Source organism: Deinococcus sp. HSC-46F16, from assembly GCF_024171495.1.
Classification (GTDB): Bacteria; Deinococcota; Deinococci; order Deinococcales; family Deinococcaceae; genus Deinococcus.
In genome coordinates this window covers 5001-117149 of the sequence record NZ_JALJZW010000004.1, presented here as the reverse complement: position 1 = coordinate 117149, position 112149 = coordinate 5001, and the positions used below count along the sequence as shown (strand labels likewise).

104 protein-coding genes and 3 tRNA genes (2 of these 107 running past the window's edge) are annotated in these 112149 nt (G+C 69.4%); 46 read left to right on the top strand and 61 right to left on the bottom strand.

All coding sequences use genetic code 11. The annotated features are described in order from the left end of the window. Together L1280_RS09855 and L1280_RS09850 are read left to right on the top strand one after the other, a co-directional pair. On the top strand, positions 1-28 hold the 3' end of the coding sequence (locus L1280_RS09855) for a polysaccharide deacetylase family protein (protein WP_253582022.1). 1280 nt of this gene lie to the left of the window's left edge; 28 of the gene's 1308 nt are visible here — the last part of the coding sequence; its start codon lies beyond the left edge, outside the window; its stop codon occupies positions 26-28. Positions 29-148: 120 nt separating this feature from the next. Further along, the gene (locus L1280_RS09850; protein WP_253582021.1) at positions 149-964 is read left to right on the top strand and encodes a DUF937 domain-containing protein; all 816 of its coding nucleotides are present in this window, start codon (positions 149-151) and stop codon (positions 962-964) included. A 91-nt stretch (positions 965-1055) separates the two neighbouring features. Here L1280_RS09850 and cysK read toward each other — a convergent pair whose 3' ends face one another. Next, a complete protein-coding gene (cysK, locus tag L1280_RS09845) occupies positions 1056-2015 on the bottom strand; it encodes a cysteine synthase A (RefSeq protein ID WP_253582019.1) in 960 nt (319 codons plus the stop codon). 96 nt (positions 2016-2111) lie between these two features. Between cysK and L1280_RS09840 the strand changes: the two genes are divergently transcribed. From L1280_RS09840 to L1280_RS09825, 4 genes are read left to right on the top strand one after another with little or no spacing between them, the layout of a single operon-like run. Continuing rightward, on the top strand, positions 2112-3077 hold the full coding sequence (locus L1280_RS09840) for a S41 family peptidase (protein ID WP_253582017.1): 966 nt from the start codon (positions 2112-2114) through the stop codon (positions 3075-3077). A 28-nt stretch (positions 3078-3105) separates the two neighbouring features. Beyond that, on the top strand, positions 3106-3942 hold the full coding sequence (locus L1280_RS09835; RefSeq protein ID WP_253582015.1) for a metallophosphoesterase: 837 nt from the start codon (positions 3106-3108) through the stop codon (positions 3940-3942). Between the two features lie 54 nt (positions 3943-3996). Beyond that, positions 3997-4482: a roadblock/LC7 domain-containing protein gene (locus L1280_RS09830; protein ID WP_104991270.1), complete on the top strand. Its 486-nt coding sequence runs from the start codon at positions 3997-3999 to the stop codon at positions 4480-4482. A 23-nt stretch (positions 4483-4505) separates the two neighbouring features. Further along, positions 4506-5096, top strand: coding sequence for an ATP/GTP-binding protein (locus L1280_RS09825; RefSeq protein WP_104991269.1), 591 nt, complete (start codon positions 4506-4508; stop codon positions 5094-5096). Positions 5097-5161: 65 nt separating this feature from the next. On the opposite strand, the gene L1280_RS09820 is transcribed toward L1280_RS09825, so the two are convergent. Further along, complete coding sequence (locus L1280_RS09820; protein ID WP_253582013.1) at positions 5162-5815, bottom strand: hypothetical protein; 654 nt, start codon at positions 5813-5815, stop codon at positions 5162-5164. Between the two features lie 233 nt (positions 5816-6048). Between L1280_RS09820 and L1280_RS09815 the strand changes: the two genes are divergently transcribed. Next, complete coding sequence (locus L1280_RS09815) at positions 6049-6525, top strand: GreA/GreB family elongation factor (RefSeq protein ID WP_253582012.1); 477 nt, start codon at positions 6049-6051, stop codon at positions 6523-6525. A gap of 58 nt (positions 6526-6583) precedes the next feature. On the opposite strand, the gene L1280_RS09810 is transcribed toward L1280_RS09815, so the two are convergent. The 8 genes from L1280_RS09810 to L1280_RS09775 all read right to left on the bottom strand — a co-directional run bounded on the left by L1280_RS09810 (position 6584) and on the right by L1280_RS09775 (position 15130). After that, complete coding sequence (locus tag L1280_RS09810; protein WP_253582010.1) at positions 6584-7354, bottom strand: ABC transporter permease; 771 nt, start codon at positions 7352-7354, stop codon at positions 6584-6586. Continuing rightward, positions 7351-8295: an ATP-binding cassette domain-containing protein gene (locus L1280_RS09805; protein ID WP_253582009.1), complete on the bottom strand. Its 945-nt coding sequence runs from the start codon at positions 8293-8295 to the stop codon at positions 7351-7353. The genes L1280_RS09810 and L1280_RS09805 overlap by 4 nt, the downstream gene beginning before the upstream one ends. Before the next feature lie 87 nt (positions 8296-8382). Beyond that, entirely contained in the window at positions 8383-9807 is a 1425-nt protein-coding gene (locus tag L1280_RS09800; protein WP_253582007.1) for a superoxide dismutase family protein, read from the bottom strand. Next, entirely contained in the window at positions 9807-11084 is a 1278-nt protein-coding gene (locus tag L1280_RS09795) for a sorbosone dehydrogenase family protein (RefSeq protein ID WP_253582006.1), read from the bottom strand. Before L1280_RS09795 ends, L1280_RS09800 begins: the two co-directional genes overlap by 1 nt. 108 nt (positions 11085-11192) lie before the next feature. Then, positions 11193-12029: a 1,4-dihydroxy-6-naphthoate synthase gene (locus tag L1280_RS09790; protein WP_253582004.1), complete on the bottom strand. Its 837-nt coding sequence runs from the start codon at positions 12027-12029 to the stop codon at positions 11193-11195. A gap of 46 nt (positions 12030-12075) precedes the next feature. Continuing rightward, entirely contained in the window at positions 12076-12987 is a 912-nt protein-coding gene (locus tag L1280_RS09785) for a bifunctional riboflavin kinase/FAD synthetase (RefSeq protein ID WP_253582003.1), read from the bottom strand. Beyond that, positions 12984-13508 (bottom strand): NUDIX domain-containing protein, encoded by a 525-nt coding sequence (locus tag L1280_RS09780; RefSeq protein ID WP_253582002.1) that lies wholly within the window; start codon positions 13506-13508, stop codon positions 12984-12986. The genes L1280_RS09785 and L1280_RS09780 overlap by 4 nt, the downstream gene beginning before the upstream one ends. Further along, on the bottom strand, positions 13505-15130 hold the full coding sequence (locus tag L1280_RS09775) for a histidine kinase N-terminal 7TM domain-containing protein (RefSeq protein ID WP_253582000.1): 1626 nt from the start codon (positions 15128-15130) through the stop codon (positions 13505-13507). Before L1280_RS09775 ends, L1280_RS09780 begins: the two co-directional genes overlap by 4 nt. 231 nt (positions 15131-15361) lie before the next feature. On the opposite strand from L1280_RS09775, the gene dgt reads away from it, so the two are divergent. Next, positions 15362-16519 carry a dGTP triphosphohydrolase gene (dgt, locus tag L1280_RS09770; RefSeq protein ID WP_253581998.1) on the top strand — a complete coding sequence of 386 codons (1158 nt, stop codon included), beginning with the start codon at positions 15362-15364 and terminating at the stop codon, positions 16517-16519. Positions 16520-16555: 36 nt separating this feature from the next. On the opposite strand, the gene L1280_RS09765 is transcribed toward dgt, so the two are convergent. Further along, a complete protein-coding gene (locus L1280_RS09765; protein WP_253581996.1) occupies positions 16556-16921 on the bottom strand; it encodes a hypothetical protein in 366 nt (121 codons plus the stop codon). Between the two features lie 240 nt (positions 16922-17161). Here L1280_RS09765 and L1280_RS09760 point away from each other — a divergent pair, with 240 nt between their 5' ends. The 5 genes from L1280_RS09760 (at position 17162) to L1280_RS15755 (ending at position 23923) form a co-directional block, all read left to right on the top strand. Beyond that, positions 17162-17716, top strand: a complete 555-nt coding sequence (locus tag L1280_RS09760) for a hypothetical protein (RefSeq protein ID WP_253581995.1) — start codon at positions 17162-17164, stop codon at positions 17714-17716. Positions 17717-17870: 154 nt separating this feature from the next. Then, on the top strand, positions 17871-18281 hold the full coding sequence (locus L1280_RS09755; protein WP_253581994.1) for a hypothetical protein: 411 nt from the start codon (positions 17871-17873) through the stop codon (positions 18279-18281). Continuing rightward, a complete protein-coding gene (locus L1280_RS09750; RefSeq protein ID WP_253581992.1) occupies positions 18278-19012 on the top strand; it encodes a fimbria/pilus periplasmic chaperone in 735 nt (244 codons plus the stop codon). Before L1280_RS09755 ends, L1280_RS09750 begins: the two co-directional genes overlap by 4 nt. Further along, positions 18990-21233 carry a hypothetical protein gene (locus L1280_RS09745; RefSeq protein ID WP_253581990.1) on the top strand — a complete coding sequence of 748 codons (2244 nt, stop codon included), beginning with the start codon at positions 18990-18992 and terminating at the stop codon, positions 21231-21233. The genes L1280_RS09750 and L1280_RS09745 overlap by 23 nt, the downstream gene beginning before the upstream one ends. A gap of 101 nt (positions 21234-21334) precedes the next feature. Next, the gene (locus tag L1280_RS15755; protein ID WP_371922904.1) at positions 21335-23923 is read left to right on the top strand and encodes a hypothetical protein; all 2589 of its coding nucleotides are present in this window, start codon (positions 21335-21337) and stop codon (positions 23921-23923) included. Between the two features lie 348 nt (positions 23924-24271). Here the strand turns inward: L1280_RS15755 and pxpA are convergent, their stop codons facing one another. The 3 genes from pxpA to L1280_RS09725 are packed head-to-tail and all read right to left on the bottom strand — an operon-like array spanning position 24272 to position 26619. Continuing rightward, positions 24272-25030 carry a 5-oxoprolinase subunit PxpA gene (gene pxpA, locus L1280_RS09735; RefSeq protein WP_253581988.1) on the bottom strand — a complete coding sequence of 253 codons (759 nt, stop codon included), beginning with the start codon at positions 25028-25030 and terminating at the stop codon, positions 24272-24274. Beyond that, complete coding sequence (locus L1280_RS09730; RefSeq protein WP_253581987.1) at positions 25027-25971, bottom strand: biotin-dependent carboxyltransferase family protein; 945 nt, start codon at positions 25969-25971, stop codon at positions 25027-25029. Before L1280_RS09730 ends, pxpA begins: the two co-directional genes overlap by 4 nt. A 6-nt stretch (positions 25972-25977) precedes the next feature. Then, entirely contained in the window at positions 25978-26619 is a 642-nt protein-coding gene (locus tag L1280_RS09725; protein WP_253581984.1) for an allophanate hydrolase subunit 1, read from the bottom strand. Positions 26620-26657: 38 nt separating this feature from the next. On the opposite strand from L1280_RS09725, the gene L1280_RS09720 reads away from it, so the two are divergent. The 4 genes from L1280_RS09720 (at position 26658) to L1280_RS09705 (ending at position 28327) form a co-directional block, all read left to right on the top strand. Further along, positions 26658-27932: a nitrilase-related carbon-nitrogen hydrolase gene (locus tag L1280_RS09720; RefSeq protein ID WP_253581983.1), complete on the top strand. Its 1275-nt coding sequence runs from the start codon at positions 26658-26660 to the stop codon at positions 27930-27932. A gap of 81 nt (positions 27933-28013) precedes the next feature. Further along, positions 28014-28101: transfer RNA gene (locus L1280_RS09715), tRNA-Ser, on the top strand. Between the two features lie 39 nt (positions 28102-28140). Beyond that, positions 28141-28233: transfer RNA gene (locus L1280_RS09710), tRNA-Ser, on the top strand. 17 nt (positions 28234-28250) lie between these two features. Then, positions 28251-28327, top strand: a tRNA-Arg gene (locus L1280_RS09705). Between the two features lie 255 nt (positions 28328-28582). Here the strand turns inward: L1280_RS09705 and L1280_RS09700 are convergent. The 8 genes from L1280_RS09700 to L1280_RS09665 form a co-directional block, all read right to left on the bottom strand. Continuing rightward, positions 28583-30139 (bottom strand): hypothetical protein, encoded by a 1557-nt coding sequence (locus L1280_RS09700; protein ID WP_253581981.1) that lies wholly within the window; start codon positions 30137-30139, stop codon positions 28583-28585. Then, complete coding sequence (locus L1280_RS09695; protein ID WP_253581979.1) at positions 30121-30984, bottom strand: hypothetical protein; 864 nt, start codon at positions 30982-30984, stop codon at positions 30121-30123. Before L1280_RS09695 ends, L1280_RS09700 begins: the two co-directional genes overlap by 19 nt. Beyond that, positions 30981-32117, bottom strand: coding sequence for a site-specific integrase (locus L1280_RS09690; protein ID WP_253581978.1), 1137 nt, complete (start codon positions 32115-32117; stop codon positions 30981-30983). Before L1280_RS09690 ends, L1280_RS09695 begins: the two co-directional genes overlap by 4 nt. Positions 32118-32376: 259 nt before the next feature. Continuing rightward, complete coding sequence (locus tag L1280_RS09685; protein WP_253581976.1) at positions 32377-32526, bottom strand: hypothetical protein; 150 nt, start codon at positions 32524-32526, stop codon at positions 32377-32379. A gap of 173 nt (positions 32527-32699) precedes the next feature. Continuing rightward, positions 32700-33899, bottom strand: coding sequence for a transposase (locus L1280_RS15835; protein ID WP_253581974.1), 1200 nt, complete (start codon positions 33897-33899; stop codon positions 32700-32702). Next, positions 33896-34420 (bottom strand): hypothetical protein, encoded by a 525-nt coding sequence (locus L1280_RS09675; RefSeq protein ID WP_253581972.1) that lies wholly within the window; start codon positions 34418-34420, stop codon positions 33896-33898. Before L1280_RS09675 ends, L1280_RS15835 begins: the two co-directional genes overlap by 4 nt. A gap of 80 nt (positions 34421-34500) precedes the next feature. Then, positions 34501-35088 (bottom strand): hypothetical protein, encoded by a 588-nt coding sequence (locus tag L1280_RS09670; protein ID WP_253581970.1) that lies wholly within the window; start codon positions 35086-35088, stop codon positions 34501-34503. Next, entirely contained in the window at positions 35085-35648 is a 564-nt protein-coding gene (locus L1280_RS09665; protein ID WP_253581968.1) for a hypothetical protein, read from the bottom strand. Before L1280_RS09665 ends, L1280_RS09670 begins: the two co-directional genes overlap by 4 nt. Positions 35649-35899: 251 nt before the next feature. Between L1280_RS09665 and L1280_RS09660 the strand changes: the two genes are divergently transcribed. From L1280_RS09660 to L1280_RS09635, 6 genes are read left to right on the top strand one after another with little or no spacing between them, the layout of a single operon-like run. Beyond that, positions 35900-38770 carry an SNF2-related protein gene (locus L1280_RS09660; RefSeq protein ID WP_253581966.1) on the top strand — a complete coding sequence of 957 codons (2871 nt, stop codon included), beginning with the start codon at positions 35900-35902 and terminating at the stop codon, positions 38768-38770. 41 nt (positions 38771-38811) lie between these two features. Next, positions 38812-40527 (top strand): AIPR family protein, encoded by a 1716-nt coding sequence (locus L1280_RS09655; RefSeq protein ID WP_253581964.1) that lies wholly within the window; start codon positions 38812-38814, stop codon positions 40525-40527. Between the two features lie 58 nt (positions 40528-40585). Further along, entirely contained in the window at positions 40586-41032 is a 447-nt protein-coding gene (locus L1280_RS09650; protein ID WP_253581963.1) for a hypothetical protein, read from the top strand. After that, a complete protein-coding gene (locus L1280_RS09645; RefSeq protein WP_253581962.1) occupies positions 41029-41448 on the top strand; it encodes a PIN domain-containing protein in 420 nt (139 codons plus the stop codon). The genes L1280_RS09650 and L1280_RS09645 overlap by 4 nt, the downstream gene beginning before the upstream one ends. Continuing rightward, a complete protein-coding gene (locus L1280_RS09640) occupies positions 41445-43160 on the top strand; it encodes a site-specific DNA-methyltransferase (RefSeq protein WP_253581960.1) in 1716 nt (571 codons plus the stop codon). The genes L1280_RS09645 and L1280_RS09640 overlap by 4 nt, the downstream gene beginning before the upstream one ends. After that, positions 43157-45991: a DEAD/DEAH box helicase family protein gene (locus tag L1280_RS09635; RefSeq protein ID WP_253581959.1), complete on the top strand. Its 2835-nt coding sequence runs from the start codon at positions 43157-43159 to the stop codon at positions 45989-45991. The genes L1280_RS09640 and L1280_RS09635 overlap by 4 nt, the downstream gene beginning before the upstream one ends. Positions 45992-46041: 50 nt before the next feature. On the opposite strand, the gene L1280_RS09630 is transcribed toward L1280_RS09635, so the two are convergent. Continuing rightward, positions 46042-46704 carry a hypothetical protein gene (locus L1280_RS09630; protein ID WP_253581957.1) on the bottom strand — a complete coding sequence of 221 codons (663 nt, stop codon included), beginning with the start codon at positions 46702-46704 and terminating at the stop codon, positions 46042-46044. 36 nt (positions 46705-46740) lie between these two features. Continuing rightward, the gene (locus L1280_RS09625) at positions 46741-48579 is read right to left on the bottom strand and encodes a DUF262 domain-containing protein (RefSeq protein WP_253581955.1); all 1839 of its coding nucleotides are present in this window, start codon (positions 48577-48579) and stop codon (positions 46741-46743) included. Between the two features lie 188 nt (positions 48580-48767). Here L1280_RS09625 and L1280_RS09620 point away from each other — a divergent pair, with 188 nt between their 5' ends. Next, the gene (locus L1280_RS09620; RefSeq protein WP_253581953.1) at positions 48768-53969 is read left to right on the top strand and encodes a RecQ family ATP-dependent DNA helicase; all 5202 of its coding nucleotides are present in this window, start codon (positions 48768-48770) and stop codon (positions 53967-53969) included. Beyond that, positions 53954-55939 (top strand): hypothetical protein, encoded by a 1986-nt coding sequence (locus L1280_RS09615; RefSeq protein ID WP_253581951.1) that lies wholly within the window; start codon positions 53954-53956, stop codon positions 55937-55939. Before L1280_RS09620 ends, L1280_RS09615 begins: the two co-directional genes overlap by 16 nt. On the opposite strand, the gene L1280_RS09610 is transcribed toward L1280_RS09615, so the two are convergent. The 6 genes from L1280_RS09610 to dnaG form a co-directional block, all read right to left on the bottom strand. Further along, a complete protein-coding gene (locus L1280_RS09610) occupies positions 55940-58474 on the bottom strand; it encodes an ATP-dependent helicase (protein ID WP_253581949.1) in 2535 nt (844 codons plus the stop codon). 61 nt (positions 58475-58535) lie between these two features. Next, positions 58536-59429, bottom strand: coding sequence for a hypothetical protein (locus tag L1280_RS09605; protein ID WP_253581948.1), 894 nt, complete (start codon positions 59427-59429; stop codon positions 58536-58538). A gap of 67 nt (positions 59430-59496) precedes the next feature. After that, the gene (locus tag L1280_RS09600; protein WP_253581947.1) at positions 59497-60810 is read right to left on the bottom strand and encodes a hypothetical protein; all 1314 of its coding nucleotides are present in this window, start codon (positions 60808-60810) and stop codon (positions 59497-59499) included. Beyond that, positions 60807-61469: an ATP-binding cassette domain-containing protein gene (locus L1280_RS09595; protein ID WP_253581945.1), complete on the bottom strand. Its 663-nt coding sequence runs from the start codon at positions 61467-61469 to the stop codon at positions 60807-60809. Before L1280_RS09595 ends, L1280_RS09600 begins: the two co-directional genes overlap by 4 nt. A 43-nt stretch (positions 61470-61512) precedes the next feature. After that, positions 61513-62568, bottom strand: coding sequence for a DUF1963 domain-containing protein (locus L1280_RS09590; protein WP_253581943.1), 1056 nt, complete (start codon positions 62566-62568; stop codon positions 61513-61515). A 666-nt stretch (positions 62569-63234) separates the two neighbouring features. Further along, on the bottom strand, positions 63235-64998 hold the full coding sequence (dnaG, locus tag L1280_RS09585; RefSeq protein ID WP_253581941.1) for a DNA primase: 1764 nt from the start codon (positions 64996-64998) through the stop codon (positions 63235-63237). A 244-nt stretch (positions 64999-65242) separates the two neighbouring features. Here dnaG and L1280_RS09580 point away from each other — a divergent pair, with 244 nt between their 5' ends. Further along, positions 65243-65674, top strand: coding sequence for a hypothetical protein (locus tag L1280_RS09580; protein WP_253581939.1), 432 nt, complete (start codon positions 65243-65245; stop codon positions 65672-65674). A 72-nt stretch (positions 65675-65746) separates the two neighbouring features. Here the strand turns inward: L1280_RS09580 and L1280_RS15750 are convergent, their stop codons facing one another. Both L1280_RS15750 and L1280_RS09565 read right to left on the bottom strand, forming a co-directional pair. Continuing rightward, a complete protein-coding gene (locus L1280_RS15750) occupies positions 65747-66853 on the bottom strand; it encodes an autotransporter outer membrane beta-barrel domain-containing protein (RefSeq protein ID WP_305881876.1) in 1107 nt (368 codons plus the stop codon). 217 nt (positions 66854-67070) lie between these two features. Then, on the bottom strand, positions 67071-67283 hold the full coding sequence (locus tag L1280_RS09565; protein ID WP_253581937.1) for a hypothetical protein: 213 nt from the start codon (positions 67281-67283) through the stop codon (positions 67071-67073). 383 nt (positions 67284-67666) lie between these two features. On the opposite strand from L1280_RS09565, the gene L1280_RS09560 reads away from it, so the two are divergent. Beyond that, positions 67667-68152: a hypothetical protein gene (locus L1280_RS09560; protein WP_253581935.1), complete on the top strand. Its 486-nt coding sequence runs from the start codon at positions 67667-67669 to the stop codon at positions 68150-68152. Between the two features lie 143 nt (positions 68153-68295). Here the strand turns inward: L1280_RS09560 and L1280_RS09555 are convergent, their stop codons facing one another. Further along, entirely contained in the window at positions 68296-68661 is a 366-nt protein-coding gene (locus L1280_RS09555; RefSeq protein WP_253581933.1) for a DUF5615 family PIN-like protein, read from the bottom strand. Next, complete coding sequence (locus tag L1280_RS09550; protein WP_253581932.1) at positions 68658-68882, bottom strand: DUF433 domain-containing protein; 225 nt, start codon at positions 68880-68882, stop codon at positions 68658-68660. Before L1280_RS09550 ends, L1280_RS09555 begins: the two co-directional genes overlap by 4 nt. A 258-nt stretch (positions 68883-69140) precedes the next feature. On the opposite strand from L1280_RS09550, the gene L1280_RS09545 reads away from it, so the two are divergent. Next, positions 69141-69635 carry a hypothetical protein gene (locus L1280_RS09545; protein ID WP_253581930.1) on the top strand — a complete coding sequence of 165 codons (495 nt, stop codon included), beginning with the start codon at positions 69141-69143 and terminating at the stop codon, positions 69633-69635. After that, complete coding sequence (locus L1280_RS09540) at positions 69625-70128, top strand: hypothetical protein (protein WP_253581928.1); 504 nt, start codon at positions 69625-69627, stop codon at positions 70126-70128. The genes L1280_RS09545 and L1280_RS09540 overlap by 11 nt, the downstream gene beginning before the upstream one ends. Before the next feature lie 48 nt (positions 70129-70176). On the opposite strand, the gene gcvP is transcribed toward L1280_RS09540, so the two are convergent. From gcvP to gcvT, 3 genes are all read right to left on the bottom strand, one after another. Then, positions 70177-73026 carry an aminomethyl-transferring glycine dehydrogenase gene (gcvP, locus tag L1280_RS09535; RefSeq protein WP_253581926.1) on the bottom strand — a complete coding sequence of 950 codons (2850 nt, stop codon included), beginning with the start codon at positions 73024-73026 and terminating at the stop codon, positions 70177-70179. An 80-nt stretch (positions 73027-73106) separates the two neighbouring features. Further along, the gene (gene gcvH, locus L1280_RS09530; RefSeq protein WP_253581924.1) at positions 73107-73469 is read right to left on the bottom strand and encodes a glycine cleavage system protein GcvH; all 363 of its coding nucleotides are present in this window, start codon (positions 73467-73469) and stop codon (positions 73107-73109) included. 67 nt (positions 73470-73536) lie between these two features. Then, complete coding sequence (gcvT, locus tag L1280_RS09525; protein WP_253581922.1) at positions 73537-74607, bottom strand: glycine cleavage system aminomethyltransferase GcvT; 1071 nt, start codon at positions 74605-74607, stop codon at positions 73537-73539. A 70-nt stretch (positions 74608-74677) separates the two neighbouring features. Between gcvT and L1280_RS09520 the strand changes: the two genes are divergently transcribed. Next, positions 74678-75232 (top strand): 2'-5' RNA ligase family protein, encoded by a 555-nt coding sequence (locus tag L1280_RS09520; protein ID WP_253581920.1) that lies wholly within the window; start codon positions 74678-74680, stop codon positions 75230-75232. Here L1280_RS09520 and L1280_RS09515 read toward each other — a convergent pair. Both L1280_RS09515 and L1280_RS09510 read right to left on the bottom strand, forming a co-directional pair. After that, the gene (locus L1280_RS09515; RefSeq protein WP_253581919.1) at positions 75223-75774 is read right to left on the bottom strand and encodes a 5-formyltetrahydrofolate cyclo-ligase; all 552 of its coding nucleotides are present in this window, start codon (positions 75772-75774) and stop codon (positions 75223-75225) included. The genes L1280_RS09520 and L1280_RS09515 overlap by 10 nt on opposite strands. 75 nt (positions 75775-75849) lie before the next feature. After that, a complete protein-coding gene (locus L1280_RS09510) occupies positions 75850-76719 on the bottom strand; it encodes a DUF4394 domain-containing protein (protein WP_253581918.1) in 870 nt (289 codons plus the stop codon). A 159-nt stretch (positions 76720-76878) separates the two neighbouring features. Here L1280_RS09510 and L1280_RS09505 point away from each other — a divergent pair, with 159 nt between their 5' ends. Then, positions 76879-77511, top strand: a complete 633-nt coding sequence (locus L1280_RS09505; protein ID WP_253581917.1) for an SDR family NAD(P)-dependent oxidoreductase — start codon at positions 76879-76881, stop codon at positions 77509-77511. Here L1280_RS09505 and hisIE read toward each other — a convergent pair. Together hisIE and hisF are read right to left on the bottom strand one after the other, a co-directional pair. Continuing rightward, positions 77508-78164, bottom strand: coding sequence for a bifunctional phosphoribosyl-AMP cyclohydrolase/phosphoribosyl-ATP diphosphatase HisIE (gene hisIE, locus L1280_RS09500; protein WP_253581915.1), 657 nt, complete (start codon positions 78162-78164; stop codon positions 77508-77510). The genes L1280_RS09505 and hisIE overlap by 4 nt on opposite strands. Beyond that, positions 78161-78940 (bottom strand): imidazole glycerol phosphate synthase subunit HisF, encoded by a 780-nt coding sequence (gene hisF / locus L1280_RS09495; protein WP_253581913.1) that lies wholly within the window; start codon positions 78938-78940, stop codon positions 78161-78163. The genes hisIE and hisF overlap by 4 nt, the downstream gene beginning before the upstream one ends. A 177-nt stretch (positions 78941-79117) precedes the next feature. Between hisF and L1280_RS09490 the strand changes: the two genes are divergently transcribed. From L1280_RS09490 to L1280_RS09480, 3 genes are all read left to right on the top strand, one after another. Beyond that, the gene (locus L1280_RS09490; protein WP_104991242.1) at positions 79118-79525 is read left to right on the top strand and encodes a response regulator; all 408 of its coding nucleotides are present in this window, start codon (positions 79118-79120) and stop codon (positions 79523-79525) included. Positions 79526-79590: 65 nt separating this feature from the next. Next, a complete protein-coding gene (locus L1280_RS09485; RefSeq protein ID WP_253581912.1) occupies positions 79591-80421 on the top strand; it encodes a DUF72 domain-containing protein in 831 nt (276 codons plus the stop codon). 24 nt (positions 80422-80445) lie between these two features. Next, positions 80446-81474 (top strand): phosphotransferase enzyme family protein, encoded by a 1029-nt coding sequence (locus L1280_RS09480; RefSeq protein WP_253581910.1) that lies wholly within the window; start codon positions 80446-80448, stop codon positions 81472-81474. Positions 81475-81481: 7 nt separating this feature from the next. Here the strand turns inward: L1280_RS09480 and ttcA are convergent, their stop codons facing one another. Continuing rightward, positions 81482-82378: a tRNA 2-thiocytidine(32) synthetase TtcA gene (gene ttcA, locus L1280_RS09475; protein WP_253581908.1), complete on the bottom strand. Its 897-nt coding sequence runs from the start codon at positions 82376-82378 to the stop codon at positions 81482-81484. Continuing rightward, the gene (locus tag L1280_RS09470) at positions 82375-83205 is read right to left on the bottom strand and encodes a DUF817 family protein (RefSeq protein ID WP_253581906.1); all 831 of its coding nucleotides are present in this window, start codon (positions 83203-83205) and stop codon (positions 82375-82377) included. The genes ttcA and L1280_RS09470 overlap by 4 nt, the downstream gene beginning before the upstream one ends. Positions 83206-83371: 166 nt before the next feature. On the opposite strand from L1280_RS09470, the gene L1280_RS09465 reads away from it, so the two are divergent. After that, positions 83372-85819, top strand: coding sequence for a transglycosylase domain-containing protein (locus tag L1280_RS09465; protein ID WP_253581904.1), 2448 nt, complete (start codon positions 83372-83374; stop codon positions 85817-85819). 79 nt (positions 85820-85898) lie between these two features. Here the strand turns inward: L1280_RS09465 and L1280_RS09460 are convergent, their stop codons facing one another. Then, entirely contained in the window at positions 85899-86237 is a 339-nt protein-coding gene (locus L1280_RS09460) for a YraN family protein (RefSeq protein WP_253582319.1), read from the bottom strand. Beyond that, positions 86234-86647, bottom strand: a complete 414-nt coding sequence (locus L1280_RS09455; protein WP_253581902.1) for a putative dsRNA-binding protein — start codon at positions 86645-86647, stop codon at positions 86234-86236. The genes L1280_RS09460 and L1280_RS09455 overlap by 4 nt, the downstream gene beginning before the upstream one ends. A 156-nt stretch (positions 86648-86803) precedes the next feature. Here L1280_RS09455 and L1280_RS09450 point away from each other — a divergent pair, with 156 nt between their 5' ends. Next, positions 86804-88069 (top strand): uracil-xanthine permease family protein, encoded by a 1266-nt coding sequence (locus L1280_RS09450; RefSeq protein ID WP_253581900.1) that lies wholly within the window; start codon positions 86804-86806, stop codon positions 88067-88069. 2 nt (positions 88070-88071) lie between these two features. Here the strand turns inward: L1280_RS09450 and L1280_RS09445 are convergent, their stop codons facing one another. Next, entirely contained in the window at positions 88072-88605 is a 534-nt protein-coding gene (locus L1280_RS09445) for a GNAT family N-acetyltransferase (RefSeq protein WP_253581898.1), read from the bottom strand. Positions 88606-88704: 99 nt separating this feature from the next. Here L1280_RS09445 and L1280_RS09440 point away from each other — a divergent pair, with 99 nt between their 5' ends. Together L1280_RS09440 and L1280_RS09435 are read left to right on the top strand one after the other, a co-directional pair. Next, positions 88705-89565 carry an AraC family transcriptional regulator gene (locus L1280_RS09440; RefSeq protein WP_253581897.1) on the top strand — a complete coding sequence of 287 codons (861 nt, stop codon included), beginning with the start codon at positions 88705-88707 and terminating at the stop codon, positions 89563-89565. Positions 89566-89642: 77 nt separating this feature from the next. Beyond that, entirely contained in the window at positions 89643-90110 is a 468-nt protein-coding gene (locus L1280_RS09435; RefSeq protein WP_253581895.1) for a hypothetical protein, read from the top strand. Between the two features lie 3 nt (positions 90111-90113). Here L1280_RS09435 and uvrB read toward each other — a convergent pair whose 3' ends face one another. The 5 genes from uvrB to L1280_RS09410 all read right to left on the bottom strand — a co-directional run bounded on the left by uvrB (position 90114) and on the right by L1280_RS09410 (position 94911). Continuing rightward, entirely contained in the window at positions 90114-92129 is a 2016-nt protein-coding gene (gene uvrB / locus L1280_RS09430; RefSeq protein WP_253581893.1) for an excinuclease ABC subunit UvrB, read from the bottom strand. 117 nt (positions 92130-92246) lie between these two features. Then, positions 92247-92738 (bottom strand): AAA family ATPase, encoded by a 492-nt coding sequence (locus tag L1280_RS09425; protein WP_253581891.1) that lies wholly within the window; start codon positions 92736-92738, stop codon positions 92247-92249. Further along, positions 92735-93481 carry a class I SAM-dependent methyltransferase gene (locus L1280_RS09420; RefSeq protein ID WP_253581889.1) on the bottom strand — a complete coding sequence of 249 codons (747 nt, stop codon included), beginning with the start codon at positions 93479-93481 and terminating at the stop codon, positions 92735-92737. Before L1280_RS09420 ends, L1280_RS09425 begins: the two co-directional genes overlap by 4 nt. Next, positions 93478-93948, bottom strand: coding sequence for an NUDIX domain-containing protein (locus L1280_RS09415; RefSeq protein ID WP_253581887.1), 471 nt, complete (start codon positions 93946-93948; stop codon positions 93478-93480). The genes L1280_RS09420 and L1280_RS09415 overlap by 4 nt, the downstream gene beginning before the upstream one ends. 63 nt (positions 93949-94011) lie before the next feature. Then, positions 94012-94911, bottom strand: coding sequence for a LysR family transcriptional regulator (locus tag L1280_RS09410; protein ID WP_253581885.1), 900 nt, complete (start codon positions 94909-94911; stop codon positions 94012-94014). Between the two features lie 94 nt (positions 94912-95005). Here L1280_RS09410 and aceE point away from each other — a divergent pair, with 94 nt between their 5' ends. Both aceE and L1280_RS09400 read left to right on the top strand, forming a co-directional pair. Further along, positions 95006-97735 (top strand): pyruvate dehydrogenase (acetyl-transferring), homodimeric type, encoded by a 2730-nt coding sequence (aceE, locus tag L1280_RS09405; protein ID WP_253581884.1) that lies wholly within the window; start codon positions 95006-95008, stop codon positions 97733-97735. 91 nt (positions 97736-97826) lie between these two features. Continuing rightward, positions 97827-99704: a 2-oxo acid dehydrogenase subunit E2 gene (locus L1280_RS09400; protein WP_253581882.1), complete on the top strand. Its 1878-nt coding sequence runs from the start codon at positions 97827-97829 to the stop codon at positions 99702-99704. A 58-nt stretch (positions 99705-99762) separates the two neighbouring features. Here the strand turns inward: L1280_RS09400 and L1280_RS09395 are convergent, their stop codons facing one another. Continuing rightward, positions 99763-100308, bottom strand: coding sequence for a hypothetical protein (locus L1280_RS09395; protein WP_253581880.1), 546 nt, complete (start codon positions 100306-100308; stop codon positions 99763-99765). A 70-nt stretch (positions 100309-100378) separates the two neighbouring features. Further along, the gene (locus tag L1280_RS09390; RefSeq protein ID WP_253581878.1) at positions 100379-101047 is read right to left on the bottom strand and encodes an ankyrin repeat domain-containing protein; all 669 of its coding nucleotides are present in this window, start codon (positions 101045-101047) and stop codon (positions 100379-100381) included. A gap of 109 nt (positions 101048-101156) precedes the next feature. Here L1280_RS09390 and L1280_RS09385 point away from each other — a divergent pair, with 109 nt between their 5' ends. Next, positions 101157-101960 (top strand): hypothetical protein, encoded by an 804-nt coding sequence (locus L1280_RS09385; RefSeq protein WP_253581876.1) that lies wholly within the window; start codon positions 101157-101159, stop codon positions 101958-101960. Positions 101961-102027: 67 nt separating this feature from the next. On the opposite strand, the gene L1280_RS09380 is transcribed toward L1280_RS09385, so the two are convergent. Then, positions 102028-103212 (bottom strand): acetyl-CoA C-acetyltransferase, encoded by a 1185-nt coding sequence (locus L1280_RS09380; protein WP_253581874.1) that lies wholly within the window; start codon positions 103210-103212, stop codon positions 102028-102030. Positions 103213-103307: 95 nt separating this feature from the next. On the opposite strand from L1280_RS09380, the gene L1280_RS09375 reads away from it, so the two are divergent. Together L1280_RS09375 and L1280_RS09370 are read left to right on the top strand one after the other, a co-directional pair. Further along, positions 103308-103748, top strand: a complete 441-nt coding sequence (locus L1280_RS09375) for a thioesterase family protein (protein WP_253581872.1) — start codon at positions 103308-103310, stop codon at positions 103746-103748. Between the two features lie 107 nt (positions 103749-103855). Continuing rightward, positions 103856-104449 (top strand): TQO small subunit DoxD, encoded by a 594-nt coding sequence (locus L1280_RS09370; RefSeq protein WP_253581870.1) that lies wholly within the window; start codon positions 103856-103858, stop codon positions 104447-104449. Positions 104450-104495: 46 nt separating this feature from the next. On the opposite strand, the gene L1280_RS09365 is transcribed toward L1280_RS09370, so the two are convergent. From L1280_RS09365 to dcd, 4 genes are all read right to left on the bottom strand, one after another. After that, positions 104496-104882 (bottom strand): hypothetical protein, encoded by a 387-nt coding sequence (locus L1280_RS09365; RefSeq protein WP_253581868.1) that lies wholly within the window; start codon positions 104880-104882, stop codon positions 104496-104498. A gap of 67 nt (positions 104883-104949) precedes the next feature. Then, a complete protein-coding gene (locus L1280_RS09360; protein WP_253581866.1) occupies positions 104950-105171 on the bottom strand; it encodes a hypothetical protein in 222 nt (73 codons plus the stop codon). A gap of 45 nt (positions 105172-105216) precedes the next feature. Beyond that, entirely contained in the window at positions 105217-105738 is a 522-nt protein-coding gene (locus L1280_RS09355) for a GNAT family N-acetyltransferase (RefSeq protein ID WP_253581864.1), read from the bottom strand. Next, positions 105735-106298, bottom strand: coding sequence for a dCTP deaminase (gene dcd / locus L1280_RS09350; RefSeq protein ID WP_253581862.1), 564 nt, complete (start codon positions 106296-106298; stop codon positions 105735-105737). The genes L1280_RS09355 and dcd overlap by 4 nt, the downstream gene beginning before the upstream one ends. Positions 106299-106341: 43 nt before the next feature. Between dcd and L1280_RS09345 the strand changes: the two genes are divergently transcribed. Both L1280_RS09345 and L1280_RS09340 read left to right on the top strand, forming a co-directional pair. After that, positions 106342-107091, top strand: a complete 750-nt coding sequence (locus L1280_RS09345; protein WP_253581861.1) for a metallophosphoesterase family protein — start codon at positions 106342-106344, stop codon at positions 107089-107091. Between the two features lie 9 nt (positions 107092-107100). After that, positions 107101-108168, top strand: coding sequence for a hypothetical protein (locus L1280_RS09340; RefSeq protein ID WP_253581860.1), 1068 nt, complete (start codon positions 107101-107103; stop codon positions 108166-108168). Between the two features lie 54 nt (positions 108169-108222). Here the strand turns inward: L1280_RS09340 and wrbA are convergent, their stop codons facing one another. From wrbA to L1280_RS09325, 3 genes are all read right to left on the bottom strand, one after another. Next, the gene (wrbA, locus tag L1280_RS09335; RefSeq protein WP_253581859.1) at positions 108223-108825 is read right to left on the bottom strand and encodes an NAD(P)H:quinone oxidoreductase; all 603 of its coding nucleotides are present in this window, start codon (positions 108823-108825) and stop codon (positions 108223-108225) included. Between the two features lie 208 nt (positions 108826-109033). Next, on the bottom strand, positions 109034-110056 hold the full coding sequence (gene glpX, locus L1280_RS09330) for a class II fructose-bisphosphatase (RefSeq protein WP_104991212.1): 1023 nt from the start codon (positions 110054-110056) through the stop codon (positions 109034-109036). 69 nt (positions 110057-110125) lie between these two features. Further along, on the bottom strand, positions 110126-110542 hold the full coding sequence (locus tag L1280_RS09325) for a hypothetical protein (RefSeq protein WP_253581858.1): 417 nt from the start codon (positions 110540-110542) through the stop codon (positions 110126-110128). Between the two features lie 216 nt (positions 110543-110758). Here L1280_RS09325 and pgm point away from each other — a divergent pair, with 216 nt between their 5' ends. After that, positions 110759-112149, top strand: the 5' portion of a protein-coding gene (gene pgm, locus L1280_RS09320; protein WP_253581857.1) for a phosphoglucomutase (alpha-D-glucose-1,6-bisphosphate-dependent). It continues 253 nt past the right edge of the window; 1391 of the gene's 1644 nt are visible here — the first part of the coding sequence; it begins with the start codon at positions 110759-110761; its stop codon lies beyond the right edge, outside the window.

Here is a 112149-nt window from a genome sequence, read left to right as displayed (position 1 = left end):
CGGGGTGCGCGTGCAGACCGTCTGGTAATGGCCGCGCACAGGGCCGGGAAGGAGCAAGGAACCCTCAACCCTTCCTTTCCCGCCGCGCTAGGGCCAGCACCTAGCCTGCGGGCGCACTTCCCCACTCACCCACAGGAGGCAGACCACCATGATGGACATCTTCAATATGCTCGGCGGCATGGGCCAGGCCCAGAACACCCTCGGCCAGCGGCTCGGCACCTCGCCCCAGCAGACCGAGGCGGCGATGGAGGCGGCCATTCCGCTGCTGCTCGGCGCGATGACCCGCAACGCCCAGGACCCCCAGGGCGCCCAGTCGCTCGCCGGGGCGCTCGACCAGCACGACGGCCGTGCCCTCGACCTCTTCGGGCAGGGGCAGGCCCCCGACCCCTACGAGGGCCAGCGGATTCTGGGCAAGGTCTTCGGCGGGCAGCAGCAGGCCGCCGCGCAGGCGGTCAGCCGCCGCGCCGGGATCGACCCGCAGCTTGCCATGCAACTGCTCTCGATGGCCGCGCCCCTCGTGCTGGCCTACCTCAGCCGCCGCCGTCAGGGCGGGGTGGGGCAGGGACAGACGGGCGGCTTTCCCGGCGGGCAGGCCGGGGGCATGGGCGGCATTGACATCGGCAGCATCCTGGGCGGCCTGCTCGGCGGCGGCATGGCCGGGGCGGGGAGCGGCATGGGCGGCGGCCTCGGCGGGATGCTGGGGGGCAGCCAGGACCAGGGCTCCGGGTACGGGCAGGGTCAGGCCGGGCGGATGGGCGGCGGGCAGGTCATCCCCGGCTACACGCACACCCCGGCGCAACCGCCGATGGGCAACCCGCTGGGGCACCCCGGCCACTCCGGCACGGGACAGATGGGCGGCGACCTCGGCGGAATGGTGGGAACGCTGAACAACGTCCTCGACCGCGACGGGGACGGCAACGCCCTGAATGACCTGATCGGGATGTTCGGGGGGCGGAGGCGGTAGGCGAGCGGCCAGCGGCCAGCAACAGAAAAGCCCCGGCTCAGGCTGGGGCTTTTTCAGTTCCGGCTGGCGGCTGGAAGCTGGCCGCCAGGGGCTACTCCTCCACCCGCTCGCGCGAGTACGCCTTATACCCCTTGGGCGTCCCCGGCCGGTCCGGGTGAAAGAGGCTGGTCGTGAGGTACCGCGCCCCGGTGTCGCAGGCGATGGTCGCCACCCGCTTCCCTGGCCCCAGGCGACGGGCCACTTCCAGCGCGGCCCACGCCATCGCGCCGCTGCTCATGCCCACGAACACACCCTCCTCGCGGGCCAGGCGGCGGGCCAGGGGATAGGCGTCCTCCTCCCAGACCGGAATCACCTCGTCGATCACCGAGCGGTCGAGGTTGGGCGGGATGAAGCCCGGCCCCATCCCCTGAAAGCCGTGCTCGCCGCGCTCGCCGCCCGAGAGGACGTTGCTGCGGGCGGGCTCCACCGCGATGACCTGAATGTCCGGGTCCTGCCGCTTGAGGAACCGCCCCACCCCGCTGATGGTGCCGCCCGTGCCCGAGCCGTACACGAAGGCGTCGATGCGGCCCTCCATCTGCTCCCACAGCTCGGGGCCGGTGGTGCGCTCGTGGGTCTGCGGGTTGGCGGGGTTGGAGAACTGGCCCAGCATCACCGCGCCCGTCTCGGCGGAGATGCGCTCGGCTTCCTCGATGGCGGCGAGCATCCGGCGCTCGGGGTCGGTCAGCACAAGCTGGGCGCCGTAGGCTTCCAGGGTGCGCTTGCGCTCCTCGCTCATCTGGGCGGGCATGCACAGGATCAACCGGTACCCCCGCGCCGCCGCGACCTGTGCCAGCCCGATGCCGGTGTTGCCGCTCGTGGGCTCGACCAGGGTGCCGCCCGGCTTCAGGACGCCGCGTTCCTCGGCGTCGGTCACCAGCCCCAGCGCGGTGCGGTCCTTGATGGAGCCGCCGGGATTCAGGCCCTCCAGCTTCACGAACACGTCCGCCATGCCCGGCTCGGTCACCCGGCCGAGTTGCACGAGCGGCGTCTTTCCGACCAGCGCGTCAATCATGGGGGGGAGCATAGAGCGGTCAGGGGCCAGCCTTCAGCAGTCACCAGCCCTTTCGGGGCGGAACGTTCGGGGCCGCCGCGCCGTACCCTGGGGACGATGCGTCCCCACCTGCGCCGTGCCCTCGCCCTGCCGGGCCTGCTGACCCTGGGGCTGGCCGGAGCGGGGGGCACGGGCGGCCCGCCTCCCGTGGACGCCTTTGCCCTCTACGACGCCGCCGCCGGGCTGCTGCGGACCCACTACGCCGGGCCACGGATGGGCGAGGTGGACCGCCTGCTCACCCAGGAGAGGGCCGACCTCGTCCGGCGCTGCGGGGGGCAGGCCCGCTGCCCCGAGGGACAGGGCCGCGCCGCCGTGAACGGGGTGCTTGCGGCCCTGGGCGACGGACACACGCAGCTTCTGTGGAACGTCGCCCTGCACCCCGACCCGTCCCCGTCGCCCCTCGACCCCCGGCTGCGGCCCACCCTGCGCTGGGAGGGGAAGGTCGCGGTGGTCGGCCTACCCGAATGGTTCGAGGTCGGGATGGGGGCCGCCTTCCGCGAGGCCGTGGGGCAGGCGGCGGCGCGGGGGGCGACCGGGCTGGTGGTGGACCTGCGCGACAATCCCGGCGGCGTGCTGGACGAGTGCCTCGCGGCGGCGCAGGTGCTGGCCGGGGACCGGGTGGGGCTGATCGGCGTGGGCCGCAGCGGGGCGGCGATCTACAACTGGCGCACCACCCCGCAGGCGCAGGCCGCCCGCGCGTGGCCGCGCTGGAATGGTCCCCTCGCGCTCCTCGTCTCGCCCGACACGGCGTCGTGCGGCGAACTCCTCGCCTACTGGGGCCAGCAGGCGGGCGGCACGGTGGTCGGCCTGCCCACGCGGGGCCTGCTGAACACCCTCGCGCGGGATTTCGCGTTGCCCGGCCCCTCGGTGCTGCGCCTGACCGCCGCGCGGGCCACGCCGGACGGCCAGGTCCCCTTGCCGGGACGGGTGCAGCCGGACCTCCGCGCCGGGCCGGAAGTGGCGGACATCCTCGCGGGCCGGGACCCGGTGCTGGAGGCCGCGCTGGAAGCCCTGCGGCGCTGAGCGCCCAGCGCTGGCCCTTCGCCCTAGAATGCTCCCTGTGCGCCTCGCCGTCATCGCGGACATTCACGGAAATGCCGACGCGCTGCGGGCGGTGCTGGCCGACGCGCGGGCGCAGGGGGCCGAGCATGTCCTTGTCAACGGCGACGTGGTGAACCGGGGGCCGGACTCGGTGGAGGCCCTCTCGCTGCTGCTCTCGCGGGAGGACGTGACCTTTACCCTGGGCAACCACGACGACCTCGTGCGGCTGTGGCACGGGCGCTCGGAGACGTTGCCGGGCGACTGGTTCACCGACCCCTTCTGGGGCGCGACCGACTGGACGGCGACCGAGCTGGACCGCGCCGGACTGCTGGACGTGCCGGGGGACTGGCCCATGACCCGCACCCTGGAGGTACCCGGCCTCCCGCCCGTCCTCGTTGCCCACGGCACCCCCGCCGACTACCGAGAGAGCCTCAGCGAGCGCACCGACCCCCGGCGGGTGGCCGAGCTGGCGGGTGGGGCGGGCGTGCTGGTCGGGTCGCACATCCACCGCCCGGCGCGGGCCGAGCGGGGCGGGGTCCTCGTCCTGAACACCGGGGCCGCCGGAACCCCGATGGACGGCGACCCCCGTGCCCAGTACCTTCTGCTGACCGCCGCGCCGGGGGGCTGGGTGCCCGAGCTGCGGCGGGTGCCCTACGACCGCTCCGGGGTGCTGCGCCGCTTCGAGACGAGCGGGCTGCTGCATACCGGCGTCAGCGCCGAGATCTTCCGCGACGAGGTCCTCACCGCCCGCAGCCTCTACACGCCCTACTGGATCTGGACGGAGGAGGGGGGCCTGCCCCGCGACGCCGCGACGTGGGCGGCGTTCCGGCAGGGCGTGGAGAGCTGAGCGGCCCCCGTTGTCAGAAGTTCGTGTGAACCACCCCCGTACACTCGCCGGGACATGATTGAACCTTCTCTCGCCCTGTACGGCGACGCGTTCGAGCGGGTCGACCAGCATCTGGAAGAGTTGCTGGGCGCCACAGGCGTCCGCTACTGCCTGCTGGTGGACCGCAAGGGCTTCGTGCTCTCGCACAAGGAGGCGCTGTGGGCGCCCCGGCCCCCCGCGCTCGACAGCGTCGCCACCCTGGTCGCCTCCAACGCCGCCGCCACCGCCGCCCTGGCGAACATGCTGGGCGAGCGCACCTTCAGCGAGCAGATTCACCAGGGCGAGCAGGGCACCCTGTACGTCGAGTCGGTGGGCGACTCCGCGCTGCTCACGCTGATTTTCGACGTGTCGGTGCCGCTGGGCCGCGTCAAGGTCCACACCAAGAAGACCATCGCGCAGGTCGCGGCGATCCTCACCGAGTTGGAGGCCGCGCCGCCCGTGCAGTTCAGTGACGACTTCTCGAACGGGGCCAACGCCCTGCTCGACGACCTGTTCGGCTAAGGGAAGGGAGGGAGAGACACAGCATGAGCACCATCAACTTCGCGGCCCGCGAGATCAACTGCAAGATCGTCTACTACGGCCCCGGCATGTCCGGCAAGACGACCAACCTCAAGCACGTCTTTTCCAAGGTGCCCGGCCACCTGCGCGGCGAGATGGTCTCGCTCGCCACCGAGGACGAGCGCACCCTCTTCTTCGACTTCCTGCCGCTGGACCTGGGCACCGTGCAGGGCTTCAAGACGCGCTTTCACCTGTACACCGTGCCAGGACAGGTCTTCTACAATGCCAGCCGCAAGCTGATCTTGCGCGGGGTGGACGGCATCGTCTTCGTGGCCGACTCGTCCCCCAACCGCCTGCGGGCCAACGCCGAGAGCATGCGCAACCTGCGCGAGAACCTCGCCGAGCACGGCATCGACGTGCGTGACGTGCCCATCGTCCTCCAGATCAACAAACGCGACATCGAGGGAGCACTGCCCACCGAGATGATCCGCGCGGTGGTGGACCCCAAAAAGGAACTGATTCTCTTCGAGGCGACCGCGCACAACGGCGGCGGCGTGTTCGAAACCCTCAAGAGCGTGAGCAAGCTGGTGCTGGACCGGCTGTCGCAGAACAAGTAAGCGCAACGGGTGAGGGGTGGGGGCACACGTGGCGCCTCCCACCCCTCGCTGTTGTCCCCAACGGCTTACGCGTCGGCGTCTTCCTCGGTGCCCGGCAGCGGCCGGGTGCGGGGCGGGCCGCCGTCGATGCCGCCGGACCCGGCGACGCGGGCGCCCTTGACCTCGCCGCCCGCGTCCTGGCTGGGGTCCGCGAGGCGGGTGGTGCCCTCGGTGTTGTCGGTGCTGATCACGCTGAAATCCGAAAAGCTGCCGGGCACCCCGTCGTCGAAGGCGGGCTCGTCGTTCACGTTGTTGGGCACGAAGTCGGTGCCGTAGGCCGCCGCGTTGTCCATCATCTCGGTGCGGATGTCCGGGTCGATGCCGTCGTCGTACACCACGCCCGCTCCGGCCAGCGCGTCGCTGCCGCCCTCGCCCACGCGCCCGCCCGACACCTCGCCCGAGACGGGGAAGTCGGCCTCGACCTCGGCCACGTCGCGGATCTGGTCGGCGTTGGCCTGGGCGTCCTGGTTGGCAGGGTCGTCGTCCTCGGGCAGCGAGTAGTCCATCGTGCCCGCGCCCGTGATGCTCGCGCCGCCCACGGGCCGCAACTCGGCGTCGGTCGGCTCGCGGTCGTCCTGCTCGAATTCCTCGGCGGTGACGGTGCGGTCTTCCTGCACGGGGTCGGTCGGCTCGTCGGCGATGGACGGGTCGCGGTTGATGGGGGCATTGGGATCGGTCATGGGCTTCCTCCTGTGGGCCTGCTTCCCTGATGGGGGCGGGCCGCGCTGCCCCGATTACAGGCCACGCCCGGCCCCGCGCGGTGAGGAATTCGGAAACGCGCGTTGGCGCATGTGTCCCGGCGGTGTCTTAAGCCGCCTGTCACCGCTTGGGCCGCCGCGCTCCCTACAGTGACCCTCTGACCGGAGGCCGCCGCGCCCCCGCGAGACCCCCGCGCAAGACCACAGGAGGAGTTATGGCAGAAGAAGTGCAGATGACGGCGGAAGGCTACCAGCGCCTTCAGGACACGCTCGACAAGGAACGGCAGCGGCGCGACGACGCCATCGCCCAGATCGCCGCCACCCGCGACGACGCGATGGACCTTGAAGACCGCAACCTCGAAACCGCCCAGATCGACCTTCCCAGCATGGAGGCCCGGATTCTGGAACTCGAGGACGTGCTGGCCCGCGCCGTGATCGTGGAGGGCACGCCGGAGCAGGATGGCCAGATCACCCTGGGATCCCTGGTCGTCCTGCGCGACGACGAGCGTGACCGGGAGATGGAGGTTCGCCTCGTGAGCGCGGTCGAGGTCGATGCCCTCGCGGAAGGGGCCACCCAGGTCAGCGAGGACAGCCCGGTCGGGCAGGCCCTGATGGGCCGCCGGGTGGGGGAGAGCTTCGAGGTCACGCAGGGCGAGCGGCAGCTCCGGTACACCGTCAAGAGCGTGGGATAAAGCCGAATGGAGCGGGGGAGCCGGTCGGCACTGGCTCCCCCGCTCCGTTCGTTGTGCCTTACACGTCCCGCCGCTCGAAGGCCAGCGCCGCCAGCACCCCGAAGCCCACGGTGTAGATCAGCAGCAGGATCAGCCCCGAGGCCACGTCCGTCTGACGGGCGTACAGGTCGAAGTGGGTGGTCGGGAGCAGCCGCTGCACCCACTCGGGAAAGACGGCGAACAGGCGCAGGATGTTCAGGCTCGCCAGCGTCGCGAGCGCGGCGGCGGCGGTGTTGAGGTACAGCACCCCGAACAGCACCGCGAGGCTGGCGACGGGCAGCAGCATGATCGCGGCCAGGAGCGAGGCGCGGAGCACCTGCCCCAGCGCTTGCCCCGGCGTGAGTACACCGACGCCCTGAAAAAACCCCGGCCCCAGCCCGGTCCCCCCGGTAAACGGCCCCAGCCCCAAGAACAGGCCCGCGAGCAGCGACCCCGCCACCGTCGCCAGCACCAGCAGCAGCGGGTACAGCAGCGCGACGAGCAGCTTGCCCGTCAGCACGCGCGTGCGGTTGACCGGCCGCAGCAGCAGCGGCGCGAGCGTGCCCCCGCTGACCTCCGACCCGATGAGTTCCGCGCACGTCACGGCGATGAAGAGGGGCAGCAGAAACTGCACCAGCACGCCCAGGCTGACCGCCGGAAGCTGCCACCCACTCACCAGCTCCACCCCGAAGAGGGCCTCCACGCGGGGCGCCCAGGGCCACAGCAGCGGCAGCAGGAAGCACACCAGCAGCCCCAACTGGGCGCTGCGCCGCCGCAGTAATTTCCGGAGTTCCAGCGCGAAGAGGGTCATACCGCCACCTCCACCCGTTCGCGGTAGTACTCGTAGAGGTCGAAGTGGTCGGGGGCAGCCTCCAGCACCCGGAATCCGCCCTGGCTGAGGTGCGCGAGCGCGTCGGGCACCCGCGCCTCGTCCCCGAGGTGCGCCAGCGCGTAGGGCGTGCGGGTACCCACCCCGCTCACGAAGGGGAGGCGCCGCAGCCACTCGGCGGCCCCAGCCGGGTCACCCACCCGGAAGCGGTAGGCCGCCTGCCTTGAGCGCAGGTCCACCGTGTCCACCATCCGCCCACCCGTCAGGATGCCGACCCGATGCGCGTAGGTGGCAATCTCGCGCAGGTGGTGGGTGCTAAGCAGCACCGCGCAGCCGTCCCCCGCCAGATCGGTCACGATGCGGTGGATCAGGCCGATGCCCAGCGCGTCCAGCCCGCTCGTCGGCTCGTCCAGAATCAGGACACGGGGCCGCGCCAGAATCGCGCTCGCCACCCCCAGCCGTTGCCGCTGCCCCAGCGAGTACTCTCCGACCCGGCGGTCCGCCATGCGGGTAAGTTCCAGCAGCGCGAGCACCTCGCGGATGCGGCCCGTGCCCACCCGCTCGGCTCCCGGGGCCATCGCCGCGAGGCCCGCGTGCATCCGCAGGTTCTGGGTCCCGGTGAACTCGGGGTGGAAGCGGGCGGGGGCCTCCACCACCGCTCCCAACGCGGCGCGGGCGCGGGGGCCGTCGTGGTGCACGTCGCGCCCGCACAGCCGCACCGTCCCCGAGGTCGGAAAAGCCAGCCCGGTCACCGTGCGAATCAGGGTGCTTTTGCCCGCGCCGTTGGGGCCAGTCAGCGCGTAGACCTCGCCGGGAGTCACCGCGAGGTCGATGTCGTGCAGGACGCTGTGGCGTCCGTACCGCTTGTGGAGGCCGCGCACCTCCAGGGCAGGGGCGGGCGCTTCGGGGGGAGGCTGGGTCACGCCCGCCAGGGTAGGAGGGGAAGTGCGTCGGGAGTCTTACAAAGGAAAGGGGGAAACCCGCTGGCCTCCCCACAATCCCCACCGCGTTCAGAACTTGCCGAAGCGCGTCAACCGGAAGGGCGTCTCCGGCGGAATCCCCGCCATGTTGCGGTCCAGTTGCGCCTGCGTCACCACGAGGTCATTCCCGACCATCGCCAGCGTCGCCGGGAAGCGCAGGCCGCGCAGGGGTTCCTCTGCGACGAGTTGGCCCGTCCCGTAGTCGGCCGAGAGGCTGACCTTGCTCACAACCTGATCCTTGTTGCGGGTGATGTAGAGGGTGCGGCCGTCGAGCAGCAGGCCGTCGCCGTTGGTCAGGCCCGTCATCACCCGGCGCACGGCCTTCGTCCGCAGGTCGATGCGCCACAGCTCACCCGTGTTCGTCTGCACCGCCAGCAACGCCCGCCCGTCGGGGGTGGGCACGAGGCCGTTAAGGTTCACGCCGGGGCCGTACTTGATGGGCGTCCCGGCGAGATTCAGCCACGCCGTCAGGTTCAGGTTGCGGTCCACCCGGAAAATCACCGGGCGGTTGGAGTCGGTGACGTACACGTTGCCGTCAGGGGCGGGCGTGAGGTCGTTGATATAGGGGTTGGGCGACTTGGGCGTCTCCAGCACCTTCAGGGTCATGCCGTCGGGCGTCAGGATGCTCACCGTGCCCTGCGCTCCGCCCGCGATCCACAGGCGGCCCTGCGTGTCCACCTTCAGCCCCAGCGCGGCCTGACGCCCCAGCGCCCCGCCTTCCTGGAACTTGCTGACCACACCGGTCGCGGCGTTGATCGCGTAGATGGTGCCGTTCACGGCGCTGCCGGTGTAGATCACGCCCCGGCGGGCATCGTAAGCCACGCCTTCCGGGAAGTCCTGAGCGCCGGGGAGGGTGTAGTCGGTCGCCGTGAAGGTGTCGCGCGTGATCACGCCGCAGCGCTCGCGGGCGCCCGACATGCCCGCCGGGTCGGACTTGTAGTCGTCGGGGCGGGCGTGGATGACCAGGGTGCGGTTCAGCGCCCCGTTCATCCCGGTCAGGCTGAACTTTCCGGTCGTGAAGCTCGCGCGGCCCACCCCGTCGGCGCCCACATTCAGCATGGGGGCGTCGCCGCCGTGCCCGTACTTGTTGGGGGCCTGCGGGTCGTCGTGGTTCTTGCTCATGCCGGGGTCAAAGTGCCCGCCTGCCCCGCCGAAGGGCACGATGGTGTTCGTGGCCTCGTCCACGCCGGGGGTGCAGCGCCCGTACTCGTGGACGTGCATGCCGTGCTGGCCGGGCGTCAGGCCGCGCACCTCCACCGTGACCTGCACGCCCATCCCCTGCTGGACAAAGCGGGCGGTCCCCAGCGCTTGCCCGGCGGGATCACGCATGACCGCCGTCGCGCTCAAGGGCGTGCTGGCCGGGGCCATCGTCATGGGGGCACCGGCCCCGCCCGCCACCGCCGCACCCAGCGCGAGGGCACCCAGAGCGAAATACCGCTTGGTCTGAAGCTTCATCACTGGCCTCCCGTGTACAGCACGCGGTAGATCACGCCGCTTTGGTCATCGGTAAAGAGCAGGCTGCCGTCGGTGTAGGTCGCCACACCCGCCACGCGCCCGAACTGCTTCCACTCGCCGCCTTCCTGATACACGAAGCCCGTCACGAAGGGCTGAATGGCGGTGGGCCGGTTCTGCGCGTCGAAGTTGATGCGGCCGATCTCATAGCCACTGGGCGCCGAGCGGTTCCACGAGCCCCGGAAGGCGACGAAGGCGTCATTGCGGTACTCGGCGGGGAACTGGGTCGCCGTGTAGAAGTTCAGGGCGATGGGCGAGGCGTGCGCCGTGTACGTCAGCAGGCTGCCCTGGGTCAGGTCGCAGTACTCGGCCTTGGTGATCTTGCCGGGAATCTGGCTGGAGTTGGTGTAGGGGTCGGGGCGGCGGTCGGCGTAGCAGAAGGGCCAGCCGTAGTTGCGCCCGCGCTGGATCACGTTCAGCTCCTCGGGTGGGAGGTCGTCGCCGTGCCAGTCCATGCTCATGTCCAGGCCGTACATCGTCCCCGTGACCGGGTGCCACCCGAAGCCGACGGTGTGGCGCAGCCCCCGCGCGTACACCTCGCGCCACTGCCCGTCGGGGCGAATGCGCAGGATGGTCGCCTCCTCGGGGTTCTGGGTTGGGGAATCGTTGTTGGTGGAGCCGAAGGAGGCGTAGAGGTAGCCGTCCGGCCCCCACTTCAGGCTGCGGGCGGGGTGCTGCCCGGCGTCGGGGAAGCCGTCCGCGAAGACGCGCGGCACGCTGAGGCCCCCGTCACGGCTCATGTCCATCACCCAGATGGTCTTCTCGCCCACCGCGTAGAGCTTGCCGCCCTTCACGTCCAGCCCGTGCACCAGCTTGAGGTTCTGCGCGACCATGCGGCGCTCGCCCGCGTCGAAGAGGCCGTCCTTGTTGACGTCCTTGAGGTACCAGATGTCGTTCTGCTGGCGCCGGGTGAGGTAAATCCCGCCGTCGGGCATCACGTGCATCATCCGCGCGTTGCCGAGGTTCGTCGCCATCACCTTGATCTGGAAGCCCGCCGGAACCTTCAGCCGGGCGAGCTTGTCGGGTGTGAAGCCCAGGGCGCGGGGCTCGTTGCGGGTGGCCGTCACGGTAACGGGCGGCTCGGGGGCGGGCAGCGGGCGCGGGGTGGGGATGGTCGTCTGGGCGGGGCCGGGGCCGGTGGGCGAGGCCGAGCCCTGGGCCAGGGCCGCCCCCAGGGTACCGAGCGCGACCGTCAGGGCAGCGAGCATGGGCTTGTGCATGGGTGTCCTCCGCTCACCAAGGTCACATGCGGGCAGACGTGGGAATCCTCTCTCAGCACACCTTCTGAGAGGGGGCGTAGCGTCGCCTAAACGCCGGGCGGGCGGCCCTCATTCCTGCACGAAAAGGGGAAGGTTCGAGGGCCGCGCCGCCCCCACCGCCACCGCCCGGCGGTACAACTCGCGCACGGCCCACTCGCCTTCCTCGCCCACGTCGCGCGAAAAGTCGTTCACATACAGGTCGATGTGCGCCTGCATCACCTCGTCGCTCATCTCCAGCGCGTGCTGCCGAATGTAGGCCTTGGGCTCGGCGGGGTGCGCGTAGGCGTACTCCAGACTCTCCCGCACCGCCGCATTCAGGCCGCGCTGCACCCCTGGCGGCAGGTCGCGCCGCACCAGAATCGCCCCCAGCGGGAGGGGCAGCCCCGTCTCGCCCTCCCACCACGCGCCGAGGTCCATCAACTTGACCAGCCCATGGTCCTGATAGGTGAAGCGCGACTCGTGGATGATCAGGCCCGCGTCGTACTCACCCCGCGCCACGGCGGGCATGACCTCGTCGTAGCGCATCGGCGTGAGCTGCACCTCCGGGTAGGCCAGCCGCAGCAGCAGGTCGGCGGTCGTGAGGTTGCCCGGCGAGGCGACCCGCCTGCCGTTGAGGTCCCCCAGTTCCTCCCGCGCCACCACCAGCGGCCCCACGCCCCGCCCCAGCGCCCCGCCCGAGCGCAGGGCGACGTAGCGGTCCATCACCTCGAAGTAGGCGCGGTAGCTGATCTTGGTGACGGGGAGGCGGCCCTCCCGCGCCCACTCGTTGAGGGTTTGCACGTCTTCGAGCCGCTCCTGCACCGGCAGCGGGGCGGGCACCCGCCCCGCGTGCAGGGCGTAGAAGATGAAGGTGTCGTTGGGGCAAAAGGAGTAGCCGAGGTCGAGGGCGGCGGGAAGGCTGGTCATGGGTCCAGGCTAAAGCTGGGCCAGACGGCAGATGCCCTCTCCTGGGCTACTCCACGTCCCGCAGCGCCTCCCGCGCCGCCTGCGCGTCCCGCCCAATCTGCGCCTTCAGCTCGTCCAGGCCGCTGAACTTCTGTTCCCCACGCAGGCGGGCGAAGAACTTGACGCCCACCTCCTCGCCGTAGAGGTCCCCCTCGAAATCGAGAAAATGCACCTCGAAGCGGCGCTCGGTCCCGTTCACGGTGGGCCGGAAGCCGACGTTGGCCACCCCGTGGTGGCGCTGCTGATTGCCTGGCCCGCGCTCGGTGATGGCGACGACCGCGTAGACGCCCAGGGGGAGAGCCTTGCCCTCCGGCACCTGAATGTTGGCGGTGGGCCAGCCGAGCTGGCGGCCGAGTTTGTCGCCGGGGACCACCACCCCCTGCGCGTCGTAGTGGCGGCCCAGCAGGCGGCGGGCACCCTCCACGTCGCCCCCGCGCAGATACTCGCGGATGCGGGTGCTCTTGATGTCCTCGCCGCCGAGCTGGTGCATGGGCACCGTCACCACGTCGCGGGTCACGCCGCGCAGGTCGTCCACGCCCCCCGCCCGCCCACGCCCGAAGTGGAAGTCCTCGCCCACCACGACCGCGCGGGGCCGCAGCGCCCGCAGGTCTTCCAGAAAGGCCTCCTTGGGCCGGGCGGCGAACTCGCGGGTAAAGGGCACGGCGATGGTCTCGTCGATGCCGTAGCGGGCCAGCAGTGCCAGCTTCTCGGGCAGGGTGGACAGGAACTCGACCCCCTGGGTCAACACGCGGGTGGGGGGATCGAAGGTGTAGACCACCGTGGGGACCCGGTGCACCCGCCCCCGCTCCTTGAGCTGCGCGAGCAGCGCCTGGTGCCCCAGATGCACCCCGTCAAAGGAGCCGACCGCCACCACCGTCTCGGTGTCGGGGCGCCCGGTGGGGGACACGTAGGTTTTCATGGGCGCCGCTCCGCGAGGCGCTGAAGGCCGTAGAGGGCCGCCGCCACCGTGCTCGCGCTGCCGTGCAGGGTGCCGTCCCGCAGGCCATCCAGCACCTCCTGCGGCGGCATCCACACGACCTCGATCTCCTCGTCCTCGTCGTGGGGGAGGCGGCTCTCGCGCAGGTTCTCAGCGGCGAACACGTACAGCAACTCGTCGCAGAAGCCGGGGCTGGAATAGAAGCGGGTCAGCAGGGTCATCTCGCCATCCAGTCCCACCTCTTCCTGAAGCTCGCGGCGGGCGGCCTGCTCGGGGGTCTCGCCCTCGTCGATCAGGCCCGCCGGGGCTTCCAGCGTCACCCCGCCGATGGCCCGCCGGGGCTGGCGCACCAGCAGCATCTCCCCGGCGTCGCTCAGCGCCAGCACCGCCACCGCGTCGGCGTGCCGGACGACCTCCCACTTGCCCTGCAGCCGTTCCAGCCGCACGACGCGCCCGTCGTAGATGACCTGCGTGTCCGCGCTCCCCGCCGCACCCTCGTTCATGGGGGGCACTCTAGAGCAGGCGCCTCCGGGGATGTGCCCTCCGGGGCGGGAGCGGGGGCCACCCGGCACTGGTTGCGGCCGCCCTCCTTGGCGGCGTACAGCGCTCCGTCGGCGGCGAGCAGCACCCGGTCGGGGTCGGTGCCGTGCTCAGGCGCCGCGGCGATTCCCAGGGACAAGGTGACGGGCACCCGCTCGCCGTCCACCGCGACTCCCCGTGACGCGATCGCCTGCCGCCAGTCTTCCGCCCACGCGAGGGCGGCGTCGGTCCCCCTGCCCGGCAGCAGCACCACGAATTCCTCGCCCCCGTAGCGGCAGACCGTTTCGCCGATCTGCGCGGCCCCCGCGAGGTGGCCCGCCACCGCCCGCAGCACCGCGTCGCCACCCGCGTGCCCGAGCGAATCGTTGACGCCCTTGAAATGGTCGATGTCCAGCAGCACCACGCTGAACGGCTGCCCCCGCAAGGCTTCGAGCGCCCCGCTGAGGTAACGGCGGTTGTGCAGCCCGGTGAGGGGGTCCCGCACGCTCTGCTCGCGCAGCTCGGCTTGCAGGCGTTCGATCTCGGCGAGGCGCACCTGAAGCTGCTCGTGCGCCTGACGCAGCGCGGCCTCGGCCCGCCGCTGCCGGGTCACGTCGCGCCACACGATGACCTGCCCCTGCGAGTGGCCCCGCCAGTCGCGCAGGTGCGAGACGCGCACCTCCAGGGCGCGGCCGTCCACGGTCAGCTCGGTGTCGCCCTCGTCCAGCCCGCCGCGTGAAGCGAGCGCCACACTCCAGTGCTCGAAGACCTCGGCGGCCGGGCGCCCGATGGGCGAGCGCCGCGTGGGATCCGCCAGCCGCCGAGCGGCGGCATTGAGGTCCACCACCCGCTCCTGCGCGTCGAGCACTACCACGCCCTCGCCCATCTGTTCGACGAGCAGGTGCCGCGCCACCGGCACGAGATCAAACAGCCGGAATCCCAGCAGCCCCCACAGGAAGACCAGCGCCGTCGCCATAAACAGCATGGGGGTGAGGTCGAAGTCCGGGGAGGGCCGCTCTCCCAGCACGCTCACGAAATTGACCCCCCACGGCACGCACAGCCCCGCGAGCAGCACCCCGGCCTGCCACCGGTAGACGCCCGACGCCCGCAGCCAGAATTGCCCCAGGGCCAGCGCACTCAACCCCACGAGCGCGTAGCTGTGCAGCACCACCACCCGGAACCACGGCCCCCCGGCCAGCCGGGTGTGGAGGTCTTGCGCCGCGCCGCTGCCAAACAGCAGCCCGCCGGGGTCGCCGAGCAGCAGCAGCCCCCAGGTGAGCCCCGGCACCGCGAGCAGCGAGGCCCAGGCCAGCCGCGTCATCGGGCGGCCCGGCTGGGTGAACTCGCGCGTGAGCCGCCACACGAGGGCGGGTACCGCCACCACCCCGAAAAAGGTGGCGTCCAGCCAGAAGACCGGGCCGGGCGGCGCGGCCAACCAGTGCAGGGCGTAGGTCAGGGTCCACACCGCCAGCGCGAGCAGCAGCAGGGTCAGGGGGATGGCCCCCGGCGCCCGGCGCCGCCGCCACGCGAACCGCGCCGTGAGCAGCGCGGCGAGCGCCGAGCCCAGCAGCCACGTCGCGAAGGAGGACGCCAGGGCGTCGGTCACGGCCCGGCCCGCCGCACGGCCGCCCGCGCCCGGCATGAGGCCCCGCGTCCGGGCGGGCGCGGCAGCCGTCTGGAAAAAAGGAAGATGGTCATGGGGATGGTCCCGGTGGGGCGGGCCAGGCAAGGCTCCCGGCTCGCTCCCCAGTATGCCGGACGGTAACCGTGCCCGGCCCCACCGTCCGGGCAGGCGCGGGGCCGCACCCTGCCCCGTCCGCTCTGCCACAATCCCCCCATGTTCACCCGCGCCGACCTGGAGGCCCGCGAGGCGGCGGGCCTCGCGCCGTACGCCACCCTCAGCCGCGCCGCGCGGGGCCGCGCCTTTCCCGAGCCCGAGAGCGGAACGCGGACCGCTTTTCAAAAAGACCGCGACCGCATCCTGCACACGACGGCCTTCCGGCGGCTGGAGTACAAGACGCAGGTGTTCGTCAACGTGTCGCTCAGCGGCGGGCAGGGGGACCACTACCGCACCCGGCTGACCCACACGCTGGAGGTCTCACAGGTCGCCCGCTCGGTGGCCCTCACCCTGGGACTCAACGAGACGCTGGCAGAAGCCATCGCCCTCGCGCACGACCTCGGGCACCCTCCCTTCGGACACGCGGGCGAGCGGGCGCTGAACGCGCTGATGGAGGAGCACGGAGCCGCTCCCAACAACACGTTTGACCACAACTCTCAGGCCTGCCGCATCGTGACCGTGCTGGAAGACCGCTACCCGGACTTCCGGGGCCTGAACCTCACCCGCGACACCCTCGACGGCCTGAACAAGCACCGCCGGGCAGGACTGGGGCCACCCAGCCTGGAAGCGCAGCTCGTGGACGCTGCCGACGCGCTCGCCTACACCGCCCACGACCTCGACGACGGCCTGCGCAGCGGCCTGCTGACCCCGGAGGACCTGACCGAACTGCCCCTCTGGGCCGAGCTGCTCTCGCGGGTGCCCCCCGCTTCCCCCTCCCTCACCGAGCGCGACCGCCGCACCCTGCACCGCGAGTTGCTGGGCTGGCTGATCGACGACCTGACGCGGGCGACCCACGCGGCCATCGTGGAGAGCGGCGTGCGGACCCCGGAGGCGGTGCGGGCCTTGCCGGAGCGATTGGTCACCTACAGCCCCGAGATGCGTGTGCGCCTGCGCGAGACGGGCGACTTCCTGCGCTCGCGGCTCTACCGCCACTGGCGGGTGGAGATGCAGGTCGAGCAGGGCACCCGGCTGCTGACGGGCCTGTTCACCGCGCTGCTCTCGCGGCCCTCCATGCTGCCTCCCAGCGTGCGTGCCCGCGCCGAGGAAGGCGGACTCCCCCGCGCTGTGTGCGACTACGTCTCCGGCATGACCGACCGCTACGCCGCCGAGCTGCACGCGGCGCTGCGGCCCCCGGTGCCGGGCGCGGGGTGGCGCTAGGGCTTCCCGGCCCAGTCAGCTCCCGGCCCAGTCAGCTCAGTCGAACCAGAAGACGCGGACGCCGCTCTCCGCCTCGGCCCGCACGGGGAGCGCGGGCTGCACCACGTAGTCGATCAGCTCGGCTCCACCCGCCTCGCGGCGCACCGCTTCGAGCCGCAGCGGCCCCAGCGCCCGCACGGCGGCGGGCATGCCCGGCAACAGCCGGGGTTCCTGCGGAGCCGCCGCCCCCGCCGTGCAGCGCAGGGTCAGGCGCCCCGGCCCGAGGTGCGCGACCTCGCAGACCTCCTGAACCTGGGTCCGCACCTCGACCCGCAGCGCCGCGCTGCCCGCCTGGGCTCCCGACGTCGCCAGCAGCCCCGTCGTCAGCAGTCCTGCCACCATTCCCCACACACCACGCGTCATGGGCCGACTGTAGGGTGCCAGCCCTCACAGGGCTATGACGGGCTTCACGTCCGGCCGCCGACCCGCCGGGCACCTCAGGCCATTAGCCTGCATTAGTTCCCATTAGCCCGGAAAGTTGACTTTAATTTTTGAGATTTCGCACAATTTTGGCACGGCAGAACCGGGAGAGAGGGTCTTCAGCAAGGGCTGGGCGGGTCCAGCGCTCTGGAGGAGCGGCCTTGTCTGCCAAAGGAGTGGCGCATGAAGAAACTGGGCATGATGCTGGTGGTGGGCGGCACGCTTTTGGGTCAGGTGCAGGCGCAGAGCGCGTCGGGCGGCACCCGGTTCGTGGACATCGGGCAAGACATCATTGTCAGTGTGTACAACGTCTGCACCTTTGCGGGCAGCAACAACGCCATTGACAGCGAGTTCGACCGCAACAACACCGCCGACCCCATCACCTTCGACTACCGCGCCAATCAGGCCAGCTCGGGCAGCGGCCAGGTGTTCAACATCCGCTGTACGGCGGGCACCCCTGTCCGGGTCACGCGCGGCGGCGAAGGCGGCGACGGCAGCGAACTCGGCACCGGCGAAAACGAGTCCGAGACCACCCTCCAGAAGGTCGGCAACGCCAGTGCCACGCCGCTGCGGGTGATTCTCAACGAGCGGCTCAACATGACCATGAGCGACGGGACCAACACCAGCCCCGACCGCTACGTGCTGCGCCTGAACGTCCGGGCGCCCGCCGGACAGTTCGGGGTGGAAAAGGGCGACTACGCCAAGACCCTGGTCTACCGCTTCGAGTACGACGAGTAATCTCCCCAGACCCAGGTCCCGCCCCTGCCCCCCCGCGGGTAGAGGCGGGTCTTTGCGCCCCTCCCCGGCCGTATGAACGTGAAAGCCGCCCCCCTCTCTGTCCCCGGTGTCTTCCACGCGGCCTTCGTCTCCCACCCCCGCCCAAGGAGTGCCCATGCCCCTATCCCTGCTTTTGTCTCCCGTGCTGGCGCTGTCGGCCCTGGCCGCGCCGGGCGGCACCCCGGAAGGCTGCGCCCTGAGTGCCTCGCTCTCCCTGCCCCCTTACGGTGCCGCGCAGGGCGTGCAGGGCGAGTTGCAGGTGCAGGTGCGCTGCTCGGACGCGGCGCAGCGCTTTCGGCTGAGTTGGCCGGGCGCGGCGGTCAACGGCCCGGCGCTGGAGGTCACGCTGGGCAACGGGCTGCGCCTGACCCTGCCCGGCGCGGCGGCGGAGCTGGCCGGGGCGCGGAGCTTCGTGGGCACCCAGCTCCTGCGCCTCCCGGTGCGGGCAGACGCCGGGCAGTGGGGCGTGCGGCACGGCCCCGCCAGCCTGCCGCCCCTCGTGCTGACCGGCGGAGGGGCGCGGTGAGGCGCCGGGGAGTCCTGGGCACCGCGCTGGCCCTGGGTCTGGGGGCCGCGCTCGCGCAGCCGCTGAACTTCTCCATCGCGCCGACCTCCTTTCAGATCGAGTCGAGCAAGACGCTCTCGGGGCAGACGCGCTTTACCAACGTCAGCACCCAGCCCGCCGTCTTCACGGTCAGCGCCGTGGGCTGGGTGCGGGTGGGCGGCGAAGACCGGCTGACGCCCACCCGCGACGTGCTGGTTTCGCCCAGCCGCTTTGTGCTGCAGCCGGGCAGCAGCCAGGTGATTCGGGTGGCGGTGCAGCGCCGCCCCGGCGCGGACGAGCTGACCTACCGGGTGATCGTGCGGCAGGTGCTCCCCGAAAAGGGCGAGTTGCCTCCCGGCCAGGAGGTCAGCGCCCGGCTCGACAGCCTGCTGGAACTCAGCCTCCCGGTGTACGTGGTGCCGCCGGGGGCCGCGCCGCGCATCGGCTACCGCGTGGTGCGCAGCCCCGACGGCAAGGACCTGACGCTGGTGCTCTCCAACACCGGCAACCGCAGCTTCGTGCTGCGCGGCCTGGAGGTGACGGCCGGAAGTGACCCGGCCCGCAAGGCGGCCGGGGTGCCGCCCAGCTTCCTGATCTTCCGGGGCAACGAGTACCGGGTGCCGCTGGGCGGCTTCGGGGCCGAGAAGCGGGTCAACTTTTCCTTCCAGACGCCGGAAGGCCGGACCGTCCGTGAAACCGCCGAACTGCCCTGAGGGCGCGGCCGGGCGCGGCGGGTGCCCGCCCCGCGTCCGCCCCGGCGGCTGGCTGCTTGCCGGAGCCTTGCTGCTGGGCGCGGCCGGGGCTCAGGCGACCCAGGCGACGCCTCCTGCGGCGGCGCAGCCCTGCGCGGCCGAGCCCGAGGTCGCGTCGGTCCGCATCGCAGGGCTGAACCGGGGCGACTTTCCCGTGTGGCTGGTGGGAACCGAGGTGTGGGTGCCCGCCTCGGCGCTGCGGCCGGGCGAAACCAACTACGCCGAGGCCCGCGCCGAGTGCGGCGGGCAGGAGCTCGTGCGGCTCTCGCGCACGCTGGACGTGCAGTACGACCCGGCCGAACTCACCCTGACCGTGCAGGCGGCCCCCTCACTGCTGACGGGGGGCGAACTGGACTTTGCGGGCACCTTCGGCGAGCCGCTGCCAGGGCTGCCCGCCTTTTCGGTGGTCGGGCGCTTCGACCTGGGGCGCCCGGCGGGCGAGGACCTGTCGGGGCTGGTCGGGCTGGGCGCCAGCGTGCAGACGGGCCGCGTCCGCGCCGGGGCGGAGGTGACTGCCAGCGGCACCCTGACGGGCGAGGCGCAGGCGATCCGCCTGGGGGGCACTCTCTCGGCCGAGGCCGTGCTGGACGACATCTGGACGGTGGGCGGAGTGGTGCAGCTCGGGCCGGGGGGCCTGGGCAGCGGCTTCAGCGGGCTGGAAGTGCAGGCCCGCTCGCCGGAGGGCACGCTGGTGCCCGAACTCACGCTCGACCTGCCGCTGGAGTCGGTCGTGACCCTGCTGTACGACGAGCGCCAGATCGCCCGCTTCCGAGCGCCCGCCGGACGCTTCGTGCTGCGCAACCTCCCGTTTCCGGCGGCCGAGGGCGAACTGCTGGTGTTTTTGCAAGACGAGCGCGGCACCCGCATCGTGACCGTGCCCCTGAGCCGGACCCTGGTGCAGTTGCGCGAGGGGGCGTTCGCGGCGCAGGCGCAGGCGGGCGTGGAAAATGGGGCGCCCGTCGTGCGGGCGAGCGGCGCCTACGGGCTGACCGGGGCCTTGACCGTGCAGGGCCAGACCGAGCTGCGCCGGGACCGCCAGAGCGCTTCGGCCTCGCTGAGTGGCCCGCTGGGGCCGGGCCGGGGCCGGGTGGGGGTGGCGGCGAGCCGCAGCGACGCGGACGGCGTGGCAACCAGCGTGCAGCTTGGCTACGCCGCGCCGCTGGGACCCGTGAGCACCGTCGTGGACGTGGACCTGCCCATTTTGCCGCTTCAGGCCCCCGCCGTGTCGCTGGGGCTGAGCTACGCCGACTTGCGGGCGCAGGCCGCGCTGACCGGGAGGTACGACTTTGCTGTCCGTGAGGGCAGCGTGCGCTTGACCGGCAGCTACCGCCTGACTCCCGAATGGACCGTGCAGGGACAAGGCAGCTACCGCACCTCGGGCGGCTACGGGCTGGGCCTGGGGCTGACCTACCGCCTGCCCAGCGGGCTGGTGCTGGGGGCCGGGGCGGTGGCGGGGCAGGCGGCGCCCGGCGATTCCGGGGCGGGGGAGGGCCTCAGCGTGCGCGGCACGGCCTCTGCCCGGTACGGCGACCACGAGGTCGTGGTGTCTGGCCCTGGCCCCTGGGGCGTGCGCTACCGCAACACCGGGGTGTGGCCGCTGACCGTGGGGGCCGACCTGAGCGGCAATTTCACCGCGCAGGGCGAACTCGGCGTCACCTGGACGGGGGGGCGGCTGCTGCGCGGCGTCTCCACCGAGGGCGTGGCGCTGCTGGTCCGCACCGGGGTGCCGGGGCTGGCAGTGCGGGTTTCGGGCGGCGCCCTGCAACGGGCCGACGCGCGGGGCGACCTGTTCTTCACCGGGCTTCCGGCGGGCGGCAACGTGGTGCTGTCGGTGGACGCCGCCTCCCTGAGTTTCGAGGTGAACGTCGCGGACAGCGAGCGTCCCCTCAAGCTGGGACTGGCGGGCGTGTCGCTGTACGACTGGAGCGGCAATTTCCAGCTTCGGCGCTGGGTCCGTTTCCAGTGGGCCGACGGCGCCCCCGCCGCCTACGCGGTCGTGACCGTCGGCGGCCAGACCTACTCGGCCGACCTCGACGGCAACGTGCTGATTGACCGCCGCTTCGCGCCCGGCCTCCCGGTCACCCTGCGCAGCGAGGACGGTGCGCGGCGCTGCACCCTGGCCCTCGCCGAGGGGGAAGCGCAGCGCTGTCCGGCCGAGTCTGGTGGGGGCCAGGCCCCCTGAAGTCTGGCCCCGGCCCGCCCTTCGTCTGACGACACCTTCATGAAGCTCCCAGTCCGTGCCTTGTGGCCATGAGGAGCGCGTGAGATGCCTATGCTGGGGAGGTGGACGCTTCCCCAGCTCCCGCCCTGTTCCTGCTCGGTCGCCCGGAGGTCCGGGGGACGGCGGGAGAGGTGCGGCTGTCCGGCAAGGGGCTGCTGCTGCTGGCCTACCTCGCGCTGGAGGGGCCGCAGGACCGGGCCACGCTGGCGGCGCTGCTGTGGCCGGAGTTGGCGCGGGCCTCGGCCCTGAACAACCTGCGGGTGAGCCTCAGCGGGGTGCGGGGGCGGTTGCCGGGCGTCCTGGAAGCGGACCGGGCGCGGGTGGGCCTCGCGCCCCTGTGGACCGACGTGGCGGCCTTCGAGGCGGCGCTGGCGGCGGGGGACCTCGCCGGGGCCGGGCGGCTGTGGCGCGGGCCGCTGCTTGACGGGGTGCAGGCGGGTCCCGGACCGCTGGGCACCTGGCTGGCCGGGACCCGCGCCGCCCTGAGGGTCCCGCAGGCGGCAGGCACCGGGAGCGCCGCCCCGCTCCCCACGTCCCGGCCCCTAGCGGGCCGCGAACTCGACCGGCACGCGCTGACCCGGCGGCTGGCCGAGTCGCCGCTGGTGGCCCTGCACGGCCTGGGCGGGGTGGGCAAGACGGCGCTGGCCCGCGACCTGGCCGCCGGATGGGACCGCGTCCCCGGCGCGGGGGGGGCGACCTACGCCGACCTGCACGGTGCCGGGAGCCTGGAAGAGGTGTTGGCGCGGGTCGCGCAGGCGCTGGGGGTGCCCGGCTGGCAGACCCTGGCCGAGCTGGGCGCCCACCTGCGGCGGCGGCCGGGGCTGCTGGTGCTCGATCACCTCGACGGGGTGCCGGGAGCGGCCGGGGTGGTGGCCGAGCTGCACGCGGCGGCGCCGGGGCGCCCGCTGCTGGCGGTGCGCCGCTCGCCGCTGGAGGTGCCCGGCGAGGGACGCTACCTGCTGCGGCCCCTGGCGACGCCGCCCCCGGCCACCGGGCACCTGGCTTGGGAGGAGGTCGTGGCCTACCCGGCCGCTGCCCTTTTCGTGGAGCGGGCGCGGGCGGTGCGGCCGGGGCTGATGCCCGACGCGGGGGCGGTCGCGGAACTCTGCGCGGCGCTCGACGGCCTGCCCCTGGCGCTGGAGGCGGCGGCGGCGCACTGCGCGGTGCTGACCCCGGCGGCGCTGCTGCGGCACTTGGAGCGCCCGCTGGAGGTGCTGCGCTCGGCGGAGTCCGGCCCGGCCGACCTCGCTGAGCGGCTGGCAGGCACCCTGGCCGCCGCCTGCCCCGCCGATCAGGCGCGGCTGCGGGCCTGCGCCGCGCTGTCGGGCGAGGCCACCTTGGAGGAACTCGGCCTGCTGCTGGGCGAGGCCCCCGGCACGCTGCTCCCGGCGCTGGAGCGGCTGTGCGCGGCGGGCCTGCTGCGCTGCGCCGACGCGGGAGGCCACAGCCGCTTTGCCCTGCCCCGGCTGGTGCGGGCCTTTTTGCGGGCCGGGCCGGGGGGGGAGGGAGCGGGGGACACCCTCACGCGGGCCGAGGTGGGGGCGCTGCTGAAGTTGCTGCTCGCCCGGCTGCCTGCCTGCGCGGCGCAGACGCAGCGGGGCCATGCGCTGGAGGCGCGGGCCACCCTGCTGCGGCTGGAGCCCGACCTGCGGGCAGCGCTCGCGGGAGCGCGGGAGGTCCCCGCCCTGCACGACTCGGCCCTGCGGCTGTGCCGCGCCCTGACCGGCTGGTGGTTGATGCGCGGCCACCACGCCGAGGCCCAGGCCTGGCTGGAAGCGTTCGGAGCCCCCACCCACGCCCCCCTCGCCTGGGCCGCCGTGCGGTGGGACCAGGGCGACCCCCAGGCCCCCCGGCGGTTGGAAGAGGTGTGGGCCGACCCCACGCAGCCCGCCCGGGACCGTGCCTGGGCGGCGGCGCTGCTGGCGGGAACCGGAAAGCTCCCCGCCGGGCAGCGCCGGGAGTGGTGGGGCCGGGCGCGGGCGGTCGGGGCGGAGGGGCCGGGGGGCGGCTGGGAGGACGCCCTGGGCACCCGGCTGCATGCCCTGGCCGCCGAAGACCCCGCCGAGCAGTTGTGCGGATTGCGGCGTGCCCACGACCTGTTCAGCGAGGTGGGAGACCCCTGGGGCACCACCGTCTGTGCCCTGGAAATCTGGGGGCTGCGCGGCGAGCACCGCGCCTCCGGGTCGCTGCACGAACGGGTCGGGGAAGCCCACGACCTGGGGCACCCCTGGGCGCTGGGCCTGAGCCTGCACATGCTGGGGGCATGGCTGCTGGAGTGCGGGCGCCCGGCCGAGGCCCTGCCGCTGCTGGCCGCCCAGCTCTCGGCCTGGCAGGAGTGCGGCTGGCGCTGGGGCGAGGCCCTGGCCCTGGGGCAGGCGGGCGAGGTCGCCGGAGCACTGGGGCAACGGGTGCTGGCCTGCCGCTTGCTGGGGCTGGCGCGGGCGCTGCGGCAGTCGGGCGGGTCGCCTCACGGCTCACCCCCCCTGCTCGCCCTGGACGCCCGATTGGCCGAGGTGCCCGCTGACCTGCGCCGCGCCGCCGAGCGGCAAGCCTGGCGTGAGGCGGCCCAGATCCCACCCGAAGCCTGCGCCCCCCAGGCCCACCTCTGGCTGCACGACCTGCGGCTGGCCGAGATGCCGGGGGGCGCCTGACCGCATCCTTCCGCCCGTCATCAATGGCGCGGCCAGTTTCCTCGCTCTCTGGAATTCACCGCTCTGGGATGGCGTTGCCGTCCACCCCCCTCTGCAAGCAGCTCCGCGAGTCCCCACCTCCCCCGCAAGGGGGGAGGGGTTTGTTGCGTTCTACACGCGGTTCTCTGATGGCATCACGTCAAAAGGACGCCAAACTGTTCGCACCACTGGTCGTGCGGATTCCGGAGGAACCGTTATGGGATCATTGTGAATCCCAACCGGACTCGGAGGGTTGCGCGAGCAGAGGGAGAGCGAACAAGGATGACGGAGAGGAGTGGAGGGGCTGTAACGGATTATCCGGAATCCATATCAGTGGGCGTTCGGCGCCGCCACCCGCACCCCCGCCCCCTCCAGCGCCCGGCGCAGGTCGCGGGCCAGTTCCGCCGCCTCCGCCCCGTCCCCGTGCAGGCAAAGGGTCCGGGCGGGCACGCGCACCCTCTCTCCAGTCACCGCCGTCACCGTGCCCTGTCGCGCCAGCCGCACGCCCTGGGCGACGGCCTCGGCGTGCGGGAGGAGCGCTCCCGCCTGACCGCGCGGCCACAGCGAGCCGTCCGGGGCGTAGCCCCGGTCCGCGAAGGCCTCGCCCACCGGGGTCAGGCCCTGGGCCGCCGCCTCACGCAGCATCACGGACGCCTCGCCCGCCAGCCCGAAATACAGCCCGATGCCCGAATCCGCCGCTGCCCGCGCAATCGCGCCCGCCAGCGCCGCGTCCTTGGCGGCCATGTTGTAGAGCATCCCGTGGGGCTTGACGTGCGCCAGCCGCACCCCCTCTCGCGCCGCCACCACCTTCAGCGCCTCGATCTGCTCGCGCACGAAGGCGGTCACCTCCCCCGGCGAGAAGTGCAGCTCCCGCCGCCCGAAGCCCTCGCGGTCGGGAAAGCCGGGGTGCGCCCCCGCCGCCACCCCGTGCCGCGCCGCGAGGCGCAGGCTGCCGCGCATCGTCTCCGCGTCCCCCGCGTGGCCCCCACAGGCGATGTTGGCGCTGGTGACAAAGGGCATGACCGCCGCCTCGTGCGGGCTGCCCTCGCCCAAGTCGGCGTTGAGGTCGGTGGTGATGGTCTGACTCATGGCTCCTTGTACCACCACCGCAGCGCCCCCTCCACCCCGCGCAGGGTCCGTTCCCGCGCCCGCAGCGCCCCGTGGGCCGCCTCCAGCGTGACGGGCCGGAAGCGCACCCGGTCACCGGGCCGCAGTTGCCCCAGCGCCGGGCGGTCCACCGCCGCCACGACAAGCGGGGTGGGGTAGCCGCCGTGCGTGCCCGCGTCGCTCAGCAGCAGGATGGGCCGTCCGTCCGGCGGGAGCTGCACCGCGCCCGGCACGTTGGGCAGGCTGACCCGCGTGGGGTCGTGGGGCGCGGGCACCTCCCCGGCCAGCCGCACGCCCATGCGGTCGGCCTGCGGGCTCACGGCGAAGGAGCGGCGGGTCAGCGCCGTGAGCAGCGCCGGGGTCGCCTCGGGGGTGGGGAGGACCCGCAGCGTGAGGTCCGGCCCGGTCGGCGTCCCCAGGGTGGGGGAGAGGAAGGCCCTCGGGGGAGGCACCTCCGGCCGGGGCAGCCACCCCAGCCGGTCCCCCCGCCGCAGCGCCCGCCCCGAGAGTCCCCCGAAGCCCGCCTTGAGGTCGGTCGCGCGGCTGCCGAACACCTCGGGCACGTCCAGCCCGCCCCTCACCGCGAGCACGGCCCGTAGCCCCCGCGTCGCCGCCCCCACGTCCAACGTCGCCCCGGCGGGCACGGCGACCGCCCGGCCCAGGGGAAAGGGCTGGCCGCTCAGCGTGGCCGTGAAGGGAGCACCGCACAGCGTCACGAGGGCATCCGCGTGAAAGCGCAGCGATGGTCCCGCCAGGGTCACCTCCAGCCCCGCCGCCCCCGCCGGGTTGCCCACCAGCGCGTTCGCCAGCCTCAGTGCTATGGGGTCCGACGCCCCGCCCGCCGGCACGCCCAGCGCCAGGACCTGCCGACCCGCGTCCTGCACGGTGGTCTGGAGGCCAGGACGCAGCACTTCAATTGTCACGGGACCTCAACCATCGGCCGTCACGAACCGCACCCGGTCCCCCGGCCCCCACAGCACCGGCTCGGGCCGCCCCAGGTCGAACAGCGGCACGCCCGTGTGCCCCACGATTCGCCAGCCCCCCGGCGTCTGGCGCGGGTAGACGCCCGCCCACGGTCCCCCCAGCGCCACGCTGCCCGCCGGAACACGCTCCCTGGGCGTGGAGAGCCGGGGCATCTGAAGCTGCGGCGGCAACCCGGTCAGAAAGGCGAACCCCGGCGTGAACCCCAGAAAGGCCACCGTGAGGGTCACCCCCTCCAGCACCCGGATGAACTCCGGCCCGCTCAGTCCCACCTGCTCGGCACACCAGCCCAGGTCCGGCCCGTTGAAGGTGACGGGGAGGAGGTGCAGGCGTCCCGGCGCCGCCTCTCCCGACCGCAACCCGGCCAGCCGCTCCCGCAGGGCCGCCGTGAGCGCCTCCGGCCCAGCCTGGAGCGGGTCGTAGAGGAGGGTCAGCACGTCCAGCGCGGGCACTGTCTCCCGCACGCCGGGAAGGGGCCGCGCCGCGAGGTCCGCCCGCAGCATGGGCGCGAGGGCCGAGCGCACGACCAGGGCGGCGTCCCCCAGCGGGGTGATCTCGGTGGGCGGGCCGAACGGGGGCGGGCCAGACATGCCGCATGATTCCACGCGGGGCCGTTACGCTGGTCGGTATGACCTCCGGCGACGCCCGACCCCGCCACTTCCGCGCCCTCGCCGTGCAGCCGCACTGGAGTGCGGGGGATTTCGTCAGCGCGGACGCCTTCCGGGGCTGGCTGCGAGGGCAACTGGAACTGGCCCGGCCCCACCTCGCCGCAGACCGCCCCAACCTTGTCGTCCTGACCGAACTCAACGGGCTGCCACTGGTGCTGCGCGGGGTGCCGCTGGCCGTGCGGGCAGGAACCTTCGAGCGGGCGGCGCTCCTGCTCTTCCTGCGTCACTTCCCCCGCGCCCTCCCTGTCCTGCTGCGCGAGCGCGTCTCGCCCATCCGGGCGCTGCAAATCGCCCTGAGCGGCGAGAATGCCCAGTTGTACCTTGAAACTTGCCGTGACCTCGCCCGCGAGTACAGGGTCTACCTCTGCTGCGGCTCTACCCCCATGCCGCGCTTCCGGCTGGAGGAGGGGCGCGTGCGCCGCGAGCCGGGCGTGCTGCACAACGAAACCGTCCTGCTGGACCCCCAGGGCGACCTCATCGGCGTGGCCGACAAGGTCCACCTTACCCCCGCCGAGGAAGCCGGGGGCGTGGACCTCACGCCGGGGCCGCTGGAGGAACTGCGGGTCTTTCCCACGCCCGTGGGGGACCTGGGGGTGGCGATCAGCCTCGACGCCTTCCGCGAGGACGTGACCTCGCGGCTGGAGGCGCAGGGCTGCACGGTCCTGCTGCAACCCGACGCCAACGGTGCCCCCTGGACCGACCTGGAGGGGCTGCCGCCTGACCCCAGCGACGTGCGCGACCAACCCGTCGCCTGGCTGGAGTCGAGCTGGCAGGCCACCACCGGGGGCCGCTCCATTCGCTACGCGGTCAACCCGATGGTGGTCGGCAACCTGCTGGACCTCACCTTCGACGGCCAGAGCGCGATCACCGGCCGCGCCGAGGACGCCCCCGAGTTCCGGTCCTATGCCCTCACCGAGCCGCGCCCCGGCTTCATTGCCCTGCTGCCCTGGGTCGAGGAGGGCGAGCCGGAGCGCCTGCGGGCCGCCGGGCGCGAGCGGGCGGCGGGCAGCGGGCACCCCTGGGAAAACAGCTACCGCACGGGCGTCCTGCACGCCGACCTGACCCTGCCCCCCGCCTGGCTCACCGCTCCGCCCCGCACCTGGCATGAGGAGGCCCTGGCCGCCCTGCTGCGCGGCCAGGTGGCGTGGCCCCGGCCGGGACCCGGCTGGCGGGCCGTCGCGGTGGGGGCAGCGCTGCTGGGGCTGCTCTGGGGCGTGCAGCGGCGCAGGCGTTGACAAGTTCCGGGAGGGTGCCTATACTTCCTTTCGCGCTTGAGAAGGTTCCTCCGGGAACAGATCGGGAGCGCCCCGCCGCAAGGGGGGTTGGCCGAGTGGTTGAAGGCAACGGTCTTGAAAACCGTAGTGGGGCAACCCACCGGGGGTTCGAATCCCTCACCCCTCGCCATCAAGCAGGGCCAAGCATGACAATCTGGTGCTCTCTATTGGAGAGGTGGGTGAGCGGCTTAAACCAAGCGTTTGCTAAACGCTCGTACGCCTTAAAAGTGTACCGCGGGTTCGAATCCCGCCCTCTCCGCCAAGCACCACCACAGGCATGTGCCCGTAGCTCAGCTGGATAGAGCGTCTGACTACGGATCAGAAGGCCAGGAGTTCGAATCTCTTCGGGCACGCCACAAAAACCCCCACTAAGTGGGGGTTTTTCCGTTGGCCTTGAGCCGGTGGGCGACGGGTCAGAGCGGGCTTTTGGGGCCTTGACGACACATTTGACGACAACCCCCCCCTGTGTTTAACCCTCTTTTCCCGGACTAAGGGGACTAAGGGGAGTAGCCAGGGGGCTGAAAGCTAATGCTGTCGCCTACATGTGCAAAGCGCACCCCGCCATACACGTGGGTGCGCCCGATGTAGTCCCCTTACTCCCCTTAACCCCCCTAAAAGGGGGCCTCTTCGTCCTCCTCTTCCACTGGCAGCTGCTTTGTAGGGGCGACCTGCGCACCGTGGCAGGCGAGTTGGTAGAGCCGGACGTGACGCTTGTGGTCCATGCCCAGAGCCTGCCACTGGTAGGAACCAACCTGCGTTCCCTCCCGGCGGCGCAGGATCATGCCCAGACTCAGGGCCAGGGTGTCACGGCTCATCGGCCTGGACGTGCGGCGCAACAGGGTGGCCAGGAGCTCGCTCCCGTCCAGCAGCTTCTCACAGAGTTCCGAGGCGGTCACCTCGCCATCTGCGAACTCGGCCCACCACGCCTCGACGAACTCCTGCAACTCCTGGCGGTCCGTGTCGCGTTTCGCCCGAAACGTGCGCTGGTTGCTGCCCAAGGTGTCCCCAGGCAGGCCCATCACGTTGAGGATTCCCGAGACAATGCTGGCCCAGACGTCAAACGAGGGGAGCCTCGCTTTACCGCGCGGGCGGCCTTGTTGTTCCCAGGCGCGCATAATCGTCCCCCAGGCTTGCTGGAATGCCAGGTATTCCGCTGGCGTCGGGTCGGGGGTGTAGATCTCGTCAGAGGTGGTCTCCGGCCGGGGGGCCAGCATGATCGGCAGCGAGCGTCGCCCAGTCTCGACCCCCATGCTGAGATTGATGCCCGTGGCTATCACCACCATGTCGGCCCGGTACTGTCCCAGCGTGTTGCTGCCCAGCATACGGTCGCTCCACGTCGAGGCTGTGAGGTAGGCCTGCAACGTTGCGCTGTCCAGCATGTTGTTGTCGGAAGGGATGTTGTCAATGCAGTACACCGGCTGCTGAGACGCGAGCGCACTCGTGATGGTTTTGCGGATCTCGCCCTCGTCGTCAAGCGGCGTTTTCACATCAACCCGTGGCCTGGCCAGGCGGCAGGCCAGGATCGCCAGGACGCTCTTCCCCGCCCCCTCTTGCTGGGCGTTGATGGCGTAGAGGGGGGTGGGGCCGTTGATGTAGGGGCGCGCAATCAGGGTGACGGGCAGACTCAGAACGTTCAGCCGATCGACGTCTGTGACGAAGGGGAAGTCGGCGAACGGCTTCACCAGCAGGTTCATGGCGCGCTCAACATCGTGCGCCGTTGGATGCTCGGGGACGACCAACGTCGGCGGGAGGTCCACATAGGTGGCCGTCTCGGGGTGGTACCCCGGAGTGACGACGGTGACGCCGTTGCGGTCTACCGTGACCCCCTCGACGACCTGCTCGAGGAAGGGCATGGCCGCATCTTCCATGGCCTCCTCGGGAGCGTTGAGGGTGAGGAGGGCCGTTTCGCTGGCCAGGCCTTTGGCCGTCTTTCCCCGAGCATCCAGACGCTGTACCACGACCTGTGACTCGACAAAGAAGGTGAGGGCTTCACGGGTGAGGGGGATCAGTTCCAGCCCCCGCGCCCTGTTCCGGCGCACGTTGTACAGCCGGCCATTGTGCCAATAGATGTTGTAGGGTCCGCGGCTCAGGAGGCCCAGCAGCTGCATGACGTTCTGGCTGGAGTCGTTGCCCAGCAGGAGCGTGGGTTTTACCGACGTCTCGTCCATGTCGCCCCCCCGCGTGCGATCACGCTGTTGATGGTCCGGTGCCCGTAGGTTTCGCCGGCCGTCGCCCGATCCCATTTGGGCCGCATCAGGGCGCTGCGGCGCATCAGCTCGTCCAGGAGATCGGGGTGCGGCCCGAACCAGAACCGCAGCATGTTCAGCAGCGCGTAGTCGGCATCGCTGGCGCTCGCGTAGCCCGTGATGTCGCCCTCGTCAAAGAGGCGTTGAAATTTGCTGCCGTTCTTCGCCCGCCGGGCACGCTCCAAGGTGAGTTCGAGGTCACTTGGCGCGGGAGCCAGGGGTGTGACCCGAGGGACGACCGGCAACGGCCTCGCGGGGCCGATCATGCCGTAAATGGTGTCAATCGCCTCCTGGGCGGCTTGCAGCGTGGTGTACGGGCCGTACACGTTGCCGGTGAGGGCCGCGTACTGGCCGGGGCCGTACAGCTCGAGGCCGTTGCCCCGCGAGCGGGCGCCCGGCTTCTGCCCGAGAGCGAACGTTTTGACTCCTTTACCACTTTGGCTGACCTCGGTGTAGCTCCCCAGGCTCTCCAGCAGCCCCTCGGTGCGTTCATCCACGCGCCCCTTGAGGACGCAGTCGTCGACGTCCAACATCACCGCGCCCTCCGGCAGCACGACCCCGAGGCCGTCCGCCTCGCCCGCCGCGACGCGGGCCACCACGTCGCCGTAGGCCTCGTGGTGCCGGGGGTCGCGGTGGTTGCACGGCCGACCCTCACGGTCGACCGGCACCTTGCCCATCCGCCCATTGCCGCGCGCCACGAGGCGGTAGGGTACGGCGCACCACGCCTGCATCTCGCCGGGTACCTTCCACAGGTGATCAGGGGTCATTCTTCCTCCAACAAAAACCCGGTCATTTCACCCGCTTGGCGCAGCTCGTCGTCATACAGGTGGGCGTAGTAATCAATTGTTGTGCGCACGTCCGCGTGGCCCATCAGCCGCGAGAGGGTGAGGATCCCGACGCCCTGGCGGCGCATGATGGCGGCGTACGTGTGGCGCAGACCGTGCACATGGATGCGCGGCAGCTCGAGGGCACTTGCCGTACGATTGAGGATCAGAGCCAGCCGCTCGCGGGTGTAGGGGCGGCCCGTGCGCGTGGCCGCGACTAGATCACCCGGACGACCGCGGCCCATTGCGGACTGCGCCGCGTGGTGGGCGAGCAGCCGGTCGCGCAGCTGGTTGGGGATGTGCAGCGTTCGGCGGCTGCGGCGGCTTTTGGGGTCAGTCACTGTCCCTCGGCCACGGATGTCCGTGATCTGCCGCTGCACCCGCAGAGTCTGACTGCGAAGGTCTATGTCCTGCCATTCCAGGCCGCGCACCTCGCCGACGCGCAAGCCCTGGACCAACATCATCTCAATGGCGATGCCTTCGGGGAGCGTGCGGACGTGGGCCAGCGCCCGCTGGGCTTGCGCGGGTTCCCAGTACGTAATTGACCGCCTCTCCGCGCGTGGGGGCGTGAGCAGGGAGGCCCGCACCCCAGGGAACAGCCGCTGGTGCAGCTGAGCGTGTGTAACGATGGCCACCACGAGTTTGACCGCCCGCCGCTGGGCGGAGGCGCTGGCGCCGCTCTGGGCGATGCTACGCCGCCAGACCGCCAGCCGCTCGTCGGTGATGGCCGAGACGGGGAGGGGCAGCAGCCCGCCGATCAGCCCCTCGGGCCGCGCGGTGTGGCGGTAGGTGGCCAGCGTTTTGGGGGCTAAGTCATGCCGTGCGATATAGCGTTGGGCCACGTCGCCGAGGGTCAGACGCAGCGCCGCCTGCGCGGCTGCGACGCTTGCGTACTGCCGCACGTGGTCCGCGTATACCTGGGCCTGTTCCATTACCTCGGCTTTGCTGTTGCCATACTTAGAAACTCGCTCGGTTTGGCCGTCGTATTGCTTGATAGTGATCTTAATTTCGTACTTGTTACGGTCCCGTCTTTTGCTGGGCGTGTGGATGATTACAGTGTTGCGCTTATCATTCATGCTCTGCCTCTAGGAATGAAAAAAGGCACCTCGGTCTTTTATAAGACCGAGGTCACGTAGGTCGCCGCGTCAAATGACGGACGAGATCAAAAGGGTGCCCTACCTACCAGCGGAAGTCACTGGGGCAACGGGCACCACGGGCGCATAGCATGCGCCGGGAGATCAACAGCCGGGGCTGCATCTCGGGGACTGCTTAGAGTCCTGCAGTGAAGGGGATTTTCACACCGCCGTTAGCGTAGCAGATGGCCAGCTGCCCGTGTCAACGCCGAGCGCGAACGGGCATCAGCAGAGCCACCCCTGGACGTGGCCCCTGCCCTGCCCGCACCCCGGAGCGCCGCGTCACGAGCAGCACCTCACCGATGCTGGCCCGCATCACAGTAGCGCGCACATCACGCATCAAGGTGGTCATGGGGACTTCGGCGTCGTGGGATGTCTTGGGGTCCGCCGGGCGCAGCCACGCCACTTGCACACCATGGCGGACGATGAGCTGGGGCGTCCCCAACTCGGCAGCTTGGACATGCTGGCGTGTGGCCCGGGTCAGTTGGGTCAACGTGACCACAGTCATGGGGACAGGGGTATCGGTCATGAGTGCAACCCCCGCAGCATACGCATCCCCTCCCGGCGGTGATAGCGCGCCGCGTTGGTGTCCGCGTCCGCCACCCCATGCTCAGGGCAGCGGAACACGCGCCCATCGCGGTGGCCCTCGGCGGCGCACCAGCCGCAGCGGTGACTGCTGCGCCAGGGTGGTACGGCAACGACACGCGACCCCGTGACGCGGGAGAGGGCCGTGAGCCAGTAGCGCCACTCGGTCACCCCGCTGAGGGCCATTCCCTCGAGTTCGGCGCTGCCCGCCAGTCCACGCCAGTTGGTCGCCTCGACAGCCACACCCCGGTACCGCAGCACCATCCGGAGGGCCTCGTCCAGCTGCGCGGCTCGCCGCGCGAACTGCACCTGCCTCACCATGGCGTCGCTGAGCGGGCTGCTGATTCCACCTGGGGGCTGCCAGCACCCTGTGGGCAGCGGTGGGGCCGGAACATGGCCCTCATCGTCGGCGCTGACCCAGGTGATCAGCTGGTGCACCCCTACGTCGATGCCGACAGTGTCGTCCACACTGGCACGGGGGAGCCAGGCGGGCGGAACACGGAGAGCCCAGGTCACTGCCCAGCCGTCCGTGCCGTCCGGCTGGCGGTAGCGCCGCAGGGTGGCGTGCCGGGTGCGCTCCACCTGCGGGTGCGAGGCAGGCGCCGCCGGGATGGGGCGAACCAGCAGTGCAGCGTGCCGTCGGGCCAGCATGTGCAGCTCGCTGAGGGCGGTCGTGGTGCCCGCGGCGTCACGTTCGGCCCACGCAGCGTAGTGCTGGTGGCACGCCTGAGCCACCTGAGCCCCGTCACGCAGTAGCACCGCCGAGAGCCGCAGAGGCAACCGCCAGATGTCCGCGAGAAGGGGCGCCTGCACCCCCTCGATGCAGACTTGGTAGGGGTCCATGGCAACGACCGCCTCGTCGAGGGGGACGCTCGCGCTGTCTCGCCTCGTCCCCGCGTGCATCGCCCGGCTGACAGCCCCACGCACCAGAGACGGAGGCACACTGTCCCGCAGGTCGAGCGTGCGGCTGACCTGTGCCGCAAGGCGGCTGACTGCGGCAGGGTCGCGGCTATGGCGGCCTGCCCCGCGGAGCAGGGTGTCGATGGCGGTTCCGGTGGCCAGGCAGTGCTGGAGCCACGCGGCCTGTTCCGGGTTGGGGTGGATGGGCGTACTCAGGCTGATCAGGACGCGGTCGCTCACAGTAACCCCTCTGGCCAGGGCGTCGACTCCGGAGCCAAGGGGGGGTCAGGCACAAAGAAGCGCAGCCTCCACGGCCACCCGTAATCAGTGCCGCACACGTACACGGGCCGGTGGATGGGGACCGGCGTGTCGGGGTCGGTGTCCCCGTCCACGTCAAGGAGGTAGACGGGATTGATGCCCATGATCTGGAGCAAGTCATGGGCAGTTGCGATGGGCCAGTTCGGGGTGACGGCTGCGTACAGCACGGTGGGCCAGTAGGGGCGCATCGGCGGCGGGCGGCGGGCATGGGCGTGCCACTGGGCTGCCCGCGTGATGGCCGTGGCCGTGTCGGTGGGTCCGGTCGGCTGGAGCCGAAACACTGATGGGAGGGGTGAGGGCTGCGGCCGAATCGTGAAACCGCCACGTGCCAGGGCGCGGGCAGTGGCGAGGGCGTTCCGCCACTGGCGGCCGAGGGCGAGGGCTTCGCTGAAACCGTCGCCGGTGACGGTAACGTGGATGCGTTGGATGGTGACCTCCTGCACGGGGTGGATGTGGGGGGACCCCCTCCCGTGTCCAAGGTCATGGGGGCCGGGGTCAACCCCCGGCCCCCACTCACGCGCGGTTATGCCCGGCGCCTGCCGGGGCGGAGGCGCTGCATCCACTGCCATACCCTGTGCCACAGCGCCCGGAGGTGGTTGGTCGGACTGTTGTTAATCATCGCCTCAATCAAGGTCTGCTGGGTGTCCAGCGTCTCTTGCTGCGTGTGGTAAGCCGCCGCCAGGCCCTGAAGCTGCCCTTGAAGTTCACGCACCTGCTCTCTGAGGGCGGCGAGGCTGCCGTCCAGCTCCGTTTCCTCGATCGTGGTCAACCGCCCATGCAGCGCGTGCAGAGCCTCGTGCATCTCGGCAGGAGTGAGCAACTCTTCGCCCATGGGGAGCTCGACCCCACGGTGTAAGAGAGCGGCCCGCAGCGCGGTCTCGAAGGTGCCGCCCGCTAATTTGGCCTCCATAAGGACATCAGCGACGTTGCTGGTGTACTGGCGGGCATTGCCCCGGCGGGGAATTGCCGTGCCACACACGTTTTCGAGCTTCTGCACGAGCTGATTCCGCCGCTCGGGGCTGAGGCCCAGGTGCTGATCCAGGGTGCTCACGGTGATGGAGACGCCGCCCGTCAAAAACTCTTCGACCCCCATAGTCCCCGCGGCGGTCACCCCGTGACCCCCGTCCAGTTGATGACCATGACGCGGGTGTGCAGCAGGTTGGGGTAGATCTCGTCCAGCAGCGTCTCGATGACGCGGGCGTGGGCCGCCGACGGCGTCACCCAGAGCATGGGGTTGGGGCCGTAGGCGATGATTTTGTCGCGCAGGCGGCTACGGCTGTAGCTGCCCGAACTGTACTCGATGATCCACCGCCGCTCGCTGCCCTGCGGCAGCATCTGGTGCCAGATGCCGTCCGGGACCGTGCCGGGGATGAGTTGCCCCTCGCAGGTGCGCCGTACCGTGAACTCAGCCTGCGGCCTCCAGATGATGGGGTCGGGGGCGACGCCGCTCTTCCGCCGGGCCAGGCCCATGCCGCAGTACTGCACCTGGGTGTGTGCGCTCAATCTGGCCGTATGCTGATCACGTACCAGCACGGGGACGCGGACGGTGGAGCGGCTGCGGGCGGTGACCCGGGCCTGGAGGGGCACGATCAACATCCCGCACTGGACGAGGATGGAGAGGGTGCTAGCGCTGTCGTCGGGGATCAACCCGGCCCCGACGAGCGCCGCCACGGGAATGACGCGGTCAACCCGAATTTCCCGTTGTAGAGCTGCAAAATCGATATCCACATGCCTAGCCTGCCAGCTGCGTCGCGTCTCCGCAGGCCGGATGCATTGATTTCTGAAAGTTAAGATTTGGTTAAGGTGGAGGTGCGATGAGGTGAGCAGGGGTGCTTGTGGGCCAGGTCATCAGCCGCCTTGACCGCAGATCGCACCGGATGATGCGCTTCTTGAGCGATGAGGCACGGCTATGCTGAGACCGCATGAGCACGCCCTATCACGCGCAGGTCTACGCGCATGAACTGACGCGCCGGGTCTCCGCGAACGATGACGATAAGCTCGCAGGTGCCCTCGTGGACGCGCAGGTGGACCTCAACCCACATCAGGTCGAGGCGGCACTTTTCGCGTTCCGTTCTCCGCTCTCCAAGGGCGCCCTACTTGCCGATGAGGTTGGGTTGGGAAAGACCATCGAGGCGGGATTGGTCATCTCGCAGAAGTGGGCGGAGCACAAGCGGCGCATCCTGATCATCACACCCGCCAACCTGCGCAAGCAGTGGGTGACAGAGCTGGACGAGAAATTTTTCCTGCCCGCGCAGATTCTGGAGACTGCCAGCTTCAATGCGGCCGTGAAGGGGGGGGAGGTCAACCCGTTCGACGGGCCCCACATCACTGTCTGTTCCTATCAGTTCGCAGCCCGCAAGAAGGATCTGCTGCGCCTCACGCCGTGGGACTTGGTGGTGATGGACGAGGCCCATCGACTGCGCAACGTCTACCGGACCTCGAACGTGATCGGCAATGCCCTCAAAGACGCGCTGGACGGTGTGCCCAAGCTGCTGTTGACCGCGACGCCTCTGCAAAACAGCCTGTTGGAGCTGTATGGCCTGGTCAGCTTGATTGACGGCACGGTGTTCGGAGACGTCGCCAGTTTCCGCGAACAGTACGCGAACCTGAACAACCCGGCCACCTTTCAGCACCTCAAGCGTCGCCTCGCTCCACTGTGCCACCGTACCCTGCGCCAGCAGGTCACCCAGTACGTCAACTACACCCGGCGGCATGTCCTCGTCGAGGAGTTCACGCCGCACCGAGACGAGCAGGCCCTCTACGAGCAGGTAAGCGCCTTTCTGCAACGCGACACGCTGGCCTCCCTGCCCAACAGCCAGCGCACGCTGGTAACGCTGATCCTGCGCAAGCTGCTCGCATCAAGTTCCTATGCCATCGCCGGGGCTCTGGGCAGCATCCGTGACCGGGTGCAGGCGGAGTTGAGCCGCAGCGCGCCCGGCACCTTAGAGGATGACCTCGCCACGGACTACGAGACGCTGGAAGAGACCGCCGAGGAGTGGCCGGAGGACGGCGAGGCACTTTCGGAGGGGCAGCGCGCGATGCTTACCGAGGAGGTCGCCGAACTCGAAGCTCTCTTGCTCAGGGCGCGCAGCATCCGGCAGAACGCGAAGGGCGAGGCGCTGTTGGGAGGCCTGAAACGCGCCTTTGAAGCCGCCGAGCGGCAGGGGGCAAGCCGCAAGGCCATTGTCTTCACCGAGTCGCGCAAGACCCAGGACTACCTGCTGTCTCTGCTAGAAGGGCACGGGTACACCGGGAAGGTCGTTCTGTTCAACGGCACCAACACCGACGAGCGCAGCCGGGCCGTCTACCAGAAGTGGCTGACCGCCCACCAGGGCAGCGACCGGGTGTCCGGTTCCCGCACGGCGGACATGCGCAGCGCCCTGGTCGACGAGTTCCGCGACCACGCCGAGATCATGATCGCCACCGAGGCGGGTGCCGAGGGCATCAACCTCCAGTTCTGCTCCCTGGTGGTGAACTATGACCTGCCCTGGAACCCGCAACGCATCGAGCAGCGCATCGGGCGCAGCCACCGCTACGGGCAAAAGCACGACGTGGTCGTGCTCAACTTCCTGAACAAAGGCAACGAGGCCGACCAACGCGTGTACGAGCTGCTGAGCGAAAAGTTCAAGCTGTTCGAGGGCGTGTTTGGGAGCAGCGACGAGGTGATCGGCGCCATCGGCAGCGGCGTGGACTTCGAGAAGCGGGTTGCCGACATCTACCAGCGGTGCCGCAGCCCGCAGGAGATCCAGGCGGCCTTCGACGCGCTTCAGGCCTCGCTCAGCACCGAGATCAACGCCGCGATGAGCCGGACCCGGGCGCAGCTTCTGGAAAATTTCGACGAGGAGGTGCGCGAGAAGCTGCGGCTGCGACAGGAGGAAAGCCGCGAGCAACTGACCCGCTTCACCCGGCTGCTGATGAACCTGACCCGCATCGAGCTGGAGGGGCGGGCCTCCTTCGACTCGGAGTCCGGGCGCAGCTTCACCCTCCACCGCCCGCCTCGAGACGATGTGGCCCCCGGGCGCTACGCGGTGCCCAGCCGGGACGAGCGACTGCGGGAAGGCGGTGGAGTGGGGCCCGGTGAACATCGGTACCGCCTAGGCCACCCCCTCGCGCAGCACCTCGTGGAGCAGGCCAAGGCGCGGTTCCTGGCCGGTGAGGTGGAGCACCTGCACTTCGACTACGGCGCCCACACGGGTCATATCGGTGCCCTCCGGGAGAGGCAGGGCAGCAGCGGCTGGCTGTCCCTGGCCCTGTACCGGGTCGAGGCGCTGGGGCAGACCGAAGAGCATCTGCTGTGGAGTGCCGTGACCGACGAGGGTGAGCTGCTGGCCCCCGAGATCACCCAGAAGCTTTTCGAGCTGCCGGCGCGGGTGAGCCCGGCCTCGGGAACGCCGCCCCCTGTCTTGCAAGACTTGCGCGAGCAGGCCCGGACGAGCCGCCGCGAGGCCATCAACCGGCGCAACTTGCAGGCCTTTGAAGAGGCGGCAGCGCGCATCGACACCTGGTCGGAAGACCTAAAGATTGGTTTGGAGCGGGAGATCAAGGAGTTGGACCGGCAGATCAAGGAGGCCCGGCGCGGGGCGACGACGGCGGGCACCCTGCAAGCCAAGCTCGACGGGCAACGGCTGGTGCAGGATTTGGAGAAGAAGCGCACCCAGAAGCGGCGCAGCCTGTTCGACGAGCAGGATCGGATTGACGAGAAGCGGCAGGAACTGATCGACCAGTTGGCCGCGAAACTGGAGGAACGCGAAGAAATGACGCCCCTATTCACCATCCGCTGGAGCTTGTCATGAGTGGGGCGTTCACCCGCCCGCCTACGTTGAGGGTAGCCGTTTTGAAGGACGAGGAACGGGCGCGTGTTGAGGCTGCCCTGACGCGGCGCTTCCTCGACACAAACCTGATTCCCGACCTTCCAGACGAGCCTGAGGAACCGGTCAAGTCCGCAGAGGAAAAGCGGAAAAACCGCCTATCTAAGGCGCTCGCCGCTTACACAGTGGCGGGGCTGTGTTGCCTATCGGACAACGACAGCATCGGATGCCTAGTTGATGGCGAGGAGGACAACGGCATCGACGCCATCCACATCCAAGGCGACACCGTGTATCTGATCCAGGCCAAGTACAAGCGTGGGGAGCCAGACCGGGACGACGACATCCATCCCTTCGTTAAAGGAGCCCGCGACCTGCTGGACGGTCACTACAATGACTTTAGGAACCCCCTGTTTCTCGACAGGCAGACCGAGATCGATCAGGCCATGACAGCGCCTGGATTGAAGCTGGTCCTCGTCTTCGTGCACATGGGTGAGATCGTGAAAGACCATGCCCTGCAACTGCTGACAGATTTCTGTCGGCAGACGGGCAGCACCTTTCACGACATCAACGGACAGCTGATTCACATGGCCTTACTGACTGACGAAAGGCGGCCTGAGATTGAGGCCAGGCTGACGCTTCACCACCACCGGCTCATGGAGACAGCACCGAGGGTCGCCTTCGGCTTGATTCATGTGCGGCAGCTCGCCGAGCTGTTCCATGAGTACGGCCCTCTGCTGTTTGACCAGAACATCCGGAGCTTTTTAGGCCGTAACTCCCTAAACCGTGATATCGAGACGTCCCTGCGCACAACGCCCGAGCTCTTCGTCCACTACAACAATGGCATCACCATGACCTGCACGCATTTAGAAGCACCGAGAGGCCAGCGAACACAGGGCAACTACAGAGTGCAAAGATTATCCATCGTCAACGGCGCACAGACCGTTGGCAGCATCGCTCAGGCCGTGCCTCCGGGAGACCCCAACCCGCCAGAGGCTTATGTCATGGTTACCCTCATTGAGACTCAGGACGCGGGCGCCACCTTTGCTGTGGACGTGACCCGTGCCCGCAACACCCAGAATCCCATTCCCGCAGAAGCGTTCGCGGCGCAGGACGTGACCCACGAGCACCTGCGGCAGAAACTCGCCATGCAGGGGATCCAGTACGTTTACAAGCCCGGCCGAGATCGGCGGGAGGCGCACTGCACCCTCGAGGATGTGGCGAACACGCTCGCCATGTTCAGCGCCGATCCCACCGACGCCCTGACCCGCGACGTCTCGGAGCTGCTCAAGGTCGGTAGCCCGGCGTATCAGCGCCTGTTCGGGACTAACCTGCGTCGGCTGGAGCCTGAGCGCCTGTACCGCATGGTGCAGGTCTTTCAGCAGGTGGAACGGACGCTGGCCGAGTACCGGCGCACCGCTCCTAGCCGCAGCCTAGAACGGCTTTTCTACAGCAGAATGCGGCCCCTTATCCGCTGCTGGATTGCCAAGCGCAGCCGGGTAGTTAAGGGTAACTCGGCCCTCCTGCTCAGCAACGCCGAGGCGGGCACCGTGTCCCAAGACATTGAGCGCTACGCCGGGCAGGTTTTGCAGGCGACTCTGGCCTACTCAGACGCGAACTCGCGGGGCGTGACTGCCATCAGCAACAGTCTGGCCGACTGCCGCACCATCCTCAGCAATCTGGAAGACCAGTGGCGGGAAGAGCAGCGGGCGGCGGCACAGCGAGCAGAGGCGCAGCGAAACTGACCCCTGGAAGGCCTATGGTCCTCACCACGCTTTCCCAGGTCGGGCGTAAACTTTCCCAATGGGACAGATGCGGTGGACTCTCGACGCGACCCTCAAGCGGTACGCCAAGAATCCCCACGCGCTTGTCCAGGCCAGCGGCCTCGCCAAGACGACGGTGTACAGCATCGTCAACGGCGAGACCACCTCGGTCGAACTGAAGACCCTGGAAAAACTGCTGCTCGGTCTGGAGCAACTGACCGGAGACCCCATGACCATCGAAGACATCCTGAAGCGTGAGGCGCCCGGTGAACTCGACCCGGCGTTGCACGCCCAACTTCTGAACGCCGAACCCTTCGACTGGGAGGAGACGCGCAAGCTCATCCCCGAGTGGACGCCCGAGGAAAAGGCCGAGAACGACGAGTTCTGGCTGGAGCAGGAGCGGGACCGCCGGGGCCGGGGCGACAAGCGCAGCCTGCGTCTCGACGCCTTGTGGAACGAACTGAGCGAGCAGGATCAGGCCCAGTGACCCTTCCCGCCCTGCCCCCCCTGGTGCTTGACACCAACATCATCGGGTACATGTACCGGGGAGACGCGCTCGGCTCGGCCTATGCCGAGCGCCTGAAGGGGCACCTCACCGTCGTTGCGTTTCAGACTGTGGCTGAAGTGCGGTTCGGCATGGCGAAGGCGGGCTGGGGCGACCGGCGACGCATGGATCAGGAGCGCTTCATGGCACGGTTCCGGCCCATTTTCCCCACCGACAGCGTCTGTACCCACTGGGCGCACGCCATGCTCGGTGCGCGGCGGGCGGGCCATCCCATCGACACCGCTGATGCCTGGATCGCTGCCACCGCCCTCGCCCTGGGATGCCCCCTCGTCACCCACAACGCCGCCGACTACGCCGGTGTTCCCAACCTGAAGATCATTTCGGAGCAACCTCTATGACCGACCGACCGAAGCAGCGCAACCTGAAACTGGAACTCACCTGGGTGGGCAAGGATCACCGCCCCCGCCTGGAGCCGCGCATTCTGCTGCCCGACGAGGAACGCAGCTACACGGCAGATGCCCGGGTCGATGACAACGACCAGTTCGACAACATGCTGATCTTCGGTGACAACTTGCTGGCTCTCAAGGCTCTGGCGACTGACAACAAGGTGAAGGGGCAGGTCAAGTGTATTTTTATTGACCCGCCCTACAACACTGGTAGCGCCTTCGAGCACTATGACGACGGCATGGAGCATAGCTTGTGGCTAGGTATGATGCGAGAGAGACTGGAACTTCTACGCGATTTATTAACTGAAGATGGTAGTATTTGGATTAGCATTGATGATAACGAAGCTCATTACTTAAAGGTCTTGTGTGATGAGATTTTTGGGCGACAAAATTTCGTTGCCGATGTGATTTGGGAGAAAAGTGACAGTCCGAGAATGGACGCGCGAACATTCTCTGTTCGACACGACCATGTTCTAGTCTTTTCCCGTAACATCGAGAGCCTCTACCTTGGTCGGATTCAAACCGAGATACAAGACCACTACAATAAGGTGGATGAGCAAGGAAGACGCTATTACACAAAGCCGCTTCGAGCAATGGGCGGTCAGGGAGACACTAGATTGGCGCGACCAACCTTGTACTTTGGCATAACCGCACCTGATGGCGAAATAGTTTACCCAAAGAAACAAGATGGCGTGGATGGTGCCTGGAGATGGAAGAGGGAAAAGATAGAAGCCGAGATCGACCGTATCGAATGGGTGCAGGGTCGCACAGGCTGGGTGCCTTATTATAGAATCTACGCAGAAGACGATTCCTCGCGTCCGCCTGAAACAATCTGGGCTCACGAGGATACAGGCAGCAATAGAACCTCTAAGGCCGAAGTCAAGGTTTTTAATCCCAAAGACCCCTTCTCCACTCCTAAGCCTGAACGCCTCCTTCAGCGCGTCATCCAGCTGGCTACCCAGCCCGGCGACCTCGTCTTGGACTCCTTCGCTGGTTCCGGCACCACGGGGGCCGTCGCTCACAAGATGGGTCGTCGCTGGATCATGGTCGAGCTCGGCGAGCATGCCCACACCCACATCATCCCGCGGATGCAGAAGGTCATTGACGGCACCGACCGGGGTGGAATCAGCGACGCAGTCGGGTGGAAGGGCGGCGGCGGCTTCCGGTATTACCGCCTTGCCCCCAGCCTCATCAAGTACGATTCCCGCCAGCACCCGATCATCAACCCGGAGTACAACGCCGAGATGCTGGCTGAGGCGTGCTGCAAGCTTGAAGGGTTCACCTACGACCCCTCGCAGGCGGTGTGGTGGCAGCACGGACGCAGCAGCGAGCGGGACTTCCTGTTCGTCACGACCCGCTACATGAGCCACAGCGACCTGCTCGACCTGTCCGAGGAAGTTGGGCCGGAGCGCAGCCTGCTGGTACTGGCGAAGGCCTACGACCGGAATGGCGACGTGTTCGACAACCTGACCGTCAAGAAGATTCCGGACGCCGTGCTGGGCCTATGCGAGTGGGACCACGACGACTACAGCCTGAAGGTCGCCAACCTCCCCAAGGCGAAGCCCGAGCCAGAACCCGTCAGCACGGCCACCGGAGCGAGGACACCGCGTAAGGGCAAGGTGGCCGCCGTGCCGGGCCTGTTCGACATGGGTGGTGAGGCGTGACCACCTCGCCCGCGACGCCGCACACCCTGACTGAGCACAACCCCAAACTGGTCAAGATGCTCTCGGATCGCCTGAGCCTGCGTGCCCCACAGCGCGAGGCCCTCGAAATCCTGGACACCCTGTTCGGCAAGGAATTGCCCCCCAAGGCCGACGAGGGGCTGGACCCCGAGGAGTGGGTCGCCCGCATCCGGGCAGCCCTTCCAGCCCGAACCGACTTTCGGGAGTTCGAGCGCGAGTTCGTCTCATTGGCCTTTGCCCTGGCGACGGGTGTTGGCAAGACCCGGCTGATGGGGGCGATGATCGCCTACCTGCACCTTCTGCACGGCGTGCGGCACTTCTTCGTGCTGGCCCCGAACCTGACCATCTACAACAAGCTGATTCAGGACTTCTCCTCGACCAGCCCCAAGTACGTCTTCAAGGGCCTCCAGGCCTTCGTGGTGGACCCCCCGGTCATCATCACGGGCGAGGACTACACCCAGCGGGACTGGGCTGCGGACTCGCTGTTCGGGCGGGTGCAGATCAGCATCTTCAACATCTCCAAGATCAACTCGGAGGTGCGCGGCGGGCGCGAGCCCCGCATCCGCAAGATGCAGGAAGCGCTGGGCCAGAGCTACTTCGAGTACCTCCAGGGGCTGCCCGACCTCGTGCTGCTCATGGACGAGTCGCACCGCTACCGCGCCTCGGCGGGCGTGCGCGCCATCAACGAGTTGCGGCCCCGCCTGGGCCTGGAACTCACCGCGACGCCCTACGTGGAGACCTCGCGCGGCCCCACCCCGTTTCGCAACATCGTGCAGGACTACCCGCTGGGACGCGCCATCGCGGACAAATACGTCAAGATTCCGGCGGTGGTCACTCGCGAGAACTTCAACCCGGCGGGCCTCAGCACGGAAGACCTGGAGCACATCAAGCTCGCCGACGGCGTGCGCCTGCACGAGAGCGTCAAGGTGGAACTCGACCACCACGCGCGCGAGACGGGGGAGAAGTACGTCAAGCCCTTCATGCTGGTGGTCGCCCGGGACACCACCCATGCGAGCCAGCTCCTCTCGCTGATCGAGTCTTCCGACTTCTTCGACGGGCGCTACGCGGGCAAGGCCATCCAGGTGGACTACACCTCGGAAGACCTGATGATCGAGCGGTTGATCAAGGTCGAGGATCCGGATGAGCCGACCGAGATCGTCATTCACGTCAACATGCTCAAGGAGGGGTGGGACGTCACCAACCTCTACACCATCGTGCCGCTGAGGGCCGCCAACGCCCGCGTGCTGATCGAGCAGAGCATCGGGCGCGGGCTGCGCTTGCCCTACGGCAGGCGGGTCGAGCGCCGCATCGTGAACGCGGACGGAAAGCGGGTCACCGACCCCATCGACCGCCTCAACATCGTCGCGCACGACAAGTTTCAGGAGATCATCGAGGAGGCCAACCGGGACGACAGCCTGCTTAAGCTCGTGGACCGCGTGCTGCTGGACGAGCGGGGCGGGGTGCCGCCCTCGGTGCCGGTCCTGGCCGCGCCGGGCGTTCGGGGTCTGCTGGGGCTGGACACGCTGCGGGTGCCCGCTCAGCAGGCGGCTGAGGAGGGGGCCGAGGGAACGCCGGTGGCCGACCCGATCGCCGGGGAGTCCGAGAACCCAGTCCTAGCGCCCCAGCCTATTTTCACGCCTGCCGAGCAGCCGGTGGCCCGCGAAGTCTACCGCGCCGTACAGGAGATCAGCCGGGAGGTGGCCGCGGTGCCCCGGGTCGAGGCGCTGCGCTCCCCTGAGGTACAGCAGCGGCTGGTGGAGCGGGTACAGGCCAAGCTGCCCACCGTGCAGCCGACGCTGCTGGACGGCGCGCAGGCCCCCGTGCCAGACGTGGCGGGAATCGTCGCCCGCACGGCCGAGCTGCTCGTCGAGCGCACCATCAGCATTCCCCGCATCGTGGTGGTGCCCGAGGGCGAGGCGAGGCGCGACTTCCAGCCGTTCACCCTGGACCTGAGCCGCGTGAACTACGCGCCCCCCAGCCGCACCCTGGTGGTGCAGAACCTGAACGACAACACGCAGGAGTGGGTGCAAGCGGTGCACGGCGGCCAGATCGTCGAGCGGAACTTGCAAGACCTCGTGGTGCGGGGCCTGCTGAGCAACCCCGAGATCAGCTACGACGAGAACGCAGACACGCTGTTCGACCTCGCCGATCAGGTCGTCGGGCACTTCGAGGCCAAGGGGCACGACTACGAAACCATCCGGGACATCCTGATCGCCCACGAGCGCGACCTTTCCCGCCTGATCTTCACGCAGATGGAAGGGCACCAGAAGCAGGGTCAGGTGCGCTACGCCCATGAAATCCGGCAGGGCTTCACGGAACTGCGCAGCAGTACGCTGAACTACAGCCGAGGCGGGCTGCTGGGCAACCCCCAGGCCCGCCCTCCCGCCGGGCTGCGAATCGAGGCTTGCGTGTACACCGGCTTTCAGCGCAGCCTGTACCCCCAGGTCAAGTTCCAGTCGGACGCCGAGCGGGTTCTTGCCCTGGTGCTCGACCGCGACAGCCTGAAGTGGTTCCGGCCCGTCAAGGGCCAGTTCCTGATGACCTACCGCCTGGGGCACCAGATGCACGACTACCTACCTGACTTCGTGGCCGAGACGGGCAGCGAGATCCTGATGCTGGAGGTCAAGGCCCAGAACGAGCTGGACGACGCTGAGGTCCAGGAAAAGGCGCGGGTGGCGCGGGAGTGGTGCGAGGCGGCCAGCCAGCACGCGCGGCGGTACGGTGGAAAACCCTGGCGTTACGCGATCATTCCTCACACGGCCATCGCCCAGAACCAGACGCTGATGAACCTCGTCGAACAGGGTGCTGGTTAAGGGGTAGGCCTGGATGCCCAGCCGGATTCACGTCCAGGGGCGATGTTCTCTCACCTCCTGCGTAACCGAGTGGGGTCGAGGTACTGGCTGCTAATGATGTAGAGCGCCCCCTGGGTGTCGAGCATGTCCTGCAAGGGGATGCCCGCTTCCCGAAACTGCTGGTGCAGGTAGCGGCAGCGCCCTACGTAGTCGGTGAGGAGGTTGCCCAAGCTGCGCTTGTCCAGCCCGTCTTTCTTGTCGTACAGCCACTCCACGGCCTTTCCGCCGAAGCTGGGGCGGTAGAACGGGTGCCCCAGCGGGTCGGCGAGGAAGAGGAAGTAGCTCGCGACGCTCGCCCGGGTACCCGCGCCTGAGAAGTGCTTGCGCTGCGTTTCGCTCAGGGTGTCGAGCGCGGGGTCGAGGGTGCTCCAGAACAGGTCTGCACGGCCCGGGTCGAGCGGCGGCGTCCACAAAGCGGACAGCGCTTCCCGGAAGACTCCGGGGGCCTGCCGAATCATCGTGTTGAGGCCATCGACGATCTGCCAGCCGAGCAGGTTGAGTTCCTGCGGCGGCTGAACGTTGACCCGGGTGACCGCGGGGTCGGCGAGAAAGTCCTGGAGCCGCGTGTGAACGCTGGCCGCGCCCCTGAGCTTGTAGGCCCGCTCGTTACGCTCCAGGTTCTCGCCCTGGGTTTGAAGCCAGGCGCTGACCTCCTCCAGACGTTTGCGGAACATGCCCCAGTGTAGTGAGGTGCGGCGGGCCCGGCCTCCTCAAATGCCCGCCGCAGTCGGCTGCGCCCAGAGCGTCTCGAGGGACGGTGCCCGGCCGTCCACAAGCGCCTGCATCGCGGCGACGATGAGCCCTGCCCGGCGCTGGAGAAAGGCCTGATACTCGGGCTCCAGCCTGGCCCGGAGGAGCGATCCGCTCGCCGCACCGTACTGCGCCTTCTCAAGGTCCTTCATGTCGATCAGATGCGTGCGCAACCTCTCGCGGACGATGTCCTCATCCGCCCACTGCACCCTCTCTTGGAGGTAGGCCAATGGATCCTTACGCCCGATGCTGCGGTTGGTCTTCCACGTGATCAGGGCGCAGTTCAGGGCGAGGTCGCCTGCCTTCTCCAGGCCAGCTGCGGCCAGGAGGGCTGCCGGAAAGACATGGTGGTATTCGCGTTTCTGCACGCTCTCGAAGGAAGCGGGTTGATCGTCCGCGAAGTCCCGGGCGCCCAGCAAGGTGGTCACGGCGAGAATGGCCCGGGCCCGGATGCCCATACCCTTGGGCCAGCCCGCCGCGAGAAGAGAATCCGCATCCGCAAGGGGGAACTCGGCACGGTTGAGCACGGGCACCGAAGCGAGTTCCTGCTCGGTGAAGCCGGGATTGAGCAGCAGCGCCTTGAGCGCCCGGAAGTCGGCGAAGGCGCGGGAGGCGGCGGCGTTCTCGTAGCGGTCGGTGAAGAAGGAGGACCACAGATACCGCCTCAACAGGCGTTCGCCCTTGGCGGCCAGGTCACCGTGCTCGGGGATGTGGTCGTACGCCGCCGCGATGACGGCCAACACCGCGTTTGTGGGCAGGCGCGCGGTGTCGAAGACACCCTCCTGGGCCAGAAATCGGCTCATGCGGTGCAGCCCGCGCGTGAGCTTCGGCCAGTTGTCCAGTAGCTGCTTCTTATCCATCTCCACCATGCCGCGTTCGTTCGGCAGCTTCTCTTGAAGCAGGGCAGACGTGGACAGCACGAGGTTCGAGAGGTTGCCGTACCGCCCAATTTCCGGGTGCTGCTCGTCCAACTTGGCTTGCAGGACATGCAGTGACTGCCCGGCGGCGTTTTCGAGTTCCGCGACGATGATGTCGTACAGCGCCAGCGGCTTGCTGTTGGTGTTCATGTTGATGAAGACCTTGAGCGCCACATCCTTGGTGGTCGAGGCGGGCAAAGACAGGTATGGCAGGTTGAACTGCGCGACGAGGGTACGCAGTTCGGTGATCTGCTCATGGATCTGCTTCTGCTGCGCGACGTAGGCCCTGAATTTCGCGAGGGCGTCCGGGGCTGCGTCATCCGGTTGAAGGTGGCGGGTCGCCTCGGTCACCCAGGTTTCGATCTCAGTCTTGATGTCCCCGGGCCGCAGCAGGGAAATGGGGATCAACCCTCTTTGAAGGCACTGGGCAGGATCGTCCGCCCAGCGGGGCATCCGCAGCCCCTGCCTGTTGAGCCACCGCGGAATGCAGCGCACACCCATCTCCGCCTCGGCGGGGGCACTGCCCTGGTCAAAGGCGGGCAGGTACACGAAGTAGGTTTCCTGCGCGTAGTTGTTGTGCATGGCACGCCAGAAGGCCGTGAGGCGCTGCTGTCCGTCCAGGAGGTGACGGGTCACGGGCTGGGGGTGCTTCGGTTCCGCCGTGACGATGTACCGCGACTCGAACTGCTCCGGCCCGGCCACTTCGAGCATCAGGGTGACTCCCACCGGCAGGTTGTAGATCACCGTGTTCAAGAAGCTCGTGATGCGCCCCCGGTCCCAGGCCTCATGCCGTTGAAAGCGGGGCAACTTGATGCTGCCCTGCCCAATCTGGACAAACCAGGTGCTGAGATTCTGATCCTGGGCCTTGCTCGACTGCTGCATGGGGGCAGTATTGGCCATGGGACGGCTGGAACTTGCCGGACATGCGGAGGAGACACCCGACACATGAAGTCCGCTCATTCCTCAGATTCGTGCCCCGTTGTGACGGTGGCCTGCTAGCGTGAAGTCATCACCGTGACCGCCATCTGCATCTGCCAGAGAACGCCTTTGACCGCCGTGGAGCGCGGCTGATGTCACCGCTGCTGCGCCGGGTGCTTGAGTACCTGCGGGCGCATGGGCCGCAACCCGAGGAAGACCTGCTCGAAGTCTTTGGGCTGAAGCGGGCCCTGCTCACACGCATGTTCAAAGAGGCCCGGGGACAGGTGCGCCAGCAGGGCGAATACCTGTTCCTTCCCGGTCAGGAGGAGCGGGTCGCCGAACTGCACGGTGCCCCCACTGCTCGGGTCACGTCGTATGTGATCCTCGACACGGAGACCACGTCGGTCGACCGCACCGAGGCGCGTTTGCTGGAAGTCGCGGCCCTGCGCATCGAGGAGGGCCGTCTCGTCGAGACCTTGCAACTGCTGGTCTCCGGGGAGCGGGTGCCTCGGGTGGTCACGGAACTCACCGGCATCACGCAGGAGGAACTCGACCGGGAAGGCCAGCCGCTGGCCGAGGTGCTTCAGGCCCTTCTCGCGTTCCTCGGCGACCTCCCCCTCGTGGGGCACAACGCTCTGAGCTTCGATGTGCCGGTCCTGCGCCGTTTGTGCCGCGAACAGGGGCTGAAGTTCCAGCCCCCCTTCGTGCTCGACACGTTGTTGCTCGCGCCCCTCGCCTTCGCGGCCGAGGAGCCTCCCGTGGAGGGGTATGGCCTGGAGGGGTTGCACGCCTGCTTCTGCGGCGAGGTTCACGACGATGCCCACCGCGCGCTCGCGGATTGCGCCGCCACCTCGCGTGTCCTCGACCGCATGATTGCGCGGCTCCACGCGCTTCCAGCCGACGTGCAGACCCTGCTCGCCGCGTTGCCCGCTCCTGAACTCGCGTTGGCGTTCGACCCTGTCCAGCTCACGCGTGCGCAGCTCGAGGCGCTGTCGGCCCGGGTGGCCGGTGCGGTCACCGGGGTCAGCGCGGTGTGGAGCAGCGGGCGCCAGGCCCATGACGTGGGGGAGATGCTGCCCTCCCCCCGTTCGGGACAGATGCAGATGGCGCAGGCGGTGTCGGAGACGCTGAGCGGCCCAGGCCGCCTCGTGGTCGAGGCTCCGACTGGCACCGGCAAGACCCGCGCCTACCTCTACCCGGCCCTGCTGCGCGGGCAACCGGGCAAGCCGGTGGTGATCAGCACCCACACCAAGCAGTTGCAAGACCAGATCGTGCAGGAAGCCCGGGACCTCGCGGCGGACGGCTTCGGGGTGCGGGTCGTGGCCCTCAAGGGGCAGAGCAACTACCTGTGTCCGGAGCGGCTGCACCTGCTGCTCACCCGGCGATTCCGGCCCGACAAGCCCGGAGAGGCCCCTGGCACCGAGGGCGCTGACCCGGAGGCCGCCGAGGAACAGGAGCGGCATCTCCCCGGACGCCTGGTGATGCCGCCCGGGGAGGCCCGCGCGGTGGCGTTGCTGGCCCTGCACGTCCGTGCCGGGGAGTACGGTGCCCTGCCCCCCAGCGCGGTGACGCGCTCCCCGGAATACCTGCGCGCGAAGATCGTCACGTCCACGGTGGCCACACGCTGCCGGGGAGAGTGCCCCTTCTCGGGGGCCTGCGCCTACCACCGCACCCAGGCGCTGGTGCCGCAGGCGAACGTCGTCGTGGTCAACCACGCCCTGCTGCTGCGCAACCAACTTAGTGGGCTCGAGCAGGAAAACCTGCCCTTCAGCCGGGTGGTGGTGGACGAGGCCCACGACCTTCAGGACGCCGCGATGTCGGCCCTGCGGCGAGAGGTGGGCAGCGACGGCATGCTCAGCGTCGCGCGGGAGTTTCTGCGCCGGACGCAGGGGGAGCCCTCGGGCCTGCTGCCCAGCATCGAGAAGGTGGCGAGCAGCGCTGGGAACACCCAACTTGCGGGGTACGCTCAGGGCGCTGCCTCGGCGTTCGACGTCCTCGTGACACGCGTGGACACCTGGCAGGCGGCCCTGCACACCTTTGCCATGCAGTTCGGGCAGGGAAGCGAAGCGTTCGGCTTTCAGGCGGCCATTGACCCCCTCCCCAGGCAGAGCGCCGAGTGGCGGGCGGTGGCCCACGCCTCGGAGGAACTGACGGCCAGTCTCAAGTACTGCGCGGGCTTCATCCCCTCGCTCGCGCAGCGCTCCGAGTACCAGCTCGACCTGGAGGCGCTGCTCGCCCGGCTCAACGACCAGATCGAAACCCTGGGCGTGCTGCTGACCCAGGGCCTTCCGGGGGCCCATGTGTACGCCGTCAGCGCCGGGGAACACCAGGCCTCCATCTGGGCCGTGCCGCTGTGGCTGTCAGCGGCCCTCGAGGAGCTGTGGCAGAAGACCGCCAGTTTGGTGTTCACCAGCGCGACCCTGCGCGTGCCGGGCACCTGGCCTGCGGAGGGGGGCAGCGGCGAGCCCGAGGACTTCGGGGTATTTCAGCGTGACCTCGCGCTGCCGGAGGCGCAGTACATGGTGCTGCCGCCGGTCCTGCCCTACGCGCAGGGGCACGTGCTGCTCACCAACCACCTGCCGCTGGTGCATCACCCGGACTTTCCGGCCCTCGTCGGGCAGGAACTCGACAACCTCGTGCCGCAGACGCCGCACCAGGCGCTGCACATCTTTACGGCCAACGACCGCCTGCGCCGCGCGAGCCGCAGCATGTCCCGGCGGCACCTCGACTCCGTGCGCGACGGCACCCAGCGCACGGTGCAGGATCTGCGCCGCGGTGAAGGATGGCACGCCCTCGGGTCGGCGGGGTTCCTCCAGGGGGTGGATATCCGCGACCTCGCGCTCGTGAGCCTCGACAAGACCCCGTTTCCCATTCCGGACCTTGTGCTGGAGGCGCAGCGGCGGGACGTGAACGATTTCGAGAAGTACTGGAACACGCTGTACCTGCCCAGGGCCGTGCTGAAATTCGTGCAGGGCTTCGGGCGCCTGATCCGCAACGACCGCGCGGGGTTGCCCCCGGGGGCCTTCGTGGTGTGGGACAAGCGATTGGCCTTCGCGCACTATCAGGACCGCTTCCTGGGGGCACTGCCCATCCCCCCCGAGAATGTCCGCCGCGCCCGCAACCGCGAGGACTTCTACGCGCAGCTGGGGCAACTCTGGGGCAAGCCCCTCACCTTCGAGGAACTCGTCTCCCCGAAGATGCGGCTCATTCACCGGTACCGCGAGGAACTGCGCGGCCTGGGCGAGCCCGAGCGGCGGCACAAGCTGGAAGAAGCCCTCGTCGACCTGTTCGAGTTCCCACCGGGCGGCTTTCGTGAGGGGCAGTACGCGGGCGTGACGGCGGCCCTCGACGGCGTCGACGTGCTCTCGGTCATGCCGACCGGGGCAGGGAAGAGCCTGGTGTTCCAGCTGCCCGCCTGCCTCGGCGACGGCTACACGGTCGTGATCTCGCCCCTCGTGGCCCTGATTCAGGATCAGGTGAGTCGCCTGCAACAACTGGGGCTGCCCGCCGCCGGGCTGTGGGGCGGCCTCTCACGGGCCGAACAGGACAGCACCCTCGAGGATGTCCGCGCCGGGCGGGTGAAGCTGCTCTACCTCGCGCCCGAACGGGTGCGCAAGAGCGCGGCGGTGCGTAAGCTGCTGGGGGAACAGCCCCCGGAGCGCGTCGTGTACGACGAGGCCCACACGCTGCTGGAGTGGGGGCACGACTTCCGGCCGGACTACCTGCACGTCCGCAAGGAGTTGCACGCCCTGGGCGTGAAGGCCGCCGTGAGTGCCTTTACCGCGACCGCCACGCCGGAGACCCGGCGCAGGCTCATCGCCGTGCTGGAGATGGACGCGCCCGAGCGCACCGAGCTGGGCGTGCGCCGCCACAACCTCTACTACCAGGTCGTGGACGTCAAGCCCCGGACGGGGGCCGCGCGCCGGGGCGGCGGGGCTGCCGGTGAAAAGCCCAAGGTCAGTCGTGACGAGGTGCTGCTCACCATGCTCGCGGGGCTCAAGACCAACGAGGACACCCGGGACGGGCGGGCCATCGTCTACGTGGGCAGCCGCGCGAAAGCCGAGCGCCTGGCCGCGCTGATCGGCGAGATCGGTGTGGAGGTCGCGGCCTACCACGCGGGCCTCTCGCCCGCGGTGCGCACGGAACTCCTCGACCAGTTCCAGGCGCGCCTGATTCGCGTCATGGTCGCCACCAACGCCTTCGGGATGGGCGTGGACGCGCCCGACATCCACCTCGTGGTGCACTACGACGCGCCCCTCTCGCTGGAGAGCTACGTGCAGGAGGCCGGGCGCGCGGGCCGCGACCCCAAGATTCAGGCGCGGGCGGTGCTGCTGTGGAGCACCGGCAGCGAGCGCCGGGCGAAGTACCTGATCGACCACAGCTACCCCGACGCGGCGCAGGCGCAGACCCTCCTGAATGTGCTCAAGAACGGCGTGCCCTTCCCGACGCTCTCGGAGCTCGCCGCGCAGGAGGGGGTCGACCTGAACACCCTGCCCACGCTGCTGCATCTGCTGGAGGTCAGCGGGGCCATCCGGTACAGCTATGTTCCCGGACTGTGCCGCGTGTACCCCTATTACGGTGTCCCCCTGCCTGAGGACGCTGTCGTCCGCGAGCTGGTGGAGCGCACCCGCACCGAGCCGGCGCACCTGTCGAGGCTGTACCGCACGCGCGCCGCCGACATCGAAGACCGCTTGATCGGGTTGCAGCGGGAAGGGGTGCTCGGGGTCATGCTGCTCGAGCCTGCGCTGAAGATTGACGTCCGGCAGGATCGGATCGGGCTGACGGCCTACGAGGCGCAGGTGGCCGAACTCAAGCGCGCGAAGCATGCCCGCTTTCAGGAGCTTAAGAAGATGCTGCTGGATGGCCGCACCTGCCGGGGCTACCAGTTGCAGCTGCACTTCGAGCACCGGGGCGAACAGTGCGGGAACTGCGACGTCTGTGCCCCGCAGCGCCCGGCACCCTGGGAGGGGGTGACGGTCGACTTCGAGGGACTGTGGAACCCCCGCAAAGAGCTGCTCAGGCTCCTGGCCCACCTCGAGAAGTTGGAGCACTTCGTCGGCAAGAGCACGCTGGTGCGCATTCTGCGCAACGAGGATTCCAAGGGCTTCCACGGGGGCGACCCGGGGACTGCCGCTGCGCCCAAACCCTTCCACTGGAAAGAGAAGAGCGCACCGAACTTCGGGAAGCTGCGCTTCCTGCGGGGCCAGCTGATCCGCGACGCCCTAGAGCGGCTGTGCGAGGCGGGGTTCGTGCAGGTCGAGCAGCGCAGCTTCCGTGCGGCCAGTCCCCCGCTGCCGATCTTGGTGCTGACCGACAAGGGCAGGAGGGAGGTGAAGGGGTGGACCACCTCCTGACCCGTGAGATCGAGGTCGTGTTTCTCGAGCACCTCGCCCGCGACCCGCGCGCCAGTGCCTGGAACGCTGTCCAGCTCACGGAGGTGGATGTGCTCGGTGCCCTCCGGCGCCGCGCGCCGAAGCTCCGCCCGTCAGTGGACGAGGTGCTCGCCGCCGCCCAGGCCAGCCCCGCCCTGACCTGCCGGTCGGCACCGCCCACGGTGGTGGACGGGCAGCTCTCCCGCCACGTCCTGCTGTGCCACCCGCGCCATCTGCCCGGGGCGAGCGCCCGGTCGGGTCAAGCTGATTTTGCCCGCCTCGCGCGGGACCTCAACGCGGCGGGTCGCCAGCCGGTCGCGCTTCTCAGCCAGGCGGAATTGCGGCTCAGGGAGGGCACGGGCACCCTCACCCTGCGTAACGGCGGGTACGGGACGGACGCCGACCTCCACGTGACGGGGGTGACCCGCCCGGATTGGCTGGTCGCCACGGTGAATGGTCGGCATGTGGAGCTGAGGGCGAACCCGGCCTACAACGGGTATTACCGGGGGCCGGTGGTCGTACAGACCTCTGCGGGCGAGGCCACCTGCACGGTGGTTTCACACCAGTGGCGCTGCCCCCCGGTCAAGAGTGATCCCGTGGACTGGCGCTCCCTGGTGACCCGGCACGCCCACCTCGACGAAGAGGTGGTCAGGCACGCGGTCGAGCAGCACTTGAGCGCGGCAGGGTACCGTCCGCTGACCGGGGGCTTCTTCGCGCTGGGCAGTCAGGAGGCCGGAGCACACGGCACCGCTGAAGTGCATGTGACCACGACGTGGCGGGTCACGGCGAAGCAGCTCCGGGAGGCCCGGCTGCCCGCCCAGGGGCATGCCCCGCTCGTGCGGCTCTACAGCCCCGACGGCACGGACCGGTACGACGTGCCCTTCGACGGGGAGGCCCTCCACGGAGAGGCGCTGGAAGAACTCTTCCTGATGTGGGACGTCAAGGTCGGGCGGGAACTGCACCTGACGCCCTACCGCGGGCACTACCGGTTCGAGGTGCACCGCCCCGGAACGTGGCTGAACGCGAAGGCGGACGAGTACGGCATCGTCGGCACGCTCGCCGCCCTGCACCGGACGCCCCACTTCTGGGATCAGCTCGAGGAATGGCTCGCTGACGCCCCCGTACGGGTGCTGCTGCACGGGCCGGAGGCGGGGCTGCTGGCCGAGACCCGGCGGCGGTTTCCGAAGCGGCTGACTGTGCGCCTCACGGACCGGCCGGTGGGCGAAGACCGGCTCTACTTCATCAAGGCGGGTGAGCTGGTGGAAGCGCGGGGCCTGCCCGGGGGACAGCTCCTGAAAGGGGGCAGTTGGCCTGCCGCACTCTGGGAGGAAGCCGCGCCGAGGAAGGCGGCGGTGGTCAGTCCCACGCTGCCACCGCCTGCGCCTGCGCCTGCCCGAACTGTGGCGGGCGGCCTCGAACCCTACGCGGTGTGGAGCGGCACCGTCGCCCATCCCCTGGAAGGGCGGTCGGACAAGGTCGTGCAGAGCGTGAAAGAGATCTTGCACGTCGAGGGCCCGATGGTGGGTCACCACCTGTACGCCCGCTACGGGGAGGCCCTGTCGGCGCAAAAGGGCCGTGCAGGCCTGTCTCCGATGGCCCTCAAGCGGGCGCTGAACCCGGTTCTTTACCACGCCGCGCAGCAGGGTGAGCTGCTGGCCGAGGATGAATTTGGCAGCGGGGGTCAGATCGGCTTGGTGTACCGCCTGCCCGGGCAGACGGTTCGCCCGAGGCTCAAGGGCGACCGCAATCTCGACCGCATTCCCCGCAGTGAGCTGCGGGCCGTCGCCGCGACGGCCAGCCCCGACCTGCCAGAGACAGAGCAGGTCGCCTGGGTGCTGGAACAGTTCGGGTTCGGCCGCTTCCTCACGGGCGGGCCGGAACAGGTGCGTCCCCTGTTGCTCCAGCGCACTGCGGTGGGCCCGGCGGCCCCCCAGCGTCGCCGGGCCCGCTGATCAGGAGGAGAGCCGCTCGAGGCGCGCGAATTCCAGCGCCATGCGCTTGGTGCCGCTCTCGAAGCGGATGAGGGCCTCGGTCTGCGTGCCGACTTGCCGGACCTGAACGACCTCGCCGTCCCCGAAGCGCGCGTGACGCACCCGTGCCCCGGACGTCAGAGGGGCCGCCGCCCCGGGGGTGACCGCGCGCCCGAGGGGATCGGAGCCGAGCTGGGCGGCGCTCCGCGCGGCGCCTGGGGACGCCGCCGGGGCTGCACCTGCCCGGCGGGCGGCGAGGACGGCGGTGAGGTCGGGCCAGTCCAGGGGGCGGACGTCATCCAGTTCGACGGGCCCGTGTTCGGCGTAACGGCTCAGGTCGAGTTGGCGGCGAAGGGCCTGGGCCGCGTCGTCTTCCCCAGTCTGCACCTCCGGATGCTGGGCCAACCCCTGAAAGCGCCCCAGCACGCCCCGTCGCAACTCCGGTTTCAGCCAGCGCTGAACGAAGGCCTCGTGTTCGTAGCGTCCGAGAACCTCGGCAGCCTCCAGGGTATCGGCCGCCGACCAGCTGTGCGGCTGCCGGGCCAGCAGGCCAGCCAACCGGTCATGTTGATGGACCACCCGGTCGTACCCCACGTCCTCGAGGAAGCGGGTGGTGTCGTCGTCCTCACCCACGATCAGGTGCAGTTCCTGCCTTGCGCGGGTCATGGCGACGTAGAACACCCGGCGCTCCTCCTCGCTCGCGGCCGGGTCGGGGTGGGGCTTGGTGCTGTAGATCGCCGCCGTGCAGTCGGGGATGATCACCACCGGCCACTCGAGCCCTTTGGCCCGGAAGGCCGTCATGATCGTGAGGCGCGGCTCTTCCTGATCGGTGCGCTGTCGCAGGGTCTCCTCGTATCGCACCTGCTCGTGGAGCTGGGCGAGGTGAGTCACGAGCTCGCCCAACGAGCGCGTCTGCGCCATCTCCGCGAGGGCGTCGACCATCCCGGCCCGCTCCTGCCCGAACTCGGTCGTGGGGGCCGTGCTGATCAGGTAGTCGCGGTACCCGATGGCCCCCACGAAGTCCAGCAGCACGTCGCGGCCAGGAGTGGTGCCCAGGTCCTCGGTCAGAAAGCCTAGCCAGGTGGCGAGCAGGGCCGTTGGTTTGGCCACGTGGGCAGGTTGGGCCTCGGCGAAGGTCTCGAGGGTGGCCGCGAGCGTCCGCCCACCGCGCCAGGCCTCGCGGGCAATCCGCTCAATGTCCGCGAGGCGCAGGTACCGGGAGGGCCGGTTCGCGACGCTCTTCCAGTGGGCCTGCACCCGTTCGCGCCGCTCGGTGGTGAGTGGACGCCCCGCGAGCACGTCGAGGTCGGCCAGGGCCAGTTCGATATAGGCGGTCAGGGTGGTGACCTCCGCACGCCGGTAGAAGGGAGCCGCGCCGATCAAACGGTAGGGCACACGCTCTTCGAGGAGCACCTGCTCGATCTCGGCCGACTGGGCGTAGGTGCGCAGGAGGATGACGATGTCGTCGGGCTCCCGGCCCTCACGCAGCGCCTGTAGGGCGACGTGGGCCGCCTCACCCGCCCGGGGCGGGTGAACATGCACCCCGCTGCCCTCGCGGGTGGCCCGCAGCCGCTTGGGGGCACGGACGCGGTTGCGGGCGATGACCCGGTCGGAAAGGGCGATCACCCCGAGGGGGCAGCGGAAGTTGGCGGGCAGGGTGTACTCGTGGGCACCGTAACGCTGCGTGAAGCCGAGAATGAAGCGGGGGTGGGCGCCGCGCCACTGGTAGATGGTCTGGTCGTCATCCCCGATGGCCATGTAGGAGCGGCAGTCCGCCGCGACGAGGTGCATCATCTCGCTCTGCGCGAGGTTGACGTCCTGGAACTCGTCGACGCTGACGTAGTCCCACTGGGCGCAGATGTCCTGCCGCAAGGCAGGGAAGCGGCTGAGCAGCGCCCACGCGGCCACGATGAGGTCGTCGAAGTCGAGCTTGGCCTCACGGCGGCGCAGTTCGTCGTGACGCCCGTACACCCGGGCATACAGGTCGGGGCCTCCCTCGGGAGGGGACACCAGGGCGGCGGCCTCAGGGGGCAGGTCGTGCGGCACGTACGGCAGGCGCAGGTTGCCTTTCTGGATGCCCAGATAGGTGTCGAAGTCCTTGAAGGCCATCTGCCGCAGGCGTGAGGCGACTTCACGCTCCCCTTCCGCAAGCTCGGCGAGGAGTTGCTTGCGGGCCTCACTGAACAGGCGCTGGCTGAAGTGTTCCTCGCCGATCACGAGGTCGGTCAGGCCCATGGTCCGGGCGCGGTCCACGATCCGGGTGGCCAGGGCATGCAGGGTCAGGGTCTCGACCCCGGCGCATTCGGGGTGCTGGGCGAGTTTTTCCCGCAGGCTGCGCCCCGCTTCGCGGGTGAACGTCGTGGTGAGGATCCGGGTCGGCCGCACGCCCCGCTGCGTCACGAGGTGCCGCACCCGGCCCACCAGGGTCGTGGTCTTGCCACTCCCCGCCACCGCGAACACGAGGGCGTGTCCGTCGCCATGCGTCACGATGCGTTGCTGCTCCGGGGTGAAGTCCATTCCCGACATGCTACGAGGTCCCCCGACGCGTTGGAGCCTGATTCAGGGCATTCCAGGGGGGTCAGTTCTGCCTGTCGCCCGACGCCGCAGTCTCGAAAGTGAAGTCCCTGGCTCCCCCGGTGAGGAGCTTGTCCGCGATCTTCAGGGTACCGCGCGGCACGCCCGCGTCGAACCGGCGGCGCACCACGTTCCAGCCGCGGCGCAGCTCCAGGTTCACGAACAGGTTGTACTGGGTGGCGTCCTCCACGCGGCTGACGTACTTGAACACGCAGCGCAGCTCGCCCCGCAACGTCACGTCCCCGTCCGCGTAAACCAGGTCGCCGGTGTCCTCGGTCACGTCCCAGGTGTCGATCAGGCGGTACGGCCACACGTTCACGAAAGACGGGGGTGGCGACGTGGCCGGGGTCAGGTCGCCGCCCCCAGCCAACGTGTCCCCCACACCCTGCGACTGAGACCTTACCGAGGGGTTGCGGGTGATTGCGTCCACGCGGGTCAGGCGGACGCCCTCCTGACCAGGGTCCACTCGCAGGGTGTTCACCGCACAGGGCTCGAAGGAGTTATACGTGCGGGCCCACTCCAGGGCGGTGAGCCGCTCGCTGCGGGTCAGGTCAGGGGCCGCGGGCAGCTGGACCTCGGCCTGCCCCCGCGTGGGGATGCGGCCCGCGTCGGGAAGCCGGAAGGCGGTCCCCGGAGCGTCCGGGGCTGGACGTGCAGCGAGGATGATGCTCTGGCCGACGGGGAGCCCGGTGGAAGTCGGCCCGCGCAGGAGGCCCGGTTCACCCAGGGCCGCCGTTCGGAGGGTTGGCAGGGGCTTGAGGGTGAGGTCGATGGCGGCGATCAGGTCGGCTTCCTCGACCTGGGGTGAAGGAGGAAGCGGGGGGCCGGGGTCCTGCCGATCGTGGATGCAGGCGGTAAGCAGCAGGGGGGTGAGCAGGGCAGGCCAGCACAGACGCATCGAAAACCTCCAGGACTGAGGCAGCATAGAGGCAGGCAGTGGAAGGAGAGGACGAAGTTGCGGAGGCTCAGCCCCCGCCCGGCCACCCCAGCGCCACCCCACCCACTAAGAGCAGAGCGAGTGGGGCCAACCAACCTCCCAGCAGACTGCCCAGCCAGGCGGTCACCAGGGCTGGAGCTGTCCCTGCCGCGAAACGCAGCATTCCGTCACTGCTCAGGCTCGCCGGTCCAGCTTGCCCCAGCCAGGCCAGCAGGCTCAACGCTGCGGCGGGCATCAGCAGTGCGGCGGCCACCAGGCTCGCCGTTCCCCAGCCCAGTAAGGCGGCCAGCAGCGCGCCAGTGCCGAGCAGCGCCCCCAGGACCCCTGCACCGGGCAGCACCTGCGCGAGTCGCCTCTGCCACCCCATCATGGGGAGCGCGGCAGGCACCATCGGCCCCAGCACCACCAGCAGCGGAGCGAGAAGCTGCCCGAACAGGTACGGGGCCGCCCGTGCCAGCGTGGGGTCCAGACCCAGGGTTGGGCTGAGGATGACGGCCAGGGCGCCCACAGGCAGGGCCAGGAGCAGCAGCCCCGGTCGCTGGGCCACATGCAGCCCACTGCGCCACACCGAGGCCTGGAAGGGTCCGGTGCCCCGCAGCCGCAGAGTCCAGCGGCGGGGGGGACGCGTGCCGTCCGGCCCCACGTCCAGCACCGGCAGGCCCAGCCGACGGGCGCCCTGCCGCAGGGCCTCCACGCGGGCCTGCTGCACCAGCGCCGGGGGGACGTCCCCTCGCCAGAACCGCCGCCAGAGCAGGAGGGTTCCCATGAACCCCAGTGCCGAGGCGATGGGCAACGCGGCAGGATGCAGCCCTGCCAGCAGCGGCAGAACGGACAGGGCCAGCAGGCCGACCTGGGTGCGCCGGTCGCCCACCACCCGGCTGGCCTGCCCGAGGGACTGGGCGATGAGGCGTCCCCCGACGAGCAGGGGCAGGCTCAGCGCCAGGGGCCACCACGTGGGGAACCACAGCCAGAGAGCTACCCCCAGAGCAAGTCCCAGCAGCATCTGGGGCACCAGCCGACCCAGCAGCGGAACCCCCCATACGCGCCATGGAGCCACCGGGAGTCGCAGCAGCAGCCCTTCCGTTTCACCCAAGCCCAGCACCGGGCGCCGGGTGAACGCCGCCAGCAGCCACCACATCGCCGCGAGCGCCCCGAGCACCGACGGGTCGGGTGCCGCCAGTGGAGGACGGTAGGTCTGCCACAGGCTGATCAGGCCCACCAGCACGGCCACCACGAGGTAGGCGGCCATCAGCAGGGTTCCGGAGGCCTTCAGCGCCTGCCAGTCCCGCCGTGCTCGGCGTGCCAGGGTGACGCGTTGCAGCCTCCACAGGGGAGCACTCACCAGGCAGCCCCGACGGGTTCGCGCAGCCGCCCGCCCACGAGGTCAAGGGGACGGGTCGCCATGCCCGACAATTCGTCGCCGTGCGTGGTGATGACGACCGTGCCGCCCTCTCGCACCCGCCCGGCGATGGCCCGGCGCAGCACGTCCCGTGACGCCACGTCCAGGGTGCTGAAGGGTTCGTCGAGCAGGGTCAGTGGTAGTGCCAGCCCCAAGTGCAGGCTCAACGCCGCTTTCTGCCGGGTGCCGCGCGAGAGGCTCATCGGCCAGGCATCCAGCCAGGGAGCCAGCCCGAACGCCTCGGCCAGATCCAGGGCCGCGTCTGGCGGTTGGTGCCAGGCCGCACTCAGAAAGGTGAGGTTCTCGGCCAGCGTGAGGTCATCCAGCAGGGTCGGGTCAGTGGGAACGAAGGCGGTGCGGGCACGGGCCGCGAGCGATCCCGGCGGGTGCCCAGCGATCCGCAGGCGGCCCCCGTGGGGTGTCTCGCCCGCCACGGCCCGCAGCAGGGTGGTCTTGCCTGCGCCGTTCTCGCCCCGCAGGTGCACGAGTTCACCCGCATGTACTTCGAGGGTATCGATCTCGACCACGGTGCGCCCCGCCACCGCGAGGTGAACGTCGTGGGCGCTCAGGAGCGGTGGGCCGTCCTCTGATGAAAGGATCACGCCGCCGGGTACGCGGCCAGTGAGCGGGAGGTTGCCCCGGCGCTCAGCCGCAGTCCCAGTGGTAGGCCACCCGGCGGAAGTCGCCCTGGGCGAGGTCTTCGGGCAGGATGAAGAAGTTGGCGATGCCCACGTCCCCCCACATCAGCCCCAGGTCGTCGTCACTGTCGAGCTGGAACAGCAGGACATGCGGGTCGTCCAGGGTCCGGGGGTCGCTCTGGGTGAAGTTGGGGTAACCGCCGAGCTTGTGTCCTGTCCCCGCCAGATAGGCGTACCGGTCGAGGGCTTCGTCAGCGTCCTCCTCGCCCAGGAGTTCCCAGATCGGCTTTCCAGTCAGCCCCTCGAACAGGCGGTCTCCCAGCGTCACGGGTGCCTGGGTCAGCTCGCCCCGCAGTACGAACTCCCGCGCCGGGTCGTGCGGCAGGCCCATGTTGAAGGGGTCCGGCTGAAAGGGACTGGGGCCGGTCTCCAGTTCGCCCTCGTCATGGGTGACCCCGGGGTGATACAGCACCCGGAAGCCCGCGTCGTCGCTCAGGCCGGAGATATCCAGCGCGGTGTGGAAGTTCGCGCCGTAGAAGTCGCTGTCCGCGATGAAGAACTGAAGGATGCCCCCAGCAGGAAAGCCCTCCAGATGGGGCAGCTCCGCAAGGTTGAGCTGGGCCAGGAAGGCGAGGGGCCGTCCATCGGTGCGCGAGTGGGGCCACTCGAACCCGGCCGGGCGATAGGGGAGACCGCCGAGCTTGCTGGTCCAGGGCCGGGCCTCGCCGGGGGTGCCCCGCAGGCGGACGTAGGGCCGCACGCTGGCTTCCAGCGCCGCGCGGTAGGGGGTCAGCAGCTTGGGGAGGCGGAGGGCCGGCTGTTCCACCGCCCGCTTCTCGCGCTCTCCGGGCACGGCGTCCGCATAGCCCTTCTTGCGCTTGTCTGCGAGCTTCTTCTCTGCTTCGGTCTGTGCGGCGACGGGCGTGGGGAACGTTTTGATCTGGGTCTGGCCCTCGGTGCCGATGCGGCCGTAGCGCAGGGTCAGGGTGCAGCCCTCCACGGTGGCCTCGTAGAACTTGTGGGCGCTGCCGCTGGCCTCGCTGTACTCCAGGTACGTCCGCATCGCGTCCATCATGCCGTGTGGATGCAGTGCCGAGCCCTGCGAAGCGCACCCGACCATGGGCCACACTCCGGGCCTGGCACACGCCGCATAGACCGCGGTTCCTGGCGGCACCCTCACATGGCGGCCCGCCGCAGGCAGGGTGAGCCTTACCACGTGAGGTTTGAACACAGGGGGGGGGTTGCGCTGCCAGGTCGGCGGCCGGGCAGGAAGTCCGCGGCTGTGATGTTCGCGCCACGTGTGACGCTGGACGGTGCTGCGCGTGTGAAGGAGGGGGGTGAGCTGTGAAGGGGGGCTCACGCCAACCGGCCTCTCCCGCGGCAGGGGGCCTGAAAAACGACGCCTAGCACGACGCCTTTTTGCCGAACGTTTGACGACAACTTTGACGACAGCCGCTCGTGTGATGCCCGAAAACACGCTGTGAATCTGCCCTCTCGCGTGTGAAGCGCGAGGGGGGGTCGTGTGAAGAAAAGGCGTCTGAGACGGCATTTTTGGCCTTCGGGGTCAGCTACGGATCAGAAGGCCAGGAGTTCGAATCTCTTCGGGCACGCCACCAAGAAAGTCCGCCGCAAGGCGGGCTTCTCCATTTGGTCTTCAGGACTGTGGCTTCAGGACAGGGCAGCGGGCGTGCCCGGCGTTTCCTCGCTGGCGGGGTCTGCCCTGGGCCGCTCAGGCCCCCGAGCGCCGCGCCCGCTTCTCGGCCTCGATCGCCCGCTGAAGTTCCTGAATCTGCCGCAGGTAGGAGATCTGCTCGCCCGGCGCGGCGGCGGCCATCTGCCGCTTGAGGAGGTCGACCTCTGCCCGCAGCGAGTCGATGCTCAGGCCCACCTGAATGTCGTCGACCGCCGCTGCGGCGTAGGCGGCCACCTTCTGCTCGTACAGCTCGCTGGTGGCGCGGGAGGGAGCGCCGGGGTCGCGACTCTCGAACATCAGCCGGATCAGGAGCGGCTCCTCGGGCTGCCCCCGGAACACCTCCAGAATGTCGTCGGGGCTCTGTGCGCCCTGGGCGGCCAGCATCACCTTGCGGACGGACTCGTTGCGCCAGGGGGTCGTGCCGTCGAGCTTGGCGAGGAGCGAGGGGTCGACCAGCAACTGCCGCAGCAGGGCGAGTTCACGGTCCTCCTCCGCGCGGGCCGCGCTCATGCCCGCGAGGTGCGTGTCGGTCAGGGTGCGCCGCCGCGCCTTGCTGCCGATCCATTCCAGCAGCGCCTCCGGGCGAATGCCCAGCAGCTCGCAGGCGAGGGTCCGCATCCGCTCGGCGCCCTCGTCCAGCGGATCGAGGTTCTGCATGCGTGGCAGCAGCGCCATCAGAACCCGGCGTTTGCCCTCGGAGGTGCCGACCCCGTGGGCCTCCACGGCAGCCTGCACCCGGAAGCGCACCTCGTCCAGTCCGCCCGCAAGCGCTTCGCGGATGCCCGCTTCGTCCCCGGCGAGCAGGGCGTCGGCCGGGTCCTTGCCGCTGGGCACGCTCGTCGCCCGCACCCGGAACTTGGCTCCCAGCACCTGATCCAGTCCCGAGAGGGTGGCCTTGAGTCCGGCCTCGTCCCGGTCGAACATCAGCGCGAGACTGGAGGCCCCCAGCCGCTCGAGCAGCGCCGCGTGCTCGGCCGTCAGCGCCGTGCCCAGGCTGGCGACCGCACCGGTGAACCCGTGCTGGTGCAGGGTGATCACGTCCATGTACCCCTCGACGACGATCAGTTCCCCGCCCTCGCGCAGCGCCGACCGCGCCTTGTCGAGGCCGTAGAGCAGCTCGCCCTTGTGGAAGGCCTCGGTCTCGGGCGTGTTGAGGTACTTGGGCTTGCTGTCGTCCAGCACCCGGCCCCCGAAGCCCACCAGGCGGCCGAGGTGGTCGCGGATGGGGAACATCACCCGGCCCCGGAATCGGTCATAGACCCGGCCCGACTCGGGGTTCTCGGTCAGCAGTCCGGCCTCCAGCAGTTGCCGCTCAGTGAGGTTTCGCGCCCGCGCCCGCTTGAGCAGGCCGTCCCAAGCGTCGGGAGCGTAGCCCAGCTCGAAGGCCGTGACCGTCGCGTCGGTCAGCCCCCGGCGCCGCAGGTAGTCCAGCGCGGGGCCGGGCAGATGCTCGCGGAAGTACTCCAGCGCGAAGGCGTTCACGTCGTACAGGTCGCGGCTGCTGCGTTCGCCGTAGCGGGCCTCGACCTGTACCCCGGCCTTGTCCGCGAGTTGCCGCAGGGCATCCCCGAAGCTCAGGTTCTCGACCCGCTGCACGAAGGAGAACACGTCCCCGCCCGCCTTGCAGCCGAAGCAGTAGAAGTAGCCCTGCTCGGTGTCGACCTGAAAAGAGGGGCTCTTTTCCTTGTGGAAGGGGCACAGCCCCTTGAGGCGGCCCTTCCCGGCCGGGGAGAGGCGCACATGTTCCCCGATGACGTCCGCGATGTTCAGCCGCGCACGCACGTCCTCCTTGGTGCCCATGTTGCTCCTCACCCCCTGTCCTCGCCGTGAGCCACGGCGGTAGAGCGCCAGTGTACGCCTCCCGGTGCCCCGCTGCCAAGCGAGAAAAAGGATGTGGTGGACGCGGTTTTTTTGCGTGAAGCCGTGGGGGCCGTGCCGCACGCCTTTTTGGGCGTTGCCCCCGGCCGGGGGTCCCGAGTCCCGGCCTTGGCTGCCCGCGCACGGTCGGGGAGGGGTGCGGGGAGTAGGGTAAAGGCGCCCTCCCATGCCCCCCCTCGGTGCGCCCCCCACCTACAGCACGCCCGCCACGCTGGGTCTGGCCCTGCTGGCGATCGTCACGTCGCTGTGGCACTTCACGCTGGGGGCGCTGGACTACGCGGGCACCGGGCGGTACCCCGGCCTCGCGCTGCTGCTGCTCGCGGGCCTGCTGCTGGTGTACGGGGTCCTGACCCTGATCCGCTACGCCGAAGCCCGCGACGCGATGCACGACCCCCAACCCCGCGCGGCGATGTACGCCACCCCCCACGAGGGCCGGGTGCCGCTCGTCGGGCTGGGACTGGCCGGACTGCTCGTGCTGGCAGACGCCGCCTTCGTGTTTTCCGGTCAGCTCCCGTGGTGGCACGTGGGGGGCCTGCTGGTCTCAGGGGTGCTGGCCCGTCAGGCGTGGCGGATTCGGCCAGCCGCTGGGGACGACTGACCAGGCCACGCGCGGCACAAAAAAGTGGAACCCGGCGAGGGGTTCCACGGGGGGTGCTGAGAGGAGAGCCGCTTAGAAGCGGAACTTCACCCCGGCCGCGACCGAGCTGTTGGTGGTGTTCGAGCCGTCGAAGTAGAACTGCTGCCGGGCCTCTCCGAAGAGGGCCACGCGGTCGATGATGCGGTAGTCCACGCCCACGAGCAGCTCGCCGAAGGTGGCCTGCCGCTCCAGGTTGTAGCCGCCGCCCGCGCCCAGGATGCCGTCGGCGCGGTTGAAGGTGCCCCGGTAGGTGGCGATGGCACTGATGCTGTTGCCGGGCGTCTCGCCGCGCACGCGGAAGTCGCCAGTCACGCGCAGGCCCAGGCTGCCGATCAGGGCGTCGTTGCCGACCATCACGCGGACCATCGAACCCACGTTCTGCTGGAGGATGTTGTAGTACGACACCCCGATGTAGTTGCCGTAGCGCAGCGGCTCCACGGGCGGCACGTAAGACGCGCCCTGGGGACCGGCGGGACCCTGCGGGCCGGTGGCGCCCGTCTCGCCCTGGGGGCCTTGCGGTCCCTGGGGACCGGCCGGGCCAGCCGGACCCTGAGCGCCCGCCGGTCCCTGCGGCCCGGTCGCGCCCGTCTCACCCTGGGGACCCTGAGGCCCCGCCGGACCGGCCGGTCCCTGCGGACCCACGGCGCCCGCCGCACCCGTTCCAGCGGCGGGCAGGTTGGCGATGGCCGCTTGAAGCTCGGCGATCTGGGCGCGGAGCTGTTCGATGGCCGTATTCTGGGCCGCCACCTGAGCGCGGAGCTGCTCCAGGCCAGCCAGCGCCTCTTGCAGGCCCTGGCGCAGGGTCTGGAGTTCAGCGGGGTTGAAGGTGGTCTGGTTGGCCGGAAGCTGGGCGATCAGGCGGGCCAGCACCTGCGCGACCTCCTGACGGGTGGCCGCCTGGCACCAGTCGAACTGCCCGTCCGGGTAGCCGATAAAGAGGCCCCGCTGGGTCACGAGATCGATGGCGGCGCGTGCCCACGTGCCCGGCGTGCAGGCGGCGACGGGCGCCTGGGTCACGGGCGTGACCTGGGGCGTCACCGGAGTCAGCGGCGTCGTGGTGGTAGGCGCCGAGCCGCTGCCCCCCGCGAGGGCCGTGCCGAGCGCCATCAGGAGGCTGGTCGAGAGCAGGGTCTTTTTCATGGAGTCTCCTTTGAGGGTAGGACGGTCCTGACAACGCGGCCACCGTCCCATGAATCGGCTGTATTGTGTCACACTTTCCTCATCTTCATGTCCCTGAACCTGCTCTCAGGGTCTTCATAAAGAATTCAGTGTTTTGTCGAAAATTTCCTACAGCTGCCTCTGGTGATAAATGGGCAGGAGGCACGGAGCCTTCCCCAGGAGTCTGGTTTCGCGGATGTTACACCTCCGGTTCCGTGTTCACGCCGGGGTCGGCCGTTCCCGCCATCCCACCCCTCCCGCCCGTGCGCGAGGTGTCCAGGGTGGTGTCGAGGCTGGGGGCAGCGTTGTTGCCCGGCTCGTTGACGGTGCTGTCCCCGTCCTCTCCTGAGGACTGGCGGGTGTCCACGGGTGGGTTGTAACTCTCCCTGTCCTTGTTGCGGTCGTCGGTCATGGGGCTGCCTCCTGAAATGGAATGCTGCATTGTGCGCCGTTTACCCTCCTGCTGCTTGAGAGGGGGGAGGGCTGGACCGATGACGAGCTGGCCTCTGTCACGTTCGCCCCAACGACTCCCCCCGGCTGGCGTGACCTCCCACCCGCCATACCCGCTCAGCGTTGAAGGTCTGCCAAGGCAGGCCGCCTCTGCCTTCACGCGTTGGGAAGCGTGACTCCCTATCGTGTTGCCGGTGGTGCCGCCGTGACGCGGAGGCGCCATGAGGCCGCCACCTTCCCTCTCACCGCACCTCTGTCACTGGCCTTCCCGCAGGACGCGTGATGTGGAGCGGCCTTTCACGAACGAACTTTTTGCACATCGCAGAACGCGTAAGGAGAACAACCATGAACCGGAATAGCTTCCTTGCCCTACTCCTGAAGCCTGTCGCAGCCCTTCTGCTGGCTGCCCTCGGCGTGGCCTACGCCCAGCCCGTTGCCAACGTCCAGGTGACCTTTGAACGCTGCGAAGGCACCATCGAGCAACGTGTCCGCAATACCGAACGGGGCGTCAGCCGGTTCCAGGTGACGGCGTCCGGGCAGGTGAGCGGCCGAGCGAGTACGGCCGCGCAGGTCTTCGAGCTGAGCGTGCTTGCTCCCGGCGCGAGCCGTCCGGCGGTGTACCGCACCAACGCGGTTTCGCTGGTGCGCCCGTCGCGGGACGTGTACGTGCTGACCGCCTCTCTGGTCGCCAACAACACGCTGATGAACTATGCCCTGACGCTGCCCGCAAACAGCCGGAATGCGGCCATCCTGGTGGCGACGGACGCGGCGGGCAACGCGCTCTACCGTGGCACCTGCCGCTGGACGATCAGCTCCGGCCGTCTTCCCTGAGCAGGGGGGCCGAGTGGGCGGAAGGGTTCAGCTCCCGACGTCCTCCGTCCACCCTTTGACGCGAGACAGGAATGCGTCGAGCGGCCCTGAGTCTCCCCACCTCCGACCACAAGCGGCGGTGCCTGCAACAGCAGAGGCCCCGATTAATTTCGACCTGTGCTGCTCCGTACGGCTTCTAACCTGTCCCGGTGCAGCACGACCAACTTGTGTTCGGCAAGAAGGTTCCATATGTGCGGCCACAAGTCGTCTAGTAGTACGCGGAAGTCGGCCACCCGTATGTTTCCCGTGCGAACATGGACCACCCACGGCGGCGGCTCCTGCGCCAGCATCCGCTCCGTGAAGTCGGCGTCCTGGGTGACGATCACCAGGGACGCCTCACGCGCCCGCTCCCACAATGCCCAGTCCTTGAGGCCCTCCGTCCACTCGCTGACATGGAAGACAGGCATGTCGAACGAGCCGCGCAGCCTGGCCGACACGTTCTCGTCCGGCAGCACCCCGGCGGGCTTCAAGCGATCTTCTCAAATGTCACGCTATGGCCTGCCAATCGTGCCGCGTACTCCAGGCACGCCAGCACGTCCTCTCGCGTGAGCCGTGGGTAGGCGTCCAGCACATCCTCCACGCTGTCCCCGGCGCTCAGGTGCCCCAGCACGGTTTGCACGCTGACCCGCGTCCCGGTGACGGTGGGCTTGCCGCCGTTCACTTTTGGATCGATGCTGACGCGATCACTCATGGCTGATAGTAATGTAAATATCCGTGGGCTCGCGCCTCGCTGACCGACGACTCCCACCCCACCCCCGACCCCAAGCGGCAGCGCCTGCAAAAGCAGGAGGAGAAGGGGATCAGGGGTTGGGATTCGATGGACTTGATACACCGCCCTTGTCCAGAAAAGAACTGTCTGTCGCCCACCTTTCCTCGAATCCGCCCACGCTTTACTTTTAAATTGAAGTTGAGAGCTGGTGAACTTCCCAAAAGATGTAGGATGGGTAACGTGGACAGAGATTTTGAGGCTGCCTATCGGTCCTGTCTAAATCGGGTCACAAGAACACCCTTTAGACAGGATAATAGTAGACGGAATGGTCCTGTTGAGGAGTACCTCAGATTACGTGAGTTATACGATGAGCAAGCTATCATTGATGATGGTAGTTTGTATAGAATTGAACAAGTACTACTTCTTAGGGCGCTTAGAGGCGTTGAGATGAGCGTCGAGGATTTGAGAGATGACGCCACTCTTTTTATACTAACCAACCTAAAGTTTATGGCGGTTAATCCTCTGCTCGCCGTCTATAATCAGCGTGATGGTGCCGATTCAAGACTATTTGGTAGTTTTATAGTAATAGAAGCCGACTTATCCAGAGTTCTTCTTGCGGCACGTGAGGAGAGACGTGGCAGGAGAGTTTCGAGCAGTTCCCTATTTAGGGTAGGCGGCGAGCTTTGGGAGGATTTGAGATCGAATGCGATGAATATGTGGGGCGATGACGACTAATAACGAGCATAACTCTTCGGCGCAGCAGTTGAGGGCCGACTTGTCCCTACAATTGATAACGGCGTCGCTTACTGCTATAACGATACTTGGCGGTGTTTTTCTTTACGTCAGGGATAAGGATAATTCGACAACAGGTTTTCTAATTTTATCCTTTCTATCAGTCATAATGTTTAGCATATCGGCTTTTTTCGGTGGCAGAGGAATAGAATTGGCCTCGCGAAAAATTGAAGGCAGGAGGCCTGAGACAGGAACTAAAAACTTTGGTCTGCAAGCACTTACCCTTGCTCTAGCAATACTTCTGGGTCCGTCATCAGTATTATTTGTAGAACCAAATAAGGATGCCTCGGAAATAAACCGATTAGTCGCTAACCAACGGGAACTTCAAAACACTTTAAATAAGTATAGAGAAGAAAGTGCAGAGATGAGGAGGAAGATCAATTCTCTTACTGTGCAAGTCATCGAACTACGAAGAAAGACAGCAAAAGATAGATAGGAGGAGCAGTCTTAACATAGTAGACTCCTGCTCCTCCGATTATAAGTCTCAAACCCCCGCGTACTCCTCCACCGGCGGGCATGAGCACACGAAATTCCTGTCCCCGTACACGTTGTCCACCCGGTTGACCGCAGGCCAGTATTTCCAGGCTTTCTGCGCGGGCGTGGGGAAGGCGGCGGTCTCGCGGCTGTAGGCGCGTTCCCACTCGGCGCTCACGAGGTCGTCCTGCGTGTGCGGCGCGTGCCTCAGCGGGCTGTCCTCGGCCCTCAGCAGACCGTCCTCGACCTCCTGAATCTCGCGGCGGATGCCCAGCATGGCGGCGATAAAGCGGTCGAGTTCCTCCTTGGGCTCGCTCTCGGTCGGCTCGATCATCAGGGTGCCGGGCACCGGGAAGCTCATGGTGGGGGCGTGGAAGCCGTAGTCCATCAGCCGCTTGGCGATGTCCTCTTCCGTGATGCCGCTGGCCTGCTTGAGGGGGCGAATGTCGAGGATGCACTCGTGCGCCACCCGGCTATTGCGGCCCGTGTACAGCACCGGGAAGGCGCCGCCCAGCCGCTTGGCGATGTAGTTGGCATTCAGCAGCGCGACCTGGGTGGCCTTTTTCAGCCCCTCCGGCCCCAGCATCCGGATGTACAGGTACGAGATGGGCAGGATGCTCGCGCTGCCGTAGGGCGCGGCGCTGACGGCCCCGGTGCGGCTCTCGCCCGTCGCCCGCACCGCGTGGTTGGGGAGGAAGGGCGCGAGGTGCGCCTTCACGCCAATCGGCCCCATGCCCGGCCCGCCGCCGCCGTGGGGGATGGCGAAGGTCTTGTGCAGGTTGAGGTGCGACACGTCCGACCCGATCAGCCCCGGCTTGGCGACGCCCACCATCGCGTTCATGTTCGCGCCGTCGAGGTACACCTGCCCGCCGTGCGCGTGCACGATCTCGTACACCTCGGTGACGTGTTCCTCGTACACGCCATGGGTGCTGGGGTAGGTGATCATCAGGGCGCCGAGCTTGTCGCTGTGCGCCTCCGCCTTGGCCCGCAGGTCCTCTATGTCGATGTTGCCGCTCTCGTCGGTCTTCACGACCACGACCTGCATGCCCAGCATGGCGGCGCTCGCGGGGTTGGTGCCGTGGGCGCTCGCGGGAATCAGGCAGACGCTGCGGTGCGCCTCCCCCCGGCTCTCGTGGTACTTGCGGATGGCGAGCAGGCCCGCGTACTCGCCCTGCGCTCCGCTATTGGGCTGGAGGCTCACCGCGTCGTACCCGGTGATGTCGGCCAGCCACGCTTCCAGTTCCCCCAGCATCTGCGCGTAGCCTTCCGTCTGGTCGGCGGGCGCGAAGGGGTGCAGGCTGCCGAACTCGGGCCACGTCACCGGAATCATCTCGGCGGTGGCGTTGAGCTTCATCGTGCAGCTTCCCAGCGGAATCATGCCGTGAACGAGACTGTAGTCGCGGTTTTCCAGCGTCTTCAGGTACCGGAGCATCGCGTGCTCGGAGTGATGCGTGTTGAACACGGGGTGGGTGAGGTACTCGGAGGTGCGCTGGAGATTGGTGGGGATGCCTTCGACGGCCTGCTCGTCCAGCGCCAGCACATCCACCCGCTCCCCGGTCAACGCTTCGGCGATGTCGACAAGGTCGGCGGGGGTCACCGTCTCGTCCAGGCTGACACCCACGCGCCCGTCCCCGTAGCGGAAGTTCAGGCCCTTCGCCTCGGCCCGTTCCCGGATGGCGGCCACGTCGCCGCCAAAGGTCAGGGTGTCGAAGAAGGTCGCGTTCGTCCCCAGACCGGCGTTCCCGAGGGCCTTCGCCAGCATCCCGGTCATCCGGTGAGTGCGCTCTGCAATCGTCCGAATCCCCTCCGGCCCGTGGTAGACGGCGTAGGCGGCGGCCATGTTCGCCAGCAGCGCCTGCGCGGTGCAGATGTTGGAGGTCGCTTTCTCGCGGCGGATGTGCTGCTCGCGGGTCTGCATCGCCATCCGCAGGGCGGTCTTGCCCTTGCTGTCCTTGCTCACGCCGATCACGCGGCCCGGCATGGAGCGCTCGAAGCCCTTCTGGCAAGCCAGAAACGCCGCGTGCGGCCCCCCGAAGCCCATCGGCACGCCGAAGCGCTGGGCACTCCCGATCACGATGTCGGCTCCCTGCTCGCCGGGCGGGGTCACCAGGGCACAGGCCAGCAGGTCGGTCGCCACGATCAGGGCCGCCTGTGCCGCGTGCGTCCGCTCGGAGATGGGGGAGAGGTCGTGCAGGTCGCCGTGGGTGCCGGGCGTCTGCACCAGCGCGGCGAAGGTGCCTTCCGGCAGCTCCCCGTTCGCGGCCCCCGTGACCACCTCGTACCCGAAGTACTCGGCGCGGGTGCGGATCACGTCCAAGGTCTGCGGGTGCACGTCCTCGGCCACGTAGAAGACGTTGCCCTTGCTCTTGACCACGCGCTTGGCGAGGGTCATCGCCTCGGCAGCGGCGGTCGCCTCGTCCAGCAGGGAAGCGTTGGAGACGGGCATCCCGGTCAGGTCCATCACGGTCTGCTGGAAGTTGAGCAGCATTTCCAGGCGGCCCTGGCTGATCTCGGCCTGGTAGGGCGTGTAGGCCGTGTACCAGCCGGGGTTTTCCAGCATGTTTCGCAGGATCACCGGGGGCACATGCGTGCCGTGGTAGCCCATGCCGATGTACGACCGGAAGACCTTGTTCTTCGCGGCCACGGCCTTCAGGTCGGCCAGCGCCTGCGCTTCGGTCACCGGGCCGCCCACGTTCAGCTCGCCCGTGAAGCGGATGGCTTCGGGCAGGGTCGTCTCGGTCAGTTCGTCGAGGGTCGAAACGCCGAGTTCGGCCAGCATCTCGGCCTGTTCCGCCTCGGTGGGGCCGATGTGACGGCGGGTGAAGTCGTCGGTCTGGAGGAGTTCGTTCAGGGGGCGCATGTCTTCTCCTTGGGGCAGAAGCTCTCAGCGGTCAGCCGTCAGCGGCAGGAGGCTGAGAGCTGACCGCTGGGGCTGGGGGCTCAGTTGTTCGCGGCGCTGTACGCGTCGGCGTCCATCAGGTCGCCGCTCTCCTCGGTCACGTCCAGCTTGAACAGCCAGCCGTCGGTGTACGCCCCGCTGTTCACGAGTTCGGGGCTGCCGGAGAGGGCCTCGTTGACGGCAACGACCGTGCCACTTGCGGGGGCGTAGATATCGGAGGCGGTCTTCACACTCTCCACGACCGCAATCGTCTCGCCCGCCGACACGACGCGCCCGACCTCGGGCAGTTCCACGTACACCACGTCGCCGAGCTGGTCCTGCGCGAAGTCGGTGATGCCGACGGTGCCGTCGGAGGCGAGCCATTCATGGGAGGCGGCGTACTTCAGTTCGCTGGGGGTCTGCATGGGGTTGATTCTCCTCTATCTCGGGGCCAGAAGTCTGTCGGAGGGGTTGCGGGGTCTCGGCGTTTGTTCAGCGCTTATAGAACGGCAGTTCCACCCGCCGCGCCGGATGCGCCTTGCCGCGCACCTCGACCTCAAAAGCGTCCTCGCCCGCCGCGTCCGCCCGCACGAGCGCCATGGCGATGGGGTGCCCGAGGGTGGGGCTGGTGCTGCCGGAAGTGACGTGGCCGACGCTTTCGCCGTTCAGCAGCACCGGGTAGCCCTCACGCACGGGCACCCGCTCCAGCGCGAGGCCGATCAGTTTGACGGTGGGCGCGGCCTGAATCCCGGCGCGGCCCACGTGCTCCTTGTCCTTGACCACCCAGGTGTAGGTGCTGGCGAGGGGGTGCAGGTCCTCGGCGAACTCGTGCCCGTACAGGGGAAAGCCCGCTTCCAGCCGCAGGGTGTCGCGGGCGCCCAGGCCCGCCGGGGTCAGCCCGACCGCGAGCAGGCGGTCCCACAGGGCCTCGGCGTCCCCGGCCTTTACGAAGACCTCGAAGCCGTCCTCGCCCGTGTAGCCGGTGCGGGCGAACATCACTGGGAATTCCAGCAGGGTGCCGGAGAAGAAGGCGTTTTTCTTCTTCGCGCTCAGGTCCACGTCGGTGTGGGGTTGCAGCAGCGCCTCGGCCTCCGGCCCCTGCACGGCGATCAATCCCCAGTTCGCGGACTCGTCGGCCAGCGTCACGTCGAAGCCCGCCGCCTGCGTCTGGAGATGCGCCCAGTCCTTCTCGATGTTGGAGGCGTTGACCACCAGCAGGAACTCCTGCGGAGCCACCCGGTAGACGTAGATATCGTCCACCAGCCCGCCCGCCTCGTTGGGAAGCCAGTTGTACCCGGCGCGGCCGGGCTTGAGCTTGCTCACGTCGTTGGTGGTGACGCGCTGGAGAAAGGCCTCGGCGTCCGGCCCGGCCACGCGGAACTCGCCCATGTGGGACACGTCGAACATCCCCGCGCGGGTGCGGACCGCCTCGTGCTCGGCCTTGACGCCCGCGTACTGCACGGGCATGTCCCAGCCCCCGAAGGGAACCATGCGGGCACCCGCCCGCAGGTGCGCGGCGTGCAGGGGCGTCCGCTTCAGCGGCGTTTCGGTCGTCGGGGTCACCCCCAAACTGTACCGGAGCGCCGCTGCCCGCGTCCGGGTCGCCCGGACGTGCGGGGGGCTAGGCTGGGGCATGACCGGGCCGAAAAACGCGCACGCGCACGCCTCTTTCCTGCTGGGGGTGCTGCCGCCGCCGGACCTCGGGGCGCGGGTGGACGCCCTCCGAACCCGGCTGCGGCTGCGCGAGAGCGCCGCGCACGTGACCGTGAAGGCGCGGAGCGGGCTGACCCCGGAGTTGGAGTGGTGGGAGGCGGCGCGGGCCATGGTGGCCGCGAGTTCTCCCGTCACTCTGAACATTGGCGGTCCCCAGGCCTTCCGCAACGGCACCGCTGTCTACCTCGGGGTCACCTCGCCCGACGTGGTGGCGCTGCACCTCCGGCTGCTGGAGGCGCTGAAGCCGTCCCAGCGCTTCGGCTACGAGGGGGCGCAGATGACGCCGCACCTCACGCTGGCCCTGCAGCGGCGTGGGGTGGACCTCGGCACAGTGCTGGATGCGGCGCGGACTGAGTTTGCCGACCTGGAGGCCCGGCCGTTGACCTTCAGCGCCCGCGAAATCTGGGTGATGCGCAAGCCGGGACCGGGGGGCCTTTACGTCCCGTGGGAGGCATGGCCGCTGGGTCAGGGGTGAAGGGGCCGCACGCCGCCCTCAGTCGCCAGAAAGCCCACCCGCAAGTCGTGGGGCTCGGTGGGGAGGGCATCCACCACCAGCGCCTCCCAGACCACGCCCACCGTCAGGCCGCTGAACGCGGGCAGCAGGCGGTCGTAGAAGCCGCCCCCGTACCCCAACCTCACGCCGAAGCGGTCAAAGGCGAGGCCGGGCAGCAGCACGGCGTCCACCGTCTCCAGCGCCACGCGGGGAGCATCGGCCGGGGGCTGCCGCACCCCAAAGCGACTGACCTCCATGGCCGCGTCCCAGGGGTGCAGCGTCAGGTGGGGCGTGGGCCGGAAGCGGGCGCGGGTGGTCAGCAGTTCAAACTCGGCAGCCAGTATCCCCACATCCGGCTCGCCGGGCAGGGCATGGTAGGCCAAGACACGCCGCGCTCCACGTGCCTGCAAGAAGGCGGCGAGGGAAGCACACACTTCAGCCGAACGGTCCGGCTGCCTGGCCCGCACTTCCCGCGCCCAAGCCCGCCAGGTGGGTTTGGGCGCGTCGTGGGGGGGCAGGGTCATGGGAGACAGCCTAGCGAATGGGGCAACAAAACACCCCCGGCAACGCTGGCCGGGGGCAGGTGAGGCGAGGGCCGCTTACTGGTTCGGCAGCGCCAGCGCGAAGGAGCGCAGGGCGAGGCCACTGACCGTGCTCTTGGCGGTTGCCGCGCCCGTCGTCAGGTTGACCGTGTACAGCACGGTGTTGCCGCCCATGCTCACGCTGAGGTAGGCCATGTCGGCCCCGGCGATGTCGAAGCCGGTCATGCCCTTCATGGCGTCCACGCCCAGCGCCCCCACGGAGGTCAGGGTGCTGAAGTTGCCCGCAGGCGTCGAGCCCTCGGCGCTGCTGTGCCTCACCAGCGTGTCCGCCGCCGCGTCAATGGAGTAGAGGGTGGTGGTCGTGCCCGTGCCGATGGCCCCCGTGGCGCTGTTGTTGAAGGAGTTGGTGTAGGCGGCGGCTGCCAGGTCGGGGTTGGCGGTGCCCGTGGCGTACCTCAGCGTACCGTCGTCGGTCACCGTTCCGGCGGGCGAGGTGGCCGGGACGGGCGCCGCGCCCAGCGTCAGGCGGAAGTTCCGGTCCGTCTCCGCGAAGACGCGCAGGCGGTTGGCCGCCGGGTTGAAGTCGATGGCGACGGGCGTGATGCCTGCCGTCAGGCTGGACCCGTCAGCGCTCAGGGCTCCGGTGGCCGGGTCGAGGCGGTAGAGCTTGCCCGTGTTCGACATGGCATAGAGCCGGTTATCGGTGTTGCGGACGTCCAGATCGACGAGCGTCTCACCGCTCGGCAGCCCGGTCACGGCCATGCGGCGCAGGCTGGCTGCCGCGTTGTCGGTGCCGAAGGTCACGAGGCGTCCCTGGGTGTCCAGCCCGTAGGCGGTCATGCCCTGGGGAGCGGCGGGGGGCCTCATCCCGGTGCAGGCCGAGAGAGCAAGGGCGCAGGTGGCAGACAGCAGGGCAAGTCGCTTCATGAGGTCTCCTCCCGGAAGCGGGGGACGCCTCCGGTCTTCTCTCAGCCCTAAGCCGTGGCGGCGCGATTGGATGCCCCCCGGATCTTGAGCGGAGCTTTACCCACCAGCTCTGTCCGCCCCGCCACCGTCCCTGGCGCGGCTGGGTGGTCTGCTCAGCCCATGCACACGCTGATCGTGGGAGCGACGGGGGGCATCGGGGCGGCGACGGCGCGGGCCTTTGCCGCACGCGGGGACCGGCTGACCCTGAGCGGGCGGGACGCGGGGCGGCTCTCCGCGCTGGCTGCTGAACTCGGCGCGGACTCTCAGGCCGCCGACCTGGGGTACGAGAGCCACGTGCGGGCACTGCTGGAAGGGGTGGGGGAGCTGGATACCCTCGTCTACGCGGCGGGCGCCGCCCTCCCCGGTCCCGTGCAGGAGGCCGACCCGGCGGCGGTGCGGGCCGTGTGGAACGCGAACTATTTCGGGGCGCTGTGGGTGCTCAAGCATGGGCTGAGACGCATGGGCGCGGGCGGGCGCGTCTACCTGCTGGGGGCACGGCCCGAACTCGTCACGGCGCGGGGCTTCTCGCAATACGCCGCGAGCAAGGCTGCCTTGAGGAGCGCCGCCGAGATCGCGCGGCTGGAAGCGCGGGGAGTGGGCATCACGGTGGTTCTGCCGCCCGCCGTGGACACCGGGTTGTGGACCCAGGTGGGCCGGGTGCCACGCGGGGCGATCCCGCCGGAGGCCGTCGCTGCCGCCATCGCCCTGGACCGGGACGGCCTCCCGCAGCCGGAGCTGAGGGTAGAGGGTTAGCCGACTTCCTTAGGCCCCTTCAAGCCGCTCTTGCCCTCGCGCTCCCGCAGCACGGCGGCCACGTCGCCCGGCGAGACGCCCACCTCGGCGAGTGCGAAGAGGGTGTGGAAGAAGAGGTCGGCGGCCTCGGTCGCCAGTTCCGCCCGGTCCCCGTTTTTCGCGGCGAGCAGCACCTCGCCCGCCTCCTCGCTGATCTTTTTCAGTACCCGGTCGAGGCCCCCCGCGTGCAGCCGGGCCACGTAACTGTTCTCGGGCAGGGTGGCGAGGCGTTCTGCGATGGTCGCGTGGACGCGCTCCAGGGTGCCGTCCAACCCCGTCTCCGGGGTGTCACCTTTCAAGAGTGGGGTGTGGAAGCAGGAGTATTCCCCGGTGTGACAGGCTGGCCCCGTCTGCTCGACCCGGTACAGCACGCTGTCGCCGTCGCAGTCCAGATGCACGGAAACAACGCGCTGCGTGTGCCCGCTGGTGGCCCCCTTCACCCACTGTTCCCCCCGCGAGCGGCTGTAGTAGGTGGCCTCGCGCGTTTCCAGGGTGCGCTCGACGGCGGCGCGGTCGGCATAAGCCTGCATCAGCACCGCGCCGGTGCGGGCGTCCTGCGTCACGACCGGAATCAGGCCGTCCGGCCCGAACTTGAGGGCATCAAGATCGCTCACACGTCCCGCCAGTCGGGGCGCACGGGCAGCCCCTCGGCCTTCAGGTACGCCTTGACCTGCGGCACCGTCAGCTCCCCGAAGTGAAACACGCTGGCGGCCAGGGCGGCGTCGGCTTGCCCCTCGCGCAGCACGTCGCGGAAATCCTCCAGCCGCCCGGCCCCACCCGAGGCGATCACGGGGAGGTCCACCGCCGAAGCGACGGCGCGGGTCGCCTCCAGGTCGAAGCCCGCCCGCGTGCCGTCGGCGTCCATCACGTTGAGGCAGATTTCGCCCGCGCCCAATCGCTGCCCCTGCTCGGCCCACGCGAGCAGGTCGAGGCCGGTGTCCACCCGCCCGCCGCCCACGTGGACGGTCCAGCCCTCCCCGCCGGACTGCCGCTTGGCGTCGATGCTCAGCACCACGCACTGCGCCCCGAAGTGGTCGGACGCCTCGCGGATCAGCTCGGGCCGCCGCACCGCCCCGCTGTTCACGCTGATCTTGTCGGCCCCGGCCATCAAGAGTTGCCGGAAGTCCGACACCGCGTTCACGCCGCCCCCCACCGTCAGCGGCATCATGACCTGCTCGGCCACCCGCGCGGCCACGTCCAGCATCAGGGCGCGGCCCTCGTGGGTCGCGGTGATGTCGTAGAAGACGAGTTCGTCGGCCTGCTGCGCCTCGTAGGCCTGCGCGAGCACGAGGGGGTCCCCGGCGTCTCGGTGGTCCTCGAAAAAGCGGACATTCTTGACCACCCGCCCGCCCTGCACGTCCAGACAGGGGATGATGCGCTTCGTGAGCATGGGGGGCAGTCTAGCCCGCCGCCCGGCGTGTCCGGCGGGCCGGGCCGGACCTGACTGGACATGAGTTCCTCACACCTTTGTGCTTAGGATGGATTTGATAAAATCTTTACGTTCGGGGGAGTGCAGGACGGGCCGTGATTCGTGCAGGTCAGGCGAAGGGGTGGGGTGACGGGGCACATGGAAAGACGGCGAATCCTGCTGGTCGACGACAATCCGAACGATGTGGAACTGGCCCTCAACGCCCTTCAGGACCGCGAGGCGGAGGTCGAGGTGGCGGCCAGCGGTCCCGAGGCCCTCGCCGCGCTGCGTGGGGGCCTGCTGCCTGACCTGATTCTCCTCGACCTGAAAATGCCGCAGATGGACGGCCTCGCCGTGCTCGACCAGATTCGCGGCGGCCCCGCCACCCGCGAGATTCCGGTGGTGATGCTGAGCACCAGCGGCGAGGAGCGCGACGTGGCCGACTGCTACGCGCACGGCGCGACGGCCTACGTGGTCAAGCCGATGGACTTCGGGCAGTTCCGCTGCGCCCTGCGGACCATCACCGACTTCTGGGCGCGGCTGAACGTGCGGCCCCGGCTGCGCTGAGGCGGGCGGCGAGCCTCAAGCCGACCTTCAGACCTGGCCTGCTCCCCCCGCGCTACGCTGACTCCATGCGTGTCTGGATCGGCTGCGGCGGCTACACCAACGACGACTGGGCGGCGCCCGGCCTGATCTACGAGGGCGTGAAAAAGGACGCCTACCTGGAGACCTACTCCCGGCATTTCGATGCGGTGGAGCTGAACAGCTCCTTCTACGCGATTCCCGGCCTCAAGGCGTTCGAGGGCATGGCCCGCAAATCGGGGGGGCGCACCCGCTTCACCGTCAAGCTGAACAAGGCCTTCACCCACGACCGCGCCCCCACCGACGCCGACTTCGACCGGATGCTGCAAAGCCCCCAGCCCCTGCGCGACGCCGGGCTGATGGGGCCTTACCTGGCGCAGTTTCCCTACTCGTTTCACCGCACGGCCGAGAACCGCAAGTACCTGCTCGCGCTGGCCGAGCGCTTCGCCGGGCACGAGCTGGCGGTCGAGTTGCGCCACGCCTCCTGGGACCAGCCGGGCGTGCGCGAGGGCATGGCGGAATACGGCCTGATCTGGGTCAGCCCCGACTATCCGCCGGTCGGCGGGATGCCCGAGCCGCAGGTCCACGTCACGACCGACGTGGGTTACCTGCGCCTGCACGGGCGCAACAAGGGCAGTTGGTGGGAGGGCCAGAGCGCGGCCGAGCGCCACGACTACCTCTACACCCGCGCCGAGATGGACGAGTGGGCCGAGAAGATCGCGTTGGTGACGGATGACCTCAGCGAGCTGTACGTGTATTTCCAGAACACGACCAAGGGCCACGCCCTGAAGAACATCCCCATGCTGCGCGAGGCGCTGAATGCGCGGGGGGTGCCCGTGAAGACGCCGGAGCCGGGGGAGGAAGAGGGGCGGCTGCTCTGACCGACACTTGCGCGGTAGACCAGCATGGCGGCTGAGCCTCCGATCTCCCTGGCGGCCCTGCGCGGTGCGGTGCGGGGCAGTTACGGGCTTGACGTCGAGACGCTCTCCTTTCTGCCTCAGGGAACGGCCCCCGCCTACCGCGCCGAAGGCTCCTCAGGCCGCTGGTTTCTCAAGCTGCTGCCGGACACGCCGTCCGGACACGACCTGCGGCGGCGGGTGCAGGCCGAACGCCCGCTGCTGCGTGCCCTGCGGGAGACGGGGGTGCTGACGCGGGTTCCCCGGCCGATTCCCACCAACTTCGGGAGCGATCTCGCCGAAGTGGACGGTTACGGCCTGGCCCTATACGGCTGGATTGACGGCACTTCCCTGGGGGCGGACTGGGCGGCGGCCCTCCCGGAGATCGTCCCGCTGCTGGGACGGCTGCACGCGGGCACCCTTGAGCTGCTGGGGAGGGTGCAGGAGTGGCCGGTCCCTCCCGAGGACTTCGCCCTCCCCTTCGAGGTGGGGTTGCTGGGCGACCTGGCCCGGTTGCGGACGAGCACGGTGGGGGACCGGGCGGGGGTGGTGGCCCTGCGCGACCTGCTGCTGCCACACGAGGCCACCCTGCGGCGGGTACTTGCTCAGGCACGAACGTTCCAGGGACTGGCCCGCGCCCAACCCCGACGTTTCGTGGTGTGCCACACCGACGCGCATGGCGGCAACGTGATGCGCGGCGCGGCGGGCGGGCTGTGGCTGATCGACTGGGAGACGGCCCGACCCGCCCCGCCCGAGCACGACCTGTGGATGCTGCACCCCCACCTGCCCGAACTGCCGCCCGCCTACGAGGAAGCGGTGGGAGCCCCGGCCGTCCCCGACCCGGACCTGCTGGGGTTCTACCTCACCCGGCGGGTGCTGGAGGACCTGGCGGTGGACGTGGGCATGATCCTGCACGAGAACATCCGCCCCGAGCAGGACGAGGCCAATCTCGCCGTGCTGGAGCGGTACGTTCTGCCCGACCTGCTGCGAGTGGAGCAGCATGTGGCCGAGGTGCGGGGGGCGCTGCGTCTGCGCTGAGTGGCCCTTACCCCAGCATCTGCATCTCGCTCAGGCCCGCCAGGAACTCGCGCTCGGGGTACTCCTCCGCGTCGAAGCCCTTGTCGCCCTCGGCGGGCTGGACGCTCAGGGAGGCGAAGTCGAAGAGGTCGCGGTCCAGCAGGTGACTCGGCGTCACCCGCGTCAGCCCCCGCAGCACGTTCTGGAGGCGGCCCGGATGCTCACGCTCCCAGCCCTCCAGCATCTCGCCCACGACCTTGCGCTGCAGGTTCTCCTGGCTGCCGCACAGGTTGCAGGGGATGATGGGGAAGCCTTTCGCCACCGCGTATCGCTCGATGTCCCGCTCCGCGAGGTAGGCCAGCGGCCGGATCACCACATTCGTGCCGTCGTCCGACTGGAGCTTGGGCGGCATCGCCTTGAGGCGGGCACCGAAGAACAGGTTCATGAACAGGGTTTCGAGGATGTCCTCGCGGTGGTGGCCCAGGGCGATCTTCGTCGCGCCGATCTCGCGGGCGTGCCGGTACAGGATGCCCCTTCTGAGGCGGCTGCACAGGGCACAGGTCGTCTTGCCCTCGGGCGTCTTCTCCTTGACGATGGAATAGGTGTCTTCCGTCAGGATGTGAAAGGGCACGCCCAGCCGCGTGAGGTACTCCGGCAGCACGTGGGTGGGAAAGCCCGGCTGCCCCTGGTCGAGGTTCACCGCCACGACCTCGAAATTGATGGGAGCGCGGCGCTGAAGGTCCAGCAGGATGTCGAGCAGCGTATAGCTGTCCTTGCCCCCCGACAGGCAGACCATCACCCGGTCGCCTTCCTCGATCATGCGGTAGTCGGTGATGGCCTGCGCCGCGCCCTTCACGAGGGGCGCGAACAGACGCGGGAGGTCGGTTTGGGGAGCAGCGGTGGGGGAGGGGAGGGTCTGGGTCATGGCGTCTCGCTTCGCCCGCTGCGGCGAGCGGGAGTGGAGGACATGGTAGCCCTCACGTTTCCGGCCCGCTCCTCCCCGGCTCTCATTCGGGCCACGATCAGCACGGCAGGCGTGAGCATCAGCACCCACGCGAGCCACTTGCCGGGGTGGACGGGCCGCCAGCCCCCGGCCTGATGCGGATAGACCCACGCGCCCAGCCCGGTCGCCACGTTCTCCGCGAGGTACACGAAGGCGGCGATCAGGGCCAGCGAGAGCGGCAGGCCCATCCGGAAGCGTTCGCCGCCTACCGTGAAGCCCACCCGCGTGCGGTGGTAGGCCAGCAGCAGCGCCGCCGTCAGCCCCAGCCGCACCTCCAGCCCGGCCCCCAGCAGGAAGTGGGCATAGGTCGCCCCGACCAGCCCGAATTGCCACGTCAGCGGCGGCTCCCCACTCAGCCGCAACTCGCAGCGCCGCCACGCCTGCGCGACGTAGCTCCCCACGCTGGCGTACATGAAGCCCGCATAGAGGGGCACGCCGAGCACCTTGCTCACCGCTTCCTCCGGGTAGGCCCAGGCGCCCAGCGCGACCCGGTGCGCCTCCAGCCCGAAGCCCAGCGCGTGAAAGACCAGCAGCATGGCCGCTTCGCGCGGTGTCTCGAAGCGGGTCCAGACCAGCGCCGCCTGGACCAGCAGGCAGCCCAGCAGCAGGAAGTCGTAGCGGGCCAGGCCCCAGTCCTCCAGCGGCAGCCCCTTTGAAAGCGCCAGTAGCCCCACCACGCTGAAGGCGAAGGTGCAGCAGAGGGCCTGCGCGGCGGTGAAGAGGGTGAGCAGGCGCAGGCAGCGGGCCATGCCCCCAGCGTGCCCCCCCGCCCCGCCTCATGGCGTCATGCTTCCGGAGGACGCCCGACTCATCTGCGGGCACTAGTCTGGGAGCCGATGAGTGGTGTCCTGTTCCTTTCCCCTGGCCCTGCCCCGCGCCCCGCTGCGTGCGCGGTGGCCCACTAGCGGAGGTCCCATGCGCTTTTTCACAGGGCTGGGCGTGCTGCTGCTGCTGGGAACGGCGGGGGCGGGCGGCCTGTGGTGGACCTGGGGGCGCGAGCTGCCCAGCGTGCAGACCCTCGACGTGCTGGAACTCAGCGGGCAGACGCGGGTGTACGACCGCAAGGGCGAGCTGGTGGGCACCCTGACCCCCAGCCTGGGCGGGGGCAGCGGCGTGAACCGCGACCTGCTGGCCCTCAACGAGATCAGCCCCTGGCTGCGAAAGGCCATCGTGACCAGCGAGGACCGCCGCTTCTTCGAGCACCGGGGCGTGGACTACCAGGGCATCGTGCGCGGGCTGCTCAAGGGCGTGCTGTTCAACGACCTCGAAGGCGGCTCCTCGATCACCCAGCAGGTTGTGAAGAACACGCTGCTGCACGACCTCGAAGGCGCCCGGACCCTGGAGCGCAAGTTCAAGGAGGCGGTGCTCGCCTACCAACTGGAGCGCAACTTCTCCAAGGACCAGATTCTGGCCGCGTACCTCAACGTCATCTACTGGGGCGACGGCGGCCAGCGCGACATCATCGGGGCGGGAACGGCGGCGCGGGCCTACTTCAAAAAGGACGCCTCGGCCCTCAACCTCGCCGAGAGCGTGTACCTGACGACCATCGTGCCCGCACCCAACCGCCGCTACAAGGACTTTGCCGCCTACCGTCCCCTGATGAAAAATGTCCTTGACCGGATGGTGGAAGACGGGGTCGCCACCCGCGCCGAGGCCGACGCCGCCTGGAAGACGCCCATCTACCCGGCGGGCTGGCGCATCGGCTGGAACCCCGACGGCACCCTGCGCTCGGCGGTGCTGGAGCGCCCGGAGCGGCTGGAGGAGAACATGCCCCCTCCTCCCGCGCAGACAGCCTTTCACTACCTGCAAGCCGTCGAGCAGGAATTGAAGCAGGCGGGCGTGACCGGCAAGGCGCTGTACGGCGGCGGCAAGATTTTCACCGGGATGGACCTTCAGGCGCAGAAGGCGGCGGAACGGGCCAGCCTGAATGCCCAGTTGCCCGACGGGGCGACGCTGGGAGCCGCGATGGTCAACCCCAAGAACGGCGAAGTCCTCGCGCTCGTGGGGCAGAAGCTGACGGGGGGGCGTCCCGCCGACTGGAACAACGCGACCCAGGCGCGGCGGCAGGTCGGCAGTTCCATCAAGCCGCTGCTGTATACGCTCGCGCTGGAAGAAGGCTGGAAGCAGAGCGACACCGTGCTGGACTCGCCGCTGACCGGGAGCTACCAGCCGCAGAACTACAACGGGCGCTGGACCGGCGAGTACAAGACGATGCGTTACTCGCTCGACCACAGCCTTAACCTCACGACCGTACGGATCGCGCAGGAACTCGGCGTTCCGAACTTCGAGGCCAAGCTGCGCGAACTCGGCCTGACCCCGCCGCCCGACGCGGGGCTGTCGCTCTCCATCGGGACGCTGGAGGCCAGCCCGCTGCAGATGGCCGCCGCATACGCGCCCTTCGCCAATGGCGGCCTGTACTACGCGCCCACGCTGGTGCGCCGGGTGGAGGGACCGAAGGGCGAGGTGCTGTACGCCCGCCCCGCGCCGCAGGCCAAGCGGGTCTGGGACGTGCGGACGGCGTGGCTGGGGCTGGACATGATTCGCGGGGTGGTGAACGACCTGACCCCCGCGCAGGGCGGCCTCGCCACCCGCGCCCAGATTCCCGGCTGGGACGTGGGCGGCAAGACGGGCACCACCAACGACGTGAAGGACCTGTGGTTCGCTGGAGTCACCCCCCTGATTTCGGGAGCCGTGTGGGTGGGCCAGGAAAACGGCCAGCCGCTCCCCGGCTGGGCCTACAGCGGTGAGATTCCCACCCCGGTGTGGCAGCAGGCGGTGGCAGGGGCGCTGGCGGGGCAGCCGCGCGTGCCCTTCGCCGAGCCGAGTGGCATCACCTACCGGGTGGTGCGGCAGGTCAACATGGCCTTCCGCGAGGAGGAAGCCGACCAGCCCCAGGTCGCCCGTGACGGTACCCGGCGCAGCGAGGGGGGCTTTTTCGGGCGGCGTACCCCGGCACCTGCGCCGACCCCCGCCCCCGCTCCAGCGCCCGAACCCGCCCCGGCGCCGGACCCCGTGCCCGCCCCGGTCCCCGAGCCGGAGCCGGTCGAACCCCTCCCCGACGTGCAGCCCCTTCCCGAGGAGGTGCCCGCCGAACCCCCCGCCGAGTATTTCCCGGAGGAGGTGGCCCCCCCCGAGGCCCCGCTGCCGGAGGGCCCTTACGCCCCCGAGCCTCTGCCGCCAGGCGACTTTGCCGCGCCCGCTCCCCCCGTGGAGGACGTGGCCCCGGAGCCCCTGCCCGAGCCGCTCCCCACCCCGGAGGACTCCGGCGACAGCGGCCTGGACGAACAGGGCCTCCCGCCCGAGGAGACGCTGCCTTATGAGCCGCCCGCCCAGGAGGATTTCGGAGCGCCGCTGGGGTTCTGAGGGGGCCTCTCACCCCACTGCTGACGCAGCGCCCCTCTCCCCACGGGAGAGGGTTTCTTCGTCTCCGGGTCTCCGGGTGCTACTCCACCGCCACCAGCCGCAGGGTCCCCGTGTTGGCCGGGCCGTCGATGGTCAGCACCTCCAGGCGGCACGGCAGGTCGTCGCGCCCGAGTTCGCGCACGAGGTAGGTCAGGGCGGCCCGGTGCATCAGCGCGAGCTTGCGCGGCGTCACGCTCTCGGCAGCGTCGCCGTAACGGGCCGAGCGGCGCTGGCGGACCTCGGTAAAGACGAGGACTTCGCCGTCACGCGACACGAGGTCGATCTCGCCGCCCGGAATGCGGTAGTTGCGGGCCAGGATGACCCGGCCGAGGCCCTCCAGATAGGCGGCGGCGCGGGCCTCGGCGTCGGCGCCCTTCAGTCCTGTGCCTCGGGTCCGTGGCCGAGGTCGGCCAGCAGGTCGCGGTACAGGCGGGCGGCGTCCCGGCGCACGTCGTCGAGGGTGGCGTCGTCGTCCGCGAGTTCCAGCGCCGTCTCCAGGGCGCCCTCCAGTACGGCGGCATAGATGGGCCAGCGGCCCTGCGGGGCGGCGGCGTCCTGCTCCGCTTCCTCCGCGTTCCCGTCCTCCAGCCGTTCCAGCGCGTCCTCGGCAGCGGCCCGCTCGGCGTCGCGCTTGGAGCGGCCCTCGCCGTGGCCCAGCTCGCGGCCCCCGGCCCTCACGGTGACACGAAAGGTGCGCTCGTGGGCGGGGCCTGTCCCCTCCGCGTCGAAGGTGGGGGTGCCGAGGCCCAGCGCCGCGAGCCGCGCGATCAGGTCGCCCTTGGGATTCATCCTCCCAGGGTAATACGGGCCAGAAGAATCCGGGGGCGCCGCCTCCCGGCAGCGGGCGGGGTATGCTGACCTCCCGGAACAACCCGCGCTGCCCCGCCCCGCCCGCTCCCGGCGGCCGACGCCCCATGCCATGCCGCGCGTGTCCCCGGAGGCCCCATGACCCAGACCGCTCCCGCCCCCCTTCCGCCCGCCCGCCGCCTTGTCCTGGGGCTGCAACACTCGGTCGCCATGTTCGGGGCGACGGTGCTGGTCCCCATCCTGGTAGGCCTCTCGCCCTCGGTGGCCCTCTTCGGGGCGGGGGTGGCGACGCTGCTCTTTCACCTGCTCACGCGCGGGCAGGTGCCCATCTTCCTGGGGTCGAGCTTCGCCTTCATCGCGCCGACCGCCCTGGTGGTCAAGGAGTTCGGCCCGGCGGCTGCCGGTGGCGGCCTGATCGCGGCGGGAGCGATGTACCTGCTGTTCTCCGGGCTGGTGCGGGTGCTGGGGGTGGGGCGGCTGCTCCAGGTCTTCCCGCCAGTGGTGACCGGGCCGGTCATCATCGTGATCGGGCTGGGGCTGTCCAGCGTGGCGGTGAACCAGGCGAAGACGAACTGGGGGCTGGCCCTCGTCACGCTCGCGGCGGCGGTCGTGGCGAGTCTGTGGGGACGGGGCCTCTTCCGGATGATTCCCATCCTGGTGGGTGTGGTGGTGGGCTACCTCGTGTCACTCGTGGGCGGACAGATCAGCCGGGAAGCGCTGGACGCGGTGGCGGCGGCCCCGCTGATCGGCCTGCCCGACTTCCATGCCCCGGCCTTCGACTGGCGGGCGGTGGCGATCATCGCGCCCGTGGCGGTCGTGACCTTTATCGAGCATGTGGGCGACGTGATCGTGAACGGGCGGGTCGTGGGCAAGAACTTTCTGGAAAAGCCCGGCCTGAGCCGCACCCTCTTCGCGGACGGCATCGCCAACATGAGTTCGGCGGCGCTGGGTGGCCCCGCCGCCACCACCTACGCCGAGAACACGGGCGTGCTGGCCCTGACCCGCGTGTACGACCCGCGCGTGATTCAGATCGGAGCCGTCTTCGCGGTCCTCTTCGGCTGCTCGCCCAAGCTCGCGGCTGTGCTGCGGAGTCTGCCGCAAGGCGTCTTGGGCGGCGTGTCCATCCTGCTGTTCGGCATGATCGCCTCGGTGGGCATTCGCACGCTGGCGGAAGCCAGGATCGACTTCGCGCACTCGCGCAACCTGATTATCGTCTCGCTGATTCTGGTGCTGGGACTGGGCGGGGCGGCCTTCCCGATCAACGTGGCGGGCACCGAGCTGGAACTGCACGGCATGGCCCTCGCCGCGCTGGTGGGCATCGTCGCCAACCTGATCCTGCCCGCGCAGCGCCGCGAGGTGGACGGGCCGGAGGGCGAGGGAGAGGGGCAGCGGGTGCTGCACTGAGGTCAGGGGGCGGGGGCGAGTCGGTTCAGCAGGGCCTGCGCGTCCGGCCAGACGTACACGGTTTCCCGCACCTCCCAACCGTCCACGTCCTGGGTCAGCGTGGTGACCTCCTGCCCGCCCAGGGCCGCGTACCAGGCGCGGATGGGGTTGCCCTCCAGGGTGGAGAGGCCGACGCTCCCGGCCCCCTGGCCCCGCAGCGCGGTCACGCCCGCCCGGAGCAAGGCCGCACCGTGGCCCTGACCCTGCGCCCGCGGCAAGACGTGGAGCGCCAGCACCTCGCCCTCTGCCCCATGAAAGGGACAGAGGCGGGCCAGGACATACCCGACGACCTCGCCCCCGGCTTCCGCGACGAGCAGCACGTCGTCCGGGTGTTCCTGCGGCCAGAGCTGCCAGTCGGCGGCCTGTTCCTCCACGGTCACCCCGTCCCAGGAGCCGGGTGGAAAGTGCGGCGCGTAGGCCGTGCGGTAGCTCGTGACCTGCACGCAGGCGAGGGCGGGGGCGTCAGTCGTCGTGGCAGCGCGGATGGAGGCGGGCATCGTTCCCAGTGAACGGCGGCCGAGGACAGCGGCGCATCCGCCGGATGACGGGGGAGTCCTCATCCGCCTCGCCGGGCGCCCGCTAAGGTGGCCTTACCCATGGCCTCCGCCCCCGGTCCCCGCTACGTGCCCCTCAAGGACAGGGCGCGGCCCCTCGTCGTGGAGCGGTTGGAAAACTGGGCTTCCGCGCCGGGGCAGGTGTTCCGGCCGCACCGCCACGACTTTCAGGAACTGCTGTGGGTCCACGCGGGCCGGGCGCGGCACACCATCGACGGTCGGCCCGCCGAGCTGCGGCCCCCCAGCGTGACCCTGATCGCGCGGGGGCAGGTGCATGCCTTCGTGGACGGCGAGGCGCTGGGGATGTACGTGGTGTCGTTCTCCGAGGACTTGCTCGCGGGGCTGCCCGGCGCGGCGGAAGGCCAGCTCCTGTTCAACTACGCGCCCGGCGACCAGACCCTCCCGGTATCCCTGGAGGTGCAGGCGCAGGCCCTGACACTGCTGGAGCTGCTGCACGCCGAGTACGAGCGGGCGCGGGCCGGAGCGGGCGACCTCGCGCTGGCGCGGGTGCTGGTGCAGGGCCTCCTCGTGCTGGTGCGCCGCGCGGTGCAGGCGACCGGGGTGCTGGAGCGGGAGGCGGCGGGGGCCGAGCTGCCCCGCTTCCTGGCCCTGCTGGAGCGGCACTTTACCGAGTGGCACGAGGTCGGCCGGTACGCGGAGGCCCTGCACCTCTCGCCCCGCACCCTGTCGCGGGTGACGCATTCGGCCTTGGGCAAGCCCGCCAAGGAGGTCATTCAGGACCGACGGGTGCTCGAAGCGCGGCGGCTCCTGGGCTTTACCGGGTTGAGCGTCAAGGAGATCGCCGCCCGGCTGGGGTATGCCGACCCCTTTCATTTCAGCCGGGCCTTCAAGGCGGCGACGGGCCGCTCGCCCCAGGCGTACCGGGAGGAGGACCCGTCGTGAACAGGGTGGAGGGCCGAAGCCGTCGGGCAGCCGCAAGTCGGCGCTGGGCCGTGGCCCCCAGGCAGTACGCTGCCGCCATGCGTTCCCTGCTCCTCTCCGTCCTGCTGCTCCTTCCGACGGCTCTCGCGGGCGGCGTGGCCCCGCGTTCCGGCCCGCTGGCCGCCGGACAGGTCTGGGAGTTGACGGCGACCCGAAAGGACGGGCTGAGCGTCCGCCTCCAGATGAGGCTCGGCAGGCAGATTTCCAACGACGCTTCGGGCCAGACCTACGCCGCAGAGGGACTGATGGGCGGCGGCCACATCAGCTCCTCCCCCAAGGAGCGCGGCATAGACGCCACCGTCAGGGAGCTCAACAGCCTGCAGTGCTTCGCGCAGTTCACGCCTGGCTCGAACGTCGCCCAGGGCTCTTTGCTCTACGGCTCGGGGGAGTGGAACAACGAGCGCCTGGGAAAAGCCCAGAGGGGCACGGACTTCTCCCGGGCGTCCCTGCTGAGGGGCCTGAAACCCCTCAGCGACGGCACCTGTACCCTCAAGCGCCTGCGCTGATCCCTACCGCCGACCCTTGCGCCGCACCTTCTGTCCCGGCACCGTCGCCTGCTTGAACTCCTTGCCCTGAAGCTTGGCCTCGATCGCGCGAATCTGGTCGCGCAAGCTGGCGGCCCGCTCGAAGTCGAGGTCTTCCGACGCCTGCCACATGTCGAGTTCAAGGTCGGTGAGCTGCGCGGCCAGCGCGTCGCGGTCGTCGCCCACGTTCTCAGAGCTGACCTCGTCGGGCGTCTCCTCGCCCCGGATCACGTCGCGCACACCCTTGCGGACGGTGGTCGGGGTGATGCCGTGTTCCTCGTTGTAGGCGATCTGCTTCTCGCGGCGGCGGCGGGTTTCCTCCATCGCGTATTCCATCGCGGGGGTCACCGTGTCGCCGTAGAGGATCACCTCGCCGTTCACGTTGCGGGCCGCGCGGCCGATGGTCTGGATCAGCGCCCGCTCCGAGCGCAGGAAGCCCGGCTTGTCCGCGTCCAGAATCGCCACCAGCGAGACTTCGGGCAGGTCCAGCCCCTCGCGCAGCAGGTTGATGCCCACCAGCACGTCGTAGTGCCCCAACCGCAAGTCGCGGATAATGACCTGCCGCTCCACACTGTCGATGTCCGAGTGCATGTAGCGGGTGCGGACGCCCTTTTCCAGCAGGTACTCGGTGAGGTCTTCGGACATCCGCTTCGTCAGCGTCGTGACCAGGGTGCGCTCGCCCCTCGCGGCCCGCTCGCGCACCCGCCCCAGCAGGTCCTCGATCTGCCCCTGAATCGGGCGCACGGTGACGGGCGGGTCCACCAGTCCGGTCGGGCGGATGATCTGGTCGGCCACGGAGTCGCTGACCTGCCGCTCGAAGGGGCCGGGAGTGGCCGACACGTAGATGGTCTGCCCGGTCTTCTCCAAGAACTCGTCGAAGTTCAGCGGGCGGTTGTCCATCGCCGAGGGCAGCCGGAAGCCGTAGTCCACCAGCGTCTGCTTCCGCGCCCGGTCGCCGTTCGCCATCCCGCCGATCTGCGGCACGGTGACGTGCGACTCATCGATGAAGGTCACGAAGTCGTCCGGGAAGTAGTCCAGCATGGTGTAGGGGGTGGCCCCCGTCGCCCGCCCGTCGATGTGCCGCGAGTAGTTCTCGATGCCCGAGCAGTACCCCAGCACCTTGAGCATCTCCAGGTCGTAGAGGGTCCGCTCCTTGAGCCGCTGCGCCTCCAGCAGTTTGCCCACCGACTTGAAGTACTCCAGCCGCCCGTCGAGTTCCTCCTGAATCGTCACGATGGCCCGCTCGATGTTGCCCGCCGAGGAAACGTAGTGCTTGGCGGGGTAGACCACCGTCGCGTCGAGGTCGGCCAGCCGGTCCCCGGTCAGCGGATGCACCACCGAGATGCGCTCGATGTCGTCGCCCCACATCTCGATGCGCAGGGGCTGCTCGTCGTAGGCGGGCCAGACTTCGACCATCTCGCCCTTGGCCCGGAAGCGCCCCGGCATCATCTCGATGTCGTTGCGCTCGTACTGCATGTTCACCAGCCGCCCCAGCAGTTCGTCGCGCGGCATCTGCCCACCCTTTTTCAGCACCGCGTTGAGCGCCGTGTACTCCTTGGGGTCGCCCAGGCCGTAGATGCACGACACCGACGCCACCACGATGGTGTCGCGCCGGGTCAGCAGCGAGCGCGTGGTGGAGTGCCGCAGCCGCTCGATCTCCTGGTTGATGGAGGCGTCTTTCTCGATAAAGAGGTCCTTGCCCGGCACGTAGGCTTCGGGCTGGTAGTAGTCGTAGTAGGAGATAAAGAACTCGACCGCCGCGTCGGGGAAGAACTCGCGGAACTCGGAGGCGAGCTGGGCGGTGAGAATCTTGTTGGGCGCCATGATCAGGGCGGGGCGCTGCGTTTCCTCGATGACCTTCGCCATGGAGTAGGTCTTGCCGGTGCCCGTCGCTCCCAGCAGCGTCTGGAACCGCAGGCCCGACTCCAGCCCGTCCACCAGCGACTTGATGGCGGTGGGCTGATCTCCGGACGGCGTGAACTCGGATTTGACCTTCAGCATCGGGAAACCTCCGTGGGGCAGGGCAGGACAGGGACCGAACGCCGGGTTCCGGCACGCGAATGCATCCCATCAGTTTACGTCACCAACGTAAGCCGGGTGTGGGAAGGATGACCGAGCTCAGCGCACCTGCCTCTGCAACTCCGCCTCTCCCTCCCGGTCACTCCGCAGCACGACGAGCCGCAGTCCCGGCACGGTCCGCAGTTGGGCCAGTTGCCACTCGGCCTGCGGGGAAAACTGCCAGATGTCCAGCAGCAGCGTCCGCGAGGGCCACTTCGGCGGATGACCGCCGTGGGGAGACCGCCCCAGCCGCTCGCGCCAGAAGGCCCGCCAGAGGCACTGCCAGCGCGGCGGCCGGAGAAAGAACACGGTGTCTGCCCGGTACGCCCGCCGGAGCAGCGTGCTCGAAAAGTTGCCGTCCAAAATCCAGCGCTCCCCCGCCAGCGCGTCCGAGAGACGCGACAGCCACAGCTCCCGGTCCACCTTCTTCCAGCCGGGGTCCCAGTACAGGTCGTCCAGATGCACGAGGGGGAGGCCCGTGCGCTCCGCCAGCCGCTTGGCGAAGGTGCTCTTGCCCGCGCCGGGGCTGCCGACGATCAGGACGCGCCTCACCGGGGTTTCCTCGCCACCACGACCAGCTCACCGCACCCTTCGCCCACGCGCTCGGCGTGCCAGCCGCCGTAAATGCGCTCCACCTCGAAGCCTGCCACGACCAGACTCCGGCGCAGTTCGGCCTCGGTACGGAAACGCAGGGTGCTGCGGTCCACGACGGTCTCCCCAGAGGCTGGAAAGTGCGTGTAGCCGGTAAACGTCACGCGGCCATCCGCCACCCCCTCCACCTTTGTCCAGGTGTCCAGTTCCTGACCATCCGGCAGGGTCAGATGCTCGTGTTCGTCGCCGGAATCCCACACCTCCCAGCCCCGCGCGGCCGGGTCACGCGAATCGAAGGCCAGCCGTCCGCCGGACACGAGGGCGCGGTGAAGGTGCCCCAGGACTTCGGCCCAAGCCGCATCCTCTACAAAGATCTGCGCGACGTGCGAGGTCATCAGCGCGAGGTCGAACGCCCCCTCCGGTGCATCCTCCGCCGTGCCGTGAATCCAGCGCACCGCCTCCGCTCCGGGTTTGGCCTGCGCCACATCCAGCGAGGCGCGGGCGGGGTCGATGCCCGTGACGCGGTGCCTGGCCAGCGCCAGCGCCACCGTCAGGCGGCCCGTGCCGCAACCCAGGTCGAGAATCCGGCTTCCCGGCTGCCCGTTTGCCAGCGCCAGAAAGAAGCCGTCGTCGGCGCTCCAACGGTTCTGAAGGTCGTAGAGGGCCACCAGACGAGGGTCGTTGTATTCGGCCTGCCCGGTCATCTCGGCCCCCGGTCGTCCGTCACGAAATGCCGCAGCTCGCCCGGCGGCACCCGCAGCAGCTCGGGCAGGCACGCGGGATACAGCGGCTCCTGGCCCAGTTCGCTCAGCGGCAGCCATTCCAGCACGCACCCCGGGTTGTCCAGCGCGGCGAAGGGCGGGGGCGGCAGCGTCTCGCCGGAGATGCGGTAGTAAAAGCCGGTCTCGTGCCACGCGCGGCCCCCCAGCCGGAAGAAGTTCTCGACCACCCCCGCCAGCGTGAACTCGGCCGCAGTGTCTCCCGTCTCTTCCCTCCACTCGCGCCGGGCCGCCTGCCCACTGGGTTCTCCGGTGAGCATGGCTCCGCCCGGCAGGTACAGGAAATCGGGGTTGTCGCGGCACACCAGCAGGTGACCGTCCTGAACACACAGCAGGCCCACCCGCAGATTCACGACGGTGCCGTCGGGGGCCGGAAAGCGGAAATCGGTCACCGCGCCAGTGTGCGGCGGGGCCGGGCGCGGGGGCATCGGCCAGATGGCGGGGCGTGGGTCAGGCTACCGGCTCACCTGCCCCGCCCCCAGCACCTCTGCGGCCACCTCCAGAAAGCTCGCCACCACCGGACTGACCTCCCCACCGCCGCGCCACACCGCCACGATCTCCACGACGGGCGCGTCCCGCACGGGGCGGTAGACCACGCCGGGCAGCGATAGGCGCTCGAAAAAGCGGATGGGCAGGAAGACCCCCACCCCCGCCGCCACCAGCGAGAGCAGGGTGGGAATCTCGATGGCCTCCTGCACCACCCCCGGCGTGTAGCCCGCGCCCGAGGTCCAGCGCATGACCTGATCGAAATAGGTCGCCCGCAGGTGCCGGGGAAAGAAAACGAAGGGTTCGCCCGCGAGGTCCCCGATCTCCAGGTCGGCCCGCGCCACCAGCGGGTGCCCGGCGGGCAGGGCGGCCACCAGCGGCTGCCGCCACAGCGGGCGCGAGGTGAGCGAGGGGTCACGCACGGGCAGCAGCATCAGCCCCAGGTCGACCGTGCCGCCGCGCAGCCCCGCCTCCTGCTCCTGCGCGGTGAGTTCGCGCAGGTCCACACTCACCTCCGGGAAGCGCTCGCGGAAGACCCGCACGATCTCCGGCAGGCCCCCGAACGCCAGCCCGCTCACGAACCCCAGCGTCAGCCGCCCGACCTCGCCCCGCGCTGCCCGCCGTGCCCCCTCGACCGTCTGCGCCGCAAGCGCGAGCGTTTGCCGCGCCCCCACCAAGAACTCCTCCCCGGCGGGCGTGAGCTGCACCCGGCGGGTGGTCCGGCGCACGAGCGGCACCCCCACCTCGTCCTCCAGATTCTTGATCGAGTTCGACAGGGCCTGCTGGACCACAAAGACTCGCTCGGCAGCGCGGCCGAAATGCCCCTCTTCGGCGAGGGCGACGAAGTGGCGCAGGTGCCGGAGTTCCATCGCCCTCCAGCCTGCCACACCGACCACTGCGGGTGGTCAGTCCCTTCACTTTGTCCTGTTGGAAGCGGGCAATCGGGGGGCCTAGACTGGCCGCATGACAAAATCGCCGCCGAACCGTCCTCCGCGTGCCGGCTTGCCGCCGCAGGAGCGCGAGAAGCTCAACGAGGTCGAGAAGCAGGAGTGGCTCGACTCGCTCGCCTACGTCTTTGCCGACGCGGGCGACGACCGGGCCGCGCAGCTGCTCGAAGACCTCGACCACTACGCCTATTTCCACGGGGCGCCGATCCAGTTCAAGCAGAACACCCCCTACATCAACACCATTGACGCCGGGGCACAGCCCGAATACCCCGGCGACGCCGAGCTGGAGCGCAAGATTCGCAACGCGATCCGCTGGAACGCCGTGGCGATGGTCGTCAAGGCGAACAAGAAGTCCGACGGCATCGGCGGGCACCTCTCGACCTACGCGTCCTCGGCGGAACTGCTGGAGGTGGGCTTCAACCACTTCTTCCGGGGGCACGGGGCCGGGCCGGACCGCGACCTGATCTTCTTCCAGGGGCACGGCAGCCCCGGCATCTATGCCCGCTCCTTCCTGGAAGACCGCTTCGATGAAGCCCGCCTGAACAACTTCCGGCGCGAGCTGGCGAGGAGTGGCCCCGGCCTGTCCTCCTACCCGCACCCCTGGCTGATGCCCGACTACTGGGAGTTCCCGACCGTCAGCATGGGCCTCGGCCCCATTCAGGCGATCTACCAGGCCCGCTTCATCAAGTACCTCGAAAACCGGGGCCTCAAGCCCAAGGGCAACGCCAAGGTCTGGGCCTTCCTGGGCGACGGCGAGATGGACGAGCCGCAGTCCACCGGGGCGCTCCGGTTCGCCGCCTACGAGAACCTCGACAACATCGTCTTTGTCCTGAACGCCAACCTTCAGCGCCTCGACGGGCCGGTGCGGGCCAACTCCAAGGTGATTCAGGAGTTCGAGGCCCTCTTCCGGGGAGCCGGCTGGAACGTCATCAAGGTGGTCTGGGACTCCAAGTGGGACGAGCTGCTGGCGAAGGACTACAACGGGGCCATCGTCAAGCGCTTCGAGGCGCTCGTGGACGGCGAATCGCAGCGCTACGCGGCTTTCGGCGGCAAGGAGCTGCGCGAGAAGTTCTTCAACACGCCCGAGCTTCAGGCACTGATCGAGGGCTGGACCGACGCCGATCTCGAACTGCTCAACCGGGGCGGGCACGACATCCACAAGATTTACGCCGCCTACGACCGCGCCGTGCGGCATGAGGGTAGCCCGACCGTCATCATCGCCCGCACGGTGAAGGGCTACGGCCTCGGCGAGACGGCGCAGGCCCGCAACGTGGCCCACCAGGTCAAGAAGCTGGAGTTCGAGTCTCTCAAGACCCTGCGCGACCTGCTGGAACTGCCCCTCACCGACGAGCAGGTCGAGCATCTGGACTTCTACCACCCCGGCGCGGACTCCCCGGAAGTGAAGTACATGCTGGAGCGGCGCGAGGCCCTGGGCGGCTTCGTGCCCGAGCGCCGGGTGGACTACCCCCACCCCACCGTCCCGACTGGCGAGTTTTACGAGGAATTCGCGGCGGGCAGCAAGGGCCGCGCGGTCAGCACCACCATGGCCGCCGTGCAGATCATGAGCAAGCTGCTGCGCGACAAGGAAATCGGCAAGCTCATCGTGCCCATCGTTCCCGACGAGGCCCGCACCTTCGGCATGGACGCGCTGGTGCCCCGCATCGGCATCTACTCGCCGCGCGGCCAGACGTACCAGCCCGTCGACTTCGGCTCGCTGATGGCCTACAAGGAAAGCACCGACGGCCAGATGCTGGAAGAAGGCATCACCGAGGACGGCGCGATGGCCTCGTGGATCGCCGCCGCGACGAGCTACGCGAACCACGGCGTGCCCACCATCCCCTTCTATGTCTTCTACTCCATGTTCGGGATGCAGCGCATCGGCGACCTCGTGTGGGCCGCCGCCGACCAGCGGGCACGCGGCTTCCTGTTCGGTGCGACCGCCGGGCGCACCACCCTGGCGGGCGAGGGCCTCCAGCACCAGGACGGCAACTCGCTGCTCCAGGCGTACGTCGTGCCCAACCTCAAGGTGTACGACCCGGCCTTCGCCTACGAACTCGCCGTGATCGTGGAGGCGGGCATCCAGCGGATGTACGTGGACGGCATTGACGAGTTCTACTACGTCACCATCGACAACGAGAACGAGGTGCAGCCCCCCATGCCGGAAGACGGCCGCTCGCACCAGGAAATCCACGACGGCATCCTCAAGGGGATGTACCGCTTCCAGAAGAGTGGGAACACGAAGGCCAAGCTTCGCGCCCAGCTTCTCGCCAGTGGCCCCGCGATGGGCGCAGCGCTGGAAGCCGTCACGATGCTGGAGGGCTACGGGGTGGCCGCCGACGTGTGGAGCGTGACGAGCTACAAGGAACTCCATCAGGACGCCCTGCTGACCCAGCGGCACAACATGCTGCACCCGCAGGAGGAACCGCGCGTCAGCTACGTCGCCTCGCAGCTCAGCAAGGAGAACGCGCCCGGCGTGATCGTCTCGGTCAGCGATTACGTCAAGCTGGGCGCCGACGGCCTAAACGGGCACCTCGACCGCAAGGTCTGGACGCTGGGGACCGACGGCTTCGGACGCTCGGAGGCCCGCGAAGAACTGCGCGACTTTTTCGAGGTGGACGCCAAGCATGTGGTGCTGGCGACCCTCTACGCGCTGCAACGCGACGGCAAGGTGAAGGGCGACGTGGTGGCGAAGGCCATCGCAGACCTCGGCATCGACCCGGGGCGCATTGCCCCCGTCCTGCGTTAAGCCGTCCGCCATCAGCCCTTCGCGATCAGCCGCCTATGCTGATGGCTGATCGCGGAAAGCTGATGGCCCCCTCAAACAAGGAGCGTCCAACATGGCGACAGAACTCAAATTGCCCGACGTGGGCGACAACATCGAACAGGGCACCGTGGTGACGGTGCTGGTGAAGCCCGGCGACCAGATCAGTGAGGGCCAGCCCGTCATCGAGATCGAGACGGACAAGGCGGTCGTAGAGGTTCCCGCCAGCGCGGGTGGCACGGTCGAGGCCGTGAACGTGAACGTGGGCGACACCGTGCAGGTGGGCGGCGTGATTCTGACGCTGGGGGGCGGTGGACCGGCGGCCCCGGCTCAGGGCGGTGCAGGCGACCAGAACGCCGGACAGACCCCCGCGCCCGGCACCCCCTCCGCCGAGCCGGACGCGCCGACGGTGGCGAACGACCCCAGCACGGCCAACCGGGTCGCGCAGGCGCAGATTGAGGCGCAAAAGGAGCAGGCGGGGACAGGGGGGGGCGGTTCGGCCGCCAGTCCTCAGCCCCCCGCTGTCAGCAGTGGAGGGTCGGCGGGCACTCAGGTCACCCTCCCCGACGTGGGCGACAACATCGAGCAGGGGACAGTCGTGACGGTCCTCGTCAAGCCCGGCGACCAGATCAGCGAGGGCCAGCCTGTCATCGAGATCGAGACGGACAAGGCCGTGGTGGAGGTTCCGGCGAACGCGTCCGGCACCGTCGAGAGCGTGGGCGTGAACGTGGGGGACACCGTGAAGGTGGGCGGCGTGATCCTGACGCTGGGCGGCGGTCAGGCTCCGGCGGCCACGGCAGCGGCCTCCGCTCCCGCCGCTGAACCGGACGCTCCCGCCACCGCGCCACAGGCGGGCACGGCCAACCGGGTCGCCCAGGCCCAGCAGGAGGCGCAGAAGGAGCAGGCCGGAAGCACGGGAAGCATGCCGTCCCCCGGCGAGCGGACGCCCACCCAGTCCGCCCCCAGCCAGGCTCCGGGTGCCCAGCGTCCCTACGACACCCAGACCTACGACGGTCGCCAGATCATTCCCGCCGCGCCCAGCGTGCGCCGCCTCGCCCGCGAGATCGGGGTGGACATCCACGACGTTCACGGCACCGGCATCGCGGGCCGTATCAGTGAGGAGGACGTGCGGCAGGCGGCCGGGAGCGGCCAGCGGCCAGCGGCCAGCGCCCAGCCTGCGGCGGCCCCAGCTCCTGCTCCAGCGGCATCCGTTCCCGTTCAGGCCGCACCCCTCCCCAATTTCGAGAAGTGGGGGACCGTGCGCCGCGAGGACATGAGCGGCATCCGCAAGGCGACGATCCGTTCCATGACGACCTCGTGGACGACCATCCCGATGGTCACCCACTTCGACAAGGCCGACGTGACCCGCATGGAAGAGACGCGCAAGCAGTTCGGGGCGCGGGTCGAGAAGGCGGGCGGCAAGCTCACCATGACCCACATCCTGATGAAGGTCGTGGCGAACGCTCTGCGCCGCTTTCCCAAGTTCGGCGCGTCGCTAGACCTGGGCAACCAACAGGTCATCTACAAGGAGTACGTCAACCTCGGCGTGGCGGTGGACACGCCCCAGGGCCTGCTCGTGCCGGTCCTGAAGGACGCCGACCGCAAGAGCATCACCGAGATCGTGCTGGAGCTGAGCGAACTGGCTGAAAAGGCCCGCGAGCGCAAGCTGAAACCCGACGAGATGCAGGGGGCGACCTTCACCATTTCCAACCTCGGCGGGATCGGGGGCACCGGCTTCACGCCCATCGTGAACAGCCCGGAAGTCGCCATCCTCGGCGTGTCGCGCGGCGGGATGGAGCCGGTCTGGAACAAGGAGACGGGCAGCTTCGAGCCCCGCAACATGCTGCCCCTCAGCCTGACCTACGACCACCGCTTGATCGACGGCGCGGACGCGGCCCGCTTCCTGCGCTTCGTGTGCGAGACGCTGGAAGACCCGTTCCTGATCAGCCTCTAACGCGCAGCAGCAAAGCCCCCGCCGTGGCGAAGGCGGGGGCTTCTCGTCTGGGAGGGAGTCAGCGGCCTTCCACGTCCTCGCGCAGTTCGGCGGGGGCGCCGGACGGCAGGTCACCGGGCTGCTCGCCGAGGTGGGGCACCGTCTGCTGGCTGGGGGGCACGTAGCCGGGGTTGGGGTCGGTGGCCCCGCCGATGCGGTCGTAATTGCTCACCACGCTGGCGCTGACGCCCGCATCGACGCCCGCCGGGACCATGCGGTCGACGACCGTGCTGTCGATCCCGATGCCCGCCACCGTCTCGGCACCGGCGAACTCGGGGGCCTGGGGCGCATGCTCCATCGCTTCCGGGTCACGGGTGGCGAGGTGATCGAACTGGTGGGTCACGGCGCCGGGGTCGACGGCAGGCATCGTCACGCCCTTGCCCTCGTCGGCGCTGGCCACCCGGTCCTGGGTGGGCGTGGTGGTGTAGAGATCCTGATGCACGTCCTTGGGATCATGGGTCTGAAAGCCCGTGCGGGGGTCCGGCTGGCCCGTCAGCTCGTTCACGGGCATCGGGGTCTGGCGCTCGCGGTCCTCGTCAGGGCGGCCATCTCGGGGGTCTGTCATGGGTCCAGTGTCCGCCCGCGTCCCCGGTCACCGCAATTCCGGCTTCCTTGAGGCTCGTGGGCGGGCCAGCTCATGGGGCGGGCCGGGTCAGCCGTTCGGCCAGCGCCAGGTGCCCTTCCTCGCGGGCCAGCCCGGCCGCGTCCCGGCCGTCAGCGGTCCGGGCGGCCGGGTCGGCGCCTGCCGCGAGCAGCATCTCGACCACCTCGGCGTTGCCGCCCTGCGCGGCGGCCAGCAGCGGCGTGAACCCGTCCTCCTGCGCGAGGTTCGGGTCTGCCCCCGCCGCGATCAGCCGCCGGGCGAGGGCCACGTGGTTCCCGGCGACGGCCGAGTGCAGGGGCCGCACCCGCAGCGCGTTCTCGCTGGGGCGGTTCACGTCGGCCCCGCGTTCCAGCAACTCGGCGGCGGCCTCCCCGTGTCCGAAGAAGGCGGCCAGCCCCAGCGGGGAGAAGCCGTCGGGGCTGAGGCCATTGACCAGGGCCGGGTCCGCCTCCAGATGGGCCTTGAGGGCGCTCACCTCCCCAGCCGCCGCCGCTTCGTAGACGCTGAGCGGTGCCCCGGCCCCCACCAGCATCCGCACGATGTGGGGGCGCACGTAATAGGCCGCGAAGAGAACCGGGGACAGGCCACTGGGGCTGCGGGCCGTGAGCAGTTCGGGTTCGGCCGTGATCAGGTGCCGTACCTCGTCTTCGTTGCCAGCGTAAATGGCCTGGAAAAGCGCCGTCGGGGCGTCGGGGGTCATGGAAACAGGGTAAGGGCGGGGGGCGTGGTATACACTCAGGGCCACGCCCCGGTCCACAGAACTCTCATCGGCATCCTCATCAGCAGGAGAAGCCCCCCGGAGGAAAGGCATGCTCGGCCGTTCTGATCCTGTTTCGTCCCCGGTGCCGCGCCCGGAGGGCAGGAGCACCGCCCCCGACCCAGGGACGGTCGAGGTCCGGGTTCCGGTGCGGCCCCTGGTCCTCGCGCTCGCCCTGGGGGTCGTGCTGGTGATCGCCGCCGGGCTTCTGGGACAGCTCGGCCCCCTTCTGCTTCCCGGCTTTCACCACCCCGAGTTTTCGGCGGGCACCAACCTCTACGGCGAGTACAACATCCCTTCCACCTACAACACCCTGCTGCTGCTGCTCGCCGCGGTGACGCTGTGGTTGACGGGCCGGGTGGCGCGGCGGCGCGGTGACCCCTTCGCCCGCACCTGGACCGGGCTGGCGGCGCTGGCGCTCTTCCTGACGCTGGACGAGTACTTCGCCCTGCACGACAAGCTGGGAGCGCCCATCCGCGCCCTGTTGGGTCTGGGCGGATTCCTGTACTACGCCTGGGTCATCCCCTACGGCCTGCTGGTGCTGGGCGTGGGCGTGCTGCTGGTGCGGTTCCTGCGCCACCTTCCCGCAGGGTTGCGCCGCGCCCTGCTCCTGGCGGGTGGCTTGTACGTGCTGGGGGCGCTGGGCCTGGAAGTCTTCGAGGCCCGCATCGAGGCGGGAGCGGCGGGAGAGGGCCTGGGCCGGGCGGCGCAGCTTCAGATGGTGTCGCTGATCGCCGTGGAGGAGCTGCTGGAAATGTCGTCTCTGGTGCTGTTGATCGCGGCGCTCCTGGGACACCTGCGCCGGACCGCGCCGGGGCTGGCCCTGCGGCTGCGGCTGGGCGACTCCGGCGAGTAGGCTGCGCAACGGGTGCGGGGCGGAAGCTGGCCGGACATGGCCCCTTCCGCCCCGCGTACTTCCGGCGTCAGCTCCGCGCCCGCACCACCATCGCGATCCCCATGCCGCCGCCGATGCACAGGCTGGCGACCCCGGTCTCCTTGCCCGAGCGGCGCAGCGCGTGAATCAGGGTCACGAGGACGCGGGCGCCCGACGCCCCGATGGGGTGCCCCAGCGCGATGGCCCCGCCCGTCACGTTGACCTGCGCGGGGTCCACGCCGAGGTCCCGCACCACCGCGAGGCTCTGGGCGGCAAAGGCCTCGTTCAGCTCGAAGAGGTCCACGTCACCCACGCCCATGCCTGCCCGTTCCAGCGCGACGGGCACCGCCTTCGCTGGGCCAATCCCCATGATGCGGGGGTCCACGCCGATCGCCGCGTAGCTCGTGATCTCGGCCAGGATGGGCAGGCCGTTCGCCTGCGCGTAGCCCTCGGTGGTCACGGCCAGCATCGCCGCGCCGTCGTTGAGGCCCGAGGCGTTTCCGGCGGTCACCGTGCCGCCCTTCTTGAAGGCGGGCTTGAGCTTTGCCAGCGTCTCGGCAGTGGTGCCGGGGCGCACGTACTCGTCTTTCTCGAACAGGGTCGGCCCCTTCTTGCCGGGAACCTCCACCGGCACGACCTCGTCCACGAAGGCCCCCGACTCGATGGCCGCCGCCGCCCGGCGCTGGCTTTCCACCGCGAAGGCGTCCTGCTCCTCGCGCGAGAGGTTCCAGTCCTCGGCGATGTTCTCGGCGGTGATGCCCATGTGCACGTCGTGGAACACGTCGGTCAGGCCGTCCGAGAGGATGGAGTCGATCGCCTGCGCGTGCCCCAGGCGGTAGCCCTGCCGGGCGCGGGGAAGCAGGAAGGGGGCGCCGCTCATGCTCTCGGTGCCGCCCGCGAGGTAGAGCTGGCCGTCGCCCGATTTTAGGCCCTGCACGGCGCTCACGACCGCCTGCAGGCCCGACCCGCACACCCGGTTGACCGTCTGCCCCGGCACATGCTGCGGCAGGCCCGACTTGATGGCGATCTGCCGCGCCACGTTCATGCCCTGCCCGGCTTGCAACACGTTGCCGACGATCACGTCCGCGACCTCGTCCGGGTTCACGCCCTCCAGAATCGCCCGCGTCGCCGTCACGCCGAGGTCCACCGCCGAGACGTCCGCGAGGGTGCCCAGAAAGCTGCCGATGGGCGTGCGCCGCGCCGCCGTAATGACCAGAGTGTCTGCCTTGCTCATGCGGGCAATCTAACGCGGGGGCGTCCCGGTCCGGCCGGGTCGTCCCTGCCCCCCGAACAGCTCTGGCCCCCGAACGGCTCCGGTACGCTGCCCGCATGACCCGCCCCGCCCCGCATGGCCGCGCCCGCTACCCCCACCACCACCCCACCCCGACCCGCTGGGCCGACAACGACGTGTACGGGCACGTCAACAACGTCACCTATTACGCGTATTTCGACACCGCCGTGAACAGCTACCTCGCCGCACGGGGGGCGCTGGACGTGCAGGCGGGGGCCGTCATCGGGCTGGTCGTGGAGACGGGGTGCGCCTTTTTCGCCCCGGCGGCCTTCCCGGACCTCCTCAGCGTGGGCGTGCGCGTGGCGCACTTGGGGCGCAGCAGCGTGCGGTATGAGTTGGCCGTGTTCCGGGAGGGGGAGGATACGGCCTGTGCCCAGGGGCATTTCGTGCACGTGTACGTGGACCGGGAGACAAGACGGCCCGTGCCGTTGCCGCCCGACTTGCGGGGGGCTCTGGAGCCGCTCACTGCCGGGACGTAATGGGGCCGTAATGGGGCCGGGCGAACCTGTCCACACAGGTTGGTTCCGAGTCGGACCAATCTCCCTGATCGACTGGCCCCCCATTCCCCGGTTTCAGGAGGACGCTCATGACTGCCCAGGCATCTGCTCCCACCCGCATCGTCACCGAGCCCGGCATCTCGCAGTTTCTCTTCGCCGACACCCGCCTCGCGCCCCTGTGGGCTCTGCTGCGCATCTACGTCGGCTGGCAGTGGCTGAACGCCGGTTGGCACAAGGTCACCGACCCGGCCTGGGTCGGCCCACAGGCCGGAACCGCCGTCACGGGCTTCCTGCAAGGTGCCCTGGCCAAGACCACGGGCGAGCGGCCCTCGGTGTCGGGCTGGTACGGCTCGTTTATCGAGAACGTCGCCCTGCCCAACGCGACCCTGTTCTCCTACCTCGTCGCCTTTGGGGAGACGGCGGTGGGCATCGCCCTGATCCTGGGCCTGCTGACGGGCATCGCCGCCTTCTTCGGCGGCCTGATGAACGCCAACTTCCTGCTTGCGGGCACCCTGTCGAGCAACCCTCTGCTGTTCATCCTGGCGACCTGGCTGGTGCTGGCGTGGCGGGTGGCCGGATGGTGGGGCCTGGACCGCTGGGTTCTGCCGAAGCTCGGCGTGATCAGCGTGCCCAGACAAAAAGTCCGCGACCTTCAGGTTCCCCAGCCCCCGCGCACCACGTAAGACCTTCCTGGGAAGCCGCCCACCCGTTGAGAGGTGGGCGGCTTCCTTATTCCAGTCGGCGGCGTCCGGCCCGCCAGACCGCCCACATCAGCAGCGGCTGAAGGGGCAAGCGTGCCCACAGCGCCCACCCCGGCAGGGGCTGAAAGCGCTCGGGGTGCTGCGCCATATCGACGTTCGCCGGAAAGACGGCGACCAGCAGTGCGAGCAGGCCCCAGCGGGCCGCAGGCCGGGTGACCGGGTGCAGCAGCCCCAGCCCACCCGCGACCTCCGCCGCGCCGCTGAGCAGGGTGGCTGTCCGGGCGGGGAAGGGCAGCCCCGGCGGCACGATCCGGTCGAAGGGGCGCGGGGAGACGAAATGCAGGATGCCTGCCCCGACGAACAGCGCCGCGAGGGCCAGCACGCCGGGGGTGGGGCAAGAGGCTTCGGTGGTCATGGAGAGCCCTCCAGTCCGGCATGAAGAAGGGCCAGACCCATGAGCCTGGCCCCCGGCGTGACCGCGTTCAGCCCTGGTTGCTCGCGGGGACGCTGCGGGCTTCCTCAACGTCCTTGGACTCCTTGTGGCCGTCGTGCTCGGTGTTGCGGGCACCTTTGGCCTCACGGTCGTTGACCCCCTTGAAGGAGGGCTTGCCGTCCTTGTCACGCTCGTGGACTTCCTGCCCGTTGCGCTCGTACTCGCCGGGCTGGCTGGTGTGGCCCTTGTTCTTGTCGTCCTGGTCTGGCATGTCCCGAGCCTGACAGCCCAGGTGGGGAAGGAGCCGCAGAAAACCTCAAGTCGGGTTTAGAGATGGCGCGGCAGGACTCGGCGCGACATACACGTGGACCTGGGGAACCGTGCCGTCCGGGTCGGTCCAGTCGCCGCCCACCGTGGCGACGCGTCTCCACCCCTCGGCCTCGTAGAGCCGGACGGCCCCCAGATTCCGGTGATGAACGTCGAGAACGGCCTGTTTGCCGCGCTCCCGCGCCTCCTGCCAGGCAGCGTGCAAGAGCCTCCGCGCCAGCCCCTGCCCCCGCGCTCCCGGAGCGACGAAGAGCCGGGAGACGATCAGCACCTCCGGAACCGCGAGTCCGGTGGCCGTCACCCAGCCGGGGGTGGAGTCGGGGACCGGGCGCAGGATGACCTGCCCCACCACCTGCCCCTGTGCCTCGGCCGCCCACGCGCCCACCGACGGCGGGCTCAGAAACGCCCCGGGGTCGTGCGGCCAGACCGTCGGGTACCCGTCCCCCTCATGCACCGCCCGCAGCGCCCGCTCCAGCGCGGCGAGGTCGGCCAGGGTGCGCGGGCGAATCACAGCCGGGGCAGGGTCACACCTTGCTGCCTCTGGTACTTGCCGCCCCGGTCGCCGTAGGTGACTTCGGGCCGCTCGCCCTCGAAAAAGAGGAGCTGCACGCAGCCCTCGAAGGCATACATCTTGGCGGGGAGGGGCGTGGTGTTGCTGAATTCCAGCGTGACGTGGCCTTCCCAGCCGGGTTCAAGGGGCGTCACGTTGGCCACGATGCCCACGCGGGCATACGTGCTTTTTCCCAGCGCGACAACCATGACATTCTCCGGGATTTTCATATATTCCACGCTGCGGGCCAAAACAAACGAGTTCGGTGGAATGATGATCTCCGGCGCCGTGATGTCGATAAAAGCCCGCTCGTCGAACGCCTTAGGGTCCACGATGGTGTTGCCGTGCGCGTTGGTAAACACCTTCCACTCGTCGGCACAGCGCAGGTCGTACCCGAAGCTGCTCAGGCCGTAGCTGATCACGTGGCCCTGCTCGGCGGTGCGGACCAGCCGGTCCTCGAAGGGGGTGATCATGCCCGCGTGGGCCAGCTCGCGGATGCGCCAGTCGGGAAGGATGCTCATGGGCCGCATGCTACCGGGGCCGGGAACGGGGTAGCCTGCGCGGGTGAGGTTGGCCGTTCTCAGCGACGTTCATGGCAATGCCCCGGCGCTGGAGGCGGTGCTGCGGGAGGTGCGGGCCGAGTCGCCCGACCTCGTGATCAATCTGGGCGATCAGGTGGAGGGATCGGCCGACCCCGCCCGCGCCGCCGCCCTCCAGCACGAACTGGCGCGGGCCGGGGCGCTGGAGGTGCGCGGCAACAACGAGGAGAAGTTCTGGCCGGGCGGTCGGCGCTCGCCCCTCGCCCGCGAGTACGGCGCGTGGCTGGAGACGCAACTGGACGCGGCGACGCGGGCGCGGCTGGCGGCCCTGCCCCTGACCGCCCGCACGCTGGGTGGCCGCGTCTTTGCCTGCCACGGCACGCCGGAAAGCGCCTGGGACAGCCTGCTGTGGGTCTGGCAATCGGACGCGGCAGGCGGGGGCTTTTACCGTGCCCGCGAGCCCCGCGAACTGGGTGCCCTCGTCGCCCCCCTCGCGGCTGAGGTGGTCCTGTGCGGCCACACCCATCGTCCCGGCGCGACGCGGGTAGGGGACACGCTGGTCGTGAACGCCGGGGCCGTCAGCGATCAGGTAGACGGCGATCCTCGCGCCCGCTGGACCCTGCTGGAGTGCCGTTCGGGGCGCTGGACCGCAGACTTCCGCGCCGTGACCTATGACATCGGGACGGCGGTGCGTTGGTCGCGGGCGCACAGTCCCTTCGGAGAGGGCGAGGCCGCGCTGCTGCGCTCGGGCACCTTCGACGTGCGGGGCGGGTAGGCTGGCCCCATGCGAGGCGTGATGGCGACGGTGGGTCTGGCTCTCCTGGGGACGGCGGCGGCACAGGGCGGGTGCGGGGGCGAGGCAGGAAGTCCGTCCTGGGTCAAGTCGGGAGTCTTCCACGGCACGCTGGGGGGACAGGCGGTCGCCCTGGAACTGGGTCCGCGCGACGACGGCGAGGCCGCCCGCTACTTCTACGAACGCTTCGGCGTCAATATTCGCCTGAAGCCGGGCCGCGCGGGCACAGTCCTGCTGCTGCGCGAGGAAGTCTGGACGCTCGCGGGCACGAAGGTCACGGGCTGCCTGCGTCTCGAACGGGCCGGGGCAGGACTGCGGGGAAGTTGGACAAGCCCGGACGGGCGGAGGACCCTCCCCGTCTCGCTCGCCCCACTGGACGTGACGCGCCTGCCCCTCAACCTCCCCGACTCCCCCGGCCTGCGGCGGTTGCGAGGCTCCGATCCCCTCACCTTCCTCAAGCTCAACCGGGCCTGGGTGCGAGAGGCCGGGGGTGCCCGCGTCCGGGAGCCGCTGAGCGGCGTGCACTCCCCGCGCGTGCCGGGCGGGAGCGCCGCCCTGAACGCGGCCCTGCAAGACCGGCAGCTCGAACACGCTGCGAATGCCCTCGACTGCCGGGCGGGGCTGGAGGGGTCGGGCGAGGACGCCTACGGGGTGGAGGCTCAGGTGACCCTCCTGCGCTCCCACCTCGTCAGCCTGTTCGAGAATGCGGGCTACTACTGCGGCGGCGCCCACCCCGACAATTTCGACGTGGGCCTGATCCTCGACCGGGCCACGGGCCGCCCGGTGCCGGTCACGGCGATCTGGCCGGGGTTGACGCCCGCGCGTCTGTCCACCCTCTACCTCGCCCGCAGCGGCGCGGACGCCGAGTGCCGGGAGGTGCTGACGGGGGACGGGTTGGAGTTGACAGCCCACCTCACCCCGCAGGGGCTGGCGCTCACACCCACGGGCCTGCCGCACGTCGTGGCCGCATGCGCAGAGACGGTCACGCTCCCCCTCGCCACCCTGCGTGCCCAGGCAAAATCGCAAGGACCGTACTTCCGCGACCTCTATCCCCGGTAGGGACAGCAAAAGGCGCCCCGGGTCCTCCCCGGAGCGCCTGTCTGGACCCTCGCCTCAGCCCTTGAGCTTGCGGGTCACCTCAACCTGACGGCGGGCCTGGTGGCGGATGCTGGCCTTGTCCTCCTCGCTCAGCGGCTGGCCGTTAGCGGTCACGCTGGCGCCGTAGGGGTTGCCGCCCGAGGCGAAGATCGCGGGGTCGGTGTAGCCGGGGGGCACGATGATCGCGCCCCAGTGCGCGGCCATGACGTACAGGGTCTGGATGGTGGTTTCCTGCCCGCCGTTGGGGTTCTGGGCGCTCGTCATCACGCTGAAGGTCTTGTCCGCCAGCGCCCCCGAGGCCCACAGCCCGCCCAGCGTGTCGATAAAGACCCGGAGCTGGCTCGCGGAGCCGCCCCAGCGGGTGGGCGTGCTGATCAGGATGGCGTCGGTGTTCTGCATGTCGTCGGGGGTTGCCTCGGGGATATGCGCGGTGCGCTCCTGCTGCGCCTTCCACGCCTCCTGGCTGTCCACCACGCTCTGCGGGGCCGTCTCGCGGGCCTTGACCAGCCGCACCTCGGCCCCGGCCTCGCGGGCGGCCTCGGCGGCCACTTCCGCCATCTGGTAGTTCGTGCCGTAGGTCGAGTAGTAGAGGATCGTCATCCGCACAGGGTTCGTCATGGCCTCAGCCTACTCCCCCCAAGCAGATAGTTCAACATTAAGCGATCCATTACCCTGAACGCTGGCCGGAAGGGTCAGAAGGATTCGGGTTGAACAGGTGTTGTCACCGTTCAACCAGAGCGGAGCGGGCAGGAACAAAACGGTTGCCGGGAAAGGAGTTCTCCCATCGGTGCTCCTGGGTGGGAGAACGGAGTGGACGGCCACCGGATCAGACGCGGATGGTGACGCGGGCGGAGTCGTCCTCCAGATGCACCGTGTCGATAAAGCGCACCACGCGGGTGGCGTAGCCCATGACCAGGGTGTGCGTGCGGGCGCCGCCGCCGAAGCGCCGAACGCCGCTCAGCAGTTCGCCGTAGGTGATGCCGGTCGCGGAAAAGACGATCTGCCCCCCCGGCGCGAGTTCGTCGGTGCGGTAGACCTTCTTCTCGTCCACGCCCATCTGCGCGAAGCGCTCGCGCATGGCGTCGTCCTCGGCGATGAAGCGGCCCTGGATCTCGGCGCCCAGGCACTTCATCGCCGCCGCCGAGAGCACCCCTTCGGGAGCGCCGCCCGAGCCCATCAGCGCGTGGACCCCGGTGCCGCGCACGCCCACGGCGAGGCTGGCAACCACGTCCCCGTCCCCGATCAGCTTCACGCGGGCACCCGCCGCCCGCACCTTACGAATCAGGTCGGCGTGCCGCTCACGGTCGAGAATCGTGACGAGCAGGTCCTCCACGTCGCGCTCCAGGCTCTGCGCGAGCACGGCGAGATTGGCCTCCACCGGCCAGTCGAGGTGCACCCGTCCGGCGGCGGGGGGCGGCACGACCAGCTTGTCCATATAGCAGTCGGGCGCGTGCATCAGGCCGCCGCGCTCGGACAGGGCGATCACCGCGAGGCCGTTGGGCAGGCCCTTGGCGGTGACGGACGTTCCCTCCACCGGGTCCACCGCGATGTCCACCTCGTGCTGCCCGCGCCCCAGCTCCTCGCCGATGTAGAGCATCGGGGCCTCGTCCATCTCGCCTTCCCCGATCACCACCCGGCCCCGGATGTCCAGCGAGTTCAGCAGTTCGCGCATCGCCTCGGTGCCCGCGCCGTCCACCGCGTTCTTGTCGCCCATGCCGACCCAGCGGCTCGCGGCCAGCGCCGCGCCTTCGGTCACCCGCGCGGTTTCCAGCACCAGCGCATGCTCGAAACTGTTCGCCCGGCCCGGCCCCGGTTGCGTGCCCGCCTGCCCCTTCTGCTTGCCCGTCATGGGGGGAAGCTAACACGCCCGCACCGAAACCCCGCGTTGGGAGCGGTTCCAGTGTGCGGGGGCAGGGGGTCAACCTGCCGGGGCATCCGTCCAGATCAGGACCCACGCCGCAGATTCTCCCAGGGATTCCAGGGCACCCAGCCGGTGGTTGCCGTCCCGCACGGACAGGATGCCGCCCCGCCGCTGCACGATCAGGGGCGCGAGGCGGCCTCCCGCACCGACATGCGCGGCCAGGGCCAGCACGCGGGCTTTCCAGCTTCCGGTGGGCTCGGGGTATTCCATCCCCGGTTCGGGGCCACAGCACCGTTCCAGAGCGGAGAGACGCACCTGAATTGGTCCTTCCCAGAGGCGGGGCGCCAGCCTCAGCCCATCCGCCAGCGCCGGATTGCCGCCCGGCTGCCGCAGGTGCAGGTCCACCCACCCGGCCAGACGGCCCTGTGCGGCCGCTTCCCGCGCCCCTGCGAGGTCGAACCCGCCGTCCTCCACCTTGTCCTACCGCAGCACGCCCGTCCATACCAGCAGCAGCCACAGCACCACCGGGACCGCCAGTGACAGGACGATCAGCTTGAGCAGCCGCCACCAGTCGTTCAGGAACTCGCGCATGGGCCGAGGGTAGCAGGGAAGGGGAGAGGGCTTTTGCGCCAAGATTCACCCTGTCTCGGCTCAGGCTCCGGCGGGGACGGGGTGCTTACACTGCGGAACATGACCCTCCACGACCTCGCCGGGCAGCCCGCGCCGCCCTCGCTGCTCACCAACATTCCGCGCCTGGTGGCCCACTACTACGAGACCCGACCCGACCCCCAGAACGCGTCGCAGCGCGTGTCTTTCGGCACCAGCGGGCACCGGGGCACGTCGTTGAACGGCTCCTTCAACGAGGCGCACATCCTCGCCGTCTCGCAGGCCGTCGCGGAGCACCGGGCGGCGGCAGGCATCACCGGGCCGCTGTACCTGGGCCTGGACACGCACGCCCTCAGCGAACCCGCGTGGATGACGGCGCTGCAAGTCCTCGTCGCCAACGGGGTGCGCGTGCGTGCCCAGCCGGGCTTTTTCACACCTACGCCGCTGATCAGCCACGCGATCTTGAACCATAACCGCGCCGGGGGAGACGGGACCGCCGACGGCATCGTCATCACCCCCAGCCACAACCCCCCGCGGGACGGCGGCTTCAAGTACAACCCGCCCTCGGGCGGCCCCGCCGATACGGACGTGACGGGAGGCGTGCAGGCACGGGCCAACGCGCTGCTGGAAGGGGGATTGCGGGACGTGCGGCGGGTAGGCCTGGACGACGCCCTCGCCGCGCTGGAGCCGTTCGATTTCGTGGCCCCCTACGTGGCCGAACTGGATCAGGTCGTGGATCTCGCCACCATCCGCGAGAGCGGCGTGCGGTTGGGCGTCGATCCCCTTGGTGGCGCCAGCCTGCCCGTCTGGGAGGCGATTCGGGACGCGCACGGCCTGAACCTCACCATCGTCAATGAGACGGTGGACCCCCGCTTCGCCTTTATGCCAGTCGACCGCGACGGCAAGATCCGGATGGATTGCTCCAGCCCCTACGCGATGGCCGGGCTGCTGCGGCTCAAGGACGACTTTGACGTGGCCGTGGGCAACGATCCCGACGCTGACCGCCACGGCATCGTCACCGCCGACGGGCTGATGAACCCCAACCATTACCTCGCGGTGATGATTGGCTACCTGTTCCAGAACCGGCCCGGCTGGAGCGCGGACGCGGGCGTGGGCAAGACGCTGGTGTCGAGCGCCCTGATCGACCGGGTGACGGCGGGCCTGGGGCGGCGGCTGGTCGAGGTCCCCGTGGGCTTCAAGTACTTCGTGGACGGCCTGCTGACCGGTTCGCTCGGCTTCGGGGGAGAGGAGAGCGCGGGTGCGAGCTTCCTGCGGATGGACGGCGGCGCGTGGAGCACTGACAAGGACGGGATCATTCCCGGCCTCCTCGCTGCCGAGATCACGGCGAGGACGGGGCAGACACCTTCCCAGCGCTTCGCGGCCCTGACCGAGCAGTACGGCGAGACGGCCTACGACCGTCAGGACGCGCCCGCCAACGCGGCCCAGAAGAAGGTGTTGTCCAATCTCAGCCCTGA

Excerpts from the sequence above, each read along its gene's own strand:
- L1280_RS09850 (WP_253582021.1), top strand. The coding sequence starts at position 149 with ATGATGGACATCTTCAATATGCTCGGCGGCATGGGCCAGGCCCAGAAC.
- cysK (WP_253582019.1), bottom strand. The coding sequence starts at position 2,015 with ATGATTGACGCGCTGGTCGGAAAGACGCCGCTCGTGCAACTCGGCCGG.
- L1280_RS09840 (WP_253582017.1), top strand. The coding sequence starts at position 2,112 with ATGCGTCCCCACCTGCGCCGTGCCCTCGCCCTGCCGGGCCTGCTGACC.
- L1280_RS09835 (WP_253582015.1), top strand. The coding sequence starts at position 3,106 with ATGCTCCCTGTGCGCCTCGCCGTCATCGCGGACATTCACGGAAATGCC.
- L1280_RS09830 (WP_104991270.1), top strand. The coding sequence starts at position 3,997 with ATGATTGAACCTTCTCTCGCCCTGTACGGCGACGCGTTCGAGCGGGTC.
- L1280_RS09825 (WP_104991269.1), top strand. The coding sequence starts at position 4,506 with ATGAGCACCATCAACTTCGCGGCCCGCGAGATCAACTGCAAGATCGTC.
- L1280_RS09820 (WP_253582013.1), bottom strand. The coding sequence starts at position 5,815 with ATGACCGATCCCAATGCCCCCATCAACCGCGACCCGTCCATCGCCGAC.
- L1280_RS09815 (WP_253582012.1), top strand. The coding sequence starts at position 6,049 with ATGGCAGAAGAAGTGCAGATGACGGCGGAAGGCTACCAGCGCCTTCAG.
- L1280_RS09810 (WP_253582010.1), bottom strand. The coding sequence starts at position 7,354 with ATGACCCTCTTCGCGCTGGAACTCCGGAAATTACTGCGGCGGCGCAGC.
- L1280_RS09800 (WP_253582007.1), bottom strand. The coding sequence starts at position 9,807 with ATGAAGCTTCAGACCAAGCGGTATTTCGCTCTGGGTGCCCTCGCGCTG.
- L1280_RS09795 (WP_253582006.1), bottom strand. The coding sequence starts at position 11,084 with ATGCACAAGCCCATGCTCGCTGCCCTGACGGTCGCGCTCGGTACCCTG.
- L1280_RS09790 (WP_253582004.1), bottom strand. The coding sequence starts at position 12,029 with ATGACCAGCCTTCCCGCCGCCCTCGACCTCGGCTACTCCTTTTGCCCC.
- L1280_RS09785 (WP_253582003.1), bottom strand. The coding sequence starts at position 12,987 with ATGAAAACCTACGTGTCCCCCACCGGGCGCCCCGACACCGAGACGGTG.
- L1280_RS09780 (WP_253582002.1), bottom strand. The coding sequence starts at position 13,508 with ATGAACGAGGGTGCGGCGGGGAGCGCGGACACGCAGGTCATCTACGAC.
- dgt (WP_253581998.1), top strand. The coding sequence starts at position 15,362 with ATGTTCACCCGCGCCGACCTGGAGGCCCGCGAGGCGGCGGGCCTCGCG.
- L1280_RS09765 (WP_253581996.1), bottom strand. The coding sequence starts at position 16,921 with ATGACGCGTGGTGTGTGGGGAATGGTGGCAGGACTGCTGACGACGGGG.
- L1280_RS09760 (WP_253581995.1), top strand. The coding sequence starts at position 17,162 with ATGAAGAAACTGGGCATGATGCTGGTGGTGGGCGGCACGCTTTTGGGT.
- L1280_RS09755 (WP_253581994.1), top strand. The coding sequence starts at position 17,871 with ATGCCCCTATCCCTGCTTTTGTCTCCCGTGCTGGCGCTGTCGGCCCTG.
- pxpA (WP_253581988.1), bottom strand. The coding sequence starts at position 25,030 with ATGAGTCAGACCATCACCACCGACCTCAACGCCGACTTGGGCGAGGGC.
- L1280_RS09725 (WP_253581984.1), bottom strand. The coding sequence starts at position 26,619 with ATGTCTGGCCCGCCCCCGTTCGGCCCGCCCACCGAGATCACCCCGCTG.
- L1280_RS09720 (WP_253581983.1), top strand. The coding sequence starts at position 26,658 with ATGACCTCCGGCGACGCCCGACCCCGCCACTTCCGCGCCCTCGCCGTG.
- L1280_RS09700 (WP_253581981.1), bottom strand. The coding sequence starts at position 30,139 with ATGGACGAGACGTCGGTAAAACCCACGCTCCTGCTGGGCAACGACTCC.
- L1280_RS09695 (WP_253581979.1), bottom strand. The coding sequence starts at position 30,984 with ATGACCCCTGATCACCTGTGGAAGGTACCCGGCGAGATGCAGGCGTGG.
- L1280_RS09690 (WP_253581978.1), bottom strand. The coding sequence starts at position 32,117 with ATGAATGATAAGCGCAACACTGTAATCATCCACACGCCCAGCAAAAGA.
- L1280_RS09685 (WP_253581976.1), bottom strand. The coding sequence starts at position 32,526 with ATGACCACCTTGATGCGTGATGTGCGCGCTACTGTGATGCGGGCCAGC.
- L1280_RS09660 (WP_253581966.1), top strand. The coding sequence starts at position 35,900 with ATGAGCACGCCCTATCACGCGCAGGTCTACGCGCATGAACTGACGCGC.
- L1280_RS09650 (WP_253581963.1), top strand. The coding sequence starts at position 40,586 with ATGGGACAGATGCGGTGGACTCTCGACGCGACCCTCAAGCGGTACGCC.
- L1280_RS09640 (WP_253581960.1), top strand. The coding sequence starts at position 41,445 with ATGACCGACCGACCGAAGCAGCGCAACCTGAAACTGGAACTCACCTGG.
- L1280_RS09630 (WP_253581957.1), bottom strand. The coding sequence starts at position 46,704 with ATGTTCCGCAAACGTCTGGAGGAGGTCAGCGCCTGGCTTCAAACCCAG.
- L1280_RS09625 (WP_253581955.1), bottom strand. The coding sequence starts at position 48,579 with ATGCAGCAGTCGAGCAAGGCCCAGGATCAGAATCTCAGCACCTGGTTT.
- L1280_RS09620 (WP_253581953.1), top strand. The coding sequence starts at position 48,768 with ATGTCACCGCTGCTGCGCCGGGTGCTTGAGTACCTGCGGGCGCATGGG.
- L1280_RS09610 (WP_253581949.1), bottom strand. The coding sequence starts at position 58,474 with ATGGACTTCACCCCGGAGCAGCAACGCATCGTGACGCATGGCGACGGA.
- L1280_RS09605 (WP_253581948.1), bottom strand. The coding sequence starts at position 59,429 with ATGCGTCTGTGCTGGCCTGCCCTGCTCACCCCCCTGCTGCTTACCGCC.
- L1280_RS09590 (WP_253581943.1), bottom strand. The coding sequence starts at position 62,568 with ATGCGGACGTACCTGGAGTACAGCGAGGCCAGCGGCAGCGCCCACAAG.
- dnaG (WP_253581941.1), bottom strand. The coding sequence starts at position 64,998 with ATGGGCACCAAGGAGGACGTGCGTGCGCGGCTGAACATCGCGGACGTC.
- L1280_RS09580 (WP_253581939.1), top strand. The coding sequence starts at position 65,243 with ATGCCCCCCCTCGGTGCGCCCCCCACCTACAGCACGCCCGCCACGCTG.
- L1280_RS15750 (WP_305881876.1), bottom strand. The coding sequence starts at position 66,853 with ATGAAAAAGACCCTGCTCTCGACCAGCCTCCTGATGGCGCTCGGCACG.
- L1280_RS09565 (WP_253581937.1), bottom strand. The coding sequence starts at position 67,283 with ATGACCGACGACCGCAACAAGGACAGGGAGAGTTACAACCCACCCGTG.
- L1280_RS09560 (WP_253581935.1), top strand. The coding sequence starts at position 67,667 with ATGAACCGGAATAGCTTCCTTGCCCTACTCCTGAAGCCTGTCGCAGCC.
- L1280_RS09550 (WP_253581932.1), bottom strand. The coding sequence starts at position 68,882 with ATGAGTGATCGCGTCAGCATCGATCCAAAAGTGAACGGCGGCAAGCCC.
- L1280_RS09540 (WP_253581928.1), top strand. The coding sequence starts at position 69,625 with ATGACGACTAATAACGAGCATAACTCTTCGGCGCAGCAGTTGAGGGCC.
- gcvP (WP_253581926.1), bottom strand. The coding sequence starts at position 73,026 with ATGCGCCCCCTGAACGAACTCCTCCAGACCGACGACTTCACCCGCCGT.
- gcvH (WP_253581924.1), bottom strand. The coding sequence starts at position 73,469 with ATGCAGACCCCCAGCGAACTGAAGTACGCCGCCTCCCATGAATGGCTC.
- L1280_RS09520 (WP_253581920.1), top strand. The coding sequence starts at position 74,678 with ATGACCGGGCCGAAAAACGCGCACGCGCACGCCTCTTTCCTGCTGGGG.
- L1280_RS09515 (WP_253581919.1), bottom strand. The coding sequence starts at position 75,774 with ATGACCCTGCCCCCCCACGACGCGCCCAAACCCACCTGGCGGGCTTGG.
- L1280_RS09510 (WP_253581918.1), bottom strand. The coding sequence starts at position 76,719 with ATGAAGCGACTTGCCCTGCTGTCTGCCACCTGCGCCCTTGCTCTCTCG.
- L1280_RS09505 (WP_253581917.1), top strand. The coding sequence starts at position 76,879 with ATGCACACGCTGATCGTGGGAGCGACGGGGGGCATCGGGGCGGCGACG.
- hisF (WP_253581913.1), bottom strand. The coding sequence starts at position 78,940 with ATGCTCACGAAGCGCATCATCCCCTGTCTGGACGTGCAGGGCGGGCGG.
- L1280_RS09490 (WP_104991242.1), top strand. The coding sequence starts at position 79,118 with ATGGAAAGACGGCGAATCCTGCTGGTCGACGACAATCCGAACGATGTG.
- L1280_RS09485 (WP_253581912.1), top strand. The coding sequence starts at position 79,591 with ATGCGTGTCTGGATCGGCTGCGGCGGCTACACCAACGACGACTGGGCG.
- L1280_RS09480 (WP_253581910.1), top strand. The coding sequence starts at position 80,446 with ATGGCGGCTGAGCCTCCGATCTCCCTGGCGGCCCTGCGCGGTGCGGTG.
- ttcA (WP_253581908.1), bottom strand. The coding sequence starts at position 82,378 with ATGACCCAGACCCTCCCCTCCCCCACCGCTGCTCCCCAAACCGACCTC.
- L1280_RS09470 (WP_253581906.1), bottom strand. The coding sequence starts at position 83,205 with ATGGCCCGCTGCCTGCGCCTGCTCACCCTCTTCACCGCCGCGCAGGCC.
- L1280_RS09465 (WP_253581904.1), top strand. The coding sequence starts at position 83,372 with ATGCGCTTTTTCACAGGGCTGGGCGTGCTGCTGCTGCTGGGAACGGCG.
- L1280_RS09455 (WP_253581902.1), bottom strand. The coding sequence starts at position 86,647 with ATGAATCCCAAGGGCGACCTGATCGCGCGGCTCGCGGCGCTGGGCCTC.
- L1280_RS09450 (WP_253581900.1), top strand. The coding sequence starts at position 86,804 with ATGACCCAGACCGCTCCCGCCCCCCTTCCGCCCGCCCGCCGCCTTGTC.
- L1280_RS09445 (WP_253581898.1), bottom strand. The coding sequence starts at position 88,605 with ATGCCCGCCTCCATCCGCGCTGCCACGACGACTGACGCCCCCGCCCTC.
- L1280_RS09440 (WP_253581897.1), top strand. The coding sequence starts at position 88,705 with ATGGCCTCCGCCCCCGGTCCCCGCTACGTGCCCCTCAAGGACAGGGCG.
- L1280_RS09435 (WP_253581895.1), top strand. The coding sequence starts at position 89,643 with ATGCGTTCCCTGCTCCTCTCCGTCCTGCTGCTCCTTCCGACGGCTCTC.
- uvrB (WP_253581893.1), bottom strand. The coding sequence starts at position 92,129 with ATGCTGAAGGTCAAATCCGAGTTCACGCCGTCCGGAGATCAGCCCACC.
- L1280_RS09420 (WP_253581889.1), bottom strand. The coding sequence starts at position 93,481 with ATGACCGGGCAGGCCGAATACAACGACCCTCGTCTGGTGGCCCTCTAC.
- L1280_RS09410 (WP_253581885.1), bottom strand. The coding sequence starts at position 94,911 with ATGGAACTCCGGCACCTGCGCCACTTCGTCGCCCTCGCCGAAGAGGGG.
- aceE (WP_253581884.1), top strand. The coding sequence starts at position 95,006 with ATGACAAAATCGCCGCCGAACCGTCCTCCGCGTGCCGGCTTGCCGCCG.
- L1280_RS09400 (WP_253581882.1), top strand. The coding sequence starts at position 97,827 with ATGGCGACAGAACTCAAATTGCCCGACGTGGGCGACAACATCGAACAG.
- L1280_RS09395 (WP_253581880.1), bottom strand. The coding sequence starts at position 100,308 with ATGACAGACCCCCGAGATGGCCGCCCTGACGAGGACCGCGAGCGCCAG.
- L1280_RS09390 (WP_253581878.1), bottom strand. The coding sequence starts at position 101,047 with ATGACCCCCGACGCCCCGACGGCGCTTTTCCAGGCCATTTACGCTGGC.
- L1280_RS09385 (WP_253581876.1), top strand. The coding sequence starts at position 101,157 with ATGCTCGGCCGTTCTGATCCTGTTTCGTCCCCGGTGCCGCGCCCGGAG.
- L1280_RS09380 (WP_253581874.1), bottom strand. The coding sequence starts at position 103,212 with ATGAGCAAGGCAGACACTCTGGTCATTACGGCGGCGCGGCGCACGCCC.
- L1280_RS09375 (WP_253581872.1), top strand. The coding sequence starts at position 103,308 with ATGACCCGCCCCGCCCCGCATGGCCGCGCCCGCTACCCCCACCACCAC.
- L1280_RS09370 (WP_253581870.1), top strand. The coding sequence starts at position 103,856 with ATGACTGCCCAGGCATCTGCTCCCACCCGCATCGTCACCGAGCCCGGC.
- L1280_RS09365 (WP_253581868.1), bottom strand. The coding sequence starts at position 104,882 with ATGACCACCGAAGCCTCTTGCCCCACCCCCGGCGTGCTGGCCCTCGCG.
- L1280_RS09360 (WP_253581866.1), bottom strand. The coding sequence starts at position 105,171 with ATGCCAGACCAGGACGACAAGAACAAGGGCCACACCAGCCAGCCCGGC.
- dcd (WP_253581862.1), bottom strand. The coding sequence starts at position 106,298 with ATGAGCATCCTTCCCGACTGGCGCATCCGCGAGCTGGCCCACGCGGGC.
- L1280_RS09340 (WP_253581860.1), top strand. The coding sequence starts at position 107,101 with ATGCGAGGCGTGATGGCGACGGTGGGTCTGGCTCTCCTGGGGACGGCG.
- wrbA (WP_253581859.1), bottom strand. The coding sequence starts at position 108,825 with ATGACGAACCCTGTGCGGATGACGATCCTCTACTACTCGACCTACGGC.
- glpX (WP_104991212.1), bottom strand. The coding sequence starts at position 110,056 with ATGACGGGCAAGCAGAAGGGGCAGGCGGGCACGCAACCGGGGCCGGGC.